This is a genomic window from Bordetella genomosp. 5 (assembly GCF_002261315.1).
GTDB lineage: Bacteria > Pseudomonadota > Gammaproteobacteria > Burkholderiales > Burkholderiaceae_B > Bordetella.
The window spans coordinates 1-115,343 of sequence record NZ_NEVP01000011.1 but is presented as its reverse complement, the minus strand read 5'-3'; the positions used below and the strand labels follow the sequence as shown (position 1 = coordinate 115,343).

Here is a 115,343-nt window from a genome sequence, read left to right as displayed (position 1 = left end):
CCGATCTGAAGCAGTCGAACCACGGTCAGGCCGTGTCGTTCGAGTTCATCGCCCAGACGAATCCCGACTGGCTGTTCGTGATCGACCGCGATGCCGCCATCGGCCGCGAGGGCACGGCCGCGCGCCAGTTGCTCGACAATGAGCTGGTGCGCGGGACGACGGCCTGGAAGAAGGAACACGTGGTCTATCTGAATGCCGGCAACTGGTACTCGCTCGGCGCGGCCGGCCTGACCGCGTTGCAGGAGAGCGTGGACGAAGTCGCCAAGGCGATCGACGGCGCCAAGTGAGCACGAGGCCGTGCCCGCGTTGCCCTTGACTCCGGCCAGAGGCCGCATGGCCTGGCTCGGCGGACCCGCCGGGCTCGTGGCCATGGCACTGCTGCTGGCCGGGCTCTGCCTGGCCAGTCTGTCGTTGGGCGCCGGGCAGTTTTCCTTTGCCGACCTGCTGGGCGGCCCGCAGGCCGAACGCGCCTGGCAACTGCTTTGGGTGAGCCGCGTGCCGCGCACGCTGGCGCTGTTGCTCGCGGGCATGTCGCTGGCCGTCGCGGGCCTCATCATGCAGATGCTGCTGCGCAACCGCTTCGTCGAGCCGTCGACGGCGGGCACGATCGAGTCGGCCACGTTCGGGATTCTCTGTGTCACCTTGCTGGCGCCGCAGGCGCCGGTGTTCGGCAAGATGGCCGCCGCCACGGTGAGCGGCCTGTTGGGCAGCCTGCTGTTCCTGGCCTTGCTGCGGCGCGTGCCGCTGCGCTCGCCGTTCCTGGTCCCGCTGGTCGGCCTGATCCTGGGCGGCGTGATTCACGCCGCCACCACCTACATCGCGTTTCGCCACGATCTGCTGCAGTCGCTGCATGCCTGGACCACGGGGGATTTCTCCGGGGTGCTGCGCGGCCGGTATGAATTGCTGTGGATCGGGCTGGCGCTGACCCTCATTGCCTACATCGCCGCCGACCGCTTCACGCTGGCCGGCATGGGCAAGGACTTCGCTTCGAGTCTGGGTGTGAATCACGCGCGCCTGACGTTCATCGGCATGTTGATCGTGTCAGCCGTGTCCGCGGTCGTCGTGGTGACCGCGGGCAGCATTCCGTTTCTGGGGCTGATCGTGCCGAACGCGGTGAGCCTCATGTTCGGCGACAACATGCGGCGCGCCATCCCGTGGGTGGCCCTGCTGGGCGGGGTGTTCGTGCTTGCCTGCGACATCCTGGGCCGGCTGCTGCTGTACCCGTACGAGGTGCCGATCGGCACGGTGGTCGGCGTGATCGGCAGCGCGCTGTTCCTGTGGCTGCTGCTGCGCCGGAGAGGCCGTTTTGCCTAGCCTGGAACGCCGCATTCCGTTGAGCGCCGGCGCGCGCCTCGCGCTGCTGGGCGTGCTGGCGGCCCTGTGCTGCATCGCTTACATGACCTGGGGCGCGGCCGGGCAGTGGTCCTTCGTGCTGGCGTTTCGGGGCGGCAAGCTGCTGGCCATGTTGCTCGTGGCGTATTGCGTGGCGGTGTCTTCGGTGCTGTTCCAGACCATCACGCACAACCGCATTCTCACGCCCGCCATTATGGGCTTCGACGCCCTGTATGTGCTGATCCAGGCCGTGGTGGTGTTCAGCTTCGGCCTGTCCGCCGTCGCCACGCAGGAGCCGCTGTGGCAGTTCCTGCTCGAGGTGGCCGCCATGACGGGCTTTGCCTGCCTGCTGTTTCGCTGGCTCTTCACGGGCGGGGCGCACAGCCTGCATCTGATGATGCTGGTCGGCATCATTTTCGGCCTGCTGTTCCGCAGTCTGTCGAGCTTCGTCGTGCGCCTGATCGACCCCAATGAATTTCTCGTATTGCAGGACCGGATGTTCGCCAGCTTCAACAGCGTGCGCACGGGACTGCTGCCGCTGGCGGGCGGCGCGGCGCTGCTGGCCACGCTGGTGCTCTGGCGCATGGGCCGCCGGTACGACGTGGTGGCGCTGGGCCGCGAGCTCGCCGTCAATCTGGGGGTAGACTATCGCCGCACGCTGCTGGCCACGCTGGCGGCGGTGACCGTGATGGTGGCCGTCTCGACCGCGCTGGTCGGGCCGGTGACCTTCTTCGGCCTGCTGGTCGCCAATCTGGCGTATCACTCCATGCCCGCGGACCGCCATGCCCAGACCGTGCCCGCCGCCGTGCTGTGGGCCGTGATTTTTCTGGTGGGCGGCCAGACCGTGCTCGAACGCGTGCTGGCCCTCAACACCACGGTCAGCGTGGTGATCGAGTTCGTGGGCGGCATGTTGTTCCTTGCCCTGATCCTGCGCAGGAGGCGCCCGTGATCGAAGTCCAAGGCGTTACCAAGCGCTATGAAGAAACCGTCGTCGTCGACGACGTGACGCTGGCCCTGCCGGCGGGCGGCATCACCGCCATCATCGGTCCCAACGGTGCGGGCAAGTCCACGCTGCTGTCGATGGTGAGCCGGCTGCTGCCGTTGTCGGCCGGACAGGTGCGGATCGACGAGCTCGATGTCACACGCGCCGACAGTCGCGAGCTGGCGCGCCGTCTCGCGATTCTGCGTCAGGACAATCACTTGCCGCTGCGGCTCACCGTGCGCGATCTCGTCGCGTTCGGGCGCTTTCCGCATAGTGGTGGCCGTCTCACGGCCGACGACAAGGTCCACATCGACCGGGCCATCGCCTACATGGAGCTCGAGCCCCTGGCCGAGCGGTATCTCGACGAGATGTCGGGCGGCCAGCGGCAGCGTGCGTTCGTGGCGATGGTGCTGTGCCAGGACACCCGCTATGTGCTGCTCGACGAGCCGCTCAACAGCCTGGACATGAAGCATGCCGTCGCGATGATGCGCATTCTGCGCCGGGCGGCCGACGAGCTGGGCAAGTCGGTGGTGGTGGTGCTGCACGACCTGAATTTCGCGGCCGCGTATGCCGACCACATCGTCGCCATGCGCGACGGCCGGGTGGCGCATCAGGGCGGTCCCGACGCGATCATCGAGCCGGAGCTGCTGAGCACGCTGTACGGCCTGCCGATCCGGGTGCACGAGATCGACGGTCAGCGCGTCTGCGTGTACTACCGCCAGGCATGAGTCCCGCCTGGGGCCGATTCGCGGTACGGCGAGCGCCGCGGTTCGGCCGCCGGGAATGGCGCGTTACGATGGCGGCTGGACACTTACTCTGGTCGCCATCATGTCGCTTCCCGTCAGCCCGCCCTGCGTCATCTTTCTGAATGGTCCGGTGAATGCCGGCAAGTCCACGGTGGGCCCGCTGGTCGCGGCACGCCTGTCCCAGGCCGTCTGGCTCGACGGCGATGACCACGGCGCCGATCCGTCGCTGCCGCTGGCCGATCAATGGGAGGCCGCGCGTCGGCGCATCGAGGCGGCGATCGCCGCGCTGACCGAGGGCACGCTGGTCGTCGGCTACCCGATGGACCAGGCCCTGTACGAGCGCCTGCACGAAAAGGCCGACAAGGCGGGCGCGCGCCTGCTCGTCGTGACGCTGTCGCCGCCCCTGGAGGTGGCGTTGTCGGACCGCGGCGCCCGCGTCCTGACCGACGCCGAGCGCGCGCGGGTGGCGCAGATGTACGACGAGGGTTATCAGGCGCGGCCGTTTTCCGACATGCTGCTCAACACCGCGCGGCTATCGCCCGACGAATGCGCGGACGATATCGTGGCGCTCGCGGCGAACGTCGGGCGCTAGGCGCCCGAGAGGGCGGTCTGCGGCTCGCCGCCCGCAGCTGGCCGCCCGCAGCTAGCCGCCCGCAGCTAGCCGCCCGCAGCTAGCCGCCCGCAGCTAGCCGCCCGCAGCTAGCCGCCCGCAGCTAGCCGCCCGCAGCTGGCCGCCCACTTTCACCGTGCGGGGGTCTTTTTGCCGCGCAGGCGGGTCCAGAGTCCGCCGCCGAGCGCGGCCAGCGCGAGGATGAGCACCTTGCCGAACTTCGCGGCGAAGGCCGCGATCATGGCGAACAGACCGAGTTTCTTTGCGGCCACGCCGGCCACGAGCGCGGCGATGCCGTACTCCGCGACCTTGTCGGTGGAGGCATTGAAATCGTCGTAACGCTTACCGTCCACATACTGGATCGCGTCGAGCAGTTGCAGGGCGTTGTGCTTGTCGGCCGCGACCTGGCTCTGGCTGGTGATCAGATCGAGCGAGATGTAGCCTTCGCGGCCCAGCGCATAGGTGTTGTAGTTGACGGAGGCGTCTTCGCCGCTCGCGCCCTTGGTCTGCGCGATGGCGGACCAGACCAGACGCCGCTTCTCGCCATCGTACTTGGGCGTCTCGGCCCATCCGGCCACGGTCAGTTCGGGAAAGCCCATCTCGCGGCGGTCTTTGTTGCCGGACTCGGTTCCGTCTTTCAGGCTTTGCAGCAGCTCGTCGACATCCCAGTTCTTGGCGTCGTCGTCCTTGATGTAGCCGGCCTTCTCGAAGTTGACGGTGGCGACCCAGTCGGCCGACTCGTTCATCGGCAGCACCAGCCCCAGCATGTCGGGATCCTTGCCGTTGCCATGCGCCTGCATCAGGCGCTGCGCCTGTTGCTTGGGCACGAACATCATGTCGGCGGGCAGCTTGAGCACGGCCTGGTCACCGAGGGCGATGTCCGCGGGGCCTTCCTGGGCCGCGGCCATGGCAGCGCTGCCGGCGGCCTCGATCTCCTGTTGCGCGGCGGCGTTCTGCGCGTGCGCGGGGGCGAGCGGCCACCCGGACAGCGGCAGCGCGAGGGTGAGGGCGAGAAGAGAGTGGCGCAGCAGGGCACGCATGACAGGGCTTCCTTGGTTTGAAAACGGCGCCCATTGTCTGGGCGCGCGACTTTCAACTTTCTGAAAGCCCTGGCGTGTTTCGCGTGCGGATCCGACGAGATACGACGGAATATGACGCGCGTCGCGCTCAGGCGATGGGAGCGGGCGGCGGCGCGTCGCCTTCCTGCGCGTGGCGCTCGGCCATCAGCAGGCTGTGCAGCATTTCGGTCGACAAGCCGTGCAGCACCAGCCGATAGCCCGCGCGCAGCGTGGACATCGGCACCAGCGGATGTTTGTTGTTGACCAGCACCAGATGCTGGGGCGCGCCGAGCAACTGCGCCGAATAGATGCCGATGGTCTCGTCGAGCTGGAGGGAATTGCAGGCGCGCCAGAAATCGTTGTCGGTCAGCATCAGCTGATACAGCGGCGTGAACAGCTCGATCGCACTCTGCAGGTCGAGCTTGTTCCAGCGGCCCTGGGGCATGTCTTCGAGCCGCAGGCCTGGATCCTGGATCATCGAGAAATCCAGCCGCTCGGGCGCGTGCATCTCCACGCCGGCATCGCGCATGGCCTGGTTCAACCGGATGACGAAGTTGAACAGGTTCAGATCGTGTTTGACGAAGAGCTCGTCCTTCAGATCGTCGATCGTGCGCGGCTCGAGCGGCGTGGTGCCCACGCGCACCGGCGCGTTGGCCGCAATGAACGCCAGGATCTGGGCGCCGAGGTGGAAGTGGCGCAGGATCAGCCAGTTGGCTTCGGGCGAGACGAAGCGGTTCAGGCCCCACGCCAGGATGCGGTGCAGCAGGCGCGAGTGCGACCAGCGGCGCGGCACGAAGGTCTTGATCACCTGGATCAGGATGATGAAGAGCCGCGCGATCGGGCGCACGAACGGCAGCAGGTACTGGCGCGAGCCGCTGCTGGAATCGGTGAGCCAGGCCTTCTTTACCTTGTCGGGCAGCGGCGTGCTGCGGTCGAGGTAAAGCGCGAGCCAGGGATTGGGGTCGGCCATGTCGTGGCCGTCGACGAGAAACGCCGGTTCTTTCATGCCGGGGCCTGCTCCATCACGTATTGGAATTGCATCAGGTACAGCGCCGCCGTGCGGCGTGCGGTGTCGATGATACGTTGTTCGGCCTGGCCGTCTTCGTCGCAGTCGAGCGCGAGCTCTACCGCCGCGAGCCAGCGGGCCAGATGATGCTCGTCATTGTGCCCGTGGTACTCGAGGAAGCGGAAGACGTCGGGCGGCAGGTCCAGGCTGGCCTTGAGCAGGGGCAGCAGGGCGGGCACGATGCGCTGGCCCGTGCCTTCGATGATGTAGATCGCACCCAGCAGGCCGATCGGATCGTTCGTGGCCGCGAGCGCGTGCAGGTAGGCGTTGAGCGCCTCGCCGCCGGGATTGCGGCGCAGGGCGTCGATGTTCTCGGCCTGGCCGCCGGCCTTGCGGTAATCCTCGAACAGAATCATGAAGTCGTTCTGTTCTTCGCCGGCGTGCATGCCGATGAGCTCGGCCAGCGGGGCGTATTGCGGGCCCAGCGAGGCGGCGCCTTCGCGCATCCACTTGCTGCCTTCCCGCACCTGCGGCACCCAGCATTCCATCCAGCGCAGATAATCGGCGGTCTCGAACTCGCGCCGGCGCAGGCGCTGGATCACCGGCGTGCGCCACACGCGCGAGCGGTAGTCATGCCAGATCGCGGCCAGCTCGGTGAGAAGCTGCGACAGGCCCTGCGGGGCATAGGCGGGATCGTGCGGCGGCGCGATGTCGTCGGCATCGTCGCCGAGCGGGGCGGCGGCGCGGCGGGCCGGCACGGCCACCTGCACGCGGTCGTCGTCGAGCGCCTGCGCCGTGAAGCACATGTACGCCGTCATGAACCGGCCCGACTCGGGGATATAGCAGAAGATCCGCTCGCCCGGCTTGACGGTACGGGTCTCGAGAAACTCCGCGAGCATGATGAGGATCGAGGCGGCGCCGGTGTTGCCGCGCCACGCGAGGTTGCTGTACCACTTCTCGCGCGGGATCTCGAGGTTGGCCTTTTCCATCAGGTCGGCGACCACCGGAATGAACTTCTCCGACGAGTAGTGGCACAGGAAGTGATCGACCTGGCCCGGCGCGATCCATTCTTCGCGCACGAGCTTCACGTACTCATGGATGCCGATGTCGAACAGATGCGGCAGCAGCCGGATGTCCTGGCGCAGCGCCAGCGCGCCGTCGGCTTCCGCCTCTTGCCACGAGGGGTAATCCAGATGCCCCTGCTTGCGGTCGGCCGGCAGCCCCAGCTGCATGCAGACGGGATAGTCGCCCGAGAACGAGCGCTGGTGTATCCAGTCGAGCTTGAGCTTGATGCCCTGCGAGGCGCCCGGCAGCGCGCTGCCGTCCGAACCGAGCAGCATGGCGCCGGCGCCGTCGGACAGCATCCAGCGCAGGAAGTGCGAATCGAAGTCGGCGTCGTAGCCGCGCGCCGCGAAGCGCGAGCGCTTGAAGAGGCGGGACGGCAGCTCGGCGGCGACCGCGAGCGCGCGCTCGTGTCCACCGGCCTGGATGGCCTGCGCGGCGCTCTGGATGGCGCTCACGCCGGCGGCGCAGATGCCGTGTACCGACAGCGTTTCCATCGGCGGCGCGGCAAGCTCGCCCTGGATCATGTTGGCAAAGCCGGGCATCAGCGCGTCGCCGCCCGAGGATCCGCTCGCCAGATAAGACACCTGCGCCAGCTCGCCGCCCGCGCGGCCCAGGCAGTCCTGGATGGCCTGCGCGGCCAGCTGCGCGTTGGTGTGGCGCGTGCCGCCATCGGTGTCAATGGCGTAGTGCCGCGTCTTGATGCCGTTCTCGGCCAGGATGCGCGTCTTAATGCGGGTCGACATGCGGTTGAGCGGTGCGATGTACGCATCCATCGCTTCGTTGTCGACGGGTTCGCCGGGCATGAAGTAGCCGGCGCTTTGCAGATACACGCGGTCGAACGCAATAGGCATGTCGGATCTCTTTTTGTGAAAGTCAGCGGACGTGTTCGGCGGCCATGCGCGAGCGCGAGCGCAGGCGGGGCATGACGTTGGCGAGCACGAAGACGCGCAGCATGTAGGGCACCAGGCCGCGCTCGTTCAGTTCGGGCGCGACGCGCTCGCGGTAATGCGTGCGGTGCAGGCGGGCGAGGTCGGCCCAGTGCACGCGCGGATTCTCGTGGTGCGCGGTGTGCAGGCCGATGTTGAAGAGCAGGGGATTGACCCAGCCCTCGAAATTGCGGGCGTAATCGAGCCCGGCCTGCGCGCGCGGGCCGCCATCGGCATGCGCGTGCTGCAGATAGTTGGTGGCGAGCAGCCAGTGCAGGCCGTGCAGCTGCGGCACGATGACATACAGCAGCGCCTTCACCGGGTCGAGCGCCAGCAGACCGCCCCAGAGGCCCAGCCACACCGCATACTGCGCCATGCAGTAGCGCCATACGCCGGGATGGCGGCGGCGCATGCGGGCGAGCCAGCCGAAGAAGACCGGAAACAGCACCCACACCGCCTGCACCGGATGGATCAGGTAGCCCCACAGGTGATTGGTGTCACCGCCGAAGCGATAGGTGCGCGCCACGTCGCGCGCGCCGTGTTTGTAGCGGTGATGGTTGCCCACGTGCGCGGGCCAGAAGACAAAAGTCGGATGCCCTTGCAGCAGCGTGATCCAGAAATCGGTGAGGCGATTCGCCGCGCGCGCGCCGCGCCCGCGCCACATGCGCAGGTGCGTATGGTTGTGATGGATGACGCCCACGCCCAGCGTGAGGAACAGCAACAGCAGATAGAGCGGCCACGAGAAGCCGTTGCGCCACATCCATATGGCGAGCAGCGGCGTCAGCAGCAGGTAGGCGAGGCTCTGCAGGTCGCGCCGATGGCGCAGGGCGAGCGGTCCGGGCGAGGCGCTCGGCCGGCCGCCCGGGTCACGACTGCGCGCCATGTGCGCCTCGTTGGCGGGCCGCCTGCCATTGGCGCTCGGCCGCATCGGCCGGCAGCCGCGTGCGGAACAGACGGTCCATGAACGTGAACTGGAAACCGTAATTGCCGTTGTAGCAGGCGTGATGCAGGTGGTGGCGGCGGCTGGCGGCAAACCAGTGCGCGTACGACACGTTGGGAAAGAAATCGTAGTTGGCGTGCCCGATGCAGTTGAAGAACAGGCTGAACAGCGGGACCGACAGCAGCGACCAGAAGCTGAAGTCGTGCAGCAGCATGGGCAGCAGGATTACGTTGCCCAGCATCAGCGCCTCGATCGGGTGGAAGCTGTAGGTCGAGAACGGGGTCGTGACCACGGAGCGATGGTGCGGCAGATGGAAGCGGCGCAGCAGCTTCGTGTGCAGCAGGCGGTGGTTGACCCAGAAATGCACGTCGTTCCAGGCGAGCAGGAACAGGATCTCGAGCGAGATCTGCTGCCAGCCGGCGTCGTAGTCCAGGCGCGCCCAGCCCAGTTGCAGCAGCCCCCACGGGAAGATCATGCCGGTGCCGAAGAGCAGGATCGAAAGCGCCGACTGCGACAGCTCGCGGCGCAGCTGGCCCGGCGCGAGCGGGCGCGTGTCGAGCGGGCGACCCAGGCCGAGACGCGGCAGGATGTGGTGGGTGAGCAGCCATGTGGTGGCGCCGAACACCAGATAGATACCGCCAAAGAACAGCAGGCCGGCAAGCATGACCTGCCAGGCCGATAACGCTACGAACGCTTGCGCCATGGATATAAGGGCTCTTGCCCGGCATCGTGGACCGGGTCGTTGCTTGTCATGGCGCGATCATAAGCAAGCCGCCCCCCGGACGGGGGGCGGATGTTTAACCAAATGAATCAGTTTCGTACAGAGTCGCCGCGGCGTCAGGCCGCCACGCTGCCCAGGGCCTGGTGGCGGATCAGCCGGGCGTAGTGCCCGCCCCGCGCGAGCAGGTCGGCGTGCGTGCCCTGTTCGGCCAGTCGGCCCTGGTCGAGCACGAGGATCTGATCGGCCTCGCGGATGGTGGACAGGCGATGCGCAATCACGAGCGTGGTACGTTCGCGCATCAGCGCGTCGAGCGCGCCGCGCACCTGCACCTCGCTCAGGGTGTCGAGATGCGAGGTGGCCTCGTCCAGGATCAGGATCGGCGCGTTCTTCAGGAAGGCGCGCGCGATGGAGATGCGCTGGCGCTGGCCCCCGGACAGCTGCATGCCGCGCTCGCCCACCGGCGTGGCGAGCCCTTGCGGCAGGGCCGCCACGAACTCCGACAGCGCCGCGCGGTGCAGCGCGGTCTGCACGTCGGCATCGCTCGCGTCGGGGCGGGCCAGGCGGATGTTGGCGGCGAGCGTGTCATTGAACAGATAGGTGTCCTGGGTGACCAGCGCCACGTGGTCGCGCAGATTGTCGAGCTGCAGCTCGCGCACGTCGGCGCCCCCGATCCGGATCGCACCCTGGTTCACGTCCCAGAAGCGCAGCAGCAGGCTGGCGATTGTGCTCTTGCCCGCGCCGGAGGCGCCCACCAGCGCCACCGTGGTGCCCGGCGCGATCGCGAAGCTCAGGCCGGTGAGGGTATCGCGCGCGGCACGCGGATAGCGGAAGCCCACCTGTTCGAACGCGATGGGCAGGCCGCCCTTGGCGCGCGGAAGCTGGCGCGGACCGTCGGTGACGGGCACCGGCTCGTGCGACACCACGTGCAGCCGGCGGCTGGCGGCCACCGTGTCGGCCAGCTGGCGGCTGACCTGCGAGATCTCCGAGACCGGCAGGAACGTGGCCAGCGCCACGAGCACGAGCAGCGGCACCATGGCCGGATCCAGCGCGCCGGCGCCTGCCAGCAGCGCGCCCGTCACCGCGACCGCCAGACCGCCCAGGCCCATCGCCACTTCGAACCAGGCGTTCTGCGCGGACAGGTCGTCGAGAATCGCCTGGCGGCGCTGGCCGTAGCGCTCGGCCAGCGCAAGGAACTGCGCGCGGCGGCGGTCCGTGGCCTGGAACGCGGTCAGGTCGGCCAGTCCCTGGATGGTGTCGGTCAGGTGGGCGCTCATCTCGCCCAACGCGGCGCGAGCCTGTTCGCCCAGCGCGTCGACGCGCCGCCGTCCGCGCACCGGCGACAGCATCGCGTAGCCCAGGAAGGGCAGCAGCGCGAGCGCCACCGGCCAGCTGTACACGGCCAGGAAACCGAGCACGGTGGCGGGCACCAGCACCGACACGATGGCCGGCGCGATGGTGTGCGCGTAGAAGTATTCGATCATCTCCACATCCTGCGTGGCCAGCGCGACCAGGTCGCCCGAGCGTCGCTCGAGCAGGTAGGCCGGCGCGAGCTGTTCGAGCTTGTCGTAGAGATTGACGCGCATGTCCGCCAGCAGCTTGTAGGCCATGGCGTGTGCCAGCCACGACTCGAGCCAGTGAAACAGGGCCGCCAGCGGAGCCACCACGAGCAGGGCGCCGATCAGCAGCCCGGTGGGCTCGCCGTTGCGCAGTGCCGCCACCACCAGCGCGCTCAGCGCGCCCACGCCGATGAAGGCCGCCACGCGGGCCACGCCGAGCACGATCGTGGCGACCAGCGTGCCGCGCCATGGCCGCACCACCGACAACAGCGTGCCCAGCACGCCGCGCCAGCCCACGTGCGCGGCGTCGTCGTCGAGCGCGCGCGGCGTGGCGCCAGTGGGCGCGCCGGCGTCGGGTGTCGTGTCGTGGGCCGCCGTGGCGGCGCCGGCGAACGCCGCTGGCGCGGCCGCACCCTCGGCGGCGGGCTGCCCCGCGGGCGGCCGCTCGGCCTGCTCGCGCATCAGCCGGTGATAGAGGCCGCGCGCCTGCATGAGCGCGGCGTGCGTGCCCGACTCGACCACGCGGCCCTGGTCCAGCACCAGCGTGCGGTCGGCCCCGATCACGCTGGCCAGGCGATGCGCCAGGATCAGGGTGCTGCGGCCGGCCATCAGGCGATCGAGCGCCTGCTGGATGAGGGCTTCGTTTTCGGAGTCGACCGACGACAGGGCCTCGTCGAGGATCAGGATGGGTGCGTCGCGCAGCAGCGCCCGCGCAATGGCGACGCGCTGGCGCTGGCCGCCGGAGAGCTGCAGGCCGCGCTCGCCCAGCCGCGTGTCGTAGCCCTCGGGCAGGGCCATGATGAAATCATCGATGTTGGCCGAACGCGCCGCCGCGCGGACCTGCGCCTGCGTGGCATCGGGCCGGCCGAGCCGGATGTTGTCGGCAATGGTGCCGTGGAACAGCGTGATGTCCTGGCTGACCAGCGCGATGCGCGACAGCAGGGCATCGTGGGCCAGGTCGCGCACGTCGTGCCCGCCGACGCGCACGCTGCCGGCCTGTGGCGTGACTTCGCCCAGCAACAGCCGCACGATGGTGGACTTGCCGGCGCCGCTGGGGCCCACCACGCCGACGCGCTCGCCGGCCGCGATCTCGAAGCTCAGGCCGCGGTGCGCCGGGCGTTCGGGCTGATACGCGAACGTCACGTTGTCGAAGGTAATCGTGGGCGCGAGCTGCTCGGGCGCCAGGCCCGTGGCGGCCGCGGGGCGGGCGTCTTCGCGGCGGGCGTCGTTGAGGGCATGGATACTGGCGGCGGCCGACTGGCCGAGCATGCCCTGATGCAGCACGGCGCGCAGATCGCGCAAGGGCCGGAAGATCTCGGTGCCGGCCATCAGCACGATGAGCAGGGCTTCGAGGCTCATGTCGCCCTGCGCCACGCGCATTGCGCCGAGGGTGATGGCGAGCGCGGCGCCCAGCGCCACGCCCAGATCGCTGATGCCACGCGTCAGTACGCTGACCGACAGCACCCAGAAGGTATGGTCCGACAGGCGGCGTGCCCGCTCGGCCAGACGCCGGCCGAAGCTCTTGCCCTGGCCGAAGGCCTTGAGGGTGGGCAGGCCCTGCACGGCGTCGAGGAACTCTTCACCGAAATCGTTCAGCGCGGCGGCGCGCGCGCGGCTGGCGCGGCGGTCGAGCGCATGGACCGCCGAGGGCCCGAACAGGGCGAACAAAGCGGCGCCGAGCAGCACCGCCGCCGTGGGCACGTCCCAGAAGGCGATCACGGCGAAGATGGCGATCGGTGCGATGAGCGAAATCGCGACCTGCGGCAGATAACGGCCGAAGAAGGTCTGCAACTGCTCGACGCCGTCGACCACGCTCAGCATGATGCCGCCGGTGCGCTGATTGGCGAACCAGGCCGGTCCGAGCGCGACGATGCGGTCGTAGAGGCCGCCGCGCAGGGTCTGCTGGATGGCGGTGGCGCAACGGTTGGCGGCGCGGGTGCGCAGATGATCGAGGCCGGCGCGCAGCACCACCATGAGCGCCGCGCAGAGGGCGGGCGTGACCCAGCTCTGCCAGGGCTGCTGGGCGAAGACGCGGGCCAGCAACTGGCCGAGGAAGACGTAGCGCGCGATGCCGGCCAGCAGCGCGGCCAGGCCGAGCAGCACGCCGCCCGCCATGCGGGCACGCAGTCCGGCGGTCATGAGCCAGAGACGGTAATCAAAGTACATGGCAACTCCTTTCCATGCGCGCATCTTGCTTGAGCCGGCGCCGCCTGAAAATCGATAGTTTTTCAATCGTGGGTTGAGATAGACTCAACCCATGCCCAAAACCCCGCCCGTTTCCGCCGCGCAGCACATGCCGCCGCTGGCCGCCCTGCGTGCCTTCGAGGCCGTTGCGCGCCTGGGAAGCCTGAGCAGCGCGGCGGCCGAACTGCACGTCACGAAAAGCGCCGTCAGCCACCAGTTGCGCGGGCTGGAGGCCGACCTGGGTGTAATCCTGCTGCACCGAGGCGGCACCGTCAGGCGGGCCCAGGTGACCGAAGCCGGCGCGGATCTGCTGGCCTCGGTCCGGCAGGCGCTCACGCTGCTGGCCACCGCCTGCCGCAACACCCGCGCGGCCGCTGCCGGGCGCGGCCGCCAGACGCTCAATCTTTCGGTCAACCCCTCGCTCGCCGCGCTCTGGCTGGCGCCGCGCATCGGCCGCTTCATCGCGCTGCATCCGGGCATCGATGTGCAGGTGTTCCTGCACGCCAATCTCGATCCGGCCTGGCAGACGCAGGACATCGACCTGGCCTTCCTGCATGTGCGCGACAGCGGCCCGCGCGGGCCGGCGCCGGGCGATCTGCCCTTCCTGGGCGAAACGGTGGTGCCGGTCTGCAGCCCCGAGCTGGTGCCGCCGTCGCGCCGCGCCGACCCGGCGGTGCTGCTCGAACATCGCTGGCTGGCCGAGCGCCACATCGATAGCCCCGAAACCGATTGGCGCACCTGGTGCGCACGCTTCGATCTGCCCGACCATCAGGCCCATGAGCCCGTGGTGCTGAGCGGCATGAGCACGCTCGTGGCCGCGGCCGTGGCGGGCGTGGGCATCGCGCTGGGCCGCTCGCCGCTCATCGACGAAGAGCTCGCGAGCGGGCGTCTCGTGCCGCTGGTGCCGCAGGCCCGCATGGCGGGATCGTGGGGCTACGTGATGCGCCAGCAGGACCATCGGCCCGTCAGCGCGGCCCTGCCCACCCTGGTGGAGTTCCTGGCCGAAGAAGGGCGCTCGAGCCTGGAGTTGCGCGCGCGCCTGCGCTCGGCGCCCGACGCCGACACCTGAGCAGGCGGCGCGGGGGCGGGAGTATAGTCAGCGCTTCGCCTCCCTTCCGACCACGCCGCGCGGGTGCCCGTGCGCGTCCGATCATGCTGTCCTTCTCCCGCAACGAGTTGTACCCGGCCGGCGACGGCCTGCCCGCAGAGCATCGCCTGGGCGCCATGCTGGCCGTGATGATCGCCGTGGCGATGGCCAGCCTCGATACCGCCATCGCCAACACCGCGCTGCCCACGATCGCGCGCGACCTCGGCGCCGCCGATTCCTCGTCGATCTGGGTCATCAGCGCGTTCCAGCTGGCGATGGTCGCGGCGCTGCTGCCCGCCGCCGCGATGGGCGACGTCTACGGGCATCGCAAGATGTATATGGGCGGGCTGTTGCTGTTCAGCGCCTCGTCGCTGGCCTGCGGCCTCTCGACCACGCTGCCGGAGCTGGTGCTGGCCCGCACGATGCAGGGGCTGGGCGCGGCCGGCATCATGGGCGTGAACGGCGCGCTGGTGCGCTTCATCTACCCGTCGCATTCGCTGGGGCGCGCGCTCGGCACCAATGCGCTGGTCGTGGGGCTGGCCTTCGCGGCGGGTCCGACCGTGGCCTCGGTCATCCTGTTGTACGGCTCGTGGCACTGGCTGTTTCTCGTGAACGTGCCATTGGGTCTGATCGCGGTGGTGCTGGGCTTGCGAGGCCTGCCCGCGACCGAACGTTCGGGTCACCGCTTCGATGCCCGCGCGGCCGTGCTGTGCGCGGGCTTTCTGGCCTTGCTGGTGCTGGGCCTCTCGGAGCTGGCGCATCATGCGCCGCCGTTGCGCGTGACGGCCGAACTCGCGGGCGCCGCGCTGTGCCTGGCGCTGCTGTTGTGGCGGCAGGCCGGTCATCCCGCGCCGATCCTCGCGGTCGATCTGCTGCGCCGTCCGGTCTTCGCGCTGTCGGCCGCCACGGCGATCTGTTCGTTCGCCACGCAGGCACTGGCTTTTGTGTCGCTGCCGTTTTTGTTTCAGCAGGTCCTGGGCTACACGCAGGTCGAGACCGGCTTCCTGATCACGCCGTGGGCCGTGGTGGTGGCGCTGGTCGCGCCGCTGGCCGGCCGCATGTCGGATCGGCATCCGGCGGGTCTGCTCGGCGGTGTCGGGCTCGCGGTCATGGCGCTGGGCATGCTGGCCTTGGCGCTGATGCCCGCCGATCCGTCGGTGTGGGACATCGCCTGGCGCATGGCCGTCTGCGGCGCGGGCTTCGGCTTTTTTCAATCGCCCAATCTGCGCGCCATCATGAGCGCGGCGCCGCCGGGCCGCGCTGGCGGCGCGAGCGGCATGGTGGGCACCGTGCGTTTGCTCGGCCAGTCGTCGGGTGCCGCGCTGGTCGCCGCGTGCTTTCACATGTCGGGCCAGCAGGGCACGGTCTCCGCGCTGTGGCTGGGCGTGGCATGCGCCGGCGTGGCGAGCCTCGCAAGCTTCGCCCGCCTGCGCTTCGCCAACTGAGGCGAGCGGCGCGCGGCGAGCGGCGCGCGGCTAGCGGCGCGCGGCTAGCGGCGCGCGGCTAGCGGTGCGCGGCGCCCGGCCTGGTGCGCCAAATCCGCGGCGATCAGAACCGGTACGAGGCCGTCAGGCCGGCGCCCCAGGTGCGTCCCGGCGCCGGCTCGAAGTAGCGGGCGTTGCCTTCGTTCACGATGACCGAACCGGCATAGCGGCGGTCGAACAGATTGTCGACGCGCGCGAAGGCATCGAGCGTCCAGGGGCCCACGTGCCACAGATAGCCGGCCGACATCGCCGCCACGAAGTACGAAGGCGCGGCGTCGTTATTGGCGTCGTTCACGTAGATCTTGCTCAGGTAACGGCCTTCCACGCCCGCGTGCCAGCCCTGCGAGGGCGCCCAGCGCAACGCGGCGTAGGCAGCCTGTTTCGCCACGCCCGGGATCTGGTGTCCCGCCGCGATGCCGCTGCCCGCGACGTCGTCGCGGTACTGCGCATCGAGATAGGTGTAGGCGAAGTCGGCGCGCCAGTTCGACACGATCGGACCGCTCCAGGCGAGCTCGACGCCGTCGCGGCGCGTGCGGCCGGCGTTGCGATAACTGGTGCGGCCGTTCTGGCTGCCGGCCGAGACGATCTCGTCGTCGGTCGTGCTGTGGAACACGGCCGCGGTCAGCAGGCCCTGGCCCAGTCGGGTCTTCACGCCGGCTTCGAGGTTGTCGGACACGCTGGGCGCGAGGCCCAGGTTCAGGCCGGGTTGCAGGTCGGGGCGATACGAAAGCTCGTTGGTCGTGGGGGTTTCGAAACCGCGCCCGTACGACACGTACACGCTGGTGTCCGGCGTGATGGCGTGGCGCAGCGCCGCCACCGGCAGCGCCTTGCGATAGCGCGCCGAGCCGCTGTCGTCGCCGTTGCCCGGCGCGATGTAGCGGTCGTCGGAGCGAAAGCGCACGCTGCTCACGCGCACACCGGCGTCCAGCGTCCAGCGCTCGGCGAACTGCCACGAGGCCTGCAGGTACGGGTCGATGTTGTAGGTTTCGTTGCGCTCGTCGCGGCGCAGCGCGCCCTTCACGCCCAGCGTGGGCGCGGCAATCGATCCGGTGTAGTTCTGGTAGCCGCGACGCGTCTCGCGCAGCGTGTCGTAGGCCAGGCCGCCCACCAGCGTGAAGGGCTGACCGGCCACGCGCAGACGCGAGGTCCAGCGCAGGTCGGCGCCGCCGTAGTCACGCTGCAGATCGATCACCCCGCCGGCCTGGCCCGGATTGAGCTGGGCGGCGGGCGGGATGGACTGGAACTGCGTCGTCTCGCGCTGGCCGTAATAGACCATCACGCGCAGATCGTTGTCGGCATTGACCGCCCGCTCGTACAGCAGGCCGCCCTGGGTCTGTTGCACCGTCTTGCGCGTGTTGTATTGCTCGGCCAGCGGGGCCTGGCGCGGGTCGCTTTCGAACTGCGCGCGGGTCAGCCCGAGCGGGTCGTTGGCGGTGAGGTCCACGCTGTTGAGCACGAACGTGAGGCGGCTGTCGGCATCGGGGCGCAGTCCGATCTTGGCATTGGCCAGGTTCTTGCGCGCGCCGCTGTGATCGCGATACCCATCCGTGGTGAAGCGCGACAGGCCGACCACATAATCGATGTCGCCCACGCCGGTGCCCGTGGCGCCGCTGGCCTGCGTGCTGTAGCGCCAGGTGTTGTCGCTGCCGGCCGCCACGCTCGCGGTCAGGCTGGGCGGACGCGCGCCGTCTTCGGTGTAGACCTGGATCACCCCGCCCGACGAGTTGCCATACAGCGCCGAGAACGGCCCGCGCAGCACCTCGACGCGGCTGGCCGTACCGATGTCGATGTTCGAGGTCTGGCCCTGTCCATCGGGCATCGTGGCGGGAATGCCATCGACATACAGGCGCACGCCGCGCACGCCGAAGGTCGAGCGCGCACCGAAGCCGCGCACCGAGATCTGCAGATCCTGGGCGTAGTTCTGCCGGTTCTGCAATTGCAGGCCGGGCACACCGCCGAGGTTTTCCGACAGATTGATCTGCATGGCATCGGCGCGCAGCTGCACGCCGTCGACGATGTCCACCGACGCGGGCGTATCGATCAGGCGGGTGTCGAGCCGGGTGCCGCTGACCGTGACGACGGGAAGGGTGGCATCGGCGGGGGGCTGCGTCTGCGCAACCGCGAGCGCGGGGGCGAGCAGCCAGGCATGACGCAGGAAACGGGCAAGGGGACGAAGCGTGGGAGCAAAGCGGGAAACGGGGGGCACGGGCAAAGCCAGGTCGGAAAAGCGGGAAGGGGGCGATCGTACCGCAGCGCGGCAGGCGTTCGTCGCCGTGTCTCTGTCCTCACCAAGGTAATTCAGGTGGCCGTCAGGCACAAGCGCAGGGGTGGGACGCGTCTGTCAGGCACGGTCGGCAGGGTGACCGCCGCCCTCGATTTGTGCGCCAGACCAGGGCATGTTATAAACACGCCTTTGCAGCGCCCGTAGCTCAGTTGGATAGAGTACTTGGCTACGAACCAAGGGGTCGTGGGTTCGAATCCTGCCGGGCGCGCCAAAATTCCGAAAGGCCTGTGAGCATCGCTCGCAGGCCTTTTGTCTTTGCGCGGGGCCGCGCGCGGTGACGGGTTTGCGTCGTTTGTAATCATGACTGGACAAAGCCCGAATTCGCGGTATAATTTCGCCTCTTTACAGCGCCCGTAGCTCAGTTGGATAGAGTACTTGGCTACGAACCAAGGGGTCGTGGGTTCGAATCCTGCCGGGCGCGCCATATTCGAAAGGCCTGCAAGCATTGCTTGCAGGCCTTTTGTCATTGAGGTCGGGGTTCGGGTGTCAGGGCTCGGGTGTCGGGCGTCGGCGATTGGCCCCGACTATGCGTCCCAGGTCCACGGATTGAGGATGCTGACGCCCGACGCCACGAAATCGCCCGCGTTTCGCGTCACGACGGTCATGCCGTGCACGAGCGCAGTGGCGGCGATGAGACTGTCCGACAAGGGTTGCGTATCGGGCACATGAAGCTTCGCGCATCGCTGCGCGACGGCCGCATCGACAGGCAAAATGCGGTGCGCGAAGGCCGGCAGGACATGTTGGTTGAGCCACGTGCGCAGCAGTGCACCCTGTACCGGGTCTTTGCGTTCGGCCAGCAGGACGCCGATTTCCAGTTCCTGCAACGTGACCACGGAAATGAAGAGGTCGGCTGCGCTCACGCTGACGGACCAGTGCGCTACCCGTTTGTCCGCCTTGCCGCTGCGCACCTTGCGCAGCTCCGAAACGACGTTCGTGTCGAGAATAAACATCACGACAGGTCCGCCGGTCGAGCGAGATCGCGCGACCGTGGGATCTCCAGTCCGCAATCCTCGGCGCCCGGCATCGCCAACAAATCGGCGATGGTCTGCTGACCGGCAGTCAACCGCCGGTAGTCCTCGATGGTCAGTAACACGTGGGCTGGCTTGCCGCGATCCGTGATGAAGACGGGGCCTTCCTTGGCGGCTTTTTTGGCCTTGGTGACGTCTTGATTCAGCTCCCGGCTGGATAGTGTCGTGACGGTCATGATGGGCTCCAATACTCATATTTGTAGGTACGTTACTACAATGATCTAAGGTTTGCCGGGGCTCTGCCACGAGCAGCGGTCCGATCTACCCAGTCTATTGCGGCGAAATCCGGGGCGGCGCCCCGGCTGGACAATCCCGACACGGATGTCTATAGTCGGGAAGGGTAAATCGTTATATCGCGATATATGCATATACCCCGGCGGCAGGGCCCCGATGGCACGTTGATCTCCTCATGGACCGCGATCTCATTCTCAAAGCGCTTGCGCATCCGCTGCGCGTCGACATTCTGAGCTGGCTCAAGGAGCCGGAGCGGCATTTCGCCGGGCAGGAGCACCCGCTGTCCGAAGGCGTGTGCGCCGGCATGTTCGAGCGCTGCGGGCTGTCGCAGTCCACCGTGTCGGCGCATCTGGCCGTGTTGCAGCGCGCCGGGCTGGTGCGGACCCGCAAGGTAGGGCAGTGGGTCTTCTACCAGCGCGACGAGGCTGTCATCAGGGCGTTTCTTCAGGACCTGGACGCCCATCTCTGATGCGCCCGGGAGCTATCGCCACATTCACTCTTTTGCGAGGTACTCCATGTCCACTCTGTTCGATCCCGTGACCGCGGGTGATCTCAAGCTGGCCAACCGCATCGTCATGGCGCCGCTCACGCGTAATCGTTCGCCCAACGCGGTGCCGCTGCCCATCACGGCGACCTATTACGCGCAGCGCGCGAGCGCCGGGCTGCTGATCACCGAAGCCACCGCCATCACGCATCAGGGGCAGGGATATGCCGATGTGCCGGGCCTGTACGCGCCGGAGCAGCTCGAGGGCTGGCGCCGCGTGACCGACGCGGTGCATGCCAAGGGCGGCAAGATCGTGGTGCAGATGTGGCACGTGGGCCGGATTTCGCACAATTCGCTGCAGCCCGGCAATCAGGCTCCGGTCGCGCCGTCGGCCGTGCAGGCCAATAGCAAGACCTTCCTGATCGATGCCGAGGGCAAGGGGAGTTTCGTCGCCACCTCGGTGCCGCGCGCGCTCGAGCTCGACGAGCTGCCCGGCATCGTGGCCGATTACCGCCGCGCGGCCCGCGCCGCGATCGAGGCCGGTTTCGACGGCGTGGAGCTGCACGCGGCCAATGGCTATCTGATCGACCAGTTCCTGCGCAGCGGCAGCAACAAGCGCACCGATGCGTATGGCGGCAGCATCGAGAATCGCGCGCGCCTGCTGTTCGAGGTGATGGACGCGCTGACCGACGAGATCGGCGCGGGCCGTGTCGGCATCCGGCTCTCGCCCGTGACGCCCGCCAACGACGCGAGCGACGATCAGCCCCAGCCGCTGTTCGACTACGTGGCCGGCAAGCTGGGCGGCTATGGTCTGGCCTATGTGCACGTGATCGAGGGCGCCACCGGCGGCCCGCGCGATTACAAGCAGGGCGAGCGGCCGTTCGACTACGCCGCCTTCAAGCAGGCCTACCGCGATGCGGGCGGCAAGGGCGCCTGGATGGTCAACAACGGCTACGACGGCAAGCTTGCCGAGGAGGCCGTGGCGAGCGGCGACGCCGACCTGGTGGCCTTCGGCAAGGCCTACATCGCCAATCCGGATCTGGTCGAACGTCTGCGCCAGAAAGCCGGCCTGAACGAGGCCGACAAGAGCACGTTCTATGGCGGCGGCGAGCGCGGGTACACCGACTACCCCACGCTGGCCTGAGGCGCGCGCGAGGGGCGGTTTTCGGCGCGCTTGGATAATTCCAAAAAACCCGCTATACTTTCGCCTCTTTACAGCGCCCGTAGCTCAGTTGGATAGAGTACTTGGCTACGAACCAAGGGGTCGTGGGTTCGAATCCTGCCGGGCGCGCCATATTCGAGAGGCCTGCAAGCATCGCTTGCAGGCCTTTTGTCTTTTGTGCGTTTTTTTTTTAACGGTCACGGCGCGCTGGCGCCGGTCGGCCCCGACGCGCTGGCGTTGGTCGCCCCCGGCGCGCTGGCGTCGGCCGCCCCCGACGCGGTCGGGTCGGTCGGCGCCGGGCGCAGCTCGCGGCGCAGGATCTTGCCCACGTTGGTACGTGGCAGATCGTCGCGAAACTCCACGCTGCGCGGCACCTTGTAGCCGGTCAGGTACTTGCGGCAGTGCGCGATGAGCGTCTGGGCGTCGAGCTGCGGATCGTTGCGGATCACGAACAGCTTCACGGCCTCGCCGGAGCGTTCGTCGGGCCAGCCGACCGCGGCCACCTCGCGCACGCCAGGGCAGGCCGCGGCCACGTCTTCGATCTCGGTGGGATAGACATTGAAGCCCGAGACCAGGATCAGGTCTTTCTTGCGGTCCACGAGATACAGAAAACCGCGGTGGTCCACGTAGCCGATGTCGCCGGTGCGCAGATAGCCGTCCGGAAAGAAGGCCTGCGCGGTCTCTTCGGGCTGGCGCCAGTAGCCGCTCATGATTTGCGGTCCGCGCAGGCAGATCTCGCCCACCTTGCCCTGTTCGAGCTCGTTGCCTTCTTTGTCGCGCACCGACAGGTCCATCGACGGCACCGGCAGCCCGACCGAACCATGGAAGTCTTCGTCGCGCAGCGGATTGAGCGAGACCGCGGGCGAGGCCTCGGTCAGGCCGTAGGCCTGCGCGAGCGGCGTGCCGGTGATGGCGAGCCAGCGCTCGGCCACCACGCGTTGCACCGCCATGCCGCCCCCCAGCGTGATGCGCAGCTTCGAAAAATCCAGTTGCTCGAAATGCGGGTTGTTCAGCAGCGCGTTGAAGAGCGTGTTGACGCCGGTGAAGCAGGTGAAGGGCGTCTTTTGCAGCTCGCGGATGAAGCCGCGGATGTCGCGCGGATTGAGGATCAGCAGGTTGCTGGCGCCCAGGCGCATGAAGGTCAGGCAGTTCGCCGTGAGGGCGAAGATGTGATACAGCGGCAGGGCCGTGACGATGCACTCTTCTCCTTCGGTGACGTACGGGCTCACCCAGGCGTGGGCCTGGCACAGATTGGCCACCATATTGCCGTGGCTCAGCATGGCGGCCTTCGCCACGCCGGTGGTGCCGCCGGTGTACTGAAGAAACGCCAGGTCGTCATGGCCGAGGGGCACCGGCGTTGCGCCTTGATGCCGCGCGATGTCGCGCCACCGCACCGACCCCGGCAGCTGCCAGGGTGGCACCAGCCGCTTCACGCGCCGCACCACGAAGTCGACCAGCCGGCCCTTGAACGCACCGAGCTCGTCGCCGACCGTGGTCGTGACCACGTGCGGCACCCGTAGCCTGTCCTGTACTTCGGCGAGGGTGTGGGCGAAATTTTCGGCGATGACGATCGCGCTGACTTCCGCGTCGGCAAGTTGGTGTTCGAGTTCGCGCGGGGTGTACAGCGGATTGCAGTTCACGACGACGCAGCCCGCGCGCAGTACGCCGAACAGCGCGATCGGATACTGCAGCAGGTTGGGCATCATCAGCGCGACGCGGTCGCCGCGGCGCAGGCCACGCGACTGCAGCCAGCCTGCGAACGCGCGCGAGCGCCGGTCGAGCTCGGCATAACTGAGCGTCGCGCCCATGCTGATGAAGGCCGTCTTGTCGGCGTAGCGCTGGCAGCTGTCTTCGAGCAGCGCCACCAGCGACGGGTAGGCCGAGGTGTCGATCTCGGCGGGGACGCCGGGTGGGTAGCTTTGCAGCCAGAGTTTTTCCATGCTCCGTTCCGTGTGAACCTGCGGGCGGTGAGGCGCATGATCCTGTCGTGGATGCCGCGCCCGCCAAAGGGTATCGCCATCGCGTTGGCGCGGCAACCGCGCGCCCCCGCCGCTCAGGGCGGCGAGCTGTCGGTGCTCGCGGGTGAGGGCGCGGGCACGGCGCCCGAGGTCTTGCGTTGATAGAAGGCCTTGTCGGCGATGTACACGGTGCGCTCGACGACCGCGTACACCAGCCCCTCGGCGTCTTTGAGTTCGACGGTATAACTGCGCGTGGTTTCGTGGTCGCGCGCGAGCGCCGAGCGCACCTGGGCCAGCTCTTCTTCAGGCAGGGCGAAGTCGGCGTAGATCGTGTCGTAGGCCGGCCGGCGGTAGCGGATCGAAGCCGACTTGTCCCACACGATCACGTCGCGGCCCAGCGCCAGCATCAGCATCGTGGGGTGCGCGCCGTCGGTGATGGCAAAGAGCGAGCCGCCGTAGAGCGAGCCCACGATGTTGCGCGTGCGGCGCGTGAGCCTGAGCCGGATGCGCAGCGAGCGGAAGTCCGAGGCCACCCACTCGACGCGTCCGCCCGTGGCGCGAAACGCCGGATGCAGATTGAACCCGATGCGCAGCAGCGGGGCGCGCCAGGCGGGCGGCAGCCGTTCGAGCCATTGCAGCTTCACGATGTCAGAGTGCCTCGAACACCCCGGCGGCGCCCATGCCGGTGCCGATGCACATCGTGACCATGCCATAGCGCTTGCCCGTGCGCCGCAGGCCGTGCAGCAGCGTCGCCGTGCGGATGGCGCCGGTGGCGCCCAGCGGGTGGCCCAGCGCGATGGCGCCGCCCAGCGGGTTCACCTTGTCGGGGTCGAGCCCGAGTTCGCGCATCACGGCCAGCGATTGCGCGGCGAACGCTTCGTTGAGCTCGATCCAGTCGAGCTGGTCCTGGGTGATGCCGGCGCGCTCGAGCGCCTTGGGGATCGCGTAGGCCGGGCCGATGCCCATGATCTCGGGCGGCACGCCCGCGACCGAATACGACACGAAGCGGCCGAGCGGCTTCAGGTCGAACTCGCGCAGAATGCGTTCGGACACCAGCACCACGGCGCCGGCGCCATCGGACATCTGCGAGCTGTTGCCCGCCGTGACGCTGCCGCGCGCGGCGAACACCGGGCGCAGCCGGGCCAGCGCCTCGGCCGAGCTGTCCGGCCGGGGGCCTTCGTCGACCTCGGCCAGCCGTTCGACGACCTTGATGGCGCCGGTGTGGCCATCGGGCACGTGCGTGCGGATCAGATAGGGCGTGGTCTCGGCTTCGAAATGGCGCGAGGCGATGGCCTGGCAGGCTTTCTGGTGCGAGGCCAGCGCGAAGGCGTCCTGGTCTTCGCGCGAGACCTTCCAGCGCTCGGCGACCTTCTCGCCGGTCAGGCCCATGCCGTAGGCCATGCCGAGCGAATCCTCGTGCGTGAAAATCTCGGGATTCATGGCGACTTTATTGCCCATGATCTGCGGCATCGCGCTCATGGATTCCGTGCCGGCGCCGATCATGATGTCGGCATCGCCCTGGCGGATGCGGGCAGCGGCGTCCGCCACGGCCTGCAGGCCCGAGGCGCAGAAGCGGTTGACCGTGACGCCGGCCACCGACTGGGGCAGGCCGGCCAGCAGCAGGCCGATACGGGCCACGTTCATGCCCTGCTCGGCTTCGGGCATGGCGCAGCCCGCCACCACGTCTTCGATGCGGTTGGCGTCGAGCCCGGGCGCCTGCGCGAGCGCGCCGCGCAGCACGGCGGCCAGCATGTCGTCGGGGCGCACGGTGGCGTACATGCCATTGCGCTTGCCGACCGGCAGGCGGGTGGCGGCGACGATGTAGGCGTCTTGCATGGTCTTGCTCATGTTCGGCTCCTTCTCAGTTGCGCAGCGGCTTGCCGGTGTCGAGGGTGTGGCGGATGCGGGCCTGGGTTTCGGGCGTGCGCAGCAACGCCACGAACTCGCGCCGTTCCACGGCCAGCAGCCATTCTTCGTCGACACGGGTGCCCGCTTCGACCTCGCCGCCGCACAGCGCGACGGCGGCGCTGCGGGCCACGCGGTAATCGTGGTCGCTGATCATGCCGCCCTCACGCATGTTGAGCAGCACCATCTCGAAGTTGGCGATGCCGGTACGCCCGGCGACCGGCACATCGCGCAGCGGCGGCGGAGGCGTGTGGCCCGCGTCGGCGGCGGCACGCGCTTCGCGCAGCGCCACCCACAACAGTTCGTCGGGATGGAACACCACGGTGTCGTGGGCCTGGGCATAGCCCATGTCGACGGCCTGCAGCGCGCTCTTGGCGACCTGCGCGGTGGCGATGTTCTGGAACACCGGCTGCAGATAGGGAAACACTTCGTTGGGCGTGGCGGTGGCCGCCGCCAGCGTGGCGGCCCGCGCGGCGAGCTGCTTGCTGCCCGCGCCGGCCGGGATCAGGCCGACGCCGGCCTCGACCAGACCGATGTAGCTCTCGAGCGCCAGCACGCGGCGATGCGTGTGCATCAGGAATTCGCAGCCACCGCCCAGGGCCATGCCCTGCACGGCGGCGACGGTGGGAATGGTGGCGTAGTGCAGCGCGAGCGAGGTGCGCTGGAAGGTCTCGACCATGCGCTCGAGCATGTCGAACTCGCCGGCCTGGCAGGCCTGATAGACCTGCTCGAGATTGGCGCCCACGGCGAACGGTGCGCTGTGCCAGAACACCAGGCCGTCGAAGTCGCGCTCGGCGCGCGCCACGGCTTCCTGGATGCCGGCCAGCACTTCGCCGCCGATGGTGTGATTCTTGGAGGTGAGCGAAAGAATGGCGATGCCGGGGTCTTGCGCGGGCAGGTTCCAGAGCCGCACGCCGTCCGCCTCCCAGACCGTCTGGCCGGGTTCGTCACGGGCTTCGCCATGCACGCGGTCGGGATAGAGCTGGCGCTGATACACGGGCAGCGCCGGGCGCGGCTTGTAGCTCTGTTCGCGCGCCGACCACGAGCCGGCCTCGGTATGCACGCCGGTGCGGGCGGGGTCCAGCGCCCAGTCGGGCAGGGCCACGTCGCTCATGGCGCGGCCCGCGGCGATGTCGGTGGCGATGGCACGAGCCACCTGCTGCCAGCCCGCGGCCTGCCAGGTCTCGAACGGGCCCTGGCTCCAGCCGAAGCCCCAGCGCATCGCCAGATCGAGGTCGCGCGCGTTGTCGGCCACGCTGGCCAGCTGCACGGCCGCGTAATGGAAGGTGTCGCGAAACAGGCTCCAGAGAAACTGCGCCTGGGGATCCTGGCTCGCGGCGAGCGCGGCGAAACGCTTGGCCGGATCGCGCTCCTTGAGGATCGCGGCCGTCTCGTCGGAAAGCTTGCCCGCCTGCGGCCGGTATTCGCCGGTGGCGGGATCCAGCACCTGGATCTCCTTGCCCACTTTTTTGTAGACACCCACGCCGCTCTTCTGGCCGAGCGCGCGGGCGTCGATCAGCGCCTGCAACCACGCAGGCGTCTGGAACCAGCGGTGCCAGGGGTCGTCGGGCAGATGCTCGCGCATGGTGCCGATCACGTGCGCGAGCGTGTCGAGGCCCACCACGTCGGCGGTGCGGTAGGTGGCGCTCTTGGGCCGGCCGATGCGCGGTCCGGTGAGGGCGTCCACGTCGTCGAAAGGCAGGCCGAGCCGCTCGGTGTGATGCAGCGCGGCCAGGATCGAGAACACGCCGATGCGGTTGGCGACGAAGTTGGGCGTGTCGAGCGCGCGGATCACGCCCTTGCCCAGGCGCGAGGTGAGCCAGGCTTCGAGCTGGTCGGCTACGCGCACGTCGGTGTGGCGGGTGGGGATCACTTCCACCAGGCGCATGTAGCGCGGCGGATTGAAGAAGTGGACGCCGAGGTAGCGCGGCCGCAGCGCCTCGGGCAGCGCGCCCGCGAGCGTTTCGATCGACAGGCCGGAGGTATTCGAGGCGACGACGGCGTGCGGCGCCAGGTGCGGCGCGATGCGTTCGTAGAGCGCGGTCTTCCAGTCGAGCCGTTCGGCGATCGCCTCGATGACGAGGTCGCATTGCGCCAGGGCCGGAAGGTCGTCGTCGTAGTTGGCGGGGCGGATCAGGCCGAGGCGGCTCGCCTGCGCAAGCGGAGCGGGTTCGAGTTTTTTCAGGCCGGCCAGGGCCTTCTTGACGATCCCGTTGCGGTCGCCCTCGGGCGCCGTCAGGTCGTACAGCGTCACCGGGACGCCGGCGTTGGCCAGGTGGGCGGCGATCTGCGCGCCCATGACGCCGGCGCCCAGGACGGCGGCGTGCTTGACGGTGAACTTGCTCACGAATACCTCCTGTGTAGGCGTCCGGGTCCCGCGGGGCCCCGGACGGATGCCGCTTGCAACGCGGCGTCAGAAGCGCGTCGACACCTGCAGGCCGACGATGTTGCCTTTACCACTATACGTGCCCGCGACGCGGCCTTTGGTGGCCGCGCTGCCGGACGTGGTGTCGATATCGACGTCGCGCAGATAAAGATAGGCGTACGACAGATCGACGGTGGTGTTCGCCGTGGGGGCCCACTGCACGCCCGTGGCGAACCACCAGCGGTCGGTGTCGGGCAGCGAGGTCGGCCGATCGCTCGTGCGGTGCACCGGCGACTGGTCGAACGCCACGCCCATCTTCCATTTCCATTGCGGAGCGAACTTGTAGTTGGCCCCGACCGCGACGCGCCAGGTGTCGCGGAATCCCAGCGGCAGCGTGTCGGTCGGGCCGCCGTCGTTCTTGATCTTGAGCTCCTGGATGCTGCTCCAGCCGGTCCAGGAGATGTCGCCCAGCAGTTCCCACTTGTCGTTCAGCTGATGCGCGCCGCTCAGGATCAGGGTGTCGGGCAGATCGACGTTCGCGGTGGCGTCATAGGACACGGCGGTCGTGCCGCCCGGGATCCGGATGTTGTCGACGTCGGTCGTACCCTTGGCCTTGTAGCGGATCTTGGAGCGATACGACAGACCGATACGGGTCGCCTCGGTGGGCTGCAGCATGAAGCCGACGTTCCAGCCCCAGGCGTCGTCGTCGAGCTTGAGCTTGGCGTCACCGGTGCTGAACACGCCCGGAATGGGCAGGGCCGCGACGGTCTTCTTCTTGTACTCGGCATCGATGCGCTGCCAGTTCAGACCGAAGCCCATCGAGAATTGGTCGTTGACCTTGTAGGCCACCGTGGGGTTGATGTTGACGGTGCGGATGTCGAACTTGTTGGAGTGGTACTGGCCCACCCAGCCATCGTCGTATTCGGTCATGAGACCGAACGGCGCGCCCATGCCGATGCCCAGATACCACTGCTCGTTGACCTGCCAGGAGAAATAGGCGTTGGGCACGATGCCCAGGCTGCCGGCGTCGCCGCCGTTGCCACCGGTCGGCACGCTGCCGTTGAGCCCGGTGCCGGGCAGGCCCGGCGCGCTGGGATTGCGGCTGTTGCCGTTGTCCCGGAACTTGAACGACGGCCAGATGAAGTTGACGCCTGCCGTGGCGTTGCGACCCGGCAGCGCCGTGATGCCGGCCGCATTGAAGTACATGACGCTGGCGTTCTCGGGATTGGCGGCGGAGCCGGCATAGGCATTGCCCAGGCCGCTGGCGTTCTGTTCGAGCAGTTGAAAGCCGGCCGCGTGCACGTGGGCGGCGCCCAGCGTGCCGAGCGCCGCGCACAGTGTCTTCAGTGCGAGGGAACGTCGATTCATGATGGCTTGTCTCCGGTGGTGTTTTGTCTCTTTGTTGCTGCAGGGTGACGCAGGTGCTGCCTCGCCGGCTGGAATCGTTGTTTCAGGGGTCACTGCGGCCGGTCTCTGTGAATGTCGCATTCGGGGAAAGCGTGGGTTCGATGGGGCCGGGCGGACGGACTCGCCCGCCCTGGTTGTCGCGGTAGTGCAGCGGGCCGCCGGTAAACGGCGCGAAGCCGGTGCCGAAGATCACGCCCGCGTCGGCCAGATCGGCGTCCGCCACGACGCCGTCGGCGACCTGGCGCGCGGTGCGCTCGATGAGCGGCGTGACGAGCCGCTCGGCCAGGCCGGTGGGCGGGGTGCCCGCCTGGCCCTTCTGAGCGCGGCCGTTCTGCCAGCGATAGAAGCCGGCGCCGGTTTTCTTGCCCAGATCGCCGCGGGCCGTGCGCTCGCGCAGGCAGCGCGGCGGCTCGGCCTGCTGGGTGAGTTGTTTGCCCGCGTCCAGCACGATATCCAGACCCACCGTGTCGGCGAGCTCGAGCGGGCCCATGGGCATGCCGAACGCCGTCAGCGCGGCATCGATCGTGGCCGGGGCGATTCCTTCGTCGACGCAGCGCATGGCCTCCAGCAGGTAAGGCGCCAGCACCGCGTTGACCAGGAACCCGGGCGCATCGTGCACCGGCAGCGGCAGCTTGCCGAGCTGGGCCACGAAGGCCGCGGCGCGCTGGCCCGCCTCGGGCGTGTCGCCGGGGCAGGTGACGATCTCGACGAGCGGCATTTTGGCCACCGGGTTGAAGAAGTGGATGCCCACCAGACGCTCGGGCCGCTGCAGCACGCTGCGCAGCCGCGCCAACGACAGGCTCGACGTGTTGGTGGCGAGCAGCGCGCCGGGTTTGAGGCGCGGCTCGAGACTGCGATAGAGCGCTTCCTTGACCTCTTCGCGCTCGCTGATGGCCTCGATGACGAGGTCGGCGCGCGCCACGCCGCGGCCCTCGGGGTCGGGCGTCAGGCGATCGAGCGCGGCGCGGGCGGCGCGCTTGTCCTTGAGGCGGCGCGCGTACAGCGTGGCGGCGCGGCCCAGGGCGGGCGCGATCAGGGCGGTATCGCGATCCTGCAGCGTGACGCTCATGCCCTTGTAGGCGCACCAGGCGGCGATATCGCCGCCCATCACGCCGGCACCCACCACATGCACGTGGCGGATGGGCACGGCCGGTTCGCCGCGCGCCACGCCTTTGAGGCGCTCTTGCAGGCGGAACACGCGCACCAGATTGCGGGCCGTGTCGGACTGCACCAGGCGAGCCGTCTGCTCGCGCGCGCGCAGCGGGTCGCCGTTGTGTTTTTCCCAGGTGTCGATGATGGCGAGCGGGGCCGGGTAGTGGCCGAGCGGGTCTTTGGCCTGCACCTGCTTGCGGGCGCGGGCGGCGACCAGGCCGCGCAACGGACGCCAGTTGAGCAGGCCGCCGATGCCGCGCGCGCGCCGGCGCGCGCGGCCCGACAGCACCTGCTGGCGCGCGGCGGCATCGAGCAGCCGCACCGGCACGCGCGCGTCCGCCAGGCCGAGCGCGGCGGCGCGGCGGGCGTCGATACGGCGGCCGGTGAGCATCATGTCGAGCGCCGCGGGCGCACCGATCAGGGCTGGCAGGCGCTGCATGCCGCCCCACGCCGGAAAGATGCCCAGCATCACTTCGGGCAGCGCCAGCGCCGTGTCGGGCGTGTCGGCGACGAGCCGATAGCGGCAGGCCAGCGCGAGCTCGAGGCCGCCGCCCAGGCAATTGCCTTCGATCAGGGCCAGCGTGGGGTAGGGGGCGCGTGCGAGCCGGTTGAAGGTGGTCCAGCCGCGCTCGACCAGCGCCTGGGCGTCGTCCGCCGAGCGCACGTCGCCGAATTCGTCGATGTCGGCGCCCAGGATGAAGCCGGTGGACTTGCCCGAACGGATCACGAGACCCTGCGGACGATCGGCCTGAAGCGCGTCGAGGACCTGATTGAACTCGCGCAGCACATCGGCCGAGAGCGCGTTGACCTTGCTGCCGGCACGATCGATGGTGAGCCACGCGAGGCCGTCGGCGTCGCGCCGCAGCTGCCAGTGTTGCCAGAGGGGGGCTTGCGTGTTCATGCGGCCTCCGAGGAGCGAGCGGGCAGGGTTTCGACCAGCATGGCGCCACCCTGGCCGCCGCCGATGCAGATGGCGGCCAGGCCGCGGCGCAGATTGCGCGCGCGCAGGGCCTCGAGCAAATGCAGCACGATGCGCGCGCCGGACGCGCCGACCGGATGCCCGAGCGCGATGGCGCCCCCGTCGACGTTCAGGCGCTCCAGATCGAGCGCGCCCCAGGCGTCGGTGCCGAGCTCGGTGCGGCAGTAGTCGGGATCCTGCCAGGCGGCCACGCAGCCCAGCACCTGGGCCGCGAAGGCTTCGTTGATCTCCCAGAGATCGAGGTCGTTCAGGCCCAGGCCGTGGCGCTGCAGGATGGGCGTGGCCGCGTGCACCGGCCCGAGGCCCATGAACGCGGGATCCAGGCCGGCCCATTGGCTGTCGGTGATGCGGCCGATGGGTTCCAGGCCCCAGCGCGTCACGGCGGCTTCGGAGGCGAGCAGCAACATCGCGGCGCCGTCGGTGACCTGCGAACTGTTGCCGGCGGTGATGTTGCCCCAGGGCTTGTCGAACACCGGTTTGAGTTTGGCCAGACGCTCCACCGACGAGTCGGGACGCACGCCGTCGTCGTCGGGATAGAGCGTGCCGCGGCCATCGACGAGCGGCACGATCTCGCCCAGGCGGCCCGCCTCGCGCGCGGCCAGTGCGCGCTGATGGCTGCGCACGGCGTAGCCGTCCATCTGGGCGCGGCTGATGTGAAAGCGCGTGGCGACGTTTTCGGCGGTCTGGCCCATCGAGAGCCCCACCACCGGATCGGTCAGACCCTTGAGAAGGCCGATGACCGGCGCGAGGTCGCGCAGACGCAGCTTGCCCAGCTGCTTGAGCTTGGCGAGCGGGCTGCGCGCGGCGTACCAGTGCGCCAGCCAGCGCGTCATGTCATCGGAGAGCAGCAGCGGGGCGCGCGACAGCGCGTCGACGCCGCCCGCGAGGACCAGGTCGCTGCGGCCGAGCTGGATGTTGGCGATGGCGCTGTCGAGCGCCTGCATGCCCGATGCGCAGTTGCGCATGACGGTCCAGCCGGGCACGCGATCGCCGCAACCCAGCCGCAGTGCGATGACGCGGCCGATATTGATTTCGTCGGGCGAAGGCGAGGCGCAGCCCACGATCACTTCGTCGAGGTCGGTGGGCGCGAACCGCTGGCGCAGCAGCAGGGCACGCCCGGATTGCACCGCGAGGTCCGCCGCCGAAAAAGGCCCGGGGCCGGTGCGCGCCTTGAGAAAGGGCGTGCGCGCGCCGTCGACCACGTATATCGGTTTGAACGTCATGCAGAAAGCTCCTCAGGCGGCACGGCGCGCCGCGGGGCGGGCCGCGCCGGTCACGCCCAGGTCGAAGGGGAAGTCGTCAACGCCGATCACGCGGTCGCGCAGGCGGTTGCGTTCGGCAATGATGGCATAGTCTTCCGCGCCGAGGGCGCCGGCCGCGTGCGCGGCTTGCGCTATGTCACGCACATTGGCGCGCGGGTCGCCATCGAGCACGCCGCTCTTTTCGAGCGCACGCAGCCGCTGTTCGGCCGGCTCGGCCGCCAGCGTCGCGGCGAGTGCGCGCTCGAGCACGCCCACGGGCTCATCGTCATTCGCGGGCAGATAGCAGCCGGCGGTCAGCCGGTCGCGCGTGCCTCCGGGCGCGATCAGCCGCTGCGCGACCTCCTGGCCCAGCCGGTCATCGGGCGCCACATGAGGCTGACCCCAGGGATAGACGATCACGCGCAGCAGTCCGGCCACGGCCCGTTGCGGCAGATTGGCGAGCACGCCGTCGAACGCTTCCTGCGCGCGCAACAGCGCATCCTGCAAGGCCCAGTGCGCAAGCGGCGCGTCTTCGGCCTGACGGCCTTCGTCTTCGAAGCGCTTGAGCACGGCGCTCGCCAGGTACATCTGGGCCAGCACGTCGCCCAGCCGCGCAGAGATCCGCTCGCGCCGCTTGAGGCTGCCGCCCAGCACCAGCATGCAGGTGTCGGCGGTCAGGGCGAAGGCCGCGGACAGGCGCGAAAGCTGCCGGTAGTACGGCAGCATGTCGCTCGCGGCATCGCGCGGCGCATGCGCCAGGCGCGCGCCGGTGAGCGCGGTGCCGAAGGCCCGTGCGGCATTGCCGATCACGAAGCGCACATGCCCCCAGAACGCTTTGTCGAAGGCACGGAGCCCCTCGTCGCGCTTGGGATGCTGCGCGGCCTGCATCTCGGCCAGCACGTGCGGATGGCATCGGATCGCGCCCTGGCCGAAGATGATCAGGCCGCGCGTGAGGATGTTGGCGCCTTCGACGGTGATGCCGATGGGCAGTTGTTGATAGGCGCGGCCAAGGAAGTTCTGCGGTCCGAGGCAGATGCCCTTGCCGCCGATGATGTCCATGCCGTCGTTCACGACCTGGCGCGCGCGCTCGGTGACGTGATACTTGACGATGGCCGACACGACCGACGGCTTCTCGCCCAGATCGATCGCGCCCGCGGTCATGGTGCGCGCGGCATCCATCGCATAGGTGTGCCCGCCGATGCGTGCCAGCGCCTCTTCGACCCCTTCGAACTTGCCGACCGGCAGCCGGAACTGACTGCGCACGCGCGAGTAAGCGCCGACGGTGCGGGCGGTGAGCTTGGCCATGCCGGTGTTCGACGAAGGCAGCGAGATCGAGCGGCCGGCCGCCAGGCATTCCATCAGCATGCGCCAGCCCTGTCCGGCCATGGCCGGACCCCCGATGATGAAATCCAGCGGCATGAACACGTCGGTGCCGCGCGTCGGGCCATTCATGAACATCGCATTGAGCGGGAAGTGACGGCGGCCCGTGTCCACGCCGGGGTGGTCGTGCGGCACCATCGCGCAGGTGATGCCGATGTCGCGGCGCGCGCCCAGCAGGCCGTCGGGATCGTAGAGTCGGAACGCGAGGCCCAGCAGCGTGCAGACGGGCGCCAGCGTGATGTAGCGCTTGTCCCAGGTGACGCGCATGCCCAGCACCTCGCGGCCCTGCCATTCGCCTTTGCAGACGATGCCGAAGTCGGGGATGGCGGCCGCGTCCGAGCCGGCCCAGGGGCTGGTCAGCGCGAAGGCGGGAATCTCGTCGCCGCGCGCCAGACGCGGCAGGTAGTGGGACTTCTGCGCGTCCGTGCCGTAATGCAGCAGCAGCTCGGCGGGTCCGAGCGAGTTCGGCACCATCACCGACACCGCCAGGGCCGAGCAGCGCGTCGACAGGCTGGTAACGATCTCGGAATGGGCATACGCCGAGAAGCCCAGGCCGCCGTAGGCTTTCGGAATGATCATGCCGAAGAAGCCGTCGCGCTTGAGCTTGTCCCAGACCTCGGGGGGCAGGTCGTAGCGTTCCTGCGTGATGTTCCAGTCGCTCACCATCTCGCACACCGCGCGCGTCGGGCCCTCCAGAAAGGCCTGCTCTTCGGCGCTCAGGCGCGGACGCGGAAACGCCAGCATGCGCTCCCAGCGGGGCTTGCCGCTGAAGAGCTCGCCTTCCCACCACACGGTGCCGGCCTCCAGCGCGTCGCGCTCGGTGTCCGACATCTGGGGCAGGGCCTTGCGGTAAGCCGTGAGGATCGGCGTCGTGAGCAGCGCGCGGCGCACGGGGGCCACGATGAACACGAGCGTCACCAGCACAAGCAGGATGAGCAGGATGGCGAGAGCGGCTGTCATGAGGTCTCCGGGAGGGCAGTGGGGGCGAGGGCGTATCAGGCCGCGGCGGACGGCGGCAGCGGGGCACGTAGTCCGCCCAGCAGAAAGCTCATCAGGCGGGGCAGCAGCAGTTCGGGATCGTCTGCCTGCTCGCGCTGATCGGGCACCCAGCCGGTCACGATGCGCAGGGTGTCGGTGCCCATGATGGCGTACGAGGTGGCGCCCAGCATGAACTGGAAGCGCCAGATGATTTCCGCGCGTGGCACGTCGGGCAGCGCCTCGAACAGCGCCTGGCGGTAACGCTCGATCACGTCGGCATATTCCTCCGCGAGCAGGGCACGCAGAAATCCGGCCGGATCGGTCATGGTGCGTTCGAGCAGGGGCAGGAAGTTCTTGCCCGCGTGATCGGGGTTGGCGGCCAGGCGCAGCAGCGTGCCGAAAAAGGCGTCCACGATCTGCGAGGGTTTGAGCGGCTTGCCCTCGGCCTTGGCCTGCATTTCGTCGAGCAGGCGCAGCCGCTCGCTGTTGACCACGGCCAGACGCCGTTTGAGCACCGCCTGAACCAGGGCCTCTTTGGAGCCGAAGTGATAGTTGACCGCCGCGAGGTTCACGCCCGCCGCGCCGGTGATCTGCCGCATCGAGGTGTTTTCGTGGCCGCGTTCGGCGAAGAGCTGTTCCGCGGTGTCGAGGATGGCGTCACGCGTGCTGGACAGGTTCGGATCGGACATGGACGTGACCATTCAAACGTTTGTTTGAAACCAATATACCGAGGTGCGCGGGAGGCCCCAACCCAGGGTTTCCCTAGTCACGACCACCCTGAAAACAGTGCCGGACTAATTTTTGCGGCGCAGCATGATTGCGATTCGGGCGTGTAAGAAAAATCCAGCAGAAACAATGCGTTGGCGAAGAGTTGTTGAAGTGAAGGATTAACTCTCCGCGACGGAATGCGCCCGTCACCGAGGCGGCACGGGACGTTTCGCCTCTCGAAAGGCGTGAGCGCCGGGCCGTGGATGCCTGTTCAATCGTGAGATTTGAGTGTTTTTTTTGTTTTCGGCGAGCGAAACAAAATGTGCTCGAAAATGGCTCTGATACAGAAATGATGTATCGGCCATTCTTCGTTGTTTGGGGCAACGCGATGATATGAAAGGAAAAATTGAGGCGCTCACGCGGGCGGAGACGGTTCGATAGCCATATATTCACAAATGTGTGATGACTCTTTTGGATAATCCTGGAGTACGCCTAAATATCGAGTTCGCCACGTATCAAGAAGCGGCATTATTGCGGTCTTGGCGGCTTGGAGAAATTTAATTCGGAAGATTTCTGGGGACTTGTCGGACGGCGGTGCGTACCGTTGGCGTAAGATGACAAGCTATATAAATCAATGAGATAGCGGTGGTATGGGCGGGCCGGACTGCCGGGCGTTACCCATCCGGTTGATATCCGCTGGCGGGTCGCGAGCGAGTGGTATGACGACCCGAAAAGTAATGCTTTCGGATTATTAAAAATTTAACGCACTAATTCCGAGGGCCGTAGATTGCTTTTACAGAATCCGACAAATATTATGTTTTCGTGCCCATCAGGTTGAAGCCGGAATGAGGAGGAGCAGTCCGGCGGCAGTTTTTCCGCGTTGCAGCAGCGGCGATCTGTGGGAAAGGAGCATCTCGCGTGGTGCGGGATTGCAACGTTGCCGTCCGAAAAGGTGAGTGCAATGGTCAAGATCGTCCTTTTAGAAGCTCACCCCCTGTTGCGGTTGGGTTTGTGGCAAGTCCTGTCCGAGTTGGATGACGACTGGGAAATCGAGGCGATGGGGGTGGCCGAGCTGGCCGCGCCGCAAGCCCGTCATCGGGAGGCGGATCTCCTGATCTATGGCCTGTGCCAGGATCCGGATCTCGCCACCAGCACCCTGGCCGACATCCATCACGGGCTGCGCCCCAAGAGCCTGCTGCTGCTGGCCGAGTCCACGCCCGTGCCGGCCGCGCTGCTGGCGCAGGCGGGGGGCACGGCCCGCGGGTGCCTGGCGAAGACCTCTCCCGCGTGTGTGCTCGATGCGGCCATCCGCCTCGTGCTTGCCGGGGGGCAGTGTTTTTCGGGCGAACAGGTGATGCCCAACGCGGCAGTGCCCGTCATGCACACCTCGTCGCTGCCGGCGCGCATCGAAGGCGCACGTGCCAGCATGCCGATCTCGGCGGGCGCGCAGTTGTTGCAGATCACGCCGCGCCAATATGAGGTGCTGGTGCTGCTGGCGCGAGGCTATCCGATCAAGACGGTCAGCCGGATGCTCAACATCTCGGTCGCGACGGCCAAGACCCATGCCTGCACGCTCTATCAGCGTCTGCACGTCAAGAACAAGGGCGAAGCCGTCTACGCAGCCCTGCAACGCGGCGCCACGCTCGAGTGGGAATCGTCCACGCCGGCGCTGCCCGCGCGTGATCCCGGCGTGATGCCGGTCTACGCCATGTGCAGGTAGGCCTCTGGCCGGGACGCCATGCGGTCCCGGCCAAAAGAAGTCCGGCCTTCATACTCCTGAACGAGAGGCGCCCGTGAGGTGCGCTGCTAGGATCGATCTCAACGATACCCCCCGGGCCGCCGCAGTGCGCGACGGCCGGCGGGATCGGCCTGCGAGAGGTCCTGCGGATGAGCACGGTGTTGATCGAAGACTATGCCTTGCTGCGCGTGGCGATACAGCACGTGCTGCGGGATGCCGGTCTGGGCGAGGATCTGGCCTCGGGCGAGCTGTCGCAGCTCGAGGCGCTGCGCAACACGAGCGTGCATCCGGTCGAGCTGCTGCTTTTCGGCGGCAGCACGCACGCGGACCACGATGTGACGGCGCTCGCGTCGGTGCTCGATGTGCTCGCGCCGCGCCGCGTGCTGGTGCTCTACGCCGAATTCGAGGCCGCGCTGATGGCGGCGGCGGTGCGTGCGGGCGCGGCCGGTTATGTCTCCAAGTCACTCAGTCCGGCCGCCCTGTCCGCGGCGGTACGCCTCGTGCTCGCGGGCGGCGAGTGCTATCCCATGCCGACGCGCACGGCGCCGGCGCGGCGGCCATCCGCACCGCCCGACGCTCCCACACGGCTCACGCAGCGCCAGGAGGAAATCCTGCGGCTCATGGTGCGCGGCAAGACCATGCGGGAAATCAGCCGCGAGGTCGGCACATCGGTGGCCACGGTCAAGTCTCATGCGCGCACGCTTTACTGGAAATTGAATGCGCGTAACCAGGCCGCGGCCGCCTTCACCGCCGTCAACCTTGGGCTCGTCCCCGGTCTGGATGATGACCAGGATGACGAAAGCTCCCCCTGATGGCGGGGCAGCACACCAGAGTTCATCCTTCTGCCCGACTGCGGGTATGCGCAAAATTGGCTGGAATACCTCTGACGCGGTGCGCCGTACGTGCCGCGGGGGGAGTTCAGCATGACAGAGACACCTGGAGTCGCCGCGCGCCTGGGCGCGCGGGCCGTGTTCCGCGACGGTGAGATTCGCGGCGCGATGCCGCAGTCGATCGACGCGGTGTTCACACACGCCTTGGGCACGGCCATCGGGCTGCGGGCGCGCGAGGCGCGTTTCGGCGCCGTGGTCATCGGCCGCGATGCCACGCTGGCCAGCGTCGAGCTGGCCGCCGCGATGCAGGCCGGGATGCGCGCCGCCGGCGTCGACGTGATCGACATCGGCATGGCGACCAGCCCCATGGCCTGCTATGCCACGCGTCTCATGGACTGCGGCGTGGGCGTGAGCGTGTGCACGAGCGATTCGCCGATGCCGCGCGCTTCGATCAAGGTGATGTGGGATGGCCTGCCCCTGCAGGGCGACGGGCTCCTGGCGCTGCGCGCGCTGATGCACGAGTCGCCCTCGCTGCCCGCGCCCGGCGCGCGGCGCGCGCTCAATCTGCTGCCCTGCTATCTGGCCCGCGTCACGGCGGATCTGCGGCTCGCGCGGCCGATCAAGGTGGCCATCGATTGCGGCCAGGGCGCGACGGCGCACGTGGCGCCGGCGCTGTTGCGCGCCATCGGCTGCGACGTCACGGTGCTGTTCGAGCAGACCCAGCCGGGCACCGCGCCTCCGCATCCCGCGCACCCGACGGCCTGGCAGAACTTGCAGGACCTCGTGTACTGCCTGCGTTATTCGGATTGTGAGCTGGGCATTGCGTTCGACGGGGACGGCGACCGCATGGCGGTGGTGAGCAAGCGCGGCCTGGTGATCACGCCCGATCAGGTCATGATGCTGCTCGTGCCTTCCGTGCTCGCGCGGCATGCCCGCGGCATGGTGCTGCACGACGCGCGCACCAGCCTGGGTCTGGCGCGCGTGGTGGCGCGCGCGGGCGGGGAGTCCGCGCCCTGGCGCGGCGATCCCGCGTCGATGAAGACCCGCATGCAGGCCGTCGGCGCGCTGCTCGGCGTGGACCTGAGCGGGCGCCATTATTTCCGCGACCGCTGGTACGGCTACGACGACGCCGTCTATGCGGCCGCGCGGCTGCTCGAGTGCCTGTCGGCGTGGCCCGAAACGGACCATGCGCTGGCGACGTTGCCGGCCTCGTTCCGGGCGCCGGTGCTGCGCATCGATATGCCGGCCGCCGACATTACCGCGCTGCTCGCGCGGCTGCGCAGTCAGGCCAAGTTCGATCAGGCGCGCCGGATCTCCTATGTGGATGGCGTGCGGGTGGAGTACGAGGACGCGTTCGCGGTCCTGCGCGCGAGCCGCTACGACGGCGCGCTGGTGCTCGAGGCCGAGGGCAGCACGCAGTCCATGGTCGCGCGCGTGCGGCAGGCCCTGCTGCAGGCCGCCGCCCAGATCGCTCCCCCGCTCGCGGCCTATCTTTGAAGCAGGCAGGAGACACCATGAGTCATCAAGAAGACATACAGCGCGTGCCGGCCTGCTGGTCGCATTTTCTGCGGGCGGCCCACGGGGCGAGTCTGGATTCGCGCATGCTGCGCGTGCTCGAACCCGCCGGCATTTCCGTGGATCTCGCGCTGCAGCCGGGCTCGCCCGCGCTCACGATGGCGGGCCTCGGTCTGCTGGCCGCCTGTGGCATCGAGAACGCCGACGGCAGCGGCCGCTGCGCGCCCGCGCTGCCGCGCGCCACGACCGCGTTGCGCAGCGCCGAAGGCACGGCGCCCGTTGGCACGGCGCCCGTTGGCACGGCGCCCGAGGGTGAGCTGTTGGCGCGGCTGCGCGCCTGGGTCGAGCTGGCCGACGCGCGGCTCGATGCCCGCCATGTGCTGTTGCTGGGCGAAGGCTCGCTGGACTGCGGTCTGCGCAGCGTGCTGCACGCCTTGTCGGATCAGATGAGCCGGCGCCGCCTGCACTGCGCGGGTCCTTGCGGCGGCGGCTTCGGCAGTGGCGCCGACGCCCGTCATGCGGTCGTGGTGCTGGGCAGTCATTCCTTTTCGGATGCGCGCACCCGGCTGGAGCTCGAGCAGGCGCGCGACTGGCTGCGGCGCGCGGGCGTGGCGGATCCGGCGGCCCGCATCGTGGCGGTGACGGCGGACCCCGCGGCCGCGCGCGCGGCCGGCATCGCGAGCGCGCAGATATTCGTCGTGCCGCCCGAGCTGCCGCCGCGGCATGCCTGGTGGGCCCTGGTTCCGCTGGTGCTGGGCCTGTGCGGCGGCTGGACCCTGTGGCTGCAGCTTTGTGCCGGCGCGGCGGCGATGGACCAGCACGTGGCCCAGGCGCCGCTGTTGCGCAACGCACCCGTGCAGATGGCCCTGGCCAGCCTGGCCCGGGCCGGCGCGCGGGGGGGCGCCACCTGGCACATCGCGGTGTGCGGGCAGGCGCTGGCGATGATTCCCAACTACGTGCAGCAGCTCAATATGGGCGATCCGGCCGGCCTGGCCGCCGGCCCCGTGGTCTGGAGCCTGCCGCCCGCCGTGACCGCGTCGGGCTGGCTCGAACGCCACCCGGAGGGCGCACCGGTCGATTTCGTGGCGCTGCTCGATGACCCGCGCGCCAGCGGCACGCATGGCGCCGAGCTGGCCGAGTGCCTAGCGGAGCGCCGGTTGCTGAGCCTGCGCCAGCCGGTGCGCCCGTCGACGCTCATCATGTTGCCCCGGCCCGATGCGCGCAGCCTGGGCGCATTGCTGGCGCTGTATGAGCATCACAACACCCTGTTCGAATCGGTGCTGGGCCGGGTGCACGGCTGCGACGGGGCGGGGCCGGTGCGCCGCCGGCTGGCGGCCGAGATCGAACGGCAGCTGGGCGTGCCGGCACGCGCGGGCGCGGTCGACTGGCATCACGACGCCTCCACCGGCTACTGGATCGACCGGTATCGCCACACCGCCGCGGCGGCGCGCGGATAACCCCGCCGCCATGTCGGACGCCCTGCGCGTCGCGGCTGGCAACGGTTACAGTTGACCCCGTGCGTGCCGCTCGCGGCACCGGTCATTCATGAGGTCACACCATGTCAGTTCAGCCGAATCCGGCTCACGCCCGGAGCCTGCCGTGAGCGGCGCGTCGCGGTTTCCGACCGCTCACTGGAATCTCGACGGCATCGTCTCCGGCCTGCGTGCCGCCCGCCACGAGTGGCGCGGGCCGCGCGGCCGGCTGCGCGAAGAGTCCGGCGGGCGCGAGTTCCCTTCTCAAGAGAGCCTGCGCGACATCCTTAACCAGCTTCGTGGCGCCTTGTTTCCGATGCGGCTGGGCCCGATCGACCTGCGCGAGGAGGTCGAGGATTTCTACGTAGGGCATACCATCGGCGCGGCGCTCGATGCGCTGTTGCATCAGGTCTGTCTGGAGTTTCAGCATCTGGCGCGTGACGAGCCGGTGCCGTTCGAGCAGACCATGCAGCGTGCGGTGGAACTGGTGCGCCAGTTCGGCGCGGCGCTGCCGCAGGTGCGCAAGGCCCTGGACCTCGACGTGACCGCCGCCTACCAGGGCGATCCGGCCGCCCGCAGTGTCGACGAGGTGCTGCTGTGCTATCCGGGCGTGACGGCGATGATCCATCATCGGCTGGCCAACGTGCTGTATCGCCTGGGCGCGCCGATGCTGGCGCGCATCGTGGCCGAAATCGCGCATGCCGAGACCGGTATCGACATCCATCCCGGCGCCACCGTCGGCCGCAGCTTCTTCATCGACCACGGCACCGGCGTGGTGATCGGCGAGACCGCCATCATCGGCGACCGGGTGCGGCTCTATCAGATGGTGACCCTGGGCGCCAAACGCTTTCCGCCTGGCGAGAACGGCGAGCTCAAGAAGGGGCTGCCGCGCCACCCCATCATCGAAGACGATGTGGTGATCTATGCGGGCGCAACCATCCTGGGCCGCATTACGATCGGGCAGGGCTCGACCATCGGCGGTAATGTCTGGCTCACGCGCAGCGTGGCCGCGCACAGCAATGTCACCCAGGCCAGCCTGGTGAGCGACACGCCCGACTGCGGTCTGGGCGGCTGAGATCGCGTTGCGAGGCGCTCGCGCTTCGCAACGTCTCGAATGAGGAGAGGCCGGCCATCGCGCCGGCCGGGGGAACACGACAATGAATACCGCGACGAAGCGCGCCGCGTCGATCTGGCCGGTGGTGCTGGCGGCGGGCATCGTGCTGGGCCTGTCCCTGGGACAGCGGCACAGCTCGGGTCTGTATCAGCTGCCGGTGGTCGAGGCTTTCGGCCTCACCCGCGAGACTTTCTCTTTCGCCATCGCGGTGCAGAACATCGTGTGGGGACTGGCGCAACCGTTTTCGGGCTATCTGGCCGACCGCTTCGGCACGGCGCGGGTCGTGTTCGGCGGCGCGCTGCTTTACGTGGCTGGCGTGGCCCTCACCACGATGTCGGATGGCCGGCTCAGCCTGACGCTGTCGGCCGGGGTGCTGATCGGCCTGGGCCTGGCCGGCACGGCCTGGACGGTCAACGGGGCGGTGGGGCGCAAGGTGCCCGCAGAGATGCGTTCGCGCGCGCTCGGTGCGGTTTCGGCCATGGGGGCGCTCGGGCAGTTCGTGATGCTGCCCCTCGGCATGTTCCTGATCGGCGTGTTCGGCTGGCAGGGCGCGCTGCTCGCCTGCGCGGTCCTGCTGGCGACCATGGCGCCGCTCGCGTTGCTGCTGCGTGAACCGCGCGCCGCCCCGGCGGGCGAACCCGCGCCGGTGACTCCCGCGCCGGTCACGCCGGCGCCCGTGCCGATTCGCCAGGCGCTGGGCAACCGCGACCTCTGGCTGCTGTGGCTGGGATTCATGGCCTGCGGCTTTCACCTCGCGTTCATCGCCACGCACCTGCCCGCCTATCTGTCCGACCACGGAATCGGTGGCGGCACCGCGGCGCTGGCGCTGGGGCTGGTGGGCCTGTTCAACATCGCCGGCACCTTCTTTTTCGGCATGATGGGCGAACGCCACACCAAGAAGTACGTGCTCGCCATGTTGTATGTGGCGCGTACCGCCGTCATCACGATCTATTTCCTGGTGCCGGTGAGCGTGGTGTCGACCCTCGTCTTCGCCTGCGCGATGGGTTTCCTGTGGCTCGGCACGGCGCCGGTCACCACCGGCCTGGTGGCGCATCTCTTCGGCCTGAAGTCGCTGTCCACGCTGTTCGGTGTGGTGTTTCTCGGCCACCAGGTGGGCAGTTTCCTCGGCGTGTGGCTGGGCGGCGTGCTGTTCGAGCTCACCGGCTCGTATGATCCGGTGTGGCTGCTGTCGATCGCCATCGGGCTCTTCTCGGCGGCCATGCATCTGCCCGTGCGCGAGCAGCGCCCGCTGCTTGCCGTGCCCGCGGCGCGCTAGCCCGCGCGGCGTTGTTCGGGCGTGTCTCCGGAGCTGATATGGATGTGGCCTTGCCTCAGATCGATGCGTTGCGCGACTTCGTGCAGGCGCATCGCCGCCTTTTCGTCCTGACCGGGGCGGGCTGCAGCACGCCGTCGGGCATCCCGGACTACCGCGATGCCGCGGGCGCCTGGAAGCGCCGGCCGCCGATCGATTTCCAGACGTTCATGGGCAGCGAGCTGGCCCGCGCCCGCTACTGGGCGCGCGGCATGGTGGGGTGGCGCCGTTTCGGCCACATGCAGCCCAACGCCGCGCACCACGCGCTGGCGCGGCTCGAGCGCGAAGGCCATGTCGAGCTCCTCGTGACCCAGAACGTCGACGGGCTGCACGAGGCGGCCGGCAGCCGCGAGGTGATCGATCTGCACGGCCGCATGGATGCCGTGCGTTGCCTGCAATGCGATTGGCGCGGCGAGCGGCAGGCCTGGCAGGACGCGCTCGAAGCCCGCAATCCCACCTGGCTGCATCTCGATGCCGACGATGCACCGGACGGCGACGCGGACCTCGAAGACGTGGATTTCAGCCTGTTCGAAGTCCCGGCCTGTCCGCGCTGCGGCGGCATCGTCAAACCCGATGTGGTGTTCTTCGGCGAGCTGGTGCCGCGCGAGCGCACCGAGCGTGCTTATGCGGCACTCGGCCGTGCCGATGCGGTGCTGGTGGTGGGCTCGTCGCTGATGGTGCACTCCGGCTACCGCTATGTGCAGCACGCCGCGCAGGAGGGTCTGCCGGTCGCGGCCGTGAACCTCGGCCGCACGCGCGCGGATGCCTTGATCGGCCTGAAGATCCAGCAGCCCTGTGACGTGGTGCTGGGCACGCTATGGCCGGCGGCGCCGCCGGCCTAGCGGCAGCGCCAGCTCAGACCGCGGGTACGTCGTCGCTGCCGAACAGCGCGCGCCGCGCCGCATGCCAGCTGCCCGCGTCGGGCGCGTAGAGCAGGCCACCGCCACGATGCGTGGGCTTGTAGGGCGAGCCATCGAAGTGCGCGCAATAACCGCCCGCCTCGCGGTGCAGCAGCCAGCCGGCGGCGTGGTCCCACGGCATGAGCTTGTTGTAGAACAGCAGATGCGTGTGGCCCGACGCGGCCAGGCGATACTCGTGCGCGGCGCAACGCAGATACGCGGTGGCGGCGAGTTGCGCCTGATTGGCGTTGACCGTGGCGCGGATATCGGGCGGCAGGCTGCCCGTCGCGATGATGCCGTCCATGTCTTCGACCGGCACGGGATCCGCCACGCGCAGCGGCTCCTGCGTTCCATTCTCGTGTTCGAACCAGGCGCCTTCGCCACGCAGCGCGACGGCGGCATCGCGCCCGATGGGATCGTAGATGATGCCCGCCATGACGTCGCCGCGGTGGCAGGCCGCGACCATCATGCCGAAGAGCGGCAGGCCCGCCACGAAATTGCGCGTGCCGTCGATCGGATCGATCAGGAAGGCCAGGTCCGCATCGACCAGCATGTTGAGCAGCGCCGGATTGAGGGTCGTCGCTTCTTCGCCGATCATGACCGCGCCAGGGAACAGCTTGCTCAGCCGCGCGGTGATGAAACGTTCCGCGCCTTCGTCGGCATCGGTGACCAGATCACGGGGTGAAGACTTGCCCCGCACGGCCTGCGCGGGCAGGTTGCGAAAGCGCGGCAGGATCTCGGCCTGCGCGGCCTCGGCCAGAATGGCGATGATGCGACGCAGATCGTCGCGAGTCAGCGTGCGGCTCATAGTTGCATTTGGATTTGGTGGAACGCGCAATCTAGCATGATGTTTGCCCCCACGCTGCGCGGCTTTCTTGCAGGGGCCGATCATTCTTGCGGGCACCAAACAAAACGGCCGGCAACACGTGCCGGCCGTTTTTCCCACGCGAACAAACGGGTCAGGCGCCCAGGTCTACGCAGAGGTACTTGAGCTCGAGGTAGTCTTCGATGCCGTACTTCGAGCCTTCGCGGCCGAGGCCGGATTGCTTGACGCCGCCGAAGGGACCGACTTCGTTCGAGATCAGGCCGGTGTTGATGCCGACGATGCCGTATTCCAGCGCTTCCGACACGCGCCAGATGCGGGCGTAGTCGCGCGAGAAGAAGTAGGCGGCCAGGCCGAAGATCGTGTCGTTCGCCATGCCGATGACTTCGTCTTCGCGCTCGAACTTGAAGAGCGGGGCCACGGGGCCGAAGGTCTCTTCGCTGGCGAAGCGCATCGATTGCGTCACGTCGCGCACGACGGTGGGCTCGAAGAAGTTGCCGCCCAGCTTGTGCGGCTTGCCACCGGCGATGACCTTGGCGCCCTTGTCGGTCGCGTCGGCGATGTGTTCCTTGACCTTGGCGATCGCGGCGTCGTCGATCAGCGGGCCCTGCGTCACGCCGGATTCGAAGCCATCGCCCACCTTCATGGCGTTGACCTTCTCGACCAGGCGCTTGGCGACTTCTTCGTAGACGCCGGCCTGCACATAGATGCGGTTGGCGCACACGCAGGTCTGGCCGGCGTTGCGATACTTCGATGCCAGAATGCCGTCGACCGCGCGGTCGAGATCGGCGTCGTCGAACACGATGAAGGGCGCGTTGCCGCCCAGCTCGAGCGACAGCTTCTTGATGGTCGGCGCGCACTGTTCCATCAGCGTGCGGCCCACTTCGGTGGAGCCGGTGAAGCTGAGCTTGCGCACGACGTCGCTCTCGCACAGCGCACCGCCGATATCGCGCGAGCTGCCGGTGATGACGTGGAACACGCCGGCCGGCACGCCGGCTTCTTCGGCCAGCACGGCCAGCGCCAGCGCGGTGAGCGGCGTCTGTTGGGCGGGCTTGACCACCATGGTGCAACCGGCGGCCAGCGCGGGGCCGACCTTGCGGGTGATCATCGCGGCCGGGAAGTTCCAGGGCGTGATGGCGGCGGTGACGCCGATGGGCTGCTTGAGCACCATCAGGCGCTGACCGGCCTTGGGGCTGGTCAGGACGTCGCCGTCGATGCGCTTGGCTTCTTCGGAGAACCACTCGAGGAAGGACGCGGCGTAGGCGATTTCGCCGGCGGCTTCGGGGTGGGGCTTGCCCTGCTCCGAGGTCATGATGGTGGCCAGGTCTTGCTGGTTCGCCATCATCAGGTTGGCCCACTTCAGCAGGATCGCGGCGCGTTCCTTGCCGGTCTTGGCGGACCAGGCGGGCAGCGCGCGCTCGGCGGCGGCGATGGCCTGTTCGGTTTCCTTGCGGCCCAGCTTGGGCACGGACACGATGGTCTTGCCCGTCGAGGGGTTGTCCACCGGAATGCTGGCGCCGGAGGCGGCCACCCACTTGCCGTCGATGTAGCAGGCTTCGCGCAGCAGGTCGGGGCGCGCGAGCGTCTTGGTCAAGGACATGAAATTCTCCTTTGAAAACAAACGCGGGGTGGGAGCACCCACCCCGCGCGTCGTGTCAGATGTCGATCAGGCGACCAGTGCGTCGGCCAGGATGTCCAGGGCGCGATCGAACTGGGCGTCCGGAATCGTCAGCGGATACAGGAAGCGCAGGACGTTGCCATACACACCGCAGCTTAGCAGGATGAGGCCACGCTCGATGGCCTTCTGCTGAACGCGCTTGACGGCTTCGGCGTCGGGCTTGCCGTCGGCATCGTTGAGCTCCACCGCGACCATCGAGCCCAGGCCACGCACGTCGGCGATGGCGGGGACCTTGGTACGCAGGGCTTCCATGCGGTCTTTCAGGCGGCGGCCGAGCGTTTCGGCGCGTTCGCACAGCTTCTCTTCTTCGATCACGTCGAGCACGGCGTGCGCGGCGGCGACGGCCAGCGGGTTGCCGGCGTAGGTGCCGCCGAGGCCGCCCGCGGCCGGGCCGTCCATCACGTCGGCGCGGCCGACCACGCCCGAGATCGGCATGCCGCCGCCCAGGCTCTTGGCCATCGTGATGAGGTCCGCCTGGACCGAGTGATGTTGCATGGCGAACAGCTTGCCGGTGCGGGCGAAGCCGGTCTGCACTTCGTCGGCGATCAGCATGATGCCGTGCTCGTCGCACACCTTGCGCAGCGCGACGAACAGCTCCGGCGGGGTCACGTTGAAGCCGCCTTCACCTTGCACGGGCTCGATGATGATCGCGGCCACGCGCTTCGGATCGATGTCGACCTTGAAGAGCAGATCCAGCGCCTTGAGCGAATCAGCCACGCTGATGTCCTGGGTGGCGTTGGGGAAGGGCACGTGGAACACGTCGGCCGGCATCGGGCCGAAGGACAGCTTGTACGGAGCGACCTTGCCGGTCAGCGCCATGCCCATCATCGTGCGGCCATGGAACGAGCCGGAGAAGGCGATGACGCCCGAGCGGCCGGTGGCGGCACGCGCGATCTTCACGGCGTTTTCGACGGCTTCGACGCCCGTGGTGAAGAAGGCGGTCTTCTTCAGGCCTTCGATCGGGGCCAGCGCGTTGATGCGCTCGGCCAGGGCGACGTAGCCCTCGTAAGGCACGATCTGGTAGGCGGTGTGCGTGAAGTTGTCGAGCTGGGCGGCGATCGCGGCCTTGACCTTGGGGTGACGGTGGCCGGTGTTCAGCACGGCGATGCCGCCGGCGAAGTCGATGTATTCCTTGCCTTCCGCATCCCACAGCGTCGAGTTTTCGGCGCGCACGGCGTAGAAGTCACACATCACGCCCACGCCACGGGGAGTGGCGAGCGCACGGCGGGTATTCAGATCACGATTTTTCATTACGGCCTCGAATGGCAGCAGGGACGGCGCCGCGGTCGCGGCAGACAGGATTCGTATCGCCCGACAGGGCGGGGATGGCGATACTTTAATGCTAAGATGGCCCCATCCGTAGGAACCACTTTTACAAATCAGGTAGAACCAATTGAGGTCCATCGTCGGCGACATGCTGCAGCTCAGGCTCGGGGACGTAACCGACGGGCCGATGAACCAGCGGCTCTACCGCGCGCTGCGCGAGGCCATCCTCGATGGCACGCTCGCCGGCGACACCCGGCTGCCGGCCTCGCGCGATCTCGCCACCGAGCTCGCCATCGCGCGCAACACGGTGGTCCACGTCTATAGCCAGCTGCAGGCCGAGGGCTACACGCGCAGCCGGCAGGGCAACGGCACCTTCGTGACCGACACGCTGCCCGACACCTTTTTGTCGGCCGGCCGCAGCAAACGGCACACCGATGTGCCGCGCGGGCACGCGGCGTTGTCCGAGCGCGGCGCGCGCATCGTGCACGGCGCCTCCGCCTCGCCGTTTCAGTGGGGCGCGTTCATGCCGGGCGTGCCGGACGTGACCGAGTTTCCGCATCGCAAGTTCGGCCGCATCTTCAGCGCACTCTGGCGCAAGCCCACCCCCGATCTGCTGACCTACGCCTATGGCGGCGGGCTGCCCGCCCTGCGCGAGGCGCTGGCGCAATACCTCGCGCTGACGCGCTCGGTCGATTGCGATCCCGACCAGATCATCATCACCGAAGGCTCGCACCAGGCCATCGATCTCACCACCCGCATGCTGGGCGGCGCGGGCGACACGGCCTGGATCGAGAATCCCGGCTATTGGGGCGCGCGCACGGTGCTCACCGCCAACGGGATTCGCACCGAAGGGCTGCCGGTGGACGAGGAGGGCATGCGCCTGCCCAGCGAGCCGGTGGCGGTGCCGCCGCGGTTCATTTTCGTGACGCCGTCGCATCAGTATCCGCTCGGCTCGGTGATGTCGCTGGCGCGCCGGCGCCAGCTGCTGGCCCTGGCGCGGGGCTGGGGCAGCTGGATCATCGAAGACGACTACGACAGCGAGTTCCGTTTCTCGGGCCGCCCGATTTCATCGCTGCAGGGCCTGGAGGCCGATGCGCCGGTGATCTACATGGGCACGTTCAGCAAGACGCTGTATCCCGGTCTGCGCGTGGGCTATCTGGTGTTGCCCAAGATGCTCGCGCCGGCCTTCCAGGCGGCCCACGCCGAGCTCTATCGCGAGGGCCATCTGATGACGCACGCGGCGCTCGCCACGTTCATCTCCGAAGGCCATTATGCGGCGCACATCCGTCGCATGCGCATGCTGTACGGGCGCCGCCGCGCCATTCTGGTGAACCTGATCGACCGCCGGCTGGGCGCTGGCTGGCTGCATCGCGACTCGAGCGATGCGGGGCTGCACCTGGTGCTGAACCTGCCACCCGACATGGACGACTCCGCCGTGGTCGACGTGGCGCGCGAGCGGGGCGTGCTCACGCGTGCGCTGTCGCGCTACTACACGGCCGGCGAGCCCGTGCGCCACGGCCTGCTGCTGGGGTATGCCTGCGTTCCGGAGAACCAGATCGCACGCAAGTTCGAGATCGTGCTGGACAGCCTTGCCGAGGTGGCGCGCCGCGGGCCCGCGCCACGCGCCGACGCACCGGCGGCCGCGCGTACCGCGGCGTAGCGCCGCGCCCGCGCCGCGTTTGCGCCGGGCTTGTGCCGCGCTTGCGCCGCGCTTGTGCCGGGGCTGGCCGTCACACCGGCTGCAACGCGAGCGCGCGATTCAGATTGGCCGCATTCGTCATGCCCTGGTCCTGGTAATTGGTGTTGAGCACCACATGCGTCTGCTGCGTGCGCCGCGACAGCTCGGCGATGCGGCGGGCCAGGTCCGCGATCTCTTCGGGCGAATACTCATACTGAAAGCGCGACGACGACGCCCCGGCGCGATTGTTCCAGGCCGCGCTGTTGCGGCCATGCAGGCGCACCAGCGCCAGCGCGTCGTGACTGGCTTCCCAGATGTCGGGCACGGTGTTGTCGAAGCCCTGCGGCGCATCGACGACCGTGTGCACCACGCCGAGCTCGCGTTCGAAGGCGAGCGTGTCGCGGCACGCCGCGGCGCCGTCGAACCAGCTGCGATGGCGAAACTCCACGCTGGTCAGCACGTCGCTCGCGTGCCGGACCGCGGCCTGCACGCGCGCCCGGCCCCGCGCATCGCGCCGCACCCACGGCGCGAACTGCAGATGCAGCGCGCCGAACTGGCCAGACTGGCGCAACGGCTCGAGCGCGATCAACTGCCGTTGCCACAGCTCGCGCATCCAGTCGTCGGGAATCTGGTTGTCGTACAGCACGGCATCGCGCGGGGCGTCATCGAGCGCCAGGTCGCGCCGCATCTCGCGCGGCAGCGCCGCCACCGGCGTGGCATGGCCGGTGAACAGCCGGAAGGCCTTGATGTTGAACACAAAACCGGGCGGTGTGCGCTGCGTCCAGGTGTGGGTCAGGGTGGGGTCGGGCAGGGCGTAGAACCCCGCGTCGGCCTCGACCATCCTGAAGCGCGAGGCGTAGAAACGCAGCCGGCTGGCGGCGTCGCGGGCGTCGTGCGGATAGAAGCGCCCGCACGCCAGCAGGGTGGGGTCGGTCCAGGAGGCGGTGCCGGTGAAGATGCGATGCGACATGTCGATGAAATGAGCCGGCCGGGCAGGCCCGGCGAGGGCGATTCCGGGCGGCGGCGCGTTTTCCGTTATTCTGTATAAATATACAGTTGTATTGCCGTCCGTCTTTCCTGCCTACCGCTCATGTCCGACCCCGCCTCGCCGGCCGCCTCCGGCCTGCCCCCCGTTCCTGCCCCCGACCTCCCCGGTCAGCATGCGCCCGATCCTCTGGCCGAGCTCAACGCCGAGCAGCGCGCGGCCGCCGAGTTCGGCGTGCAGCCCGGCGCGGCGCCGGGCCAGGCACTGCTGGTGATCGCCGGCGCCGGGTCCGGCAAGACCAACACGCTGGCGCACCGGGTGGCCCATCTGATCCAGAACGGCGCCGATCCGCAACGCCTGCTGCTGCTCACCTTTTCGCGCCGCGCCGCGCAGGAAATGGAGCGCCGCATCGGCGGCGTGCTGCGCAAGATCATGCGGCTGGGCGCGTCGCAGCATGCGCCTTCGCTGCCCTGGGCCGGCACCTTTCACAGCGTGGGCGCGCGGCTGCTGCGCGATTGCGCGCATCGTATCGGGCTGGCCGAGGCGTTCACGGTGCATGACCGCGCCGACGCCGAAGACCTGATGGGCATGGTGCGCCACGAGCTCGGGCTGTCGGCCACGCAGAATCGCTTTCCGCTCAAGGGCACCTGCCTGTCGATCTACTCGCGCGTGATCAATAGTCAGTTGCCCCTGGGCGAGGTGCTGGCGCAGGCGTTTCCGTGGTGCGCCCAATGGGAGGCCGAGCTCAAGCGCCTGTTCCAGGGATACATGGCGGCCAAGCAGGACCAGCAGATCCTGGATTACGACGATCTCTTGCTGTACTGGTCGGAGATGATGCAGGAGCCCGCGCTGGCGGCCGACATCGGCGCGCGCTTCGATCATGTCCTGGTCGATGAGTACCAGGACACCAACCGGCTCCAGTCCTCGATCCTGCTGGCCATGAAGCCCGACGGGCGCGGCCTGACCGTGGTGGGCGACGACGCACAGTCGATCTATGGCTTTCGCGCGGCCACCGTGCGCAATATCCTCGATTTTCCGCAGCAGGTAGGCGCGGGCGCGCACGTCATCACGCTGGAGCGCAACTACCGCTCCACGCAGCCCATTCTCGACGCCTCCAACGCGGTGATCGCCCTGGCGCCCGAGCGCTATGCCAAAGAGCTCTGGACCGATCGTGCGTCGAGCCAGCGGCCCGAGCTCGTGAGCGTGAGCGACGAGGCGGGCCAGGCCCGCTGGATCGCCGACCAGGTGCTGGCGCGCCGCGAAGAAGGGCAGACGCTCAAATCGCAGGCCGTGCTGTTTCGTACGGCCAGCCATAGCGCCGCGCTCGAGCTCGAGCTCACGCGGCGCAACATTCCCTTCGTGAAATTCGGCGGTCTGCGCTTTCTCGAGGCGGCGCACATCAAAGACCTGCTCTCGCTGTTGCGCTGGGCCGAGAACCCGCGTTCGCGCATGGCGGGCTTTCGCGTGACGCAGCTGGTGCCGGGCGTGGGGCCCGCCACCGCGGGCAAGCTGATGGATGCGCTGGCCGAGTCCGCCGACCCCGTGGCCACGCTGGCCGCGTTCAAGGTGCCGTCGGCCGCGGCCGACGACTGGCAGGCGCTGGTGCAGGCATACACCCGGCTGCGTTCGCCGCAGCTCGGCTGGCCCGCCGATGTGGAGGTGGCGTTGGGCTGGTATGGCGAGCTGCTCGAGCGCCTGTTCGACGATGCCCGCGTGCGGCGCGCCGATCTCGAGCAGCTGCAGCGCCTGGCGGGGGGCTATCCCAGCCGCGAGCGCTTTCTCACCGAGCTCACGCTCGATCCGCCCTCGGCCACGAGCGACGAGTCGGGTACGCCGCTGCTCGACGAAGACTACATGATCCTCTCGACCATTCATTCGGCCAAAGGCCAGGAATGGAAGGCCGTGTATCTGCTCAATGCGGTCGACGGCTGCATTCCTTCGGACATGTCCACCGACACGGCGGAAGAGATCGAAGAAGAGCGGCGCCTGCTGTATGTGGCCATGACGCGGGCCCGCGAGCGCCTGCAGGTGATCGTGCCGCAGCGCTTTTATGTCCACAACCAGACGGGCATGGGCGACAAGCATGTGTACGGCGCGCGCACGCGCTTCATCACCGATGCCATGCTGCCGCTCTTCGAACATCTGCCGCATCCGCCCGCCCTGCCGTTCGATCGTGGCCGCGGTCTGGGCGCCACCGGCGCGCCCGCGATCGACGTGGGTCAACGTCTACGCAAGCTGTTCTCCTGAGCTATCATGACTCGCAGGCCGGGCGCGGGTCAGACGCCGGGCCCGCAGCCAGAGGAGGGCGTATGCCAACGGATGATCATGTGGCCCCTACGCCGCAGCCCGCCACCGAAGTCGTGGCGTCGGTGGCTTACCAGAATGGCCGGCGCGCGCGCGAGGTCCCGCTCTCGGATCTCGGCCAGTACGCCACCGGCACGCACGACATGCTCTGGATCGGCTTGCGCGATCCCAGCCCGCAAACGCTCGCCTATGTGGCCGACACGATGGGCGCGTGCGACAAAAACCGTGAAGAGATGCTCGAGCCGCACCGCCGGCCCAAGATCATCGACTACGGCAACATGGTGCTCGTGGTGGCGATCACGGTCGAGGTCGAGGCCGACCGCCCCGTCTTCGGCGAAACCCAATATCTGATCGGCGACGGCTTTCTCGTCACCGTGCGGCGCGGCGCGCTGTCGGCCCACACGGCGCTGCGCGAGCGCCTCGAGGCCGCGCCCGAGATCCTCAAGCGGGGCAGCGACTACGTGGTGTCGGAGCTGCTCGATTGGCTGGTCGACCGCTATGTCGTGGCCGTCAACAAGCTCGAACACGTGGTCGAAAACGCCGAGCAAAAGCTGCTCATCCGGGGCGCCAAGGATTCCGACATCCGCAGGCTGTACCGCCAGCGGCGCGACCTGCTGCGCATCCATAACGCCATCTCGCCGCTGGCCGAGATCTGCCGGCGGCTGTCGCGGGTCGAGATGTCGGCGGTCGACGAAAACGCGCGGCCGTATTTCGGCGAGGTGGCCGATCGCGTGCTGCGGGTCGACGAGCTCATCAGTGCGCTGCGCGAAGCGCTCGCCTTCGCGTTCGAAGCCAGCCTCATGATCGGGCAGGGCCAGCAGAACGACACCACGCGCAAGCTGGCCTCCTGGGCCGCCATCCTGGCCGTTCCCACCGCCATCGCCGGTATCTACGGCATGAATTTCGAATACATGCCCGAGCTCAAGAGCCCGTGGGGCTATCCGGTGACCCTGGCCACCATCGCGGTGGCCTGCTCGGTTCTGTACTGGCGCTTCCGCCGCTCGGGCTGGCTGTAGCAGGGCGTCGGGGGCGTGCCGGGCGCGCGTGCGCTTGTGCGCATACGTCATGTGCCATGACGCCGCCCGGCGTGGCACACTGCGGGCGTTTCCCTTCGAGAGATTCCGCCCATGGCCCGTCGTCGTGGCTACGCACCGCCCCTGAACCGCATGCTCCGCCGTGGCGCGCCCGCGCTGATCGGATTTCTGATTGCCCTGGGCGCCGGTCTGTATCAGCAGTTCGGCGGCTCGTCCGCGCCCGACACCCCTCCGGCTCCGGCGGCACCGGGCTCGCAGCCCGGCGCGCGGCCCGCGGCCGGCGCCGGCGCCGTTCCCACCGGCAGTTATCAGCTCGAGGGCACCGTGGTCAACGTGGCCGATGGCGATACCGTGACCTTGCGCACCGCCGAGGGCCAGCGGCGGCTCCGGCTCGACAGCATCGATGCGCCCGAGACGGGCCACGGCAGCGCCGAACCGGGCCAGCCCCATGGCCAGGCCTCGCGCGAGCATCTGTCCAGGCTCGTGGCCGGCCGCGCGCTCACCGCGCAGTGCTACGAGCGCGATCAATACGGACGCGACCTCTGCGCCCTGATGCTGCCCGACGGCAACTCGGCCAACCGGGCGCAGGTCCAGGCGGGATATGCCTGGGCCTATACCGCGCGCCGCGGCGACTACCTGCGCGATACCGCGCTGGTCGCGATGCAGCGCCAGGCGCGCGATGCCCGGCTGGGCCTGTGGCAGGACGCGGGCGCGATCGAGCCCTGGAAGTGGCGTTACGACTGCTGGAAGCAGGGCAAGTGCTGAGGCGCGTGGCCGTGATACCCCCGATACGGCGCCGGGCGGGCCTTTGCTATGCTTTGCGCCAGCAATTATCAGGAAGGCATAGATGAATTCGATGTGGCGGCGGGGCGCGACGCTCCTGGTCCTGGTGGCAATGCTGGCGGGCTGCTCGCGTGAAAACTCGATCAACAGCCCCTATGCGGCCGGCGCCATGGCCGATAACGCGCTCTATACCGCTTTCGTCAAGCGCTCGCCCAAGTATCTCGATCCGGCGCAGTCGTATTCCACCGACGAGACGGCCTACACCTACAACATCTATGAGCCGCTTTACGGCTATCACTATCTCAAGCGGCCCTACGAGCTGATTCCGCGCGCCGCCGCCGAGATCGCGCACCCGGTCTACCTCGACGCCAACGGCCAGGTGCTGCCCGACGACGCGCCCGGCGAACAGATCGCCGAAAGCCGCTACGACATCGCGATCCGGCCCGACACCCGCTTCCAGCCGCATCCGGCGTTCGCGCGCGGCGCCGATGGCGCGTACAAGTACTTCCCGCTGGCGCCGGGCGAGCTCGACGACAAGTTCTACATCCCCGACTTTCCCGAGACCGGCACGCGCGAGCTCACGGCCGACGATTACGTGTATGCGTTCCGGCGCCTCGCCAGTCCGCGCGTGGCCTCGCCGATCTATTCGCTGATGGCCGACTACGTGATCGGCCTCGACGACTACGGCAAGCGTCTGCGCCAGCGCGACGAGGCGCTGCGCAAGGGCATCGAGCCGGGCACGCGCGACCTGCCGTGGCTCGACCTGCGCGAGCCCGACGGCTTCGACGGCGTGCAGGCGCTCGACCCGCACACGCTGCGCATCCGGGTCAAAGGCAAGTATCCGCAGTTCAAGTACTGGCTCGCCATGACCTTCACCGCGCCGGTGCCCTGGGAGGCGGATCGCTTCTACAGCCAGCCCGGCATGGCCGCGCACGACCTCTCGCTCAACACCTGGCCCGTGGGCACGGGGCCGTTCATGCTGGGCGAGTCCATCACCAACTGGCGTCACGTGCTGGTGCGCAATCCCAACTTCCACGGCGAGGCCTACCCCTGCGAGGGAGAGCCGGGCGACCGCGAGGCGGGCCTGCTGGCCGATTGCGGCAAGCCCACGCCCTTCCTCGACAAGGTCGTGTTCTCGATCGAGAAGGAAGCCGTGCCACTGAACGGCAAGTTCCTGCAGGGCTACTACGACGTGCCGCAGGTGGAGCGCGGCGAGTATGGCGTGGCCATGCTGGTGGCGGCCGGCGACTCGCCCGAGAAGGCCGAGCTGTACCGCGATCACGGCATCCAGCTGCCCACCACCGTCGAGACCTCCAACTGGTACATGGGCTTCAACTGGCTCGACCCGGTCGTCGGGCGGGGCGATACCCCCGAACAGCAAGAGAAAAACCGCAAGCTGCGCCAGGCCATCAGCATCGCGGTCGACTGGGAAGAATACGTCGCCGTGTTCGAGAATAGCCAGGCCGAGGTCGCCAACGGGCCGGTGCCGCCCGGCGTGCTGGGCTACGTGCCGCCGCCCGAGGGCTATAACCCGGTGGTCTATGACCTCGTCGACGGCAAGCCGCGGCGCAAGTCCATCGACACCGCCAAGCGTCTGCTGGCCGAAGCCGGCTACCCGGACGGCCGCAATGCCCAGACCGGCGCGCCGCTGGTGATCTATTACGACGCCATGACCGGCGCCGGCGGCAACCCGCAGTTCGACTGGCTGCGCCGGCAACTCGCCCGTATCGGCATCCAGATGGACGTGCGCTCCACCGACTACAACCGCTTCCAGGACAAGATGCGGCGTGGCACGGCGCAGTTGTTCCTGTGGGGCTGGAATGCCGACTACCCCGACGCCGAGAACTTCCTGTTCCTGCTCTACGGTCCCAACGCCAAGGCGGGCAAGAACGGCGAAAACGCCGCCAACTACGACAACCCCGAGTTCGACCGGCTGTTCGAGCAGATGAAGTTTCTCGACGACGGTCCGGAAAAAGCGCAGATCATCGCGCGCATGGTCGAGCTGGTGCGGCACGACGCGCCCTGGATGTTCGGCTACTTCCCGAAATCGGGTGGGGCATACCAACAGTGGGTGGGCAACGCCAAGCCCACCCAGATGGTGCGCAACACCCTGCAGTACCTGAAGGTCGATCCCGCGCTGCGGGTCGAGAAGATCGACGAATGGAATCGCCCGGTGTGGCGCTGGCTGATCCTGCTGGTGGCGCTCGTGCTGCTGGCGATCCTGCCCGCCTATGTGGCGCTCAAGCGCCGCGAGCGGCAGACGGCCTTCGGCACGGCTGACCAGTCCGCGCGCAAGGCCAAGGAGCAAGCATGACCGCCTACATCCTGCGCCGCCTGATGTATGGCGTGCTCATTCTGATCGGCGTGAACCTGTTCACGTTTCTGCTGTTTTTCGCGGTCAATACGCCCGACGACATGGCGCGCCTGGCGATCGGCGGCCAGCGTACCAGCCAGGAGGCGGTCGATCGCTGGAAGGCCGAGCGCGGCTACGACAAGCCGCTCATGTACAACAGCCAGGCCGAGGGCCTGCAGCGCTACACCGATACCGTGTTCTACCAGCGCTCGGTGCCGCTGCTCGTGATGGACTTCGGCGCCTCCGATGGCGGGCGCGACATCGGCCGCGAGATCCGCGACCGCATGGGTCCCAGCCTGGCGCTCGCGATTCCCACCTTTCTGCTCGGGCTGTTCGCCAGCATCGTGTTCTCGCTCACGCTGGTGTTTTTCAGAGCGACCCGCCTCGACTTCTGGGGCGTGGTGCTGTGCGTGATCCTGCTATCGATCTCCGGCCTCTTCTACATCATCGCGGGCCAGTGGCTGTTCTCCAAGCTCTGGCGGCTGGTGCCTTATTCGGGCTATGCCGGCGGGCTCGACATGGTGAAGTTCCTGGCGCTGCCGGTACTGGTGGCGGTGATATCGCGGCTGGGCCCCGAAGCGCGCTTCTATCGCACGCTGTTTCTCGAAGAAATCGGCAAGGACTACGTACGCACGGCCCGCGCCAAGGGGCTGTCCGAGCGCATCGTGCTGTTTCGTCATGTGCTGCGTAACGCCATGCTGCCCATCCTCACCGGCACCGTCTCGGCGATTCCGCTGCTCTTCATGGGCAGCCTGATCGCGGAGTCGTTCTTCGGTATTCCGGGCCTGGGCAGCTACACCATCGATGCCATCAATGCGCAGGATTTCTCGATCGTGCGCGCCATGGTCTTTCTCGGATCGGCCCTCTACATCGTGGGGCTGATTCTCGCCGACATCTCTTACACGCTGGCCGACCCGCGTGTCCGTTTCGAGTAAAGCGCCATGCCACAACTTGTTTTTCTGTGGACCGACGTTGCCCTGTTCCTGATGGTGCTGGCGGTGCTCGGCTATGTCTGGCGCGTGCGCCGCAGCCCCGCGATGCGGGCCACCTGGCGCCGGGTGTGGCACGACGCGCCGGCCATGAGCTCCGCGCTGATCCTGGTCTGCTTCGTTACGGTGGGCCTGCTCGATTCGATGCACTACCGGCCGCTCCTGCCGCCCGCGCCCAACGCGGCGCCCGATGCGCCCAAGGCCTACGCGCCCGCCGTCAAATCCGTGCTGGACGGCCTGCTCGAAAATACGCCGCTGATGAAGCCCGAGCGCAACTACTCGATGCCGCTCGCCACGCACCAGTTCCTCAAGGAAAGCATGATCGTCGATGGCCAGCCGGTGCGGGATTTTCCGCGTCTGCGGGCAGGCGGCGTGCACCTGAAAGACCCCGCCACCGAACGCTGGCCCGATGTGCGCCAGCGCGCCGGCACCGGTCTCGCGGCCGGCGCCGCCGTCGCGCTCGCGGGCTGGCTGTTGGCGCTCGCGCTGTTGCGCCGCCGCGGCGTCACGCCGGGCGCGGTGCTGCGCGGGCACACCGATGCGCCGTGGCGGGCCATGGGCATCACGTTCACCGCGCTGTGCCTGGTGATCGGCGTGGTGGCGGCCCTGGGCAGCGTCTATCACGTGTTCGGCACCGACCGCATCGGCAACGACGTGCTGTGGCAGTCCCTCAAGAGCGTGCGCACGGCGCTGGTGATCGGCAGCCTCACCACGATCGCGATGCTGCCGCCCGCGATTCTGTTCGGGCTCGCGGCGGGCTACTTCAAGGGGCGCGTCGACGACGTCATCCAGTACATCTACACCACGCTCACCTCGATTCCGGGCGTGCTGCTGGTGGCGGCCTGCGCGCTCATGATGCAGGTCTACATCGACAACCACTCCGAGCTTTTCGATACCTCGGCGGCCCGCGCCGATCTGAGGCTGTTCCTGCTGTGCATGATCCTCGGCCTCACGGGTTGGTCCGCGCTGTGCCGGCTGCTGCGCGCCGAAGCGCTCAAGCTGCGCGAGCTCGAATACGTGCAGGCGGCGCGCGCCTTCGGCGTCTCGCACTGGCGCATCATCCTGCGCCACCTGCTGCCCAACGTCATGCACATCGTGCTCATCACCGTGGTGCTGGAGTTCTCCGGGCTGGTGCTCTACGAAGCCGTGCTGTCGTATCTCGGTATCGGCGTCGATCCGGGCATGAACTCGTTCGGGTCGATGATCGACAGCGCGCGGCTCGAGATGTCGCGCGAACCCATGATCTGGTGGAACCTGATGACCGCCTTCCTGTTCATGCTGGCGCTGGTGCTGTCGGCTAATCTGTTCGCCGATGCCGTGCGCGATGCCTTCGACCCGCGCAGCCGGCGCTACAAGCCGGCCCGCGCCGCGCTCCAGAGGACCCTGCCATGAGCCATCCCGAGAACGTGATCGAGGTGCGTGACCTCGACGTGGTGATCGCGGGCGAGACGCGCCTGTCGCACGTGGTCAAGCGCCTGGCGCTGGCGATCGCCCAGGGCGAGACCTTCGCGCTGGTGGGCGAGTCCGGCAGCGGCAAGAGCATGACGGCGCTGGCGCTGCTGCGTCTGCTGCCCGATGCGGGCCGCGTGGTGGCGGGCCAGGTCGAGCTCGGCGGTACCGACCTCAACGGCCTGTCCGAAGCGGGCATGCGGCGCGTGCGGGGCGGCCAGATCGGCATCATCTTCCAGGAGCCGGCCACCAGCCTCAACCCGGTGATGCGCGTGGGCAATCAGATCGTCGAGACGCTCACGGCGCACACCGGTCTGCGCGGCGCGGCCGCGCGCGAGCGGGCGATCCACTGGCTGCGCCGCGTCGGCATCCCCGAGCCGGAGCGCCGGGTCGACGACTATCCCTTTCAGTTTTCGGGTGGCCAGAAGCAGCGGGTGATGATCGCCATCGCGCTGGCAGCCGAGCCGCGCCTGTTGATCGCCGACGAGCCCACCACCGCGCTCGACGTGACCGTGCAGGCGCAGATTCTGCAGTTGCTGGCCGACATCCAGCGTGAGATGGGCATGGCGGTGCTGCTGATCACGCACGACCTGGCCGTGGTGCGCAACGTCGCCCAGCACGTGGCGCTGATGCGGCACGGCGAGATCGTCGAGAGCGCAAGCGCGGCCGAGTTCTTCGAGGCGCCGCGCCATCCCTACGCGCGCCAGCTGTTCGATGCGATCCCGACCTTCGAAAAGCGCGGCCGGCCCTTGTCGCCACCGCCGCCCGGCATCGCGCCGCGCAGCGCCAGTCCGCGTCCCGCGGACCCCGGCGTGGTGCTCGACGTCCAGGACCTCAAGGTGCACTATCCGGTGCGCAAGGGGCTGCTGCGTCGCACGCACGCCTGGATCAAGGCGGTCGATGGCGTGAGTTTCACGCTGCGCGCCGGCGAAACGCTGGCGCTGCTCGGCGAATCGGGCTGCGGCAAGACCACCACCGGCAAAGCCCTGCTCCGCTTGATCGACGGTGCGCATATCGAAGGCCGCGCCATGCTGGGCGGGCGCGATCTGCTGAACGCCGACCGCCGCACCTTGCAGGCGCTGCGCCGCGACATCCAGATCGTGTTCCAGGACCCCTATGCCTCGCTCGATCCCCGCATGCGCGTGGGCGAGATTCTCGACGAAGGCATCGCCTCGCTGCGCCCCGAGATGGCCGAGGCCGACCGGCGTGCGCGTGCCCGCCATCTGCTGACGCGCGTGGGGCTGCCCGAAGACACCTACACACGCTATCCGCACGAGTTTTCCGGTGGCCAGCGCCAGCGCATCGCGATCGCGCGCGCCCTGGCGGTCGAGCCCCGCGTGTTGATCTGCGACGAGCCGACCTCGGCGCTCGATGTGTCGGTGCAGGCGCAGATCCTCGATCTGCTGCGCGAGCTGCAGCAGGAGCTCGGCATCGCCTACCTGTTCATCACGCACAACTTCGGCGTGGTGGAGTATCTGGCGGATCGTATCGCCGTCATGGCGGGCGGGCAGATCGCCGAGATCGGCCCTGCCGACACCGTGCTGCATGCGCCGCGTCACGAGCTGACGCGCCGCCTGCTCGACGCCGTCCCGCGCCTGCAGTTCGGCACCCCGGCCTGACGGCGTCCGGCGGCGGGCGATCGCTGGGCGGTCGACCTGCGGCATCGGATGATCGCCCGGCGGCCGGCGGCCGGCGTCCGGCAGCGGATCGCGAGCCGGCCCTCGCGCGGCGTACGCAAAAAAAACCTGTCCCAGGCTTCTTGGCGCACTGGGACAGGGTGGGTGAACGTGGGGCCGGGCGGGAGAGACAGGAACCGTCCGGCCGGAACCCCAGGACAGCGTTAAAGCGATTCGTCCTGCATGCCGCCGTGGCGGCTTTGCAACCACATCAGCGTGTCGTGGCGCAGCGTGCGGGCATACTGCGCCAGGAACGCCTGCACGATGTGCAACTGCTGGGCGTCGTACTGGCGGCTCAGAAACTGCACTTCTTCCGTCGCCGCCCGGCGGGCCCGGTCCAGCTCCCGCAGGCGCTCGGCCACCGGCCGGATCACGATCACCCGGCGATCCAGCGGATGGCGGCCGCGTTGCACATAACCCGCCGCCTCCAGCCGATTGATCAGGGCGGTGGCGCCGCCCCAGCTGATGCCCAGCAACTGGCCGAGCTGGCCGGTCGGCAGGGCGTCGAACTCCTGGACCAGGTCCAGGGCCTTGAGCTCGGTGAGCGAGATGCCCAGCTTCTCGGCCAGGGCCGCCTGGCTCGCGGCCATGTACACCGACAACTGGCGGCTCAGGATCAGGGCAATCTCGGCGGCGCTGTCGGGGTTGGCCGACTGGCCGTAGTGATCGCTGGTGTCACCGTGTCGATGATCATGCGACACAATTCGTTCGGACTCGTACATGGCGCGGCTCCAGGGGGCGCGGGGTCGTGGGCGGGTGGATTACTTCAGGGCGCCGGTGACGCCACCGAGCAGACCGCCCAGGAGGCCACCGTTGGGCGTGCCGCTGGTGCCGGACGAGCCGGAAGCCGTCGTCGTCACGCCACCCAGCAGGCCGCCGAGAAGGCCGCCGTTGCTGGCGCCGGACGGCGCCGTCGCGGTGTTGCCTGCCGGTGCGGGAGCCGTGGCGGCGGGCGCCTTGGTTCCTGCGACCGCGCCGGTCACGCCGCCGAGCAGACCGCCCAGCAAGCCGCCGTTGTTGCCTGCGGCCGCACCGCCGGCACCACCCGTGGCACCGCCCGAAACGGCACCGGTCACGCCACCGAGCAGGCCGCCGAGCAGACCGCCGTTATTGCCGGCCGGAGCACCCCCGGTCGTACCACCCGTTGCGCCACCCGAGACCGCGCCGGTCACGCCGCCCAGCAGACCGCCGACCAGGCCGCCGTTCGCCGGTGCCGAACCGCCGCTCGTGCCGCCCAGCAGGCCGGTCAGCAAGCCGGCATTCGCGCTGCCGCCGGTATTGCCCGTCGCACCACCCAGCAGGCCGGTCACAGGGGCCAGCAAGCCGCCGTTGGCCGCGCCGCCCGTCAGACCGCCCACCCCCAGATTGCCGGTGATCGGGCTGAGCAGGCCGCCGTTGCCGCCGAGTCCGAGCCCGCCGGTCAGGGACGCCACCGCGCCGGTCGCGTCCTTCAGCACCTTTCCCAGCGGATTCGGATTGGCCGCATCCGCGTGCAGCAGCCCGCCGGCGGCGCCTACGGCACTGCCCAGACCACCCAGCACGCCGTCCAGTCCGCCGACCGGCAGTCCGCCCGGCACGTTGGAGCCGGCGCCTGCCAGCGTTCCGCCCACACTGCTCAGCAGGCCGGCCACGGGCGCACCCAGACCGGTCTGGTCACCGACGCGCGTCGTCAGATTCGTCACCGCGCCGGCGACCGGTGCGACCGCCGGATCCAGCGCCTGGCCGACGCCGGCCAGCGGGCCTTGCAGACCGAGGCCGAGCACGTTGTCGGCGGCCTGGCCGGTGTTGCCGAGGGCGGGTTGCAGGATCGGCTGACCCGGCTGGGCGAGCACGCCGCCGGCCAGGCTGTCCACGAGGCTGTTCACGGGCTGCAGCAGACCGCCCTGGCCACCAAGGGCGCCGGTCAGTGCGGCCACGGCCTTGGTGGCTTCATTGGCGACGTTCTTGAGCGGATCGGGGTTCTTCGGATCGGCGACAAGCAGGCCACCCGCGGCCGCAACCGTGTTGCCCAGGCCGTCGATCAGACCGCCGACGCCGGTGCCGAGGCCGCCAGGCAGGCCGGCGCCAGACACGGTGCCACCCAGGTTGCTGACCGCGCCGCCCACCTGGGTCAGCGTGCCGGCGACCGGCGTGCCGAGGCCCGTCTGGGCGCCGACCGTTTGCGTCAGGTTTTCAACCGTATCGACCACCGGAGCGAGGGTGGGGTCGAGAGCCTTGCCCACGCCGCCCAATGCCGTACCGGTACCGAGCGGAAGCAAGCTGTCCACGGCGCCGCCGGTATTACCGAGCGTGGTTTCCAGCAGACCGGTCGTCACGGGAGGATTGGTGGGCGTGGTGGGATCACCGCCGCCGCCGCCGCCACCGCCACCACCGCCACCACCACCGCCACCGCCAGGATTATCGCCACCGCCGGGGTTATTGCCGCCGCCGCCGCCGCCGCCGGGCATCTGGCCGCCACCGCCACCGCCGCCGGGAATACTGCCGTTATCACCACCGACGCCTGCCGTGCGCTTGCTACCGCCACCACCGCCGCAAGCGGTGAGCGCTGCCATCAGCGCAACGGACATCAGCGTTACCGCGAAGCGGGTCGGGCGGTTGCGAACATTTTTTGCTTGCATGATGCACTCCTAGGGTTTGGTAAGTCAGGCCTTTAAACCGCCCGATACCTATCCCTATGCGAAATTCATGCCAGTTTTTTCGAATACCGCCGAAAGATTGACGATCCGCTTTTTTTGGGTTTTTCAAATGTCTTTTAAATCAAGGGCTTGCGTGATTTTTGGAATGTAATGAGAGAAGAAAACACATCGCGAACGGACGAATTCCCCGCTGCCGCGAATGTTGTTTTTCCGCGAATGTCGTTACGTGTTACGGGGGGTGTTACGTCCGGCGTAACGTAACGCCGGACGTTTGTAACGCTCAGAACGCGTCGTAGAACAGCGAATAATTCGCATTGAAGCGCAGGTCACGATCGTTGTCGTTCAGCGTCGCGGAGCCCACGGGCTTGGCCACATTGAAATCGAACAGGTAATAGCGATCGTCGGTGAAGCGCAGCCCGAGCGCGAGCGAAGAGAGGTGCTTGTTGTCGAGCGGCTTCAAATCGGCGCGGTTATACCAGCTGCGCGCGTAGTCCACCAGAAAATAGGGCTGGACCGCGCTCAGATACTGCCAGCCCAGGCCGAACCGGCGGTTGATCTCGGCCGACAGGCCCACGCCCTTGTCGCCGCTGATCTCGCCCTGCGGATAACCCATGCCATAGCGCCAGCTGCCGAACGACACCTGTTCGGAGCTGGGCAGGATACTGCTGCTGTATTGGCCCGACGCGCTCAATACCAGGCCGAACTTGGCGGGCAACTCGAACGACTGACGGGCGTTGAGGTTATAGCGCGTGAAGCGCAGATCGATCTCCGGGTCCGCCGAGTAACCGTAGTTGGTTTCGATGGACTTCTTCGCGCCCAGCCCCGAGAAGCCGTGCGACACGCCGAGCGTCACGTCGGTCGTGCGTTCGGGCAACACGTCGATGTAGCGCAATTCGGCCATGCCGGCGCGCACGCGCGTGTCCTGCTGCAGCCAGTTGTCGCTGTTCTTCTGGTCGTAGCGATCCTTGGAGTTCGCCGCGTAGGCCCCGAGCGTCGCGGTCAGGGAACGGCGGTTGTTCAGAATGATGGGGTAGGCCAGGGCGACGCCGATCCGATCGTTGGTCACCTTGCGGTTGAAGCCCAGCATCTCGATCGCGTCGTCCTGCGGCTCGGCCTGGTAATGGTAGCCATCGATCTTCAGCGCAAGCCCGTCGTTGGCGATCGGCACGCGGACTTCGCCGGCGAAATAGGTGACGGCGTTGTGCCCGATCGGCAGTGCGCCGGTAAGCTTCACCTGCTCGCCCAGCGGCGTGAGGCTGTTGGTCCCCACGTTCACGAGGGGCTGCATGCCGGTGCCCAGGTCGGCCACGTTGCCGTTCACGTTCACCCGCTTGAGGCTGGCATTGATGACGAGCTCCGTCGCGCCGTCCGCGCGCCGCGGCAGATCCATCGCGGGATTGATCGTCACCCCGGGCACGATGCGCATGAGATTGAGCACGCGTTCGAGCGTGGCGCGGGTCAGGGGCTTCTCTTCGAGCAGAGGCTCGGCCAGATACTCGAGCCGGGACTGCGCATTGCCGGTATCTCCCTCGATCCGCACGTTCTGGATGTAGCCCTCGACCACCGTGACGACCACCAGGCCGTTGGCGAAGTTCTGGTTCTGCACCAGTGCGAACGACAAGGGATAACCGCGTTCGCGGTAGAGCTCGGTGATTTTCTCGGTCTGCTGTACCAGCTCGCCCACCGTTATCTCTTTCCCGACCAGCGGCGTCAGAAAGGCCGATATCTCGCTGAACTCGATGGTATGCACGCCGGCCACGTCGAAGTTGCGCGGCACGATGCGTTGCGCCAGACGCGCCTGTATTGCCTGCTGCTCGGGCGTGGGTGGAGGCGCGACGGTGGGAGGCGGGGCCTGCGCCGGGCGTTCCACCTGCGGTAATGAGTCCACCGGATTGCCACGCAGTGGCGCGTCGGCCCAGCTATTAATCGCGCAACCGGTCAGCGCCGCGACTACCGAGTATCTCAAGACCCTTCTATGTGCAGGCTGATAAGGCTTCATCGGCGCAATCGGAAACAGAAAGTAAACGGAGTCCCCTGGGGGAGCGGCGACATTCGACCGAAAAACGATCGAAGTATTTCAGGACGTATCGCATTAGAATTTTTTTGCATCTTGCCAGCAAAAAGGAGCCGCCACAATGCGCAACATCCCGGAAACGGGGCCGGTTTACATAATGGCTCGTGACACGCAAGTTGCTGGAAACGTATGCCCTTAATCGCATAATTGCGAATAAATTCCGTTTATTACATAAGACGGGAATATAACTTGCGGGTTTGCTGTCGCAATATTACGAATGGCCGGGTAAACCCCAATGCCAAACGAATGTTAATAGATAAGACTAGAAAAACATTTAAAAACACGGTGGGCAGTTCTTTTGCGTCGAAGCTTTTCGATCGCGGCCAAACGGAGTAAACATAAATGAAAGTGCGTGGTTCGATTGCGTCCTTCGTTTAATCCGGAGCACCCATGAATCCCGGAGATATCGTTCCCCTATCGTTTCACAGCGGCCTGTTCCTCTTGTCGTTTGTGATCGCGCTGCTGGGCTCCTACGTGGCCCTGAGCGCTGCCGCGCATATTCGCGACAGCGTGCGCGACGGGGAATCCTGGCGCGGATACGCGGTGATCGGCGCGCTGGCGATGGGCGGGATCGGTATCTGGGGCATGCACTTCATCGGTATGCAGGCACAGAACCTGCCGTTCGATGTGGAGTATGCGCTGGTGCCCACCCTGATCAGCGCGCTGGTCGCCATCGTGTTTTCGGGCGCGGCGTTCTGGTATGTAGGAGGGCGACCCTTCTCGCTGTTCCGCTGCGCGGTGGCGGGCCTGCTGGCCGGGCTGGCGGTGGCGGCGATGCATTACATCGGCGTGAGCGCGATGCGCATGCCGGCGTTTTTCCGCTGGGACACGCCGCTCGTGATCGCCTCGGTGCTGATCGCGGTCGGCGCGGCGACGGCGGCGGTATGGCTGGCTTTCAACGTGCAGCGCGAGTGGCAGCGCATGGTCGCCGCCGTGCTGATGGCCGTAGCGGTTTGCGGCATGCATTACACCGGCGTGGCCGCGGCCACGGTGGTTTGTACGACCGGCGGCACGGGTGATGGCTTGCACGTCGGCGGTGTCTCGTTGCCCTACGTGGCATTCGGCGGCGCCATTCTGGTTCTCATCGCGATGCGCTGGCAATTGCATCGCAGCTACAAGCGCTACCAGGCGCGGCTGTCGCAACGCATGGACGCGTTGCTCAACGACGGCCGGGCCCCGGGAGCGCCGGTGCGTTGAGCAGCACCACGGCGAACGTATACGCATAAAAACAAGCTGTATAGCAACACCGCAGGACGCCCGACCCGGCAGACGCCGGCGCGGGCCACGTAGCGCCGCAGTCTTGGCTGCAGGTGTTTTTTGACTGTCGTTGTTTCTCTTGTTTTTAGGAGGTGCCACATGCTTGAACACGTCAAATCGTTCTGGAAAGACGAAGAGGGCGCCACCGCGATCGAGTACGGCTTGATCGCGGGGCTGGTTGCCGTCGCCATCATCGCTGCGTTGATCGCGTTGAGAGAAGACATCGTCGCCCTGTTCGGCCGGATTGGAACGGCGCTGGACGGCGCCGGTACCTAATGCGCGTACGGTAAGTCGCGATGGGCCCGGGCAAGCGCCCGGCTCATTCGCGCAATTTTCGAGAGCACGTATTACGGGCGCGAGCGCGCGCTGCTTTGCGCGCGCCTTTCGCGACCCACCCAATAAGCTGGAGTGCCCCGATTGTTGAAGGAGAACATGTGGTGGCTGTCGTTCCTGGCCTTCAACACCCTGGTCGTGTATCACGACATGCGCTGGCGCCGCGTGCCCAACTGGCTCACCGCGGGCGCGGCTTTGGTGCAGGTCGGATGGCTGCTGTTCGCGACATTCAGCGGGCAGCCCTGGCCGGACTATGGCGCGCAGAGCTGGGGCGACGCGTTGCTTGCGTTCGGCGCGAGTTTCGCCTTCGTCTACGCCTGGCATATGCGCTGGATGGGCGCGGGCGACGTGAAGTATCTGGCTGCGCTCGGCTTGTGGGTCGGTTTTTGGCCATGGGCGGCGGTCGTGCTCTTCGGCACCGCGCTGTGCGGTCTGGGCGCGCTCTGGTACTACAGCACGGGCATCGCGGGCGGCATGAAGGGCCTGCGCATCCTGCCCATGGGCGCGGCGGCCGGTGTGGTCGCCTGGAGCGGGGCGCTTATGCCGTCGAGTTCGCCCTTGTGTTCATGGTGTTCTTCCTGGTTGCTTACGGTCTTCTGACCTGGGGCCTCATCTTCGCCGCCCAGCAATCCATCAATTTTGCCGCCGATGAGGGCGCTCGCGCCGCGCAGCGCTGGCAGGCCATCGGCGCCTGGGCGCCGCGCGCCGAGAGCGCGCAGGCGGCAGCCGCCGTGCAGGCGGCCTGGGTCTCGTCGATGGGTGGCACGGCCACGCGCGTGGCCGTATGTGGTGTTTCCGGCCGCTTGAGCGGCACGGGTAATTGCAGCGGCATCGCGCTGGCGCCGGACCAGATCGAAGTCGTGGTGCGCTACCCCTACGGCAACGCGCCGCTCCTGCCTACCTTGCCCGGCATGGCACTCGTCATGCCCAACGAATTGAGCGCGCGCGCCTCGGTGCGCCTGGGCGGCGCGCTGTCGCAGGCCGGGAGCTGAACATGCCGCCCCGGTCTCCCCGCCTGCTACCGATGCGCCGCCAACGCGGCGTCGCGGCCATCGAGTTCGCGCTCGTCATCACGCTGCTGCTCTTCATCCTGTGCGGCATCATCGGGCTCGGTTCGCTCTTTTGGGCGCAACAGAAGCTCACCAAGGCGGTGGGCGAGGGCGCGCAGGTGGCGCTGCAGACCGGGCTTGCCGGCTCCATGAATTCGAACGTCGCCTGCACGGCGGCGCGCCAGGAAGCCAGCTGGCTCGCGGTGAGCTGCGCGGTGACCGTCGCGAACTGCCCCTGGGCCGATGTCAACGGGGTGGTGCAGCGTTGCGCACGCGTCTCGCTGTCATACAACGCGGCCGACTGGCCGCTGCTCGGCATGATGCGCACGCTGGCCGGGGCACTGCCCGGCGGCAACAGCTGGCTGCCTACGTCGCTGAGCGCACTGGCCAGCGTGCAGATACCTTCCGGATCCTCACCATGAGTCTCACCGCCAAAATCGTCGCGGGTCTGTTCATCCTGGTTGCCCTGGTGTTGGGCTTCTTTGCCATTCAACTCGCCACGCGCCCGGTGCCGCCGCCGCCCGCGCCGGTCTGGCCCGTGCAGGTGCAGAACACCGCACCGGCCGAGCCCGAGGTGCAGACCTTCCCGGTCCTGGTGGCGGCCGGCCGTATCGAGCCGGGCGTGCCGATCGCGGCCGACAAGCTGAAAGTCGCCCAATGGCCGGTGCAGCCGGGCGGCGTGGAGACGGATCCCAAGCAGATCGAGGGCAAGGTGCTGCGCAAGGCCCTGATGGCCGGCGAGCCGGTGATGAGCGCCGATGTGATGCGCGGCCTGGCCACCTATCTGGAGCCGGGCGAGCGTGCGGTCACGATCGCGGTCGACGAACTGTCCGGCGCGCAGAATCGGATCCAGCCGGGCGACCTGATCGACGTGTTTCTGCTGATGGAGCGCAGCGCCGAGGTGCCCGGCACGCAGACCCGTCTGCTGCAGTCGCGCGTGCGGGTGCTGGCCTACGGCGCGGATGCCGTGTCGGGACCGGGCGCCGCGGTCGATACCAACACGCCGAACGCGGCCGTCGCGCGCAACGCCATCCTTGCGGTGCCGGTCGAGCAGGTCAACGAGCTGTTGCTCGCCTCGCGCGCCGGCAAGCTGCAATTGGTGCTGCGCTCGCCGGGCGACACCGACATGCCGGATCCTTCGCTGTTCCCGCGCCGCGCGCCCGTGCTGAACGCGCGCGCGGGCTTGACGCCGGTGCAGCAGGCCAGCGCACGCGACGGCATCAATGCGGCCTTCGCGGGCGATGCGCTGCCGCAACTGGCGGGACCGGCGCCCGAGCCGCCGCCGCAGCAGGCCGCGCCGCGTTCGCCGCGTCCGGCCGGGGGCGGCCGCAGCGTGGAAATCATTCGAGGCGGAGACATCTCCACAGTCACTTATTGAGCGTGATCACGGAATCATGCGCGCGCCGCTTCTCGGTGCGCGTGGGCAGAAACAGGATTCGGAACGCATGAAGGTATCGGGGATGAGCAGGAAGATCGGGGTAGGCATCTGGCTGTCGGCGGGAATGGTGGCCATGTCGGGTCACGCCTGGGGGCAGACACCGCCGCGCGGACCATCGCCCGCCGCGCCGCCTGCGGGGGCGCAACAGCCGGCCGCGCCCCGCATCAGCGAGCTGATGGTGAGCGTGAACGGCCAGCAGCCCCTGGGCCTGGCCGGCGCGCCCACGCGCATCGCGGTGGGCGATCCCGGCGTGGCCGATGTCAAAGTACTGACGGGCACGGCAGGTGCTGGCGAAGTGCTGGTCTACGGCCGCAAGGCCGGCACCACCGAGCTGCGCGTCTGGACCCGCGGGGCACGGGACCCGCAGGTATGGCTGGTGCGGGTGATTTCCGACGCACAGGCCGCGCTCGTGCGGCGTGGCGTGCAGCCCGGCGTGAGCGTGGATACGGCCGACGGCCGCGGCGTGATCACCGGTACGGCGCCTTCCGCCGATGCGCATCGCGCGGCGGTGCAGGCGGCCGGTGATCCCGAGACCCTCGTCGACGTGTCGCAGATCGCCACGAGCGGGGTGGTGCAGGTCGAAGTGAAAGTCGTGGAAGTGTCGAAGTCGGTCATGAAGGACATCGGCGTCGCGTTCAATGCGGGTGGCGGCCGGGTATCGGGCGGCGTGTCGTTGCTGCCGCAACTCAGCGGATTCCTGGGCGGCATCAGCTACAACAGCAGCGACTTCAACGCCACGCTGCGCCTGCTGCAGAGCAACGGCATGGCGCGCATCCTGGCCGAGCCGACGCTGCTGGCCCTGTCCGGTCAGAGCGCGAGCTTTCTGGCGGGCGGCGAGATTCCGATTCCGGTGGCCGGCGGCCTGGGCACGCAGACCATCGAATTCAAGCCCTTCGGCATCGGGCTCACGGTATCGCCCACGGTCATCTCGCGCGAGCGTATCGCGCTCAAGGTCGCGCCCGAGGCCAGCGAACTGGATTACACGAACGGCATCATGATGTCGAACACCGACGGCTCGCTCACCACGATTCCGGCCCTGCGCACCCGCAAGGCGGACACCACGGTGGAGCTGGGCGACGGCGAGAGCTATCTGATCAGCGGCCTGGTGTCGCGCCAGACGAAGGCCAACGTGAACAAGATTCCGCTGCTGGGCGATCTGCCCATCATCGGCGCATTTTTCCGCAACGTGCAGTACTCGCAAGAGGACAACGAGTTGGTGATTGTGGTCACCCCGCGGCTGGTCCGGCCCATTGCGCGGGGAGTGACCCTGCCGATGCCGGGCGAACGCCAGGAAGTGAGCGATCGCGCGTCCACGGCTTGGGGGTATTACTTGCTCGGCCCCATGGGAGGTCAGCAGATGCCGGGTTTTTCACGGTGACGAATATGAAGACACACGCCCGAGAATGGGTTGCTCTCGACAAGAGCACCTGCTTTCTTTTCTGCACCAGCAACAACAATGTGGCGCAGCAGTTGGGTCAGGCCATCGGTGATCTCGGCCTGTTGACGCAAGAGCTGCCGCCGCTCGATACGCTTGCGCGCCGCATTGCGGATATCAATCCGCAGGTGGTGTTTCTGGATTTCACGGCCGATGCCAACGAGCCGGGCAAGCTGCTGATGGCGGCCGATCTGGCGCGCATCCTGGCGCGCGTGGCGCCTTCCGTGCCGCGCGTCGCCGTGGGCTACCTGGCCCAGCCCGATGGCGCCATCGCGGCGCTGCGCGCCGGTGTGAGCGACTTCGTCGATCCCTCGGTTTCGCCCGAAGAGGTCCGCGGCGTGGTGCAGCGCCTGATTTCGAACCGGCGCGGCGAAGGCGGCGGCACCGACGCCACCCATCGCAGCGTGCTGGTGCTGGGCGCGCGGCCCGGCGTGGGCGCCAGCACGCTCGCCGTGCATGCGGCCGGGCTCGGCCAGCACATGCTCGCGCAGGCCGCCGCGACGCGGCAGCACGGCGCGGCCAAGGCGGCCCGCGGTGGCGACCTGATGGCCACGCAGTTGCCGCTGTCGGATCGCGTCGGCGTGCTGGACCTGGGCTGGCCGGTGGGTGACTGCCTGCTGTATCTGAACATCAGCAGCGAGTTCGATTTCGCCGAAGCCGTACGCAACCTGCGCCGCCTCGACGGCACCTTGCTCAGCTCCGCCATGGCTCACACGGCCGCTGGTGTGAGCGCGCTGGCCTTGCCGCGCGACGTGGCGCAGATGCGCGCGCTGTCGCCGTCCGACTCGCTCATGCTGTTCGAACGCCTGCGCCAGCATTACGGCATGCTCATCACCGACGCCGGCGGCTTCTCCAATCCGGAGTTCGTGGCCAAGCTGGTGCGCGCGTCGCAGGAGACCTGGCTGGTCACCGACCAGAGCGTGAGCGCGCTGGTGTCGCTCGCCAATGTCCTGCAGGAGCTCGATCAGCACCACGTCGAGCGCGCCTCCGTCAAGCTCGTGGTCAATCGCTACGACGAGCGCTATGGCATGACCGCCAGCCAGATCGCCGAGCGCTTCGGCATCACGCTGGCAGGCACCTTGCCCGATCGCACCTTGCCGCTGATGGTGTGTACCAACCAGGGCCGCCTGCTGCACGAGCAGGCCGAGCGCGACGTCTACGTGCGCGCGGTGCAGGCGCTGATCGATCGCGTCATGTCGGACAACATGGGGCCGAGCGCGCGCCAGGGCTGGCTCGCGACGTGGCTGCCCGGTGTGCACAAACGCGTGAACGTGGTTTGACCAAGGTGGAGGCATCATGATCATGTCGGCATCCATGGAATTCGGCTCCGGCGCACCGGAAGGCGAGTTCACCGGATCGCAGCGCTTCCAGGACGTGAAGAGCCAGGCGTACGAACACCTGCTGTCACGGATCGAGGAGCTGGGCGCCGAGTTCGGCCGCTGGACCCGCCAGGCGATCCAGGAGTTTGTCGACATCGAGGTCGCGAGCTTCGTGCGCATGCGGCGCGTGGCCATCAACGAGGGCGAGCTCGGCCAGATTTCGGCCTCGCTGACCAAGGAGCTGGCGGGGCTCGGGCCGCTCGAAGACCTGCTCGCGGATCCGGCCGTCGAAGACGTGCTGATCAACGGCTACGACAACGTGTTCGTATCGCGCCGCGGCGTGCTCGCGCGCGAGTCGCTGCGTTTCACCGACAACCAGCACGTGCTGCGCATCGTGCGCCGCATTCTGGCGCCGCTGGGCCGGCGGCTGGACGAGTCCAGCCCGATGGTCGATGCGCGGCTGCCCGATGGCGGACGCCTCAACGTCGTGATCGAACCGCTCGCGGTCGATGGCCCGATGGTGTCGATCCGGAAGTTCCGCCAGGATCCGCTCAAGCCCAACGATCTGCTGGCGCTCGGGTCTTTCAACGAAGACATCTTCCGCCTGCTCAACCTGGCGGTGCGCCATCGCTGCAACATTCTGGTGTCCGGTGGCACCAGCTCGGGCAAGACCTCGCTGCTGAACGCGCTGGCGTTTTTCATTCCCGAAACGGAGCGCGTGGTCACGGTCGAAGACACGGCCGAGCTCTCGCTCAATCATCCGCACGTGGTGCGGCTGGAGTCGCGGCAGGGCGGGTTCGATGGTTCCGGCGCGGTCAGCATCCGCGATCTCATCCGCAACAGCCTGCGGATGCGCCCCGATCGCGTGGTGGTGGGCGAAGTGCGTGGCGCCGAGGTCATGGACATGCTGCAGGCCATGAACACCGGCCACGAAGGCTCGATGGCCACCATCCACGCCAACTCGCCGCGCGAGTGCCTGTACCGGATCGAGATGCTGGCCGGCTTCGCGGGCTTTCAGGGCAGCGAGGACAGCCTGCGGCGGCAGATCGCGAGCGCGCTCGACTTCATCGTGCAGATCGGCCGCTTGCCGAACGGCAAGCGCCGCGTGGTGTCCGTGACCGAGGTGACCGGCATGGGCGACAACGTGATCGCCACGCAGGAGCTCTATCGCTACGAGGCCTACACCACGCCCGACGGCGAGGACAAGGACAACTGGGTGAGCCTGGGCATCAATCCCCATACGCCCAAGCTCGCGCGCGTGCGCGACGAAGTGCGCGGCATCACGGCGGCGCCGCCCGACGAGCCCGAAACGGGCGGTGGCGGCTTCTGGAGCCGGAGACGCTGATGAACGCGTTGCTGCTCGGGTCCCTCTCGCTGTTGTTGCTGGCCGGCGCACTCATCGTGCTGCTGCGTGCCAGCGCGGGTGCCCGACGCAGCGCCACGTCGGCCTATCTCGATGCGCGTCTGGATCAGGGTAAGGGCGCCACCGCGACCGCGGCGAGCGCCGTGCTGATGCAGCCGATCCGGCGCGGCGGCAATGCCTGGTCGCGCCTGTTGCTGCTGGCGGGCGAGCCCTCGAGCCAACGCATTTATTTCGTGCTGCTGGCGCCGCCGCTCCTGCTCGCGCTGGTCGCGCTCGTGGCGGGCGGTCCGGCTGCCGCGCTGGCCTGCTTCGCGCTGGTGCTGCTGCTGGGCTACTTCCGCCTGTGGCACAAGGCCGATAAGCGCAAGCGCCGCATGGTGGCGCAGCTGCCCGAGTTTCTCGAGGCGGCCGTGCGCCTGATCGTGATCGGCAACAGTGTGAGCTCGGCGTTTCAGTCGGCCACGCGCTCGGTCGACCAGCCGCTGCTGGAAGTGGTGCAGCGGGCCGACGCGCTGGCGCGCTCGGGCAAGGAACTCGACGTGGCGCTGGCGCAGGTGGCGCGCCAGTATGGCCTGCAGGAGCTCTCGCTGGTGTCCGCGGTGATCTCGCTGGCGCTGCGCTTCGGCGGGCGCAGCGATCAGGTGCTCGAGCGCATGGCGGGCTTCATGCGGGATCTGGAAGCGGCCCGCGACGAACTCACGGCGCTGTCGGCCGAGATCCGCCTGTCGGCCTGGGTGCTGGCGTTGTTGCCGGTGGGGGTGTCGCTCTTCATCATCATGTTCAACAACGACCTGTTCATGAACATGTGGAACGATCCCCTGGGCTTTCGCATGCTGGTCGTCGCGGCCGGCCTGCAGATCTGCGGATCGTTCTGGCTGTATCGCATGGCGCGCGGGGTATAGACGGCCATGGCGATGATGCTCAACGATCCCGTCGCCCGCTGGCTGCTCGTCGGCGCCATCGTTGCGCTGATGGTGGGCTGCCTGATCGTGGGCGCCGCGCTGATGGCGCGCGTGGGGCGGCAGGGGCGCAATCTGCGCACCGTCGAACGCGCGCTGGCCGCGCGGGAAGGGCGCGCGCTGCCCGTCGAGGAGGCGCCACGCACGCCCCGGGCGCACATCGAGGCCGTGACGCACGCGGCGAGCGATGCGGGCCTGCGCATGGGCGCGGGGCGCCTGGGCGACTCCCTGCTGGCCGACGAAGACCGGCGGCTGGTCGAGGCCTGCGGTTTCGCGGACGTGGCGCGCGCGCGCGGGCTCTTCATTGCCTCGCGCGTGTTTCTGGTGCTGGCGCTGCCGCTGTCGCTCTGGATGCTCGCCGATGCGCGCTGGCCCGACATGGGCTGGGCTGGCATCTCCGCCCTCATGTTCTTCGGCTTCGCGCTGGGGTGGATGGGGCCCAAATGGTGGTTGATGCGCCGCTGGTCGCAGCGCCGCCGCCAGGCCGGCCAGGAGCTGCCACTGTTGATCGACCTGATGCGGCTGCTGCAGGGGGTGGGCCTCTCGCTGGATCAGAGCATTCACGTGCTGGTGCACGACTTTCGCGTGGCGATGCCGGTCATCGGCCAGGAGCTGCGCGTGGCTGCCGAGGCCCACACACGCGGCCGCACCCGCGAGCAGTCGCTCGCGCGCCTGGCCGAGGGTTATGACAACGACGACCTCACGGCGATCTGCCGGCTGATGGTCCAGATCGACAAGCACGGGGGCGCGGTCCAGGAACCGCTGGCGCGCTTTAGCGAGCGGGTGCGCGAAAAGCGCAAGCTCGACCTCAAGGCCAAGGTGGCGAAGATGACGGTGAAGATGACCGGCGTGATGGTGATGACGCTCTTGCCGGCGCTGCTCATCGTCACCGGCGGATCGGGTTTCATCGCCGTCATCCGAGGCCTGTCGCAGATTGGAGGAGGCAGTCCATGAAACAACATGACCGATTCGCGCCGTGGGCGCGCATCGCGATGGCGGCGGCGGCGCTGGGCGCGCTGACCGCCTGCCAGACATCGCGCGTCGAAACCGCGCAGCAGCTCATGCGCGATCAGCAGCGCGAACAGGCCCTGGCCCAGGAAAAGGCCGACGAATCGATGCGGCGCAATGCCGCGACGCCCCCCGAGGTCGCGCTCTCGCTGATCCGCGAGTCGCAGCGCGATGGCCGTTACTTCGCCTCGCTCGCGTACATCGATGCCTATCGGCAGTCGTATGGCGAAGGGGGCGAGGTGGCGGCATTGCGTGCCGACGCGCTGCGCATGACCGGCCAGCCCGCGGCCGCCGAACAGGCGTACCGCGCGCTGCTGAATGGCGATCAGGCCGCGCGGGGCTGGCATGGGCTGGGCCTGCTCGCCGGTGCACAGAACAACTTCGAGGATGCGGCCGACAAACTGGGCCGGGCGGCGCGGATGCGCCCCACCGATCCGCAATATCTGGGTGACCTCGGCTATGCGTTGTTGCGCGCGGGCGATCCCGCCGCCGCGCGCGTGCCGCTGGGTCAGGCCGCCGAGCTCGACCCGGGCAATGCCCGCATCATCGGCAATCTCGCGCTGCTGTTGCTGGTGAGCGGCGATGCGCTCGCGGCGCATCAGGTGATGGACCAGGCCGGATTGTCCGAGCCGGCGCGCGAGCGTGTCGTACAGCTCGCCGACGAGGTCCGGCAGGCGCAACGCCAGAGCGCCGTCGCGCCGCCGCAGGCCATCGCGGCCGTGTCTATGGTGCCGGGCCGCGACAGGCCGGGCCGTGAGATGGCGGGTGGCGACGGGCCGGGCCGCGACAGGCCGGGTGGCGATGCGACGCGGGCCGATGCGGCCCGGGCCGACGCGGCGCGCCCGTCCGTGCGGCAGGTGGATGCCAGCGGCCGCGCGGTCGCCGATGCGTCCTCTCCCGCCGCCAGCCCGGTCTCCGCCGCCATGCCCATGCCGGTCCTGCAACGGCCGCTGCTCGACCGGATGGGCAATCCCGCCGCGGGCGCGGCCACCCCCTGACCTGAACGCATCGTGAGGCCTCTCATGCATCGATCTCCGCTTTCCCTGGCCGCCGTGCTTGCGAGCGTGCTGATCTGCGGCCCGGCCGCGGCGCAGCTGCGTGCACCGCTCACGCCGCCTGCGCCCCCCGCGGCCTCGGCCGCCACGCCGGTGGCTCAGGCCACGCCTGTTCCTGCGGGAAGCGGTGCCGCGGCGGCTGGTGCCGCGACACCCGGGGCCGCGACCCCCGGGGCCGTGACGCCGGTCCCGCCGCCTCCGGCCGACGCCAGTGCCGCCGTGCGCCAGGTGCCGTCGCAACCGGCGGCCGCCGCCGCGGCATCGGCCGCCGCGGCATCGGCCGCCGCTCCCGCCGCGCGCGCCGGCGCGGACGATCTGGACCGGCCCGGCGCCGTGACCCGTGCCCTGATGGCCGCGCAGGCCGACGGCCGGCGTGCCGGACCGGGCCTGCCGCTGCAGGGGCCGGTCGCCAGCGCGGCCTGGCAGCGCTATATCCAGAGCTTCGAGCAGCCGCTGCCGCAGTGGTTCGGCACGCGCATCGAGAACAAGTCCGGCTCGGGGGGCGGCGGCTGAGCCCGCCCGCGCCATCATGGGACCGCGCCGCTTCCGCACGCCGGCCGCCGGGCAGCAGGGTTCGATCCTGATGCCCGCGGCCCTCGTCATCCTGATCGGGCTGGTGCTGTTGGGCGGCGCGCAGCTCGGCTACTTCTATTACATGAAGCGCGAGCTGCAGAAGGCCGCGGACCTCGCCGCGCTCACCGCCGCGCAATTGCTGGGGGCGGGCGCGCAGGCCAATTGCACGGCCGCCTCGGCCGCCGCGAACGCCAACGCGCGCGCCAACCTGGGCGCGCATGCACAGACCACCAACGTCGCCAGCACCTGCCACCGCTGGGACAGCAGCAACGCCTCGCTCGCACCGCGATTCATCCGGCCGATCGCGGCCGGAGAGCGCTACAACGCGGTACGCGTGGCGCTATCGATGCCGGCGCCTGCGCTGGTGCCTTACCTGGGCGGCACCACGATTTCGGTCGAGGCGATCGGCGCGCGGCCCGGCGAGCCCGTCGCGGCCTTTTCCGTCGGCACCAAGCTGATCGCGGCCAAGCCCGGCGTGCTGACCAATCTGCTCAGCCAGGTCGGCCTCAATCTCAGCGGCACCTCGCTGGCCGGTTACGACAGCGGGCTGGCCAACGTGAAGATCACGCCTGCCGGGCTGCTGCAGGCGCTCGGCATTCCGGTGCCCGCCAATATCTCGCTGGCCGATTTCAATCAGCTGCTCGCCGCCAACACCCGGCCGCTGGGCGACGTGCTGAACGCGGTCGTCACCGTCGCGGGCCGCAATGAGCTGGTGGCGGCCAACGTGGGCCTGTTGCAGGCCATACAGACCAAGCTCGGGGTGTCCAACCTGCAGGTCAAGCTGGGCTCCACCACGCCCGGCCGCAACGGCGCGCTCTTCGCCAACATCACCTCGGGTGACGCCAGCTCCGCGCTCAATCTCGAGCTCGATGCGCTGCAGGTGCTGTCCACCGCGATCGGGGTGGGCACCGGCGGCCATGCCGTGCAGGGCGGCACCGCCGTGAGCCTGGGCGGGCTGGTCACCGTGACGCCGCGCTTCAGCGTGATCGAGCCGCCCTCGATCGCCATCGGCGGCGTGGGCACCACCGCCTATTCGGCGCAGGTGCGGGTGTACGCGCCGATCCAGATTTCCACTGCGTCGCTGCCACCTCCGATCAGCTCGCTGCTCAAGGTCTCGATCGACCTGCCGATCACCCTGGATCTGGTGGACGGCCATGGCACGCTGACCCAGCTTTGTCAGCGCCGTGACGCGGCGAATCGCGATCTGGCCAACATCGCGGTCACCTCGTCCATCCTCAAGCTGTGCGTCGGCGGTCCGCCGCCGGGTGCGCCGGCCAACTGGCCGTTCTCGACCAGCGCGAGCTGCGAGCAGGGCCTTCAGCCCAAAAAGCTGCTGAGCGTGGCGCTGCTCGGTGCCGAGCTCGCGTCGGTGCAGCCGAATCCGCCGCTGGTGATCAACGCGCTGCCGGCCAACGGCGCCGCCGATTTCTACGTCGGGCAGACGCAATCGGTGCCGGCCACCGACAATCCGCTCCTGCTCGGGACGACCGTGAAGAACGTCACCGATGCCTTGCTCGGCGCCTTGCTCGGCAATTCGCTGCAGGCGGGCGGGAATCTGCCGGGGGGCACCCGGACCCAGGTCATCGACAAGCTGGCGCAGGAGCTCTGGAACGGCACCGCCACGGCCGCCTGCACCGATGCGATCACGGCGCAGCAGAACGCGACCGGCTTCGGCTGCCGCAGCTCGCGCACGCAGGCCGCACTCAACCAGATCAAAGACGCCCCGACCAATCTCAGCGGCTTTCTCACCGGCCTGCCCAACACCACGGCCAATCTGCTGACCAGCCTCGTGACCCTGAACGTCAGCGGTCTGCTGGGCAGTGTCGGGGGGCTGGTCAACAACCTGGTCGGCACCGTGGTCAAAACGCTGGGCGATGTGGTCGGCGCCTTGTTGCCGACCAATCAATGCACCACGCGCATTCTGGGCATCCCGATCGGCGGGACGGTCGCGGGCTGCATGCAGCAGATCAGCAATACGCTGGCCGCCACGCCCACCGCCGGCGGCCCGCCCAACGTCGTGCTGGGCCTGGTCGGCTTCCTGCTCGAGATGCTGCGGCCCACGCTGGATCAGATCGGTACGGGGCTGCTCAAGCCGCTGATCGAGAACGTGATCGGTCTGCGCGTGGGCCAGACCGACGTGCATTTGATGTCGATGGATTGTGATGGAACGGGAGTCCAGCTTGTCTACTGATCGCCGGAGCCGCTCATGAGCGAAACCCTGCTCAACGATGGCCTCGACCTGTACGTCTGGGAAGGCACCTCGGATATCGCCGCGCGGGCCGAGCGCGCGCTCGCGGGTTACGACGCGACGCTGATCCGCGCCGAGGCCGGTCTTACGTTCGCGGCCGACCGGGACCGCGCGCGTCCGGCCGTGGCGCTGGTGTCGGTCACGATGATGGGCGATGCGCGCTTCGCCGGCTTCGACTGGCTGGCCGCGCAGGGCATCCCCGTGATCTGGGTGGCCGGCGAAGTGCGCAGCCACGACCCGCGCTTCTACCCGCCCGAATATTCCTACACGCTGCCCCTGGGCTTCACGGGCGCCGAGCTGCGGCGGCTGCTGTTCCGCGTGGCCGGCATTTCGCAGAAGGCCAACGAGCCCGAGGCGCCCGCGGCGCCCGCCCTGGTCGCGGTGTCGCCGGTGATGCGCGACCTGCTCGACGAAGCCCGCATGTTCGCCGACGTGCGCGCCAACGTGCTGGTGCATGGCGAGACGGGCGTCGGCAAAGAACGCGTGGCCCGGCTGCTGCACGATGACGCCTCCTGGTCGGACGGGCCGTTCGTGGCCGTGAACTGCGGCGCCATTCCCGAGGGTCTGTTCGAGGCGCATTTCTTCGGCCATGCCAAAGGCGCCTTTACCGGCGCGGTGGGCGCGCACAAAGGCTATTTCGAGCAGGCCCATGGCGGCACGCTCTTTCTGGATGAAATCGGCGATCTTCCGCTTTATCAGCAGGTGAAGCTGCTGCGCGTGCTCGAGCAGAGCACGGTCACGCGGCTGGGCTCGTCCACCGAGATTCCGGTGTCGTTCCGGCTGGTGGCGGCCACCAACAAGGATCTGCGCACGCTGGTGGCGGAAGGCGATTTTCGCGCCGACCTGTACTACCGGCTCGCCGTGATCGAGCTGCGCATTCCCAGCCTCGAAGAGCGCGGCCCCGCCGAGAAGCGCGCGATTTTCCAGGCGCTGCTGCAACGTCATGGCGTGTCCGAACACGACGAAGTGCCGCCCTGGCTGCTGCAACGAATCGAGCAGATGCAGTTCGCGGGCAACGTGCGCGAACTCTCCAATCTGGCCGAGCGGGTGGCCATCATCCGCCGTCAGTTGCGTGGCTGGGATCCGGCGCGCATCGAACTCGTGCTCAACCGGCACGCGCGCCAGATGCCGCCTGCGCCCGCCACGCCACGCGCCACGCCGGAGGCGCCGCCCGCCGCGGCGCAGGCCGCGCCGGTCTACAGCCCCGCCGAACGCAGCGAACGCGAACGCGTGCTGGCCGCGCTCGAGGCCAACGGCTGGCGCCGCCAGGACACCGCGCACGCGCTGGGCATCAGCCGCAAGGTGCTGTGGGAAAAGATGCGCAAATTCCGGCTCGGCGAAACCCAGGGCGAGCCGGTGGACGGCATGGCCGACTTCTGAGGCCGGCGGCGCGCGTAAATGCGGGAATAACCCAGGAAAACCCGTGGCATTTGGGTGCGATAATTCGCAATCTGTTGCTATAGTTCCGAACTTACTGCCTAGGGGTAGGGGATAAAAAAGTGGAAATCCAACACAGGGGTGCAGGTATGCGCCTGATGCTCGCTGGCCTGTTCATCACGGGTCTGGCCGGTTGCGCCAGCACTCAGCCGGCCCCCGAGCGCCCCGCTGTCCAGCAGGTCGAAAACAAAGACGCGGCCAACACGCCCGTCACGCCTCCGGCGCCGGCACCGGCACCCGCGCCGGCGGCCCCCACGCCGCCTCGCGCCAGTTCCACGGCTACCGAGCTGCAGGGCATGATCCAGAGCCGTCAGGTCTCCGAGCTGCGCACCAGCTATAACGGCAACTACGGCGCCAGCCTGTTGTTCCGCCCCGACGAGCTCACCTATTACGTCGCGCTGTTCCAGCAAAAGGATTTCTGGCAGGTCTACAAGACCAAGTCCGCGCAGCAGGCCGAAGCGGTGTATCGCAGCTTCGTCGCCCGCTCCGCCGATCTGGCCGAGGTCGACATCCGCCGCATCCGCATGCAGGCCGACTACACCCAGGCCGAAGCTCAGCTCGCCGCGCGCAACGCCGAGCTCGCCTCGCTGCAGGCCGATCGCCAGCAGCGTCAGCAGCAGGAGCAGCTGGTCGCCGAGCGTCAGGCACAGGCACGCCAGGAAGCCCAGGCCCTGGCCGACCAGAACAAAGACGTCCGCGAGCAGTTGCGTGCGTTGCAGCGTCAGATCGACGCGCTGCAGGCCGAGCAGGCCCGTCTCTCCGCGCCCAAGGCGCGCGCACCGAAGTAACATGACCCGGGCGGTGGGGGCTTTGCCACCCGCCGCTCCTCCCGCCGCGATCCACGCGCGGGCAACGCGCTACGGCGCGCCTCGGCTGGCGCGTCCGGCCTGGCCCGACCACGGGCCCTCCTCATCATGGCTTTCAAAGTTTTTGACCTCGAATGCGACCGCGGCCACCTGTTCGAAGGCTGGTTCGCCTCGCATGACGACTACGACGCGCAACAGGCGCGCGGCCTCGTGGCCTGCCCGGTCTGCGACTCGCGCGGCATCGTCAAGCGCCTGTCGGCACCGCGCCTGAACGTCGCGCATCTGCGCGGCGCGGCGCCCGCGCCCGCCGCCGCGCCGTCGCGGCCCGGCGCACCGCCGCTGCCTCCCGAACTGGCCAAGCTGCAGGCCGAAGTGCTGCGCCAGGTGCGGCAATGGGTGCGCAACACCGAAGACGTGGGCCCGGGCTTCGCCGCCGAGGCCCGCCGCATCCACGACGGCGAGGCCGATGACCGGCCCATTCGCGGCACGGCCACGGCCGACGAACGCGCGGAGCTGGCCGAGGAAGGCATTGCGGTCATGACCGTTCCGACCTTTCTCGACGACGACCAGCTGCAATAAGCGCCGCGGCCCCGCCGCCTCACCCGAGCCGTTGCGAGACACCAAAGAAAAAGCCCGCACTGCCGTAAGGCAGGGCGGGCTTTTTCGCCGCGAATGCGGCAGCCGGATCAGTTGACGCGGCTGCGGTATTCGTTGGTGCGGGTGTCGATTTCGATCTTGTCGCCGATGGCGCAGAACAGCGGCACGCTGAGTTCGTAGCCGGTGTTGATCTTGGCGGGCTTGAGCACCTTGCCCGAGGTGTCGCCACGGACGGCGGGCTCGGTGTAGGTGATTTCGCGAACCAGGATGGTGGGCAGTTCGACCGAGATGGCGCGGCCGTCGTAGAACACCACTTCAACGGGCATATCTTGCTCGAGGTAGTTCAGGGCGTCGCCCATGCTCTCGGCTTCGATTTCGTACTGGTTGTACTCGGTGTCCATGAACACGTACATCGGATCGCCGAAGTACGAGTAGGTGCACTCTTTGCGCTCGAGCATGACCACGTCGAACTTTTCGTCGGCCTTGTACACGGACTCGCTGGCCGAGGCCGTCAGCAGGTTCTTGAACTTCAGCTTGACGACGGCGGCGTTACGGCCGGACTTGTTGTATTCGGTCTTCTGGACCACGAGGGGATCCTTGCCGACCATGACCACGTTGCCGACTCGCAATTCCTGAGCGGTTTTCATCGATTAAAACTCCGGGGGTGATATGGCGCACTCGCCGTGCTAGCGCGCAATCGGTTCGGCTGCCAGGTAGGCTGGCCGTACACCGCATGCGTGCCCCGGGAGGCTGTCAGTGAGTCTGTTGCGCCCGGCATGCCCGGTTTGATCACCAGGATGGACGCCGCAGAAAACTGTCTATTCTAGCGCGTCTTGCTTAGATCAGTACAGAAATCGGCCAGTGTGTCCCCCAAATCGGGGAGCGCGGCCTGCGCTTTGTCCCACTCCCGGGCCGTGTTTTCCCAGGCCTGCCAGGGGCCATCGGCCAGTGCCGCGCCGGCGAGCGTGGCCACGTCGGTGGCGGCGGCAGCATTCCAGGCCTGCATCAACGCCCGCGCGGGCGCCGGCAGATCGTAGCGCGCGAGCCACGCGTCGAGCTTGGTCAGGTGCACCGCGTCTTGCTGCGGATAGATCTGCCACAGAAATGGCCGGCCCGCCCAGGCCGCCCGCACGAACGAATCCTCGCCGCGCACCAGATTGAGATCGGCCAGCCACAGCAGCCGGTCGAAATCGGGTTGAGGCACGAAGGGCACGCGCACGATGTCCAGGCCGGAAAGCGCGACGCCGTCCAGCGCGGGCGCCACGCCCTGCGGCACGAGCAGGATCGCGCCTTCGGGCAGCGCCGCCAGCCCCCGGGCCAGGTCGGCGGCCGGGGCCTGCGGATAGCAGAACAGCGTGGCCAGACGCGCCCCGGCATGACGGCGCGCGATCACGGATTCGGGCACGCCGAGGCGCCGCAGAAACTCGTCCTGGGCCGGGCGATCGGCCTGCCACGCGTCGCGCGCGGCGCTCAGGCCCGGCTCGCGGATGAGCCCGCCGGTGGCCGCCGTAAAGCCCGGAAAGAAGAAGTGCTTCACCAGTCCGCTGGGTTGCTGCGAGGGCAGGCCGTGGCAGCTCTCGACCCAGGCCTCGGCGCTGAGGTATTCGAGATTGATCCACAGGGGGTGCGTGGCGCGCATGGCGGCGATGAACTCGGCGGGCGGATCGCAGGCAAACGCCTCGATCACCACATCGCCGGGGTCGAGCTCGGTCAAGGGCTCGCGCCAGTGGCGCACCGCGATGTTCTGCAGTGTCTGGGTCGCGAGCGCCGGCTGCACGCCGGGCTCGATCCGGGCGAACGCATCGAGGTCGTCGACCCACAGCCGCACCTGCCAGCCCCGGCCGTGGGCGAGGCGGCGCGCCAGGCGCCAGCACACGCCGATGTCGCCGTAGTTGTCGACGACACGGCAGAAGATGTCGGCGCGCATCGCTGCGCTCAGTGAAACTGCGTGGGCGCCGTCTCGGCGTCTTCGGGCAGCTCGGCGTGGACGAGTTCGCCGAGCGGATTCGGGAAGTGCGGCGCGCCGCAGTCTTCGCAGTACTCGGGCGGCAGCACGCCGGGAATGCGGCGCACGTCGCTCACGCCATACTCCTTGAGCAGCGCCGCGATCTGGTCCATCGCGTCCGGCACGCCTTCGTCTTCTTCGCCGGGGGCGGGCTCGTCTTCGCGGCCGTACACGGGCCAGACGCAGCCGTAGTAGACGTCGTTGCTGTTGCGTGCCGTGAAGCCGACGCGGTACTCATCGATCTGCGCTTCGCCGCAACCCGCGATCACCGCGCGCAGTTGCGAGGGTTCCAGGTTGACCGCGCTCTCGAGCCAGCTCACCGCCGCGCGCAGCGACAGGGGCCGCACACGGCGGTCGGCTTCGCGGTTGCTCACGTAGTAGGCGTCGGGCAGCAACAGGTCGAGCCCGCAGCCAGGCAGCAGCGTGGCGAAGGTGGGCTGGGCCTGCTCGACCCACTGCGCCAGACACGCCTCGCGCGTGTTGCCCGGCTCGTCGAAGTGTTCTTGCCAGCGGAAGAAGGCGCCGTGCTCGGGCACGGCCACGGCCGCCACCACGTAGCGCGTGTCGGCCAGCATATTGGCCGTCTCGACGGCGGTATTGATCACCGGCTTGGCGGTCTCGGCGCCGAGCGCGTGCGAGCCCAGGCGTTGCAGCCATTGCCAGGTTTCGGAGAAGGTGCGCGGCATCTGATCGATGCTGACCAGATGGGGCAGCAGCGCGACCCGCGCATTGCTGGCCAGCACGTGGCCGTGCAACTGCGCCAGCAGCGCTTCCTGCGCCGACGCGGAGATCGGGCCGGTAGGAATGGTGTAGCGGGTCCAGGCGGCGATCGGCGCGACCAGCAGCATGACGTCGTGCCGTACGCCGTTTTTCTCGATCGCCGTGGACTCGGACAGGGTTTCGGCCTGTTCGATCAGCACCTCGTAGGCACCGATGTCGTGCTGCGCCAGATGATCGAGCGCGGCCTCGAGCGGCGCGTCGTTGCCCGCGCGCAGCAGCTTGGGCACGGCGTTGGCCAGCTGTGCCTCCCAAAACAGGTCTTCGACACGGCTGCCGGAACGGTTGAGCGCTTGCGCCAGGGCGACCAGGCGCGTGGCATCGCGATTCAGGCGGGAGGGGGTCTGGCTGCGGGAACGGGCCATTGAGTTCGTAGGTACTGGATGCGTAACAGCGTAGTTTAACGCCCCGGCGCGCCGATGCACTCCGGCCTGTTGCTCGATCTGCAACAGCCTATGCCGCCGCGCGGGGTTTATTGCTCGTTTCAATATCGGCAGAATCGGGTCATTGGATCTACAGGAAGACGCGCCATGCTTTGGCCCACCTTATTCGTTTCGCACGGCTCGCCCATGCTGGCCGTGGAGCCCGGCCAGACCGGCCACGCGTTGGCCGACTGGAGCGCCGGCCTCGCGGCGCGGCCGCGCGGCATTCTCGTGGTGTCGCCGCACTGGATGGGACAGGGGCTCGCGGTGTCCACGCGCGATCGCCAGGTCGCCTGGCACGACTTCGGCGGGTTTCCGCCCGAGCTCTACCATCTGCAATACGGCGCGCCCGGCTCGCCGGCGCTGGCCGAGCGGGTGCGCGCGCTGCTGGCCGAGGCCGGCATCGCCGCCGACAACGACCCGCGCCGGCCGCTGGATCATGGCGCCTGGGTCCCGCTGCGCTACCTCTATCCCGACGCCGACGTGCCGGTGGTGCAGCTCTCGCTCGACATGAGCCGCGACGCGCGCGGCCAGTACGCGCTCGGTCAGGCGCTGGCGCCCTTGCGTGACGAGGGCATTCTGATCATCGGCTCCGGTTCGCTCACGCACAATCTGCGCGACGTGCGGATGCCGCAGATGGCGCCGGCGCATGCCTACGTCCCTGCGTTCCAGAGCTGGTATGCCGACCGGCTGGCGCGGCGCGACCTGCCCGCGCTGTTCGACTGGCAGAGCCAGGCGCCGGGCGCGCACCAGGCGCATCCGCACGACGAGCACCTGATGCCGCTCTACGTGGCGCTCGGGGCGGGCGACACGCCGGCCGACGCGGCCTGTGCGCCGCGCCGCCTGACCGACGAGGTCAGTTATGCCGCGCTCGCGATGGACGCGTACCAGTTCGGCGCCGCACCCCAGGCCTGAGCGCGCAATAGTGGCTCACTGAGGCGGCACACCGAGACTACCGACCCAGGCCGCCCGCCGAGGCTGCCCACCGAGGCAAGAAAAAACCCGCGCGGCCGGCAGGCCACGCGGGTTCTCTCGTCGGGCTTGCTTGCCGGGATCAGGCGGCGAGCAGCTGACGCAGCACGAAGGGTAGGATGCCGCCGTGGAGGTAGTAATCCACCTCGATCGGCGTATCGATGCGCAGCAGCACCGTCACGTCCTGCGAGGTGCCGTCCTTGCGGTGGATCGTCAGCGTGACGTCCTGCATCGGCTTGATGCCGTGTTCCAGGCCCGAGATATCGTAGGTTTCTTCACCGGTGATCCCCAGGGTCTGCACGCTGTCATCGCCCTTGAACTGCAGCGGCAGCACGCCCATGCCCACCAGGTTGCTACGGTGGATGCGTTCGAAGCTGCGCGTGATCACGGCCTTCACCCCCAGCAGCTGGGTGCCCTTGGCGGCCCAGTCGCGCGAGGAGCCCGTGCCGTATTCCTCGCCGCCGAACACGACCGACGGGGTGCCTTCGGCCACATACTTCATGGCCGCGTCGTAGATCGACATCTGTTCGCCGGTGGGCTGGAACAGCGTCTCGCCGCCTTCGAAGCGGCTGCCGTCCGGACGCGGGGGAATCATCAGGTTCTTGATGCGCACGTTGGCGAAGGTGCCGCGCATCATGATCTCGTGATTGCCGCGGCGCGAGCCGTAGCTGTTGAAGTCGGCCTTCATCACGCCGTTTTCCTTGAGCCACTTGCCGGCGGGCGAGGTTTCCTTGATCGAGCCCGCGGGCGAGATGTGGTCGGTGGTGACCGAGTCGCCGAACACGCCCAGCGCGCGCGCGCCCTTCACGACGGGAATCGTGCCCGGGGTCATGCCGAAGTCGTCGAAGAACGGCGGCTCGGCGATGTAGGTGGAGTCGGGCCAGTTGTAGGTTTCGCCGGCCACGCCCTTGATGTTTTCCCAGAGCTTGCCCGGGTTGGTCTTGACCTGGCTGTAGTTGGCCTTGAAGGCGTCGGGGTTCATGGCGAACTTGACCAGCGCGTCGATCTCTTCGTTCGACGGCCAGATATCGCCGAGCCACACGTCGCCGTTCTTGCCCTTGCCCACCGGTTCGGTCATGAGGTCACGGGTAACCGTGCCGGCCAGCGCGTACGCCACGACCAGCGGGGGCGAGGCCAGGAAGTTGGCCTTGATGTTCGGGTGGATGCGCGCCTCGAAGTTGCGGTTGCCCGACAGCACGGCCGAGCACACCAGGTCGTTGTTCACGATCGCCTCGTTCAGGTCGGGCGTGAGGTCGCCGGCGTTGCCGATGCAGGTGGTGCAGCCGTAGGCGGCCACGTCGAAGCCGAGCTTCTCGAGGTAGGGCAGGAGGCCCGTCTTGGTCAGGTATTCGGTCACCACGCGCGAGCCGGGGGCGAGCGAAGTCTTGATGTGCTTGGGCACCTTCAGACCGGCTTCGACCGCCTTCTTGGCCAGCAGGCCCGCCGCCAGCAGCACGCTGGGGTTGGACGTGTTGGTGCACGACGTGATGGCGGCGATCAGGATGTCGCCGTTCTTGATGCGCGTCCCGGCGCTGGTGGTGAACACCTCGTTCAGCTTCTCGGCCGGCTGGTTGAAGCCGTTCTCGGAGGTCGGCTTGGAATACAGGTCGATGAAGGTGTTCTTGACGTTACCGATCTCGATGCGGTCTTGCGGACGCTTCGGGCCAGCCAGCGACGGCGCCACGGTGCCGAGGTCGAGCGTGAGCAGCTTGGTGTAGTTGATGTCGCGTGCATCGGGCACGCCGAACATCTTCTGCGCCTTGAAATAGGCTTCGAACGCGGCGATCTCTTCGGGCGTGCGGCCGGTGCCTTCGAAGTAGTCGATGGTGCGCTCGTCGACCGGGAAGAAGCCCATGGTCGCGCCATACTCGGGCGCCATGTTGCCGATGGTGGCGCGGTCGGTCACGGACAGGCTCGCGGTGCCTTCGCCACAGAACTCGACGAACTTGCCCACGACCTTCTCACGGCGCAGCAGTTCGGTGATCGTGAGCACGAGGTCGGTGGCGGTCACGCCGCCGCGCAGTTGGCCCTTGAGCTCGACGCCCACGACGTCCGGGGTCAGGAAATACACCGGCTGGCCCAGCATGCCGGCCTCGGCTTCGATGCCGCCCACGCCCCAGCCCACCACGCCGATACCGTTGATCATCGTGGTGTGGCTGTCGGTGCCCACCAGCGAATCGGGATAGTAGACCTCGTTCTTCTTGTCGAAGTGCACGCCGCGGGCCAGGTACTCGAGATTGACCTGGTGGACGATGCCGAAGCCCGGAGGCACCACGCCGAAGGTATCGAAGGCCTGCATGCCCCACTTCATGAACTGATAGCGTTCACGGTTGCGCTGGAATTCCAGCTTCATGTTGAGGTCGAGCGCGTTCTTCGTGCCGAAGTAATCGATCATCACCGAGTGGTCGACGACCAGATCGACCGGCACCAGCGGCTCGATGCTCTTGGGATTCTTGCCCATCTTGTCGGCCACCGACCGCATGGCGGCGATGTCGGCCAACAGCGGCACGCCGGTGAAATCCTGCAGGACCACGCGCGCGACCACGAAGGGAATCTCGTCTTCCCGGCGGGCGTTGGGCTGCCAGTTCGCCAACTGGCGCACGTGTTCTTCGGTGACCTTCTTGCCATCGCAATTGCGCAGCACCGATTCCAGCACGATGCGGATCGACACCGGCAGGCGCTGCACGTCGATGCCGAGCGATTGGCCCAGCGCCGGCAACGAGTAGAACTGACAGGGTTTCTTGCCAATCTTGAAGGTCTTGAGCGTGTCGAGCGTGTTGTGCGGCATGATGGACTCCATGGGGTTTGACCGCGAGAATCCGCCATTTTCTGGCGTTTCCCCGCGTTTGTCATCGACGTGCGGCCTGCGCAGCGGCGGATGTCTTATATCTTATATAAGACCTAAAGCCCGCGTCAAAGTTCCGGCGCGCGTGTCGTCAGGGCTACGCCCCCATTTGTACCAAGAATCTCTGACATCCGGCTTGTCCGGTTGCGGCAGGCAGGAAACGCGGCGTTCGAAATCCGTCATGCCACGCGCGCGCCACTCTGACTACGATGGGTCACACTCCTGACACATCGAGGTCCTCAGAATGGCCGAGCAACGCCTTGCGCACGAACTCCAGATTCCGTCCATGCAGGATCGCTGCACGCCGGCCGAGTGGCAGGCGCGCATCGATCTCGCGGCCTGCTATCGGCTGGTGGCGCATTACGGCATGTCCGACATGATCGCCAACCACATTTCCCTGCGCGTGCCGGGCGAGCAAGGGGCATTCCTGATCAATGCCTATGGCCTGCTGTACGAAGAAATCACGGCGTCCAGCCTCATCAAGATCGACCATGACGGCAACGTGCTGTCGGCGCCCGACTTCGGCGAACTGCGCTATGGCGTGAACAAGGCCGGTTTCGTCATTCACTCGGCGGTGCATCACGCGCGGCCGGAGGTCGATTGCGTGATCCACACGCACACCTGGGCCGGCATGGCGCTGTCGTCGCTCGAATGCGGGCTGCTCCCCATGACCCAGACCGCGCTGCGCTTTCTGCGCATCGGCTATCACGACTACGAGGGCGTGGTGCTCGACACGCGCGAGCAGGCCTCGCTGGTGGCCGATCTGGGGCAGGGCGAAGCGCTGATCCTGCGCAATCACGGTCTGCTCACGGTGGGCCGCACGATCGGCGAGGCCTTCAACTGGATGCACCGCCTCGAGGTTTCGTGCCGGGCCCAGCTCGCCGCCATGGCCTGCAACACGCCGATCACGGCGCTGTCGGCCGAGGTGCAGGAAGGCACCTGGAAGCAATACCAGCCGGGCACCCGCCGCCCCTACGGCCAGATGGAATGGCCCGCGCTGCTGCGCCTGGCCGACCGCCTGGATCCGTCCTATCGCACCTGAACGGCCGCGCGGCGCGGGCCTGCGCGCTCAGAAGAGCCAGCCGCCCCGCGTCAGCTCGCCTTCGCACTGGCGGTACTGTGCGCCGAACCGCTCGGCGCGCGCCTGCACCTGCTGCGACACGCGCATCAGCCAGGCCTTGCGTTCGTAGCTGCGATTGCGATAGCCGGTCCAGCCCTCGTGATAGTTGAGGTACTGGCCGTAGGCGTCCCATTTGGAGATGCCATTGATGCGCTGGGTCTTGCTCATGTACCAGCCCATGAAGTCCAGGGCATCGTCGAAGTTGCTGCGGCTCGACGTCCACCCGCCCGCGTCGCGCTTGTAATCGGCCCAGGTCTCGTCCTTGGCTTGCGCATAGCCGTACGCGCTGCTGACCCGGCCCCACGGAATGAAGCCGAGGAAGTAATAGCGCGGGGGCAGGGCGTCATGCTTGAAGCTCGACTCCTGATACATCATCGCGATCGGCACGTGGACCGGCGCGCCCCACTTCTTCTGCGCGCGCAAGGCGGCGCTGTGCCAATCGGGCTTCTCCCGGAAGATGGCGCAGATGTCCTCGGGATTGGCGGGCGGGGCGGTCGACGCGCACCCGGACAGGGCGAGCACCGCCACCAGCGTCGGCATACGGGCTCGCATGGCGTTCCTTGACGTGGTGTGGGGCAGGGGGACGCATCGCCGCGTCCCACCTGCATTCTACAAGCAGAGAAACCAATCGTTACGCCAGACGCGGGTCCGATAATTTATTGCGTCGTCGGGCCCCGAAACGTGGTTTCTGCCTTTCAGAGAGCGGTAAGCCGTGGTTTTGTTGCAACGGGCGCGGCTTTTTTTGGCCGTTACAAAAATGATAATGATTCCTGATCGCTAAAATGCGGGCTCGTCTCGCTGCGTGGCGAGCAATGCGGTCAGGGGCTTCGGGCTCATCACCGCGCAGTCACCGCAGCGATCGCGCGCCCGCCCCGGGCGCGGCACTTCGCAAAAAAAACAACGACGTGGCCCGTCCCGGTTGCCGCGTCCACGGGAATCTATCAAGCATGAGAAAACAGAATCTCGCGTGGCTGGCCGCCGTGCTGCCCTGGTATGTGGCGAGCGCGCTCGCCCAGACCGCCACGTCCGCACAGGACAGCACCGTCACGCTCGACACCGTCAAGGTCGAGGCGAGCGCCGACGCCTCCGCGGGCGGTCTGGCCGCCCCGTTCGCCGGCGGCCAGGTCGCCACCGGCTCGCGCGTGGGTATCCTCGGCACCCGCAGCAACCTCGAAACGCCGTTCTCGATCACGTCCTATACCAACGAGCTGATCCAGGACAAGCAGGCGCACGGCGTGGGCGATGTGCTGCAGAACGACCCGGGCGTGCGCGTGGCGCGCGGCTTCGGCAACTTCCAGGAGTCCTACTTCATCCGCGGCTTCATCCTGGGCTCGGACGACATCGCGTACAACGGCCTCTATGGCCTGCTGCCGCGCCAATACATCTCGACGCAGCTGTTCGAGCGCGTCGAAGTGCTGCGCGGCGCGTCGGCGTTCCTGACGGGCGCCGCGCCTGGCGGCGGCGGCATTGGTGGCGTGATCAACCTGGTGCCCAAGCGCGCGCCGAACGAGCCGCTCAATCGCTTCACCGTGGGCTACGGCACCGACAGCATGCTCGAGGCATCCGCCGACGTGGCGCGCCGCTTCGGTCCTGACGACAGCTTCGGCGTGCGCCTGAACGTCGCGCAGCGCGGCGGCGAAGGCGCCATCGATGACGAGCGCAGCCGCAACACGGCCGTGTTCCTGGGCCTGGACTGGCGCGGCGATCGCGCCCGCGTGTCGGCCGACATCGGCTACCAGGACAACCGCCTCAAGCGCACGCGTCCGAACGTCACGCTCGGCCCGGGCGTGACCTCGGTGCCCTCGGCCCCGGATGCACGCAAGAACTACGCACAGGACTGGACCTACTCCAACGAGCGCGACGTGTTCGGCTCGGTGCGCGGCGAATACGACTTCAACGACAACATCACCGGCTGGGCCGCCTATGGCATGCGCCACAGCAAGGAAGAAAACTCGCTGGCCAACGTGACCGTGACCAACGGCAGCACCGGCGACGGCAACTTCTACCGTTTCGACAACGCCCGCAAGGACACCGTCAACACCGGTGAGATCGGCCTGCGCGCCAAGGCCGTGACCGGCCCGGTCAAGCACGAGTTCGTCGTGTCGGCCTCGCACTTCGATCTGGAAAAGAAGAACGCCTATGTGATGGACTTCTCCAACCGGTTCCAGACCAACCTCTACGATCCGGTCAGCTATGGCAAGCCCACGCCGCTCGCCTCGGCGTTCCGCGGCAACGACATGGACGATCCCGCGAAGCAGGGCGTGACGCGCCTGACCAGCTACGCGCTGGGCGACACGCTGTCGTTCTGGGACGACCGTGTGATGGTGACGGCCGGCGTGCGTCACCAGCGGCTCTACACCCGTGAGTACGCCTACAACACCGGCGTGGGCGGCAACGCCTACGAAAAGAGCCGCAACTCGCCGGCCGCGGGCATCGTGTTCCGCGTGACGCCCGAGGTGTCGCTGTACGCGAACTACATCGAAGGCCTGGTCCAGGGCGACACCGCGCCGCTCACCAGCAACAGCGCGCCCGTCACCAACGGCGGCGAGATGCTGTCGCCGTACGTCTCCAAGCAGAAAGAAGTGGGCGTCAAGGTCGAGCGCGACGGTCTGGGCGGCGGCCTGGCGTTCTTCTCCACCGACAAGCCGCGTGCTTTCGTGAACGAGCAGAACACCTTCACGGCCTCGGGCAAGGATCGTCACCAAGGCATCGAACTCACCACCTACGGCGAAGTCACGCGCAGCGTGCGCGTGCTGGGCGGCCTGACCTGGCTCGATGCCAAGCAGCGCAACACCGGCAGCGACACCACCGACGGCAAGCGCGTGATCGGCGTGCCGGAATACCAGGCCAACCTCGGCGTCGAATGGGACATCCCCGGCGTGCAGGGCCTGACCGTCGACGGCCGCGTGGTCTACACCGGCTCGAGCTACGCGAATGCGGCCAACACGCTCAAGGTGCCCGGCTGGACGCGCTTCGACGCCGGCGTGCGCTACATGACCGACATCGGCGGTCATCTGGTGACCTGGCGCGCGCGTGTCGAGAACATCGCCAACCGCGACTACTGGTCGTCGGTCGGGGGTTATCCCGGCAACGGCTACCTGAATCTGGGCGGCCCCCGCACCTTCTCGCTGACGGCCTCGATGGAATTCTGATTCCGGCCTGATGCGTCAAAAGCCCCTCGCGCCTGTGCGTTGCGAGGGGCTTTTTCATTGCCGCCGGCCGAGCGCGCGGACCGTGCGCCCAAAACAAAGCCCCGCGGCTCGCACCGCGGGGCTTTGTCGCGTGGTGTGCCGGCCAGGCCGGCGCACGTTGCGGTCTTACACTTCGATCACGTCGGCCACATCCTTGTAGTCGGCGATCTTGTCGAAGTTCAGGTACTGATAGATCTGGTCGCCGCTCTTGGTGATGACGCCCATGTCGGCCATGTACTCGTCCTTGGTCGGGATGCGACCCAGACGCGAGCAGATGGCGGCCAGCTCGGCCGAACCCAGGTACACGTTGGTGTTCTTGCCCAGGCGGTTCGGGAAGTTGCGGGTGCTGGTCGACATCACGGTCGCGCCTTCGCGCACCTGGGCCTGGTTGCCCATGCACAGCGAGCAGCCCGGCATTTCGGTGCGGGCACCGGCCGTGCCGAACACGCCATAGTGGCCTTCTTCGGTCAGTTGCGCGGCGTCCATCTTGGTCGGCGGAGCGACCCACAGCTTGACGGGGATGTCGCGCTTGCCTTCGAGCAGCTTGGAGGCGGCACGGAAGTGACCGATGTTGGTCATGCAGCTGCCGATGAACACTTCGTCGATCTTCGCGCCGGCCACGTCCGACAGCGTCTTCACGTCGTCGGGGTCGTTCGGGCAGGCCACGATCGGCTCATGGATGTCGGCCAGATCGATCTCGATCACGGCGGCATACTCGGCGTCGGCGTCGGGCTGGAGCAGTTGCGGGGCGGCCAGCCAGGCTTCCATGGCCTTGATGCGGCGAGCCAGCGAGCGCTCGTCTTCGTAGCCGTTGGCGATCATCCACTTCAGCATCACGATGTTGCTGTTGATGTACTCGATGATCGGTTCTTTGTTCAGGTGCACCGTGCAACCGGCGGCCGAACGCTCGGCGGAAGCATCGGACAGCTCGAACGCCTGTTCGACCTTCAGGTCGGGCAGACCTTCGATTTCCAGAATGCGGCCCGAGAAGATGTTCTTCTTGCCTTGCTTGGCCACGGTCAGCATGTCTTGCTTGATCGCGTAGAGCGGGATGGCATTGACCAGGTCACGCAGGGTGACGCCGGGCTGCATCTTGCCCTTGAAGCGCACCAGCACCGATTCCGGCATGTCCAGCGGCATCACGCCGGTGGCGGCGGCGAAGGCCACCAGGCCCGAGCCGGCCGGGAACGAGATTCCGATCGGGAAGCGCGTGTGCGAGTCGCCGCCGGTGCCGACCGTGTCGGGCAGCAGCATGCGGTTGAGCCACGAGTGGATCACGCCATCGCCCGGGCGCAGCGAGATGCCGCCACGCGTGCTGATGAACTGCGGCAGCGTGTGGTGCGTCTTGACGTCGACGGGCTTGGGATAGGCGGCGGTGTGGCAGAACGACTGCATGACGAGGTCGGCCGAGAAGCCCAGGCAGGCCAGGTCCTTCAGCTCGTCGCGGGTCATGGGGCCGGTCGTGTCCTGGCTGCCGACCGAGGTCATCTTGGGTTCGCAGTAGGTACCCGGGCGGATGCCCTGGCCTGCCGGCAGGCCGCAGGCGCGGCCGACCATCTTCTGCGCCAGCGAGAAACCGCGGCCGCTGTCGACGGGGTTGTTGGGCAGGCGGAACAGGGTCGAGGGCGCCAGGCCGAGGGCCTCGCGCGCCTTGGCGGTCAGGCCGCGGCCGATGATCAGCGGAATGCGGCCACCGGCGCGCACTTCGTCGAACAGCACGTCCGACTTCACTTCGAATTCAGCGATGACTTCGCCGTTTTTCAGGGCCTTGCCATCGTACGGGCGCAGCTCGACCACGTCGCCCATCTCCATCTTGGAGACGTCGAGTTCGATCGGCAGGGCGCCGGCATCTTCCATGGTGTTGTAGAAGATGGGGGCGATCTTGCTGCCCAGGCACACGCCGCCGAAACGCTTGTTCGGCACGAAGGGGATGTCTTCGCCCGTGAACCAGAGCACCGAGTTGGTGGCCGATTTGCGCGACGAGCCCGTGCCGACCACGTCACCCACGTAGGCGACCAGGTGGCCCTTGTCCTTCAGCGACTCGATGAACTTGATCGGGCCGCGCTTGCCGTCTTCCTCCGGCTGGAACGCGGCGCCTTCACGCTTGTTCTTCAGCATCGCGAGCGCGTGCATCGGAATGTCGGGGCGGGTCGTGGCGTCGGGGGCGGGCGACAGATCGTCGGTGTTGGTCTCGCCAGGCACCTTGAAGACCGTGATGGTCAGGCTCTGCGGCACTTCGGGACGGCTGGTGAACCATTCGGCATCGGCCCAGCTCTGCATCACGGCGCGCGCGTTGGCGTTGCCCTTGTCGGCCTTGTCCTTCACGTCGTGGAAGGCGTCGAACATCAACAGGGTTTTTTTCAGGGCTTCGGCGGCAACCGTACCGACTTCGGCGTCGTCGAGCAGTTCGATCAGCGGGCCAATGTTGTAGCCGCCGAGCATGGTGCCCAGCAGTTCGGTCGCCTTGGCGCGGCTGATCAGTGCACACGATTCTTTACCCAGCGCGACGGCGGCCAGGTAGGAGGCCTTGACCTTGGCGGCATCGTCCACGCCAGCGGGCACGCGGTGCGTCAGCAGGTCGAGCAGGAATTGCTCTTCCCCGGCGGGCGGGCTCTTCAGCAATTCGATCAGATCAGCGGTTTGTTGAGCCGAGAGGGGCAGCGCGGGGATACCCAGCGCGGCGCGCTCGGCCACGTGTTTGCGATACGTTTCCAGCATGAGGAGCCTGCGTAAAGTCGGGTTGGAAGAAGGGTTTGTGGCAGCGATTGTAGAGGCAAGCGGCCCCGGCAAGCAAATGTCTTATATCTTATATAAGACCTGCGGCCCGGACGTGGCGGTCGCGCCACATTCTCATAGAGGAGGCCCGGGGCGTCAGCGGAATTCCGCCCGTACAATCGCAGCCCCGGCCCGGCCTCCCGCCGTGCCGGGCCGTCCCGACTTTCGCACGCCGCCCATGACTTATTTCCGCCGCACCGGTACGCCCGCCTTCCCGACCCGCCGACCGGCCGCCAAATCCGCCGCCCGATCGGCCGCCGCCCCGTTGAACGCGGCGCTGTCCGCGCTGGGCGGCCCCTTCTGGGTCGCCGACCTGGAAACCACCGGACTGTCGGCGGCGAGTTGCGAGATTCTCGAGTTCGCGGCGGTGGCCGTGTCCGCCGAGGGCCGTATCGAGCGCGAGTACTCCCAGGTCGTACGCATCGGTGGCCCGGTCCCGTCCTTCATCTCGCGCCTGACCGGCATTTCGCAGATCGAGGTGGATCGCGATGGCTTGCCCGTCATGCAGGCTTTCGACGAGTTCCTGAGTTTCATCGAGGGCGGTCCAGTGTTCTTTCACAACGCCTCGTTCGATACGCGCTTTCTGCGCGCCACGGCCGAGCGGCTGGGCCGTGCGTTCGACGCGCCGGTGCACTGCACCTTGCAGCTCGCGCGGCGCGCGTGGCCGGAGCTGCCCTCGCACAAGCTGGGCCTGCTGGCGGACCATATCGGGGCACGCGTGCCGACCCACCGGGCGCTGGCCGACGTCCACACCACGGTGGCCGTCGCGCTGGCGGCGCGTCAGCGGCTGGCGATTTAATTACCCGGAGGCATCATGTCCGACCTGCAAGCCATGCGAATTGCGGTGCGCCGTTTCACCGCCGAACGCGATTGGGAGCAATTCCATAGCCCCAAGAATCTCGCCATGGCGCTCGCCGGCGAGGCCGGTGAGCTCGTGGCCGAGTTCCAGTGGCTCACCGAAGCCGAATCCCGCGCGCTCACCGACGCGCAGCGCGCCGCGGTGATCGACGAGATCGCCGACGTGCAGCTGTATCTGGTCGCGCTGGCCGACAAACTCGGCGTCGATATTGCCGCGGCTGTCGAGCAGAAGATGGCCAAGAACGCCGTCAAGTATCCCGCCGGCGCCTTTCGCGGCAGCGCGCGCAAGTACGACGCCGACGCCTGACCCTTCGTGCTACCGTGAGTCACGACCGGCGGATGGCTTTACCGGCCCGTCGTCCGATGCCTTACCGCTTGCTGAACGCCGCGTCAGCGCGATCACCCGCGACTCGGTACACTCATTGCTCTTTGCGGCGACACTCGTTGCGCCCACAACTTCTTCCTCGAACACGACGCGCTCCGCAGGGTGTCTCGTGACCTCGCCATGCCCTTGAGTCATTTGTTCCTGGCCCTGTCCGTCGTGTTCATCTGGGGCACCAACTTCGTGGTCATCAAGTGGGGGCTGGCCGACTTTCCGCCCTTTCTGTACGCGGCGCTGCGCTTCTTCTTTTCGGCGCTGCCGTGGATCTTCGTGTTTCGCCGCCCCGCGGTGCCGTGGACCTCGCTCGCGGCGGTCGGCACGCTGCTGGGTGCGGGTCAGTTCGGGCTCCTGTATTGGGCCATGCAGCACGACATCACCCCCGGCCTCGCGTCGCTGGTGGTGCAATCGCAGGTGTTCTTCACCATCCTGATGGCAATGGTGCTCACGGGCGAGCGCCTGCGCTGGCTGCAGGGCGTGGCCCTGATCCTGGCGGTGGTGGGCTATGGCGTGGTGGCCTGGCACACGGGTGCCGATCCGGCTGCCGCCGTCACGCTCACCGGCCTGGCGCTGGTGCTGGCCGCGGCGTTCTGCTGGGCCTGCGCCAACACCATCGTGCGGCGCGCGGGCAAGGTCAACGCGGCGGCCTTCATGGCCTGGAGCAGTCTGTTCGCCATCATCCCCACCAGCCTCATCAGCCTGAGCGTCGAAGGGCCGCAGCAGATCGCGCAGGCGCTCCTGCATGCCAGCTGGGCGGGCTGGAGCACCGTGCTGTGGCAGGCCCTGGGCAATACCGTGTTTGGTTTCGGCGCCTGGAACTGGCTGCTGGCACGGCATCCGGCCGCCACGGTCGCGCCCACCGCGCTGCTCGTGCCGGTGTTCGGCATGCTGTCGTCCGCGCTGTTGCTCTCCGAAGCCCTGCAGGCATGGAAGCTCACGGCGGCCGCCCTGGTTCTGGGCGGGCTGGCGCTCAATCTGTATGCGGGCCGTCAACGCGTCAAGCCGGCGGGCCGCGCATGAGCCTCGCCGACCACATCCTGTTTCTCGTCTTCGTCGCGCTCGCCACCTACGCCCAGACCATGACGGGCTTTGCGTTCGGGCTCGTGCTGCTGGGGCTCGCGGGCCTGTTCGCGCTCGCGCCGCTGCCCGACGTGTCGAACACCGTCAGCATCCTCACGCTCATCAACGCCGTGGTGGCCATGGGGCGCAGCCGGCCGCAGGTCGACTGGAATCTGCTGCGCCCCGCGCTGCTGAGCAGCATGGTGGGCGTCACGTTCGGCGTGTTCGCGCTCGACTGGATCAGCGGCAGCATGACGATCGTGCTGCAGTGGCTGCTCGGTCTCACCATTCTGGCCTGTGCCATGTTGCTCGTGTTGCGCACCCAGCCGCTCGAACGGGTGTCCGGCCGTGGCTCCTTCGTTTTCTTCGGCACGATTTCCGGCGTGCTGGGCGGTCTCTTCTCGAGCGCGGGTCCGCCGATGGTGTATCACCTGTACCGCCAGCCCCTGCCGCTGGCCGTGATCCGCAACACCCTGCTTGTGCTGTTTTCCTTCAACGCGGTATTGCGGCTTTCCCTGGTGACCTGGCAGGGCACGCTCAAGGTCTCCACCTTGTGGTTGAGCCTGGAGGCGCTTCCGGTCGTGGTCGGGCTCACCTGGCTGGTGCGCCGTTACGCCTCGGCCGATTCGATGCGCGCGGTCAGGCGCATGGTGTTCGTCCTGCTGCTCGCCGCGGGATTCGGGCTTCTCGGCCCGGCCACCCTGCACCTTTGGACGATGCTGCGCTGATTGCCTGAGCCTAGCGGCGCAGACCTCGGTACCCAGCCAAAGATGTAGTCCCGCCCGCCGCGGCCTCATGCTTACAGCTGGCTGTCAGGTTTGGGCCCGCGCGCCGTTCCTCCTTCCGTGCGATCTCCGGTAGACCGAGTTCTCCGCCGAATGTCCCGGTAGCCCGTTTGCAGGATTCTTCGGATCCGCCGGGCCGCGCAATCTATGCCTCACCGGCACTCGACGCAACGGCTTCCCGCCAAAGCGAAGAGCACCGGGCCGGCCCGGACCGGTAGTCCGGAAAGCGCGGTCCGTCGCATCACGGACACCAGGGAGGCATCCAAATGAAGAAGCTCGCAACCATCGCAGTTCTGTCGTTCGCCGCGGCCGCGCCCGCTTTTGCCGGAGGAGGTTTCGGCGGTTCCATGGGAGCCTATCAAGGCTCCGTGGTCGGCTCGGTCGGCTCGATCTCGCAAGGCAATGCCGTGGCCTCCAGCCAGGTCATCGGCACCGGCCACTCGTACCAGAGCGCCCAGGCCAACACCGGCGGCACGGCCAGCATGTCCGGCGCCATCGGCCCCAGCGGCGCCAGCGTGTCGACGTCCACCCAGCAGTACTCGACCACGAAGACCTCGGGCTCCACGTGGGGCAACGCACCGGGCATGACGAACGGTTCGATCTCCAACGGCGCGGGCGCGTATGGCAACACCGATACCGGCGCTGCCGCGCAGGGCGCTTTCCAGATGGGCGCGATCGGCGGCTTCAGCAGCTTCGGCCGTCGCTAAGCCAACCGCTGATCCGTGCGGCCGCCGGCCGCACGGATCCAGGAGAACATCATGAAGACCATGATTCTCGCTCTATCCCTGGCGCTGGTTTCCAGTGGCGCCCTGGCGCAGACCAGTACCGCGTCGTCGAGCACGAGTGCATCGGCAGGCGTGACCGCAGCCGGCAATCAGCAGGGCGTGACGTTCAACAGCCGCAGCACGACGTCGGATTCCCTGCGTACCGTGCCGCCGGTGGCCGGTCAGGCCTTTTACGGCTCGTTCTCCACCGACAGCTGCATGGTGTCGGGCGGGGGCGGCGGGTCGGTCATGGGCTTCGGCATCAACCTCGCGGTGCCCGTGGAAGATTCCAACTGCAGCCTGCGCCGCAACTTCGAGCGCACGATGCAGGCGGCCGCCACCACGCGGGACCAGGACAAGTCGCGCAAGCTCGAGACCGCCGCCGTCGACATGCTGTGTCAGACGGACAAGGCCACGCGCGCGGCGCTGTCGGCGCAGGGGCTGTGCACCAACCTCGAAGCGGTCGCGGCCGCCGCGGTGGTGCCGCCCAACACGGCGTCGGCCGCACCGCCGCAGACGACGGCGTACGCCGTGCCGTCGCAGCGTCTGTCCATGGGCAACCCGGTATTGGCACCGCAATCGCCTCGACGTATTCCCGACACCGCGCGTGCGCGCATTGACGATCTGTTCACGCCGGGTTGAGCGCGATGTCTGCAGCCGGCACGCGGGCGGCCCGCCCGCGCCACCGGGATCGCGCTAAAAGAGGCGGGCCAAACGCAGCGTTCCACGCGCCTCCCTTTGCGGGGGCGTCTTTTTTTGAGCGCGCCGAGATAGAAGCGGCGCGAGCATCCCACCGAAGGCGCAGCCTGAGGGCCAACCCATCGCTCGACTTCGCGCGGCTCGACTCCAGCGCGGCTCAGCGTGGCTCGGGCGTACGCGGATCGGCGGCGGCCTGCGTGATGGGCGCCGGCGCGATCGACGGCTCGTCGCGCAGCAGCATCGTCGCTGGCGGCGCCATTTCGAGCTTGGCATCGGACAGGCGCTGCAGCACGTCGAACAGAATCGCGCTGCGCACGCCATACGCGAGGCGCGGCGAACTCACGTAGGCCGTGGCCTTGAACACCAGGTGGCCGGCGTCGAAGCCATCGAGGAATACGCTGGGCTCGGGGGCACTCAGGATATCTTGATGCGCACCGAAGGCGTCCAGCAGCAGCTGCTTGACCTGCTGGGGCGGCGTCGACAGCGGCATCGGCAGCTTGATCTGCACCAGGCCGAGCGGGTTCGCATGCGTGACGTTGCGCACGGTCTTGGTAATGAATTCCGAATTCGGCACGATCACCGTCGACCGATCCCCCATCTGGATCTCGGTCGCGCGCACATTGATGCGCAGGATGTCGCCTTCCACGCCGCCTAGCGACACCCAGTCTCCGACCTTGACCGGCCGTTCCGCCAGCAGGATCAGGCCCGATACGAAGTTCTGCACCACCGCTTGCAGGCCGAAACCGATACCGACCGACAGCGCACTGGCGATCCAGGCCACCCGTTCCAGACCGATGCCCAGCGCCGACAACGCCAGCGCCACGGCGATCACCACGCCCGCATAACCGAACAGCGTGGCGGCCGAAATCTGCATGCCGGGGTCGAGTTCGGTGCTCGGCAGGTAGCGGTTGGTCAGCCAGCGCTTGAGCAGGCGCACCGCGACCAGGCTGAGCGCCAGCACCAGCAGCGCCTGTACCAGCGCGCCCGGACGCAATTGCACCTCGCCGATCTGCAGGCCCCGGTGCAGCTGGTCGAACCGGTGCGCCAGGTCGGCCGGGCCTTCGCCGAACGGCGCGAGCAGCATCACCGCCGCGGTCATGATCACGAGCACCCGGCCCACGCCCGAGAGCAGCACCGCCGCCTGGATGCGGATGCGGGATTGGGCGGGCTCACCGTCCTTGGGCTGGGCGTTGGAGCCGAGCAGCGTCGAAAAGCCGTCTTCGATCAGCACCGAAGCGAGATACGCCGTCGTCAGCACCACCAGCGTCCAGAAGGATTGGCGGATCACGAAGCTGCCGAGCGCCGCGTAGCCGATCAGCATGGCAAGCAGGCTGAAGACGAGCACGACCCAGGCCACGGTGCTGAGCGCCGCGATCCAGAGCGGGCGCGGCGCCGGCGGCTGGCCCTCTTCGGTCGTCTGCGACGCGCGGCGCAGACGTTCGGCGCGGAGCAGGGTCCACAGCATCAGAATGCCGAGCAGCGCCACCACGAAACTATTGAGCGCGATCGTCGATGTCAGGCTGGTATTGAGCAGGATCGGCAGCCGTTCGGCGAGCCAGACGATGATGACGAGGGTGCCCAGCATGGCCGGCGCCCAGCGCAGACCGCGGGCCACCTCGTCCGGAATCGGGGGCAGCCGCCACGAGGGCCGGTCGGGGGAGAGCAGTGCGTAACCCAGGCCGGTCACGTAACCGCCAAAACACACCATCGCCACCAGGCCATCGAGCAGGCTCTGGGTCGCGTCGCCCACTTCCGCACGCCACACCAGGCCGATCTTGAAGAACTCGGCGATCAGGCCGGGCGTGGCAATCGAGAGCATCACGATCGCTACGGCCAGGAAGGACCGGCGCAGGCGGCCGGGCGGCACGCGGCTGGCCGTCAACCGGACGATCAGTTTGTCGAACCAGTAACGCAAGGTCAGCACCGCCACCGCGAGCAGGGCCAGCACCAGCCAGCCCCATCCCGGCGTGGCGGTCACCATGGCGCCCACGTCCTGGCGCAGATCCGCCATGCGATCGAGATCGCGCGGCAGGTCCCCGCGCAGCTCCGACCAGAACGACGAGGACACGAAGGAATCGCGCCGCTCGCCCAGGCGCGCCTGGAACTGCGTGCGCCGCATGGCCGAAATCTGTTCGGCGGTCTGGGCCGCTTCAACCGACAACAGTCGGGCCAGCTTCACCTGCGCATCGAGATCGCGATTGGACTTCTCGAGCTGGGCGCGCTGCTGCGCGACATCGGGGGCTTCCTTGCCGCCCTCGGTGGGCTTGCCCAGCTCGGTGAGCCGGGCGGCCACGCTGGCCAATTGCGGCGCCAACGCTTCCGCGAGGCCCTCCGCGCGATTCTGGATGTCGAGCGCGTCGGCGCGGCGCTGTACCAGCTCGGCATCATCGGTGAGCTTGTCCAGGCCCTTGCGCAGACCGTCGATGTCCTGCCGCGCCGCGGTCAGCTTGGCGTCGGCTTCCTTGATGTCGATGGTGCTGGCGGGCTGCGCGTGCACGGCCGCCGGCGCCATCACGGACATGGCGAGCAGCAGGACGAACAGCAGGTGCCAGAGGTGCCGTGACGTCGCGAAAGGCGCCGCCGCGGGCAAACGATGGAATGGGGTCGATGTCATGTCGGAGCGCCCCTCGAGGGGCGCGGCAATTCGGATCAGGGTGCGGGCCAAGCCTCGCGCGGCGCGGCCCGATCGCGGCAGCATAGCCCGGACACACCGTGGGTGTTCAACGCCTTGCAACAGAATTTGACGGGTGCCCGGCCGCCGCCCGCGCCCGCGATATGGGTGAACGGCCGTCCGGCGGGCGGCGTGGGTCCGTAGCCGGTCCGGCGGGCGCCGCGCCTGGCGGGCCTGACGCTCAGTCCGGCGGCGTGGCGGGGCGGGCGCGGCGGGAGCGTGGCGCCACGCCCAACACCTCGCGGCAGGTGTCGAGCCAGGCCCGAGCGGCGTACGACAGGTAACGATCGCGCAGCCAGATGTGTCCGACCTCCCATTGCACCCCGCCGCGGGCGATCCGGGCGGTGCGGGTGCCGCGCGGCTTCAGACGCTGGACCAGCGGCTCGGGCAGGATGGCCGTGCCCAGGCCGGCGGCCGCCATCGCGGCCAGAAAATCCCAGTGCGCGCTCTGCGCCGCGATCTGCGGGGTAAAGCCCGCGTCCAGGCAGGCCTGACGCAGGCGGCGGGTCAGCGCGAAGTCATCGGTGGGCAGCAACAGCGGCTCATTCCTGAGCGCCGACAGCGGCAGGGCTTTGCCTTCCGCCCACGACGCGTGCGCCGGTCCCACCACGGCAAGCGGATAACTGCCGAAGCGCAGCGTCTCGAGCGGACTCGGCGTCTGCACCGGCAACACCGTTGCGCCGATCTCCAGTTCGTTGGCGGTGACCAGCCGTTCCACGGCCTGCCCGGTGCCTTCCCGCAGCTGCAGCCGGATCTCGGGGTGCCGTTCGCGAAACGCCTGCACCACCGGAATGAACAGCAGATTGATCATCGGCGGAATGCCCACCTCGAGCTCGCCGCGGCGCAGATCCACGGTCTCGCGCACTTCGGCGTTGAGCTGGCGCATCGCGCCCAGGATATGCAGGCCGCGCTCGTACACCACGCGTCCCGTATCCGTGGGGCGGGCCGTGTGGCCGTCGCGGATCAGCAGCGGCGTGCCGATCTCTTCCTCGAGCTGCCGGATCATCTTGCTGACCGTCGATTGCGTCACGTACAGCGTGCGTGCCGCCTGCGTGAAGCTGGCGGTTCGAACGGTTTCGACGAAGTAGCGCAGGGCGCGGATGTCCATGGGGGCGTACCCAATTGATGAAAATACCGACTGATTTGCATGATTTTAAGTCATTACGTATTTGACTCGGCTCGTTCCTATACTGCGGCCAGGCAGCCTGCCCGCCACATTTTCGGCGGCCGGGCGCATCGGAAAACACCACGGCAGAAGGTGTCCGGACCTCGGCGGGAGACGTGTCGTTTCTGGTTCCCCGATCCGGCCCGCCCGCCGCGGCTCAAGAATCAGGAGACACGCAATGGACATCGAACGTATCCGTCATCAGGGCCTGCGCTCGCGCATCACGACCGCGCAGGAGGCCGCGCGTTTGATTTCCAACGGCATGACGGTCGGCATGAGCGGCTTCACCCGCGCCGGCGACTGCAAGGCCGTGCCGGCCGCCCTGGCCGAGCGCGCGGCGCACGAGCCGCTCAGCATCACTTTGATCACCGGCGCCTCGCTGGGTCACGACACCGACAAGCAGCTGGCGAACGCCGGCGTGCTCGCGCGACGCATGCCGTTCCAGGTCGACACCACGTTGCGCCGCAAGATCAATCAAGGCGAGATCGCGTTCGTCGACCAGCATCTCTCCGAAACGGTCGAACACCTGCGTGCCGGACATCTCGGGCCGATCGACGTCGCCATCATCGAGGCCGCCGCGATCTCCGAGGACGGCGGCATCGTGCCGACGATGTCGGTGGGCAACTCCGCGTCTTTCGTCGAGCAGGCCCGCACGGTCATCGTCGAGCTGAATCTCGGCGTGCCGGCGGCAATCGAAGGTCTGCACGACATTTACGTGCCTGCGCCGCACGGCGCGCGCGCACCGCTTCCGGTGCTGGCGCCGCACGACCGCATCGGCACGACCTGCATCCAGGTGGATCCCGCCAAGATCGCGGCCATCGTGATCACCGATGCGCCCGATAGCCCGTCCAATGCCTTGCCGCCCGACGACGAAACGGCGGCGATCGCGAGCCACATCGTGTCGTTCCTCGGTGCGGAGGTCAGCGCCGGCCGCCTGAGCCGTTCGCTGCTGCCCCTGCAGGCCGGCATCGGCACCATCGCGAACGCCGTGCTGCATGGCTTCGGCGAAGGCGACTTCGACGGACTGACGATGTATTCCGAGGTGCTGCAGGACAGTGCCATCGCGCTGCTCGACCAGGGCAAGCTGGCGTTCGCGTCGGCCTCTTCGATCACCGTGTCCACGCCGGTCTACGAGCGCATCCTCAGTAACCTGGATCACTACCGCGAGCGCCTCGTGCTGCGCCCGCAAGAGATCAGCAACGCCGCGGAAATCGTGCGGCGTCTGGGCGTGATCGCCATCAATACCGCGCTCGAATGCGACATCTATGGCAACGTGAACTCCACCCACGTGGGCGGCACGCACATGATGAACGGCATCGGCGGATCCGGCGACTTCGCGCGCAACGCGCACCTGGCCATCTTCGTGACCAAGTCCATGGCGAAGAACGGCGACATCTCCAGCATCGTGCCGATGGTGGCCCACGTCGACCACAACGAGCACGACGTCGACGTGATCGTCACCGAGTGCGGCCTGGCCGACCTGCGTGGCCTGGCGCCGCGCGAGCGCGCCCGCGCCATCATCGCGCACTGCGTGCACCCCTCGTATCGCGACGCGCTCTCCAGCTACTTCGAACGCGCCTGTGAACGCGGCGGCCAGACCCCGCACCTGCTCGAAGAGGCTTTCTCCTGGCACCAGCGCTTCAACGAAACGGATTCCATGCGCGAGTCCGTGGCCCTGACGCGCAAGGTCGCGTAATCGGAACGGGATGCCATGCGCGAATCGCATGGTTCTGACGCGCAAGGTGGCGTCAGTCCCCGTCGCCCTGACGCGCAGTGTGCCTGACCGGAGTGGGTTCAACGCATGAATCCGTCGTGCTGACGCGCGAGCTCATGCAACCGCGCGCCCTGCGGCGCCGCGTGCTGCTCCGGACGCCAGCGAGCGCGTCAACGCGGCGCGCGCGCGTCGAGCTGGCTTGCGGCGCGGGTGATCTCGGTCTCGAGCCAGGCGCGCAGGGCCTGCACGGGCGGCCAGTCGGCATACTCCGGCCGATAGACGAGGTGATAGGTCTGGTCGCCTTCGTACGGTATGGACAGGGGCGACAGGCGCACGAGCCGCCCCTCGGCGAGCGCATCCGCCGCAAGCAGCTCGCGCACCAGCGATATGCCCATGCCTTGTTCCACCGCCTGCAGCAACATGCCGCCGTCGTTGAACACCGCCACCGGCACGACGCGGCGCGGGTCGCCCGCCGCATGAAACCAACTTTCCCATAAGCCCTGTTCGCCCAGCAGCGGCTCGCGGGCGAACTGCGCCGGTTCGGCGCCCGCCAGACGCTGCGCGGCCTCTGGCGAGCCCACCAGCACCATCGGCATGGGGGCGGGAAAAAGCGCCACGCTCACCAGCCCCGGCCAATGGCCCCGCCCGTAGCGCAGCGCCGCATGGAAACCATCCCGCTGAAGATCCGCCAGTTGCTGCGAGGTCTCGACCTCCAGCACGAGCTCCGGATGGCGCTCGCGCCACCGCGCCATGCGCGGCAGCAGCCAGCGCTGCGCAAACGAGGGCAACACGCTCACCCTCAGTCGCACCGTGGCGCCGGCCGCCGCTTCCTGCGCCGCGCGCGTGCCCTCGTCGATCAACGCCAGGGCCGGTCCGACGCGCGCCAGCAACGCGCGGCCCGCGTCGTTGAGCTGGATGCCGCGGCCCACGCGGTCGAACAGCGGCGTGCCGAGCCGCGTTTCCAGATGACGGATCTGCTGGCTGACCGCGCTGTGTGTGAGATGCAGCGCCGTGGCGGCCGCGCGCAGATTGCCCCCTTCGGCCACGGCGCGAAACACGGGCAGGCTGTTCAACGGAATTTTCGACATGGGCGCGAGGGCTCGATAAAGGTTGTCGTCATGACGCGGCGGAGGTCACGTGTCCATCTCGCTGGGGAGGCGAGGGCAGCGCTCGCCAAAGGAGCAGGACCTCGTCTTCCCAGGAAGGCAGGTGCCTCGTTCGCCCGCCAGGCAGGCAAGGACCGGCGCCACGATACAACCGCCAAACGGTCGGACTTCCTAACCATATTGGCCACAATATATCGATTTTCGCGGCGAGTCTGTATAGATATTCTGAACGCATACCTAATCGGGAGCGTTGCCATGTCTATCAGCGAATCGTATGTGTCTCACCCGCAGGGGGCGCCGCGGTCCATCGCGTCCTGGGTGCGGTCGGTAGTTGCTCGCGTGGTCGAGTGGGCGGGCGCCCCGGTAGCGTCGGTCAACGCGGCCGATCTCGACCCGCGGCTCCTGCGCGACATGGGCCTGCCGCCGGAGGTCAACGCCTGGAACGAACGCGAAGCCCTGCGCCGTCAGCGCAATCTGCGCGAGCCCCATCTCTGGTAGGCGGCGCACTCCGGGATCCCGAGGCGGGCCGGTGCGGGTTGTTCACGCGATGCTTTTCGATGCCGGCTCTCGCTCGCACGGCGCCTATGCGGGCTCCCGCTGGTCCGGTGCCTTATCTACCAGCGCGCTGCCTTACCTACCAGCACGGTGCCTTATCTACCAGCGCGCTGCCTCACCTACTAGCACGGTGCCGTATCTGCTAGCGCGCTGCCTTATCTACTAGCACGGCGCCTTATCTACTAGCACGGTGCATCACCTACTAGCACGGTGCCGTATCTACTAGCGCGCTGCTTTATGTACCAGCGCGCTGCCTTATCTATAGTGGGCCCTTTCTCTCTATCAAGCCCTTCTCACTATTAGGCCCTTACTCTCAGGCCCTTTCTCTATATTGGGCCTCCTATAGAGAGACGACACGTTGCGTCGGGTGCGACGGAGCGCCGGGCGCCGGGCAACGGGCAACGGGCAACGGGCGCCGGGCACCGGGTCCAGGCCCCTAGGCCCAACCGGCCAATCCTCGCCCTATATATAGACGCCTTCCCGGAATAGCGCCGCCTATATATAGAAGTAGAAGACGGACACGCCACGGCGCGCATCCTGCTGCACCGGATCCGGCTCCGCTCAAACCGTCCGGACCCGCGCCCGTCTACATATCAATTGCCCGGCGCTCTCATATAGAGGGCTGACACGCCGCGGCGCCCACCCGGCGATGCCGAATCCAGGCGCTGCCCACGCCATCCCAACCTAGGGTGCGCGCGATCAAAATTATTTTTCGCGCCATTATTTGGCCCGTTAAGTAACGGAACACTCTGCGCAGACAGCGTGAAAACAGGGCCAAGTCCTTGATCACAAAAGGCATTGTCCCCAATTGCCGGTCCGGGGGCAGCGGGAGCGGGCAGTACGAACCACCTGGTGGGGGCCAAAACTTTACGGGTTTCCCATGACTTCGTTTTGACAAGCCAAAAAACCATGCTATAGTTCGCCCCCTTCGCTGCTCACACAACAGTGTGAACGACGAAGCCGAAGCGGCAAGTGCTGTTTCGCCGGCCTCAAAGCGGTTGCCACCTGAGTGGGACGCGAGGCGCGAAACAGGGCTTTCAGCGCAGGAACGGAAGCGTGCTTCCGCGGTTGTCCGAAAGGGCTTACCGAATTCCAGCGTTGCACGGTGAGCTGCAAATTGTGCGATGTAAGTTGCACGATCTGCAAAAACTGTGTTATAGTTTCGGGCTTGGCAGTTGTCAAAACGTTAGGGTTAACCCTGATGTTCTGAGAAAGGCCGAAGCAGAAGGCGAGCGATGTCGGCAACGACGCAGCGAGCCGGAAGCGAGTGAAGCGGTTGTTAGTCAGTGATGTGATGAATGAATAAATAAATTCAAAGCTGAGTTGACAAACGAAAAAAACTTCTTCATAATCTCGTTTCTCTGCTGCTGACACAGCAAACGACGCGAAGCGAAAGCGACGCAGCGAAGCGAGTCAGTAAGTAGGCAAGAATTTAGCAGTACCGCTCTTTAACAACTAAACAACCGATAAGTGTGGGCACTTGATGCGAGTGCGCAGTCGGTCAGATTTCGGTCTGGCAGACAAAGCAAAAGTATCAAAGTGCTCACAATATGAAGTAAGGTTTTTTAAACCTCACTTCCTTTGAGAGCAAGCGAAGTCGCTGTCTTAGGATAGCGGCGCAAAACAGAGATTAAACTGAAGAGTTTGATCCTGGCTCAGATTGAACGCTGGCGGGATGCTTTACACATGCAAGTCGAACGGCAGCACGGACTTCGGTCTGGTGGCGAGTGGCGAACGGGTGAGTAATGTATCGGAACGTGCCTAGTAGCGGGGGATAACTACGCGAAAGCGTAGCTAATACCGCATACGCCCTTCGGGGGAAAGCGGGGGACCTTCGGGCCTCGCACTATTAGAGCGGCCGATATCGGATTAGCTAGTTGGTGGGGTAACGGCTCACCAAGGCGACGATCCGTAGCTGGTTTGAGAGGACGACCAGCCACACTGGGACTGAGACACGGCCCAGACTCCTACGGGAGGCAGCAGTGGGGAATTTTGGACAATGGGGGAAACCCTGATCCAGCCATCCCGCGTGTGCGATGAAGGCCTTCGGGTTGTAAAGCACTTTTGGCAGGAAAGAAACGGCACGGGATAATACCCCGTGCAACTGACGGTACCTGCAGAATAAGCACCGGCTAACTACGTGCCAGCAGCCGCGGTAATACGTAGGGTGCAAGCGTTAATCGGAATTACTGGGCGTAAAGCGTGCGCAGGCGGTTCGGAAAGAAAGATGTGAAATCCCAGAGCTTAACTTTGGAACTGCATTTTTAACTACCGAGCTAGAGTGTGTCAGAGGGAGGTGGAATTCCGCGTGTAGCAGTGAAATGCGTAGATATGCGGAGGAACACCGATGGCGAAGGCAGCCTCCTGGGATAACACTGACGCTCATGCACGAAAGCGTGGGGAGCAAACAGGATTAGATACCCTGGTAGTCCACGCCCTAAACGATGTCAACTAGCTGTTGGGGCCTTCGGGCCTTGGTAGCGCAGCTAACGCGTGAAGTTGACCGCCTGGGGAGTACGGTCGCAAGATTAAAACTCAAAGGAATTGACGGGGACCCGCACAAGCGGTGGATGATGTGGATTAATTCGATGCAACGCGAAAAACCTTACCTACCCTTGACATGTCTGGAATCCCGAAGAGATTTGGGAGTGCTCGCAAGAGAACCGGAACACAGGTGCTGCATGGCTGTCGTCAGCTCGTGTCGTGAGATGTTGGGTTAAGTCCCGCAACGAGCGCAACCCTTGTCATTAGTTGCTACGAAAGGGCACTCTAATGAGACTGCCGGTGACAAACCGGAGGAAGGTGGGGATGACGTCAAGTCCTCATGGCCCTTATGGGTAGGGCTTCACACGTCATACAATGGTCGGGACAGAGGGTCGCCAACCCGCGAGGGGGAGCCAATCCCAGAAACCCGATCGTAGTCCGGATCGCAGTCTGCAACTCGACTGCGTGAAGTCGGAATCGCTAGTAATCGCGGATCAGCATGTCGCGGTGAATACGTTCCCGGGTCTTGTACACACCGCCCGTCACACCATGGGAGTGGGTTTTACCAGAAGTAGTTAGCCTAACCGTAAGGAGGGCGATTACCACGGTAGGATTCATGACTGGGGTGAAGTCGTAACAAGGTAGCCGTATCGGAAGGTGCGGCTGGATCACCTCCTTTAAGAGCTTAGTGCTCGTAGCAAGTGTCCACGCTTATCGGTTGTTGAAATATAGCTGCTGTGGATCGTACAGATCCGAGAGAAAGAGTCTGGGGTCTGTAGCTCAGTCGGTTAGAGCACCGTCTTGATAAGGCGGGGGTCGTTGGTTCGAATCCAACCAGACCCACCAAGTTATTCCGAGTGATCGGGGTATGGGGGTGTAGCTCAGCTGGGAGAGCGCCTGCTTTGCAAGCAGGATGTCATCGGTTCGATCCCGTTCACCTCCACCATTGCCTGGCTTAGCCTGGCGCTGGTAGAAATCTAGACAGCAAGAGTTCAACGATTAGCGCTGCGAGCCAGTGTTAATCGTTGGGTTTAGGCCTGACAGCTATATTTGTTCTTTAACAATTTGGAAGAAGCACAACGTAAAGTGTTCATCAAGTAATCGGCGCAAGCCTGATGAAGATGGATACGGGTTGTGATTGCATGATTTTGTTCCAAAGTCTCAAGCTCGATGCGCACGCAAGTGTGTATTGAGAAAAGCTTTGATAGAACGGCACAAACGCGAAATGTCAACAAGCGTCCTATAAGACTTCAGTGTTATAGGATCAAGCGACTAAGTGCACATGGTGGATGCCTTGGCGATCACAGGCGATGAAGGACGTGGTAGCCTGCGAAAAGCTACGGGGAGCTGGCAAACAAGCTTTGATCCGTAGATATCCGAATGGGGAAACCCACCGCGCAAGCGGTATCCCTGACTGAATACATAGGTCAGTGGAAGCGAACCGGGTGAACTGAAACATCTCAGTAGCTCGAGGAAAAGAAATCAACCGAGATTCCGAAAGTAGTGGCGAGCGAAATCGGAAGAGCCTTCACGTTTTAGCTAACAGCATAGTCGAACAGTCTGGAAAGTCTGGCCGTAGCAGGTGATAGCCCTGTAGACGAAATGTTGATAGTGGAACTAAGCGTGAGATAAGTAGGGCGGGACACGTGAAATCCTGTTTGAAGATGGGGGGACCATCCTCCAAGGCTAAATACTCGTGATCGACCGATAGTGAACCAGTACCGTGAGGGAAAGGCGAAAAGAACCCCGGAAGGGGAGTGAAATAGATCCTGAAACCGTGTGCATACAAACAGTCGGAGCCTCCTTGTGGGGTGACGGCGTACCTTTTGTATAATGGGTCAGCGACTTACATTCAGTGGCAAGCTTAACCGGATAGGGAAGGCGTAGCGAAAGCGAGTCCGAATAGGGCGTTCAGTCGCTGGGTGTAGACCCGAAACCAGATGATCTACCCATGGCCAGGTTGAAGGCACGGTAACACGTGCTGGAGGACCGAACCCACTAGTGTTGAAAAACTAGGGGATGAGCTGTGGATAGGGGTGAAAGGCTAAACAAATCTGGAAATAGCTGGTTCTCTCCGAAAACTATTTAGGTAGTGCCTCAAGTATTACTGCAGGGGGTAGAGCACTGTTATGGCTAGGGGGTCATGGCGACTTACCAAACCATGGCAAACTCCGAATACCTGCAAGTACAGCTTGGGAGACAGAGCACCGGGTGCTAACGTCCGGACTCAAGAGGGAAACAACCCAGACCGCCAGCTAAGGTCCCAAATTATCGCTAAGTGGGAAACGAAGTGGGAAGGCATAGACAGTCAGGAGGTTGGCTTAGAAGCAGCCACCCTTTAAAGAAAGCGTAATAGCTCACTGATCGAGTCGTCCTGCGCGGAAGATGTAACGGGGCTAAGCGATAAACCGAAGCTGCGGGTGTATATCTTTAGATATACGCGGTAGGAGAGCGTTCTGTAAGCCTGCGAAGGTGGCTTGTGAAGGCTGCTGGAGGTATCAGAAGTGCGAATGCTGACATGAGTAGCGATAAAGGGGGTGAAAAGCCCCCTCGCCGTAAGTCCAAGGTTTCCTGCGCAACGTTCATCGGCGCAGGGTGAGTCGGCCCCTAAGGCGAGGCAGAGATGCGTAGCTGATGGGAAGCTGGTTAATATTCCAGCACCGTCGTATAGTGCGATGGGGGGACGGATCGCGGAAGATCATCAGGGTGTTGGATGTCCCTGTTGCTGCATTGAAGATGGCGCTTAGGCAAATCCGGGCGCGTAAATCAAGGGTGTGGCTCGAGCGAGCATGTCTCGCGAAGTGATTAGAAGTGGTTCCAAGAAAAGCCTCTAAGCTTCAGCTATACGAGACCGTACCGCAAACCGACACAGGTGGACGGGATGAATATTCCAAGGCGCTTGAGAGAACTCGGGAGAAGGAACTCGGCAAATTGATACCGTAACTTCGGGAGAAGGTATACCCCGGTAGTGTGATGCGCCTGCGCGCTGAGCATGATGGGGTCGCAGAGAATCGGTGGCTGCGACTGTTTATTAAAAACACAGCACTCTGCAAAGACGAAAGTCGACGTATAGGGTGTGACGCCTGCCCGGTGCCGGAAGGTTAAGTGATGGGGTGCAAGCTCTTGATCGAAGCCCCGGTAAACGGCGGCCGTAACTATAACGGTCCTAAGGTAGCGAAATTCCTTGTCGGGTAAGTTCCGACCTGCACGAATGGCGTAACGATGGCCACACTGTCTCCTCCCGAGACTCAGCGAAGTTGAAGTGTTTGTGATGATGCAATCTACCCGCGGCTAGACGGAAAGACCCCATGAACCTTTACTGTAGCTTTGCATTGGACTGTGAACCGGTCTGTGTAGGATAGGTGGGAGGCTTTGAAGCGAGGTCGCTAGATCTCGTGGAGCCAACCTTGAAATACCACCCTGGTTTGTTTGCGGTTCTAACCTTGGTCCGTTATCCGGATCGGGGACAGTGCATGGTGGGCAGTTTGACTGGGGCGGTCTCCTCCCAAAGCGTAACGGAGGAGTTCGAAGGTACGCTAGGTACGGTCGGAAATCGTGCTGATAGTGCAATGGCATAAGCGTGCTTGACTGTGAGACTGACAAGTCGAACAGGTGCGAAAGCAGGACATAGTGATCCGGTGGTTCTGAATGGAAGGGCCATCGCTCAACGGATAAAAGGTACTCTGGGGATAACAGGCTGATACCGCCCAAGAGTTCATATCGACGGCGGTGTTTGGCACCTCGATGTCGGCTCATCTCATCCTGGGGCTGTAGCCGGTCCCAAGGGTATGGCTGTTCGCCATTTAAAGAGGTACGTGAGCTGGGTTTAAAACGTCGTGAGACAGTTTGGTCCCTATCTGCCGTGGGCGTTGGATACTTGACGGAGCCTGCTCCTAGTACGAGAGGACCGGAGTGGACGTACCTCTGGTGTACCGGTTGTCATGCCAATGGCATTGCCGGGTAGCTAAGTACGGAAGAGATAACCGCTGAAGGCATCTAAGCGGGAAACTCGTCTGAAGATAAGGTATCCCTGGGGGCTTGACCCCCCTGAAGAGTCGTTCAAGACCAGGACGTTGATAGGTCGGGTGTGGAAGCGCAGTAATGCGTTAAGCTAACCGATACTAATTGCTCGTGAGGCTTGATCCTATAACTCTCAAGTCTTAATTAACCGTGTAGAGCGCAACTAACCCTTGCCCCTCGCACGTGACGCTGGCCGACATCGCGCCAGTGCCGTTCAAACACAATCAACGCAACCCATACAACACAATACGTGCTCTCGATGACCAGTCCCCGCCCGGCGCATACCGCCCGGCCCGACTGCGACACGAGCGCGGTGCTTCTTCCAGATTCAAGTGCTTGACCCTCGCGTCAACCGCTTACCGGTTACGCCTGACGACCATAGCAAGGTGGCCCCACTCCTTCCCATCCCGAACAGGACCGTGAAACGCCTTCGCGCCGATGATAGTGAACATTCGTTTGTGAAAGTAGGTCATCGTCAGGCTTTTATTGCTCAAAACCCCACTGGCTCACGCCAGTGGGGTTTTGTCTTT

The 115,343-nt window shown here is 67.2% G+C and carries 86 protein-coding genes, 5 tRNA genes and 3 rRNA genes (1 of these 94 running past the window's edge); 60 read left to right on the top strand and 34 right to left on the bottom strand.

The window, feature by feature from the left end:
• The 5 genes from CAL25_RS17600 to CAL25_RS17580 all read left to right on the top strand — a co-directional run.
• Positions 1 to 287: the 3' portion of a siderophore ABC transporter substrate-binding protein gene (locus tag CAL25_RS17600; RefSeq protein ID WP_094802346.1), read on the top strand. Its footprint begins 655 nt before the window's first position; the window shows 287 of its 942 coding nt (coding positions 656-942); its start codon lies beyond the left edge, outside the window; it ends in the stop codon at positions 285 to 287.
• A gap of 46 nt (positions 288 to 333) precedes the next feature.
• On the top strand, positions 334 to 1,314 hold the full coding sequence (locus tag CAL25_RS17595) for an ABC transporter permease (protein WP_094802344.1): 981 nt from the start codon (positions 334 to 336) through the stop codon (positions 1,312 to 1,314).
• An 82-nt stretch (positions 1,315 to 1,396) separates the two neighbouring features.
• Positions 1,397 to 2,281, top strand: a complete 885-nt coding sequence (locus CAL25_RS17590; RefSeq protein WP_094803239.1) for an iron chelate uptake ABC transporter family permease subunit — start codon at positions 1,397 to 1,399, stop codon at positions 2,279 to 2,281.
• On the top strand, positions 2,278 to 3,042 hold the full coding sequence (locus tag CAL25_RS17585; protein ID WP_094802342.1) for an iron ABC transporter ATP-binding protein: 765 nt from the start codon (positions 2,278 to 2,280) through the stop codon (positions 3,040 to 3,042). Before CAL25_RS17590 ends, CAL25_RS17585 begins: the two co-directional genes overlap by 4 nt.
• Before the next feature lie 100 nt (positions 3,043 to 3,142).
• Positions 3,143 to 3,652 (top strand): hypothetical protein, encoded by a 510-nt coding sequence (locus CAL25_RS17580; protein ID WP_094803237.1) that lies wholly within the window; start codon positions 3,143 to 3,145, stop codon positions 3,650 to 3,652.
• 149 nt (positions 3,653 to 3,801) lie between these two features.
• Here the strand turns inward: CAL25_RS17580 and CAL25_RS17575 are convergent, their stop codons facing one another.
• From CAL25_RS17575 to CAL25_RS17550, 6 genes are all read right to left on the bottom strand, one after another.
• Positions 3,802 to 4,710: a DUF2167 domain-containing protein gene (locus CAL25_RS17575; RefSeq protein WP_094802340.1), complete on the bottom strand. Its 909-nt coding sequence runs from the start codon at positions 4,708 to 4,710 to the stop codon at positions 3,802 to 3,804.
• Positions 4,711 to 4,837: 127 nt separating this feature from the next.
• Positions 4,838 to 5,734, bottom strand: a complete 897-nt coding sequence (locus CAL25_RS17570; protein WP_094802338.1) for a DUF6999 family protein — start codon at positions 5,732 to 5,734, stop codon at positions 4,838 to 4,840.
• Positions 5,731 to 7,650 (bottom strand): StlD/DarB family beta-ketosynthase, encoded by a 1,920-nt coding sequence (locus tag CAL25_RS17565; RefSeq protein ID WP_094802336.1) that lies wholly within the window; start codon positions 7,648 to 7,650, stop codon positions 5,731 to 5,733. The genes CAL25_RS17570 and CAL25_RS17565 overlap by 4 nt, the downstream gene beginning before the upstream one ends.
• A gap of 22 nt (positions 7,651 to 7,672) precedes the next feature.
• The gene (locus CAL25_RS17560; protein WP_094802334.1) at positions 7,673 to 8,608 is read right to left on the bottom strand and encodes a fatty acid desaturase; all 936 of its coding nucleotides are present in this window, start codon (positions 8,606 to 8,608) and stop codon (positions 7,673 to 7,675) included.
• Positions 8,592 to 9,368, bottom strand: a complete 777-nt coding sequence (locus CAL25_RS17555) for a sterol desaturase family protein (protein ID WP_094802332.1) — start codon at positions 9,366 to 9,368, stop codon at positions 8,592 to 8,594. The genes CAL25_RS17560 and CAL25_RS17555 overlap by 17 nt, the downstream gene beginning before the upstream one ends.
• A gap of 134 nt (positions 9,369 to 9,502) precedes the next feature.
• On the bottom strand, positions 9,503 to 13,108 hold the full coding sequence (locus tag CAL25_RS17550; RefSeq protein ID WP_094802330.1) for an ABC transporter ATP-binding protein/permease: 3,606 nt from the start codon (positions 13,106 to 13,108) through the stop codon (positions 9,503 to 9,505).
• A gap of 91 nt (positions 13,109 to 13,199) precedes the next feature.
• Between CAL25_RS17550 and CAL25_RS17545 the strand changes: the two genes are divergently transcribed.
• Positions 13,200 to 14,195 (top strand): LysR substrate-binding domain-containing protein, encoded by a 996-nt coding sequence (locus CAL25_RS17545; RefSeq protein WP_094802328.1) that lies wholly within the window; start codon positions 13,200 to 13,202, stop codon positions 14,193 to 14,195.
• 83 nt (positions 14,196 to 14,278) lie between these two features.
• Positions 14,279 to 15,658, top strand: a complete 1,380-nt coding sequence (locus tag CAL25_RS17540; RefSeq protein WP_094802326.1) for an MFS transporter — start codon at positions 14,279 to 14,281, stop codon at positions 15,656 to 15,658.
• 103 nt (positions 15,659 to 15,761) lie between these two features.
• On the opposite strand, the gene CAL25_RS17535 is transcribed toward CAL25_RS17540, so the two are convergent.
• Positions 15,762 to 17,852, bottom strand: a complete 2,091-nt coding sequence (locus CAL25_RS17535; protein ID WP_094803235.1) for a TonB-dependent receptor family protein — start codon at positions 17,850 to 17,852, stop codon at positions 15,762 to 15,764.
• 263 nt (positions 17,853 to 18,115) lie between these two features.
• Between CAL25_RS17535 and CAL25_RS17530 the strand changes: the two genes are divergently transcribed.
• Together CAL25_RS17530 and CAL25_RS17525 are read left to right on the top strand one after the other, a co-directional pair.
• A tRNA-Arg gene (locus CAL25_RS17530) sits at positions 18,116 to 18,192 on the top strand.
• A 136-nt stretch (positions 18,193 to 18,328) separates the two neighbouring features.
• Positions 18,329 to 18,405, top strand: a tRNA-Arg gene (locus CAL25_RS17525).
• Positions 18,406 to 18,505: 100 nt separating this feature from the next.
• On the opposite strand, the gene CAL25_RS17520 is transcribed toward CAL25_RS17525, so the two are convergent.
• Both CAL25_RS17520 and CAL25_RS17515 read right to left on the bottom strand, forming a co-directional pair.
• Positions 18,506 to 18,934, bottom strand: a complete 429-nt coding sequence (locus CAL25_RS17520) for a type II toxin-antitoxin system VapC family toxin (RefSeq protein ID WP_212590918.1) — start codon at positions 18,932 to 18,934, stop codon at positions 18,506 to 18,508.
• Positions 18,931 to 19,185, bottom strand: a complete 255-nt coding sequence (locus CAL25_RS17515) for a type II toxin-antitoxin system Phd/YefM family antitoxin (RefSeq protein WP_094802323.1) — start codon at positions 19,183 to 19,185, stop codon at positions 18,931 to 18,933. The genes CAL25_RS17520 and CAL25_RS17515 overlap by 4 nt, the downstream gene beginning before the upstream one ends.
• A 233-nt stretch (positions 19,186 to 19,418) precedes the next feature.
• On the opposite strand from CAL25_RS17515, the gene CAL25_RS17510 reads away from it, so the two are divergent.
• The 3 genes from CAL25_RS17510 to CAL25_RS17500 all read left to right on the top strand — a co-directional run bounded on the left by CAL25_RS17510 (position 19,419) and on the right by CAL25_RS17500 (position 21,021).
• Entirely contained in the window at positions 19,419 to 19,712 is a 294-nt protein-coding gene (locus CAL25_RS17510; RefSeq protein WP_094802322.1) for an ArsR/SmtB family transcription factor, read from the top strand.
• A gap of 46 nt (positions 19,713 to 19,758) precedes the next feature.
• Complete coding sequence (locus tag CAL25_RS17505; protein WP_094802321.1) at positions 19,759 to 20,871, top strand: alkene reductase; 1,113 nt, start codon at positions 19,759 to 19,761, stop codon at positions 20,869 to 20,871.
• A gap of 73 nt (positions 20,872 to 20,944) precedes the next feature.
• A tRNA-Arg gene (locus CAL25_RS17500) sits at positions 20,945 to 21,021 on the top strand.
• A 65-nt stretch (positions 21,022 to 21,086) separates the two neighbouring features.
• Here the strand turns inward: CAL25_RS17500 and CAL25_RS17495 are convergent.
• The 9 genes from CAL25_RS17495 to CAL25_RS17455 form a co-directional block, all read right to left on the bottom strand.
• On the bottom strand, positions 21,087 to 22,829 hold the full coding sequence (locus tag CAL25_RS17495) for an AMP-binding protein (RefSeq protein WP_094802320.1): 1,743 nt from the start codon (positions 22,827 to 22,829) through the stop codon (positions 21,087 to 21,089).
• Between the two features lie 113 nt (positions 22,830 to 22,942).
• A complete protein-coding gene (locus CAL25_RS17490; RefSeq protein ID WP_094802319.1) occupies positions 22,943 to 23,491 on the bottom strand; it encodes a PaaI family thioesterase in 549 nt (182 codons plus the stop codon).
• Positions 23,492 to 23,495: 4 nt separating this feature from the next.
• On the bottom strand, positions 23,496 to 24,695 hold the full coding sequence (locus CAL25_RS17485) for an acetyl-CoA C-acyltransferase (RefSeq protein ID WP_094802318.1): 1,200 nt from the start codon (positions 24,693 to 24,695) through the stop codon (positions 23,496 to 23,498).
• Positions 24,696 to 24,708: 13 nt separating this feature from the next.
• Entirely contained in the window at positions 24,709 to 27,099 is a 2,391-nt protein-coding gene (locus CAL25_RS17480) for a 3-hydroxyacyl-CoA dehydrogenase/enoyl-CoA hydratase family protein (protein WP_094802317.1), read from the bottom strand.
• 66 nt (positions 27,100 to 27,165) lie between these two features.
• Positions 27,166 to 28,485 (bottom strand): OmpP1/FadL family transporter, encoded by a 1,320-nt coding sequence (locus CAL25_RS17475; RefSeq protein ID WP_094802316.1) that lies wholly within the window; start codon positions 28,483 to 28,485, stop codon positions 27,166 to 27,168.
• Positions 28,486 to 28,567: 82 nt separating this feature from the next.
• Positions 28,568 to 30,577, bottom strand: coding sequence for a 3-hydroxyacyl-CoA dehydrogenase NAD-binding domain-containing protein (locus CAL25_RS17470; RefSeq protein ID WP_094802315.1), 2,010 nt, complete (start codon positions 30,575 to 30,577; stop codon positions 28,568 to 28,570).
• On the bottom strand, positions 30,574 to 31,878 hold the full coding sequence (locus CAL25_RS17465; RefSeq protein WP_094802314.1) for an acetyl-CoA C-acetyltransferase: 1,305 nt from the start codon (positions 31,876 to 31,878) through the stop codon (positions 30,574 to 30,576). Before CAL25_RS17465 ends, CAL25_RS17470 begins: the two co-directional genes overlap by 4 nt.
• A 12-nt stretch (positions 31,879 to 31,890) precedes the next feature.
• Positions 31,891 to 34,236 carry an acyl-CoA dehydrogenase gene (locus CAL25_RS17460; RefSeq protein WP_094802313.1) on the bottom strand — a complete coding sequence of 782 codons (2,346 nt, stop codon included), beginning with the start codon at positions 34,234 to 34,236 and terminating at the stop codon, positions 31,891 to 31,893.
• A gap of 35 nt (positions 34,237 to 34,271) precedes the next feature.
• On the bottom strand, positions 34,272 to 34,943 hold the full coding sequence (locus tag CAL25_RS17455) for a TetR/AcrR family transcriptional regulator (RefSeq protein WP_094802312.1): 672 nt from the start codon (positions 34,941 to 34,943) through the stop codon (positions 34,272 to 34,274).
• A gap of 980 nt (positions 34,944 to 35,923) precedes the next feature.
• On the opposite strand from CAL25_RS17455, the gene CAL25_RS17450 reads away from it, so the two are divergent.
• From CAL25_RS17450 to CAL25_RS17420, 7 genes are all read left to right on the top strand, one after another.
• Positions 35,924 to 36,682, top strand: a complete 759-nt coding sequence (locus tag CAL25_RS17450; RefSeq protein WP_094802311.1) for a helix-turn-helix transcriptional regulator — start codon at positions 35,924 to 35,926, stop codon at positions 36,680 to 36,682.
• A gap of 167 nt (positions 36,683 to 36,849) precedes the next feature.
• The gene (locus tag CAL25_RS17445; RefSeq protein WP_094802310.1) at positions 36,850 to 37,512 is read left to right on the top strand and encodes a helix-turn-helix transcriptional regulator; all 663 of its coding nucleotides are present in this window, start codon (positions 36,850 to 36,852) and stop codon (positions 37,510 to 37,512) included.
• A gap of 111 nt (positions 37,513 to 37,623) precedes the next feature.
• Positions 37,624 to 39,027, top strand: coding sequence for a hypothetical protein (locus tag CAL25_RS17440; protein ID WP_094802309.1), 1,404 nt, complete (start codon positions 37,624 to 37,626; stop codon positions 39,025 to 39,027).
• Between the two features lie 17 nt (positions 39,028 to 39,044).
• The gene (locus CAL25_RS17435; protein ID WP_094802308.1) at positions 39,045 to 40,502 is read left to right on the top strand and encodes a hypothetical protein; all 1,458 of its coding nucleotides are present in this window, start codon (positions 39,045 to 39,047) and stop codon (positions 40,500 to 40,502) included.
• Positions 40,503 to 40,644: 142 nt separating this feature from the next.
• Positions 40,645 to 41,592 (top strand): serine O-acetyltransferase EpsC, encoded by a 948-nt coding sequence (gene epsC / locus CAL25_RS17430; protein ID WP_094802307.1) that lies wholly within the window; start codon positions 40,645 to 40,647, stop codon positions 41,590 to 41,592.
• Between the two features lie 82 nt (positions 41,593 to 41,674).
• Entirely contained in the window at positions 41,675 to 42,907 is a 1,233-nt protein-coding gene (locus tag CAL25_RS17425) for an MFS transporter (protein WP_094802306.1), read from the top strand.
• Between the two features lie 38 nt (positions 42,908 to 42,945).
• Entirely contained in the window at positions 42,946 to 43,785 is an 840-nt protein-coding gene (locus CAL25_RS17420; RefSeq protein ID WP_094802305.1) for an NAD-dependent protein deacetylase, read from the top strand.
• A gap of 13 nt (positions 43,786 to 43,798) precedes the next feature.
• On the opposite strand, the gene CAL25_RS17415 is transcribed toward CAL25_RS17420, so the two are convergent.
• From CAL25_RS17415 to CAL25_RS17405, 3 genes are all read right to left on the bottom strand, one after another.
• Positions 43,799 to 44,650: an inositol monophosphatase family protein gene (locus CAL25_RS17415; protein WP_094802304.1), complete on the bottom strand. Its 852-nt coding sequence runs from the start codon at positions 44,648 to 44,650 to the stop codon at positions 43,799 to 43,801.
• Between the two features lie 151 nt (positions 44,651 to 44,801).
• On the bottom strand, positions 44,802 to 46,265 hold the full coding sequence (locus tag CAL25_RS17410; protein WP_094802303.1) for an NAD-dependent succinate-semialdehyde dehydrogenase: 1,464 nt from the start codon (positions 46,263 to 46,265) through the stop codon (positions 44,802 to 44,804).
• Between the two features lie 66 nt (positions 46,266 to 46,331).
• Positions 46,332 to 47,594: a 4-aminobutyrate--2-oxoglutarate transaminase gene (locus tag CAL25_RS17405; protein WP_094802302.1), complete on the bottom strand. Its 1,263-nt coding sequence runs from the start codon at positions 47,592 to 47,594 to the stop codon at positions 46,332 to 46,334.
• Positions 47,595 to 47,736: 142 nt separating this feature from the next.
• Here CAL25_RS17405 and CAL25_RS17400 point away from each other — a divergent pair, with 142 nt between their 5' ends.
• A complete protein-coding gene (locus CAL25_RS17400) occupies positions 47,737 to 49,269 on the top strand; it encodes a PLP-dependent aminotransferase family protein (protein WP_432759248.1) in 1,533 nt (510 codons plus the stop codon).
• 70 nt (positions 49,270 to 49,339) lie between these two features.
• On the opposite strand, the gene CAL25_RS17395 is transcribed toward CAL25_RS17400, so the two are convergent.
• Entirely contained in the window at positions 49,340 to 50,257 is a 918-nt protein-coding gene (locus CAL25_RS17395; RefSeq protein ID WP_094802300.1) for a DUF72 domain-containing protein, read from the bottom strand.
• A gap of 120 nt (positions 50,258 to 50,377) precedes the next feature.
• On the opposite strand from CAL25_RS17395, the gene CAL25_RS17390 reads away from it, so the two are divergent.
• The 7 genes from CAL25_RS17390 to CAL25_RS17360 all read left to right on the top strand — a co-directional run bounded on the left by CAL25_RS17390 (position 50,378) and on the right by CAL25_RS17360 (position 60,803).
• Positions 50,378 to 52,519 (top strand): ATP-dependent helicase, encoded by a 2,142-nt coding sequence (locus tag CAL25_RS17390; RefSeq protein WP_094802299.1) that lies wholly within the window; start codon positions 50,378 to 50,380, stop codon positions 52,517 to 52,519.
• 62 nt (positions 52,520 to 52,581) lie between these two features.
• Positions 52,582 to 53,592: a magnesium and cobalt transport protein CorA gene (locus CAL25_RS17385; protein WP_094802298.1), complete on the top strand. Its 1,011-nt coding sequence runs from the start codon at positions 52,582 to 52,584 to the stop codon at positions 53,590 to 53,592.
• Positions 53,593 to 53,703: 111 nt separating this feature from the next.
• Positions 53,704 to 54,375 carry a thermonuclease family protein gene (locus CAL25_RS17380; RefSeq protein ID WP_249279130.1) on the top strand — a complete coding sequence of 224 codons (672 nt, stop codon included), beginning with the start codon at positions 53,704 to 53,706 and terminating at the stop codon, positions 54,373 to 54,375.
• An 82-nt stretch (positions 54,376 to 54,457) separates the two neighbouring features.
• A complete protein-coding gene (locus CAL25_RS17375; RefSeq protein ID WP_094802297.1) occupies positions 54,458 to 56,707 on the top strand; it encodes an ABC transporter substrate-binding protein in 2,250 nt (749 codons plus the stop codon).
• Positions 56,704 to 57,681: an ABC transporter permease gene (locus CAL25_RS17370; protein ID WP_094802296.1), complete on the top strand. Its 978-nt coding sequence runs from the start codon at positions 56,704 to 56,706 to the stop codon at positions 57,679 to 57,681. The genes CAL25_RS17375 and CAL25_RS17370 overlap by 4 nt, the downstream gene beginning before the upstream one ends.
• A gap of 6 nt (positions 57,682 to 57,687) precedes the next feature.
• Entirely contained in the window at positions 57,688 to 59,127 is a 1,440-nt protein-coding gene (locus tag CAL25_RS17365) for an ABC transporter permease (protein ID WP_094802295.1), read from the top strand.
• Entirely contained in the window at positions 59,124 to 60,803 is a 1,680-nt protein-coding gene (locus CAL25_RS17360; protein WP_094802294.1) for an ABC transporter ATP-binding protein, read from the top strand. Before CAL25_RS17365 ends, CAL25_RS17360 begins: the two co-directional genes overlap by 4 nt.
• A gap of 221 nt (positions 60,804 to 61,024) precedes the next feature.
• Here CAL25_RS17360 and CAL25_RS17355 read toward each other — a convergent pair whose 3' ends face one another.
• The 3 genes from CAL25_RS17355 to CAL25_RS17345 form a co-directional block, all read right to left on the bottom strand.
• Positions 61,025 to 61,582 (bottom strand): MarR family winged helix-turn-helix transcriptional regulator, encoded by a 558-nt coding sequence (locus CAL25_RS17355; protein WP_094802293.1) that lies wholly within the window; start codon positions 61,580 to 61,582, stop codon positions 61,025 to 61,027.
• A 39-nt stretch (positions 61,583 to 61,621) separates the two neighbouring features.
• Entirely contained in the window at positions 61,622 to 63,478 is a 1,857-nt protein-coding gene (locus CAL25_RS17350; protein ID WP_094802292.1) for a collagen-like triple helix repeat-containing protein, read from the bottom strand.
• A gap of 298 nt (positions 63,479 to 63,776) precedes the next feature.
• Positions 63,777 to 65,495 carry a ShlB/FhaC/HecB family hemolysin secretion/activation protein gene (locus tag CAL25_RS17345; protein WP_094802291.1) on the bottom strand — a complete coding sequence of 573 codons (1,719 nt, stop codon included), beginning with the start codon at positions 65,493 to 65,495 and terminating at the stop codon, positions 63,777 to 63,779.
• A 465-nt stretch (positions 65,496 to 65,960) separates the two neighbouring features.
• Between CAL25_RS17345 and CAL25_RS17340 the strand changes: the two genes are divergently transcribed.
• The 17 genes from CAL25_RS17340 (at position 65,961) to CAL25_RS17260 (ending at position 82,429) form a co-directional block, all read left to right on the top strand.
• The gene (locus tag CAL25_RS17340; RefSeq protein ID WP_094802290.1) at positions 65,961 to 66,767 is read left to right on the top strand and encodes an MHYT domain-containing protein; all 807 of its coding nucleotides are present in this window, start codon (positions 65,961 to 65,963) and stop codon (positions 66,765 to 66,767) included.
• A gap of 159 nt (positions 66,768 to 66,926) precedes the next feature.
• Positions 66,927 to 67,103 (top strand): Flp family type IVb pilin, encoded by a 177-nt coding sequence (locus tag CAL25_RS17335; protein ID WP_094802289.1) that lies wholly within the window; start codon positions 66,927 to 66,929, stop codon positions 67,101 to 67,103.
• A gap of 132 nt (positions 67,104 to 67,235) precedes the next feature.
• Entirely contained in the window at positions 67,236 to 67,760 is a 525-nt protein-coding gene (locus CAL25_RS24440) for an A24 family peptidase (RefSeq protein ID WP_249279128.1), read from the top strand.
• Positions 67,727 to 68,152 (top strand): TadE/TadG family type IV pilus assembly protein, encoded by a 426-nt coding sequence (locus CAL25_RS17325; protein ID WP_249279127.1) that lies wholly within the window; start codon positions 67,727 to 67,729, stop codon positions 68,150 to 68,152. The genes CAL25_RS24440 and CAL25_RS17325 overlap by 34 nt, the downstream gene beginning before the upstream one ends.
• A 2-nt stretch (positions 68,153 to 68,154) precedes the next feature.
• Entirely contained in the window at positions 68,155 to 68,631 is a 477-nt protein-coding gene (locus CAL25_RS17320) for a TadE/TadG family type IV pilus assembly protein (RefSeq protein ID WP_094802286.1), read from the top strand.
• On the top strand, positions 68,628 to 69,587 hold the full coding sequence (gene cpaB / locus CAL25_RS17315; RefSeq protein WP_094802285.1) for a Flp pilus assembly protein CpaB: 960 nt from the start codon (positions 68,628 to 68,630) through the stop codon (positions 69,585 to 69,587). The genes CAL25_RS17320 and cpaB overlap by 4 nt, the downstream gene beginning before the upstream one ends.
• Before the next feature lie 124 nt (positions 69,588 to 69,711).
• A complete protein-coding gene (locus CAL25_RS17310) occupies positions 69,712 to 71,025 on the top strand; it encodes a type II and III secretion system protein family protein (RefSeq protein ID WP_170948545.1) in 1,314 nt (437 codons plus the stop codon).
• Entirely contained in the window at positions 71,022 to 72,362 is a 1,341-nt protein-coding gene (locus CAL25_RS17305) for a pilus assembly protein CpaE (RefSeq protein ID WP_094802284.1), read from the top strand. The genes CAL25_RS17310 and CAL25_RS17305 overlap by 4 nt, the downstream gene beginning before the upstream one ends.
• Positions 72,363 to 72,378: 16 nt before the next feature.
• On the top strand, positions 72,379 to 73,746 hold the full coding sequence (locus CAL25_RS17300; protein ID WP_094802283.1) for a CpaF family protein: 1,368 nt from the start codon (positions 72,379 to 72,381) through the stop codon (positions 73,744 to 73,746).
• Positions 73,746 to 74,666 carry a type II secretion system F family protein gene (locus tag CAL25_RS17295; RefSeq protein ID WP_094802282.1) on the top strand — a complete coding sequence of 307 codons (921 nt, stop codon included), beginning with the start codon at positions 73,746 to 73,748 and terminating at the stop codon, positions 74,664 to 74,666. Before CAL25_RS17300 ends, CAL25_RS17295 begins: the two co-directional genes overlap by 1 nt.
• 6 nt (positions 74,667 to 74,672) lie before the next feature.
• Positions 74,673 to 75,677 carry a type II secretion system F family protein gene (locus CAL25_RS17290; RefSeq protein WP_094802281.1) on the top strand — a complete coding sequence of 335 codons (1,005 nt, stop codon included), beginning with the start codon at positions 74,673 to 74,675 and terminating at the stop codon, positions 75,675 to 75,677.
• Positions 75,674 to 76,729, top strand: coding sequence for a tetratricopeptide repeat protein (locus CAL25_RS17285; protein WP_094802280.1), 1,056 nt, complete (start codon positions 75,674 to 75,676; stop codon positions 76,727 to 76,729). Before CAL25_RS17290 ends, CAL25_RS17285 begins: the two co-directional genes overlap by 4 nt.
• Before the next feature lie 24 nt (positions 76,730 to 76,753).
• Positions 76,754 to 77,299 carry a DUF3613 domain-containing protein gene (locus CAL25_RS17280; protein ID WP_094802278.1) on the top strand — a complete coding sequence of 182 codons (546 nt, stop codon included), beginning with the start codon at positions 76,754 to 76,756 and terminating at the stop codon, positions 77,297 to 77,299.
• Positions 77,300 to 77,315: 16 nt separating this feature from the next.
• Positions 77,316 to 79,550, top strand: coding sequence for a pilus assembly protein TadG-related protein (locus CAL25_RS17275; protein ID WP_094802277.1), 2,235 nt, complete (start codon positions 77,316 to 77,318; stop codon positions 79,548 to 79,550).
• A 15-nt stretch (positions 79,551 to 79,565) separates the two neighbouring features.
• Positions 79,566 to 80,987: a sigma 54-interacting transcriptional regulator gene (locus CAL25_RS17270; RefSeq protein ID WP_094802275.1), complete on the top strand. Its 1,422-nt coding sequence runs from the start codon at positions 79,566 to 79,568 to the stop codon at positions 80,985 to 80,987.
• 119 nt (positions 80,988 to 81,106) lie between these two features.
• On the top strand, positions 81,107 to 81,832 hold the full coding sequence (locus CAL25_RS17265; protein ID WP_094802273.1) for a DUF2968 domain-containing protein: 726 nt from the start codon (positions 81,107 to 81,109) through the stop codon (positions 81,830 to 81,832).
• Between the two features lie 126 nt (positions 81,833 to 81,958).
• Positions 81,959 to 82,429, top strand: coding sequence for a DUF1178 family protein (locus tag CAL25_RS17260; protein ID WP_094802271.1), 471 nt, complete (start codon positions 81,959 to 81,961; stop codon positions 82,427 to 82,429).
• Positions 82,430 to 82,536: 107 nt separating this feature from the next.
• Here the strand turns inward: CAL25_RS17260 and efp are convergent, their stop codons facing one another.
• The 3 genes from efp to CAL25_RS17245 form a co-directional block, all read right to left on the bottom strand.
• Positions 82,537 to 83,094, bottom strand: coding sequence for an elongation factor P (gene efp, locus CAL25_RS17255; protein WP_094802269.1), 558 nt, complete (start codon positions 83,092 to 83,094; stop codon positions 82,537 to 82,539).
• Between the two features lie 176 nt (positions 83,095 to 83,270).
• The gene (gene earP, locus CAL25_RS17250) at positions 83,271 to 84,374 is read right to left on the bottom strand and encodes an elongation factor P maturation arginine rhamnosyltransferase EarP (RefSeq protein WP_094802267.1); all 1,104 of its coding nucleotides are present in this window, start codon (positions 84,372 to 84,374) and stop codon (positions 83,271 to 83,273) included.
• Between the two features lie 8 nt (positions 84,375 to 84,382).
• Positions 84,383 to 85,594: a DUF2863 family protein gene (locus CAL25_RS17245; protein WP_094802265.1), complete on the bottom strand. Its 1,212-nt coding sequence runs from the start codon at positions 85,592 to 85,594 to the stop codon at positions 84,383 to 84,385.
• A 165-nt stretch (positions 85,595 to 85,759) separates the two neighbouring features.
• Here CAL25_RS17245 and CAL25_RS17240 point away from each other — a divergent pair, with 165 nt between their 5' ends.
• Entirely contained in the window at positions 85,760 to 86,566 is an 807-nt protein-coding gene (locus CAL25_RS17240) for a DODA-type extradiol aromatic ring-opening family dioxygenase (protein WP_170948524.1), read from the top strand.
• Positions 86,567 to 86,705: 139 nt separating this feature from the next.
• On the opposite strand, the gene acnA is transcribed toward CAL25_RS17240, so the two are convergent.
• Positions 86,706 to 89,411 carry an aconitate hydratase AcnA gene (acnA, locus tag CAL25_RS17235; RefSeq protein ID WP_094803227.1) on the bottom strand — a complete coding sequence of 902 codons (2,706 nt, stop codon included), beginning with the start codon at positions 89,409 to 89,411 and terminating at the stop codon, positions 86,706 to 86,708.
• A 301-nt stretch (positions 89,412 to 89,712) separates the two neighbouring features.
• Here acnA and CAL25_RS17230 point away from each other — a divergent pair, with 301 nt between their 5' ends.
• Positions 89,713 to 90,510: a class II aldolase/adducin family protein gene (locus CAL25_RS17230; RefSeq protein ID WP_094802263.1), complete on the top strand. Its 798-nt coding sequence runs from the start codon at positions 89,713 to 89,715 to the stop codon at positions 90,508 to 90,510.
• Between the two features lie 27 nt (positions 90,511 to 90,537).
• On the opposite strand, the gene CAL25_RS17225 is transcribed toward CAL25_RS17230, so the two are convergent.
• Positions 90,538 to 91,140, bottom strand: a complete 603-nt coding sequence (locus CAL25_RS17225; protein WP_094802261.1) for a hypothetical protein — start codon at positions 91,138 to 91,140, stop codon at positions 90,538 to 90,540.
• 395 nt (positions 91,141 to 91,535) lie between these two features.
• Between CAL25_RS17225 and CAL25_RS17220 the strand changes: the two genes are divergently transcribed.
• A complete protein-coding gene (locus tag CAL25_RS17220) occupies positions 91,536 to 93,740 on the top strand; it encodes a TonB-dependent receptor (protein ID WP_094802259.1) in 2,205 nt (734 codons plus the stop codon).
• A gap of 165 nt (positions 93,741 to 93,905) precedes the next feature.
• On the opposite strand, the gene acnB is transcribed toward CAL25_RS17220, so the two are convergent.
• Positions 93,906 to 96,497: a bifunctional aconitate hydratase 2/2-methylisocitrate dehydratase gene (gene acnB, locus CAL25_RS17215; protein WP_094802257.1), complete on the bottom strand. Its 2,592-nt coding sequence runs from the start codon at positions 96,495 to 96,497 to the stop codon at positions 93,906 to 93,908.
• A 235-nt stretch (positions 96,498 to 96,732) separates the two neighbouring features.
• Between acnB and CAL25_RS17210 the strand changes: the two genes are divergently transcribed.
• The 6 genes from CAL25_RS17210 (at position 96,733) to CAL25_RS17185 (ending at position 101,041) form a co-directional block, all read left to right on the top strand.
• Complete coding sequence (locus tag CAL25_RS17210) at positions 96,733 to 97,353, top strand: 3'-5' exonuclease (protein ID WP_094802255.1); 621 nt, start codon at positions 96,733 to 96,735, stop codon at positions 97,351 to 97,353.
• Between the two features lie 15 nt (positions 97,354 to 97,368).
• Positions 97,369 to 97,719, top strand: a complete 351-nt coding sequence (locus tag CAL25_RS17205; RefSeq protein WP_094802253.1) for a nucleotide pyrophosphohydrolase — start codon at positions 97,369 to 97,371, stop codon at positions 97,717 to 97,719.
• A gap of 198 nt (positions 97,720 to 97,917) precedes the next feature.
• Positions 97,918 to 98,811, top strand: a complete 894-nt coding sequence (locus CAL25_RS17200) for an EamA family transporter (protein WP_094802251.1) — start codon at positions 97,918 to 97,920, stop codon at positions 98,809 to 98,811.
• Positions 98,808 to 99,578, top strand: a complete 771-nt coding sequence (locus tag CAL25_RS17195) for a sulfite exporter TauE/SafE family protein (RefSeq protein WP_094802249.1) — start codon at positions 98,808 to 98,810, stop codon at positions 99,576 to 99,578. Before CAL25_RS17200 ends, CAL25_RS17195 begins: the two co-directional genes overlap by 4 nt.
• A gap of 323 nt (positions 99,579 to 99,901) precedes the next feature.
• Complete coding sequence (locus CAL25_RS17190; RefSeq protein WP_094802247.1) at positions 99,902 to 100,342, top strand: hypothetical protein; 441 nt, start codon at positions 99,902 to 99,904, stop codon at positions 100,340 to 100,342.
• Positions 100,343 to 100,393: 51 nt separating this feature from the next.
• Positions 100,394 to 101,041 (top strand): hypothetical protein, encoded by a 648-nt coding sequence (locus tag CAL25_RS17185; RefSeq protein WP_249279125.1) that lies wholly within the window; start codon positions 100,394 to 100,396, stop codon positions 101,039 to 101,041.
• A gap of 214 nt (positions 101,042 to 101,255) precedes the next feature.
• Here the strand turns inward: CAL25_RS17185 and CAL25_RS17180 are convergent, their stop codons facing one another.
• Both CAL25_RS17180 and CAL25_RS17175 read right to left on the bottom strand, forming a co-directional pair.
• Positions 101,256 to 103,619, bottom strand: a complete 2,364-nt coding sequence (locus CAL25_RS17180) for a DUF3772 domain-containing protein (RefSeq protein WP_432759252.1) — start codon at positions 103,617 to 103,619, stop codon at positions 101,256 to 101,258.
• A 331-nt stretch (positions 103,620 to 103,950) separates the two neighbouring features.
• Positions 103,951 to 104,877 (bottom strand): LysR family transcriptional regulator, encoded by a 927-nt coding sequence (locus CAL25_RS17175; RefSeq protein WP_094802245.1) that lies wholly within the window; start codon positions 104,875 to 104,877, stop codon positions 103,951 to 103,953.
• 235 nt (positions 104,878 to 105,112) lie between these two features.
• On the opposite strand from CAL25_RS17175, the gene CAL25_RS17170 reads away from it, so the two are divergent.
• Positions 105,113 to 106,630, top strand: coding sequence for an acetyl-CoA hydrolase/transferase family protein (locus CAL25_RS17170; RefSeq protein ID WP_094802243.1), 1,518 nt, complete (start codon positions 105,113 to 105,115; stop codon positions 106,628 to 106,630).
• 188 nt (positions 106,631 to 106,818) lie between these two features.
• Here CAL25_RS17170 and CAL25_RS17165 read toward each other — a convergent pair whose 3' ends face one another.
• The gene (locus tag CAL25_RS17165; protein ID WP_094802241.1) at positions 106,819 to 107,736 is read right to left on the bottom strand and encodes a LysR substrate-binding domain-containing protein; all 918 of its coding nucleotides are present in this window, start codon (positions 107,734 to 107,736) and stop codon (positions 106,819 to 106,821) included.
• 273 nt (positions 107,737 to 108,009) lie between these two features.
• On the opposite strand from CAL25_RS17165, the gene CAL25_RS24075 reads away from it, so the two are divergent.
• The 6 genes from CAL25_RS24075 to rrf all read left to right on the top strand — a co-directional run bounded on the left by CAL25_RS24075 (position 108,010) and on the right by rrf (position 115,294).
• Positions 108,010 to 108,252: a hypothetical protein gene (locus CAL25_RS24075; protein ID WP_141217948.1), complete on the top strand. Its 243-nt coding sequence runs from the start codon at positions 108,010 to 108,012 to the stop codon at positions 108,250 to 108,252.
• Positions 108,253 to 109,941: 1,689 nt separating this feature from the next.
• Positions 109,942 to 111,472: ribosomal RNA gene (locus CAL25_RS17160) — 16S ribosomal RNA — on the top strand.
• A gap of 90 nt (positions 111,473 to 111,562) precedes the next feature.
• Positions 111,563 to 111,639: transfer RNA gene (locus CAL25_RS17155), tRNA-Ile, on the top strand.
• A gap of 24 nt (positions 111,640 to 111,663) precedes the next feature.
• A tRNA-Ala gene (locus tag CAL25_RS17150) sits at positions 111,664 to 111,739 on the top strand.
• A 316-nt stretch (positions 111,740 to 112,055) separates the two neighbouring features.
• A 23S ribosomal RNA gene (locus CAL25_RS17145) occupies positions 112,056 to 114,939 on the top strand.
• A gap of 242 nt (positions 114,940 to 115,181) precedes the next feature.
• A 5S ribosomal RNA gene (gene rrf / locus CAL25_RS17140) occupies positions 115,182 to 115,294 on the top strand.
• Together the 16S, 23S and 5S rRNA genes with 2 tRNA genes alongside form the textbook arrangement of a ribosomal RNA operon.
• Positions 115,295 to 115,343: the final 49 nt, after the last annotated feature.

What these genes read in the sequence shown, in the direction of transcription:
- CAL25_RS17365 (WP_094802295.1), top strand. Translation starts at nt 57,688, where the DNA reads ATGCCACAACTTGTTTTTCTGTGGACCGACGTTGCCCTGTTCCTGATG.
- CAL25_RS17285 (WP_094802280.1), top strand. Translation starts at nt 75,674, where the DNA reads ATGAAACAACATGACCGATTCGCGCCGTGGGCGCGCATCGCGATGGCG.
- CAL25_RS17350 (WP_094802292.1), bottom strand. Translation starts at nt 63,478, where the DNA reads ATGCAAGCAAAAAATGTTCGCAACCGCCCGACCCGCTTCGCGGTAACG.
- CAL25_RS17240 (WP_170948524.1), top strand. Translation starts at nt 85,760, where the DNA reads ATGCTTTGGCCCACCTTATTCGTTTCGCACGGCTCGCCCATGCTGGCC.
- CAL25_RS17230 (WP_094802263.1), top strand. Translation starts at nt 89,713, where the DNA reads ATGGCCGAGCAACGCCTTGCGCACGAACTCCAGATTCCGTCCATGCAG.
- CAL25_RS17420 (WP_094802305.1), top strand. Translation starts at nt 42,946, where the DNA reads ATGGATGTGGCCTTGCCTCAGATCGATGCGTTGCGCGACTTCGTGCAG.
- CAL25_RS17340 (WP_094802290.1), top strand. Translation starts at nt 65,961, where the DNA reads ATGAATCCCGGAGATATCGTTCCCCTATCGTTTCACAGCGGCCTGTTC.
- CAL25_RS17210 (WP_094802255.1), top strand. Translation starts at nt 96,733, where the DNA reads ATGACTTATTTCCGCCGCACCGGTACGCCCGCCTTCCCGACCCGCCGA.
- CAL25_RS17515 (WP_094802323.1), bottom strand. Translation starts at nt 19,185, where the DNA reads ATGACCGTCACGACACTATCCAGCCGGGAGCTGAATCAAGACGTCACC.
- CAL25_RS17570 (WP_094802338.1), bottom strand. Translation starts at nt 5,734, where the DNA reads ATGAAAGAACCGGCGTTTCTCGTCGACGGCCACGACATGGCCGACCCC.
- CAL25_RS17195 (WP_094802249.1), top strand. Translation starts at nt 98,808, where the DNA reads ATGAGCCTCGCCGACCACATCCTGTTTCTCGTCTTCGTCGCGCTCGCC.
- CAL25_RS17295 (WP_094802282.1), top strand. Translation starts at nt 73,746, where the DNA reads ATGAACGCGTTGCTGCTCGGGTCCCTCTCGCTGTTGTTGCTGGCCGGC.
- CAL25_RS17395 (WP_094802300.1), bottom strand. Translation starts at nt 50,257, where the DNA reads ATGTCGCATCGCATCTTCACCGGCACCGCCTCCTGGACCGACCCCACC.
- CAL25_RS17545 (WP_094802328.1), top strand. Translation starts at nt 13,200, where the DNA reads ATGCCCAAAACCCCGCCCGTTTCCGCCGCGCAGCACATGCCGCCGCTG.
- CAL25_RS17440 (WP_094802309.1), top strand. Translation starts at nt 37,624, where the DNA reads ATGACAGAGACACCTGGAGTCGCCGCGCGCCTGGGCGCGCGGGCCGTG.
- CAL25_RS17190 (WP_094802247.1), top strand. Translation starts at nt 99,902, where the DNA reads ATGAAGAAGCTCGCAACCATCGCAGTTCTGTCGTTCGCCGCGGCCGCG.
- CAL25_RS17180 (WP_432759252.1), bottom strand. Translation starts at nt 103,619, where the DNA reads ATGTCCGTGATGGCGCCGGCGGCCGTGCACGCGCAGCCCGCCAGCACC.
- CAL25_RS17565 (WP_094802336.1), bottom strand. Translation starts at nt 7,650, where the DNA reads ATGCCTATTGCGTTCGACCGCGTGTATCTGCAAAGCGCCGGCTACTTC.
- CAL25_RS17335 (WP_094802289.1), top strand. Translation starts at nt 66,927, where the DNA reads ATGCTTGAACACGTCAAATCGTTCTGGAAAGACGAAGAGGGCGCCACC.
- CAL25_RS17385 (WP_094802298.1), top strand. Translation starts at nt 52,582, where the DNA reads ATGCCAACGGATGATCATGTGGCCCCTACGCCGCAGCCCGCCACCGAA.
- CAL25_RS17595 (WP_094802344.1), top strand. Translation starts at nt 334, where the DNA reads ATGGCCTGGCTCGGCGGACCCGCCGGGCTCGTGGCCATGGCACTGCTG.
- CAL25_RS17380 (WP_249279130.1), top strand. Translation starts at nt 53,704, where the DNA reads ATGGCCCGTCGTCGTGGCTACGCACCGCCCCTGAACCGCATGCTCCGC.
- CAL25_RS17470 (WP_094802315.1), bottom strand. Translation starts at nt 30,577, where the DNA reads ATGAACACGCAAGCCCCCCTCTGGCAACACTGGCAGCTGCGGCGCGAC.
- earP (WP_094802267.1), bottom strand. Translation starts at nt 84,374, where the DNA reads ATGCGCGCCGACATCTTCTGCCGTGTCGTCGACAACTACGGCGACATC.
- acnB (WP_094802257.1), bottom strand. Translation starts at nt 96,497, where the DNA reads ATGCTGGAAACGTATCGCAAACACGTGGCCGAGCGCGCCGCGCTGGGT.
- CAL25_RS17280 (WP_094802278.1), top strand. Translation starts at nt 76,754, where the DNA reads ATGCATCGATCTCCGCTTTCCCTGGCCGCCGTGCTTGCGAGCGTGCTG.
- CAL25_RS17580 (WP_094803237.1), top strand. Translation starts at nt 3,143, where the DNA reads ATGTCGCTTCCCGTCAGCCCGCCCTGCGTCATCTTTCTGAATGGTCCG.
- CAL25_RS24075 (WP_141217948.1), top strand. Translation starts at nt 108,010, where the DNA reads ATGTCTATCAGCGAATCGTATGTGTCTCACCCGCAGGGGGCGCCGCGG.
- CAL25_RS17450 (WP_094802311.1), top strand. Translation starts at nt 35,924, where the DNA reads ATGGTCAAGATCGTCCTTTTAGAAGCTCACCCCCTGTTGCGGTTGGGT.
- CAL25_RS17465 (WP_094802314.1), bottom strand. Translation starts at nt 31,878, where the DNA reads ATGACGTTCAAACCGATATACGTGGTCGACGGCGCGCGCACGCCCTTT.
- CAL25_RS17200 (WP_094802251.1), top strand. Translation starts at nt 97,918, where the DNA reads ATGCCCTTGAGTCATTTGTTCCTGGCCCTGTCCGTCGTGTTCATCTGG.
- CAL25_RS17290 (WP_094802281.1), top strand. Translation starts at nt 74,673, where the DNA reads ATGGCGATGATGCTCAACGATCCCGTCGCCCGCTGGCTGCTCGTCGGC.
- CAL25_RS17485 (WP_094802318.1), bottom strand. Translation starts at nt 24,695, where the DNA reads ATGAGCAAGACCATGCAAGACGCCTACATCGTCGCCGCCACCCGCCTG.
- efp (WP_094802269.1), bottom strand. Translation starts at nt 83,094, where the DNA reads ATGAAAACCGCTCAGGAATTGCGAGTCGGCAACGTGGTCATGGTCGGC.
- CAL25_RS17445 (WP_094802310.1), top strand. Translation starts at nt 36,850, where the DNA reads ATGAGCACGGTGTTGATCGAAGACTATGCCTTGCTGCGCGTGGCGATA.
- CAL25_RS17225 (WP_094802261.1), bottom strand. Translation starts at nt 91,140, where the DNA reads ATGCGAGCCCGTATGCCGACGCTGGTGGCGGTGCTCGCCCTGTCCGGG.
- CAL25_RS17495 (WP_094802320.1), bottom strand. Translation starts at nt 22,829, where the DNA reads ATGGAAAAACTCTGGCTGCAAAGCTACCCACCCGGCGTCCCCGCCGAG.
- CAL25_RS17375 (WP_094802297.1), top strand. Translation starts at nt 54,458, where the DNA reads ATGAATTCGATGTGGCGGCGGGGCGCGACGCTCCTGGTCCTGGTGGCA.
- CAL25_RS17590 (WP_094803239.1), top strand. Translation starts at nt 1,397, where the DNA reads ATGACCTGGGGCGCGGCCGGGCAGTGGTCCTTCGTGCTGGCGTTTCGG.
- CAL25_RS17540 (WP_094802326.1), top strand. Translation starts at nt 14,279, where the DNA reads ATGCTGTCCTTCTCCCGCAACGAGTTGTACCCGGCCGGCGACGGCCTG.
- CAL25_RS17165 (WP_094802241.1), bottom strand. Translation starts at nt 107,736, where the DNA reads ATGTCGAAAATTCCGTTGAACAGCCTGCCCGTGTTTCGCGCCGTGGCC.
- CAL25_RS17405 (WP_094802302.1), bottom strand. Translation starts at nt 47,594, where the DNA reads ATGAAAAATCGTGATCTGAATACCCGCCGTGCGCTCGCCACTCCCCGT.
- CAL25_RS17175 (WP_094802245.1), bottom strand. Translation starts at nt 104,877, where the DNA reads ATGGACATCCGCGCCCTGCGCTACTTCGTCGAAACCGTTCGAACCGCC.
- CAL25_RS17460 (WP_094802313.1), bottom strand. Translation starts at nt 34,236, where the DNA reads ATGACAGCCGCTCTCGCCATCCTGCTCATCCTGCTTGTGCTGGTGACG.
- CAL25_RS17275 (WP_094802277.1), top strand. Translation starts at nt 77,316, where the DNA reads ATGGGACCGCGCCGCTTCCGCACGCCGGCCGCCGGGCAGCAGGGTTCG.
- CAL25_RS17260 (WP_094802271.1), top strand. Translation starts at nt 81,959, where the DNA reads ATGGCTTTCAAAGTTTTTGACCTCGAATGCGACCGCGGCCACCTGTTC.
- CAL25_RS17560 (WP_094802334.1), bottom strand. Translation starts at nt 8,608, where the DNA reads ATGGCGCGCAGTCGTGACCCGGGCGGCCGGCCGAGCGCCTCGCCCGGA.
- CAL25_RS17575 (WP_094802340.1), bottom strand. Translation starts at nt 4,710, where the DNA reads ATGCGTGCCCTGCTGCGCCACTCTCTTCTCGCCCTCACCCTCGCGCTG.
- CAL25_RS17455 (WP_094802312.1), bottom strand. Translation starts at nt 34,943, where the DNA reads ATGTCCGATCCGAACCTGTCCAGCACGCGTGACGCCATCCTCGACACC.
- CAL25_RS17205 (WP_094802253.1), top strand. Translation starts at nt 97,369, where the DNA reads ATGTCCGACCTGCAAGCCATGCGAATTGCGGTGCGCCGTTTCACCGCC.
- CAL25_RS17245 (WP_094802265.1), bottom strand. Translation starts at nt 85,594, where the DNA reads ATGGCCCGTTCCCGCAGCCAGACCCCCTCCCGCCTGAATCGCGATGCC.
- CAL25_RS17270 (WP_094802275.1), top strand. Translation starts at nt 79,566, where the DNA reads ATGAGCGAAACCCTGCTCAACGATGGCCTCGACCTGTACGTCTGGGAA.
- cpaB (WP_094802285.1), top strand. Translation starts at nt 68,628, where the DNA reads ATGAGTCTCACCGCCAAAATCGTCGCGGGTCTGTTCATCCTGGTTGCC.
- CAL25_RS17355 (WP_094802293.1), bottom strand. Translation starts at nt 61,582, where the DNA reads ATGTACGAGTCCGAACGAATTGTGTCGCATGATCATCGACACGGTGAC.
- CAL25_RS17475 (WP_094802316.1), bottom strand. Translation starts at nt 28,485, where the DNA reads ATGAATCGACGTTCCCTCGCACTGAAGACACTGTGCGCGGCGCTCGGC.
- CAL25_RS17360 (WP_094802294.1), top strand. Translation starts at nt 59,124, where the DNA reads ATGAGCCATCCCGAGAACGTGATCGAGGTGCGTGACCTCGACGTGGTG.
- CAL25_RS17185 (WP_249279125.1), top strand. Translation starts at nt 100,394, where the DNA reads ATGAAGACCATGATTCTCGCTCTATCCCTGGCGCTGGTTTCCAGTGGC.
- CAL25_RS17555 (WP_094802332.1), bottom strand. Translation starts at nt 9,368, where the DNA reads ATGGCGCAAGCGTTCGTAGCGTTATCGGCCTGGCAGGTCATGCTTGCC.
- CAL25_RS17345 (WP_094802291.1), bottom strand. Translation starts at nt 65,495, where the DNA reads ATGAAGCCTTATCAGCCTGCACATAGAAGGGTCTTGAGATACTCGGTA.
- CAL25_RS17300 (WP_094802283.1), top strand. Translation starts at nt 72,379, where the DNA reads ATGATCATGTCGGCATCCATGGAATTCGGCTCCGGCGCACCGGAAGGC.
- CAL25_RS17220 (WP_094802259.1), top strand. Translation starts at nt 91,536, where the DNA reads ATGAGAAAACAGAATCTCGCGTGGCTGGCCGCCGTGCTGCCCTGGTAT.
- CAL25_RS17435 (WP_094802308.1), top strand. Translation starts at nt 39,045, where the DNA reads ATGAGTCATCAAGAAGACATACAGCGCGTGCCGGCCTGCTGGTCGCAT.
- CAL25_RS17410 (WP_094802303.1), bottom strand. Translation starts at nt 46,265, where the DNA reads ATGTCCTTGACCAAGACGCTCGCGCGCCCCGACCTGCTGCGCGAAGCC.
- CAL25_RS17310 (WP_170948545.1), top strand. Translation starts at nt 69,712, where the DNA reads ATGGTGGCCATGTCGGGTCACGCCTGGGGGCAGACACCGCCGCGCGGA.
- CAL25_RS17510 (WP_094802322.1), top strand. Translation starts at nt 19,419, where the DNA reads ATGGACCGCGATCTCATTCTCAAAGCGCTTGCGCATCCGCTGCGCGTC.
- CAL25_RS17390 (WP_094802299.1), top strand. Translation starts at nt 50,378, where the DNA reads ATGTCCGACCCCGCCTCGCCGGCCGCCTCCGGCCTGCCCCCCGTTCCT.
- CAL25_RS17325 (WP_249279127.1), top strand. Translation starts at nt 67,727, where the DNA reads ATGGTGTTCTTCCTGGTTGCTTACGGTCTTCTGACCTGGGGCCTCATC.
- CAL25_RS17550 (WP_094802330.1), bottom strand. Translation starts at nt 13,108, where the DNA reads ATGTACTTTGATTACCGTCTCTGGCTCATGACCGCCGGACTGCGTGCC.
- CAL25_RS17425 (WP_094802306.1), top strand. Translation starts at nt 41,675, where the DNA reads ATGAATACCGCGACGAAGCGCGCCGCGTCGATCTGGCCGGTGGTGCTG.
- acnA (WP_094803227.1), bottom strand. Translation starts at nt 89,411, where the DNA reads ATGCCGCACAACACGCTCGACACGCTCAAGACCTTCAAGATTGGCAAG.
- CAL25_RS17320 (WP_094802286.1), top strand. Translation starts at nt 68,155, where the DNA reads ATGCCGCCCCGGTCTCCCCGCCTGCTACCGATGCGCCGCCAACGCGGC.
- CAL25_RS17415 (WP_094802304.1), bottom strand. Translation starts at nt 44,650, where the DNA reads ATGAGCCGCACGCTGACTCGCGACGATCTGCGTCGCATCATCGCCATT.
- CAL25_RS17170 (WP_094802243.1), top strand. Translation starts at nt 105,113, where the DNA reads ATGGACATCGAACGTATCCGTCATCAGGGCCTGCGCTCGCGCATCACG.
- CAL25_RS17505 (WP_094802321.1), top strand. Translation starts at nt 19,759, where the DNA reads ATGTCCACTCTGTTCGATCCCGTGACCGCGGGTGATCTCAAGCTGGCC.
- CAL25_RS17370 (WP_094802296.1), top strand. Translation starts at nt 56,704, where the DNA reads ATGACCGCCTACATCCTGCGCCGCCTGATGTATGGCGTGCTCATTCTG.